This is a genomic window from Klebsiella sp. RCJ4 (assembly GCF_009025755.1).
Classification (GTDB): Bacteria; Pseudomonadota; Gammaproteobacteria; order Enterobacterales; family Enterobacteriaceae; genus Klebsiella; species Klebsiella michiganensis.
Genome location: NZ_WCIN01000029.1, coordinates 1 through 115,343, shown reverse-complemented (window position 1 = coordinate 115,343; position 115,343 = coordinate 1). Strand labels below are relative to the sequence as shown.

The following is a 115,343-nucleotide window of genomic DNA, read 5'->3' as shown; positions in this document are numbered from 1 at the left end:
TTTTAAAAAGCAATATTTCTATAGAAAATGAGAATTCAGATATTTTTCATGGGAAAAATCTTATCTTTCAAATAGATAATAAGCCTTTTTGAGTTTTTTAACTGAGATCGTTTTTATTTATTTTTGTCGTGCACGAAAAGCTTAGTGTCCGTATTGCTTTACTGGTAAGATTTTGGCTGAGGATGAACTGGTCAGGGTATTCTTAAAGGTAATGAAACGGGCAATTTTTAATGAGGTGGTGGAGTGGATTGAATCCCGCCTGACAATCAATCCGGCCGTTGATGATATCGCCTGTGGGGTTGGGTATTCCCGGCGTTTTGTTTATAACCTGTTCCATGAGCATGCCGGCCTTCCCGTCGGGAAATATATTCGCATGCGCAGAATGACGCTTGCCGCCGGTAAGCTAAAGCTGACTCAGCAATCAATTTCATCGATTGCCTGTTTACTGCACTTTGATTCTCATCAAACCTTTTCCCGTGAGTTTAAAAAAACCTTTGGCCTTAGTCCCGGAGCGTATCGGGATTCGACCTGTTGGGATATGTCGTTACTTTATCAGAAGGTGGCACCGCAGGGCGGCGGCGTACCGGCACCTTACCTTTGTTTTCTTGAAGAACAGTCGTTTGCTGGATATGGATTCAACTATACGCTATCTCTGACTGATGATATCGCTACGCGAAAAGAGGTCACCCGGAGAAAAATTGCCGGCGGCGCGACAGGCGCAGACCGCGATATCTACATTCTCTCTGCATGTTCCCCCGCTGCGCACAATATATATAAAACAGCGATCAATGCATTCATCGGCACACCGTTTAATTCGCGGGCGGCTTCTTTTCGTGAGGTACGGGTCGCTAAACGTGGGCTATACCTTGGTCTTGAATTTAGTGGCTCATGGGAAGACTTTATTTTGCTTTCGAATCATGTCTATCTGAAATACCTTCCTGAACTGGGTCTGTATCGACGTGAAGGTTATGATATCGAACGTTTTGTCCCTCAGGAAAATATTCCTTTAGGAAACGACCGACCCATTTACACTCTGCATTATTATGTCCCGGTCGGTTATATTTAGAAGATGGCAGCTTTGCCCAGTAAAAAGCGAAAATTGACTGCCATGAACCCGTCTGCAGGCCATTAATACGCATAGACTTATCACCACGGCACGCGACATCCGCGATAATCCAGATACTCTAATCCGGGACGATTTTGTTTTTCCAGCAGCACGTTCACCAGCGAGGGGATGGTCTCCGCCATGGTGAGCGGGGCGCTCTCGCCGCCAAGAGCCGTGCGGATCCACCCCGGCGCCATGACCACCATCGGATGCGATATGCTGGCAGGGCGGGCGGCAAAGCTGCGCATAAACATATTCAGCGCGGCTTTGCTCCCGCGATACAGCTCGCGCTGCCCGCCGGTATTATTGCTCAAACTGCCTTGTCCTGAAGACATAACGCCAATCAGCCCCTGCGGCAGCACCAGCGCCTGCAGATTTTCTATAACCCGCATCGGCGCGAGCGCGTTGGTCAGCATGACGTGAATAAACTCTTCCGTCGCGATCTCGCCGATGGTTTGTGTGGGATCGCGGTTGGTGGTGCCCGCGTTGACGAACAGCATATCCAGCACGCTATCGGCAAGCGCATTGCGCAGCGCCGCGATCCCGTCGCTATCACAAATATCCAGCGCCTCAATGCGCACCCGTCCAGGATAAGCCTCGGCCAGATGGTGCAGCGGCGTCGTTTGTGAGAGATCGCGTACGGTGCCGATGACCTGCCAGCCATGCAGCAGAAACTGTTCAGCCATGGCGTGCCCAAGCCCGCGTGACGCGCCTGCGATCAATACTGTTTTAGGGGAAGTGACCATGGGCATAACTCCTGAGTAAATACATGATGGGGTAAATATAGGCTGGTGCGGTAGCAGGCGGAAGGCGCAGCATTTGCAATAATAAAGTGCATCAGACGCCTTATCCTGGAGTGGAGAAAAGATGACCGATCCTGATTTCAATTTACTGGCGGCGCTGGATGTACTGTTGAGCGAGAAAAGCGTTGCCGGGGCGGCTAAACGGCTTAAGCTCAGCGCTTCGGCGATGAGCCGCACGCTGACGCGCCTACGGCAGGTCACCGGCGACCCGCTACTGGTCAGAGCCGGGCGAAACATGGTGCTGACTCCGCACGCAGAAAGTCTGCAGGCGCGGGCAAAAAACGTTGTCTCCGAGATGCGCGCGGTGCTCAACGCTTCGCCTGCGCCGCTGAGTTTATCGACCCTCGAGAAGCGATTTACTTTGCGTACCAATGAGGGATTTATAGACGCTTTTGGCCCGGCGCTGGTGAACGCGGCCGCGCGGGAAGCACCGGGCGTGACGCTGGAGTTTGTCGCTAAGCCGGAGAAAGATGCCCGATTTTTACGCGAGGGGCGGGTGGACCTGGAAATTGGCGTACTGAAAAATATGGGGCCGGAGATCCGCCTGCAGGCGCTGTTTCGCGATCGTTTTGTCGTCGCGTTGGCCAAAAACCATCCGCTGGCCGCCTTTGCCGATATGTCGCGAGAACAATTTGTTTCCGTGGGGCACGTCATTACCTCCCGTCGCGGGTTGATACGCGGGCCGGTTGATGACGCGCTGGCGGCGTGTGGCATGCGCCGCAGGATTGCCGCGGTGGTGCCTGGTTTTTCCGCCGCGCTGGCCGTGGCCCGGGATTCTCAGCTCATCGCCGTTGTCCCGGCCTCCTGCCTGCAGAGCGCGGCGGGAAAAGAGATGGTCGCTTTTCCTCTCCCGGTGAGTACGCCGGAGATAACGGTGTCACAAATGTGGCATCCTCGCCAGGAGCATGAATCGGCACATCGCTGGCTAAGGCAGCTGGTGCGCAGAGTGTGTCGACAACCATAAAAAAAGCCCGCACAGGTGCGGGCAAAAATACTGGAAGCAATGTGAGCAATGTCGTACCGAATACCTGAGCTGTTTGCTCAACTATTCAGTAATGAGAAAGATAATATTTCTCATTTAAGATATCAACCCCAACTTTTGTGCAGAAGCGATTTTTTTAATCGACGACAAAGACGGTGCGTTTCTGGCTGTCGTCCTGCGGCCACGCCGTGGCGACCTCGCGAAGCGGCCTGGGAGTCGTGGCGATAGTCAATCCGCCGGCGACGGCGGCTTGCAGCATCTCCCCGGTGGCGGCCAGCAGCTGGGGCACAGAAAGGCTGCCAATTCCGCTGCCCATCAGCTGCAGCGGCGAGGATCGTAGCACCGCGCCATTGAGAGAGATATCGGCGGCGGAAAGGGAACCGACCTGAATAAAACGTACCGGCGCATTTCCTGGGCTGTGTTTTGCCAGCGCTGGCAGCAAAAGTTCAGCACTACGTCCCCACAGATAATCGACGACGACATCAATCTGCTGCGCCGCCAGCCCGGCAAACTGCGTCCGTAAGTCCGCCTCATCCTGACTTAAGTTAACGGTTTCATCAGCGCCGAGGGCGGCCAGCTTCTCCACGTTTCGCCCGCAGGCGATCACTTTTCTGGCGCCGAGAAAACGGGCGATTTGTACCGCCAGCTGCCCGGCGCTGCCGGTGGCGCCGTTGATCAGTACCGTTTCCCCCGCTTTCATCCCGGCGCGTTTGACCAGCGCCGCCCAGGCCGACATCCCCGGATTAGCCATTGCCGCGGCGGTGATATCGTCCAGCGCATCCGACAGCGGCAGACAGTGGTTTAAGGCGACGGGAGCCCGTTGCGCCATGCTGCCCCAGGGCGCGACGGGGAAGGCGAAATAGACGCGCTCTCCGCCGGGTAAGATACCGGTGCCGTCAATACCCGGGACAAAAGGCAGGCGGCCATCGAAACTATAATGCTTACCGGAGGCCCGGCCTTTCACTACATGACTGATGGCGGCGGCCCGAACCTCGACTAACGCCTGATGCTCACCGGGCTGCGGATCGTGAAAATCGGACCACACCGGACCCTGCTGCAGGTCAAAAACCACGGCTGCTTTCATTGTCTTCTCCCCCTGTGGGATAGTTATGTGTAAAATGCACGTATCTGATAACGGCACTATACCCGGTTAACTAATATATGCAAAATGCACATAATAATTACGACATCACCGGCTTTCACGGCGCGCTGCTCGATATCATCAGCGTGATGAACCAGCCAATGCGCGACGAGCAGATACTGCAGGCGGCTGGGGTCCAGCTCGATCGGATCCTCTTCCCGCTGCTGGTGGCAATAGGGCGCAGGGGACCCGTTGGGGTCGTTGAACTGGCGGATAGCCTCGGTCGCGATTACACCACCGTCAGCAGGCAGGTGAAGAAGCTGGAAGCGCAGCAGCTGGTACTCAAGCAGCCCAATGCAAAAGATCGCCGGATTAGCGAGGTGACGCTCAGCGAAGCGGGGCAGGCGATGATCGATCGTATCGCGGGAGCAAGAACGCGGCTGATGAATGAGGTGCTGGCCGGATGGACGCAAGAAGAGGTGATGGCGCTGTTTCGCCTGACGCGTAAATACGCCGACAGCTTACAGCTGAAATAACCGCCCGGCCCGGGGCCGGACGGCAGGTACGTTAAGCCGCTTTAGTGGCGGCTTTCAGGCTTCGGGCGAAAGCCTTGAGTTCCGCCAGCATGGCCTGCGGATCATTCACGTTCCGTTCGATGATTTTGACGATGGCTGAGCCGGAAATCGCGCCGGCCGCGCCGGCCTCAATCGCGGCGGTAACCTGCTCCGGCGCCGAGATGCCAAAGCCCTGCAGCGGCGGCGCGGCGTGGTACTCGGCCAGCTTTTCAATCAGATGATGCAGCGGCAGCGCGGCGCGGTTTTCCGCGCCGGTCACGCCCGCCCGCGACAGCAGGTAAGTATAACCGCGACCGTAAGAGGCTATCTGGCGCAGCAGATCGTCATCGGCATTGGGCGGGCAGATGAAAATCGGCGCGATATTGTGGCGCAGCGCGGCCTGGCGGAACGGCGCGGACTCTTCCACGGGAACATCGGCAACCAGCACGGAATCGACGCCCGCGCGTTCGCACGCGGCGTAGAATTCATCGATGCCGGGGCTGAACACCAGGTTGGCGTACATCAGCAGGCCGATAGGAATGGTAGGGTGTTTCTGGCGAATCGCCGTCAGCATTTCGAAGCACTGCGCGGGGGTCACCCCGGCGGCAAAAGCGCGCAGGGTGGCGTCCTGAATGGTCGGGCCATCCGCCAGCGGGTCGGAGAAAGGAATGCCCAGCTCCAGCGCGTCGGCACCGGCTTCAATCAGCGTATCGATAATTTTCAGCGACTGTTCCGGATTCGGATCGCCGAGGGTGACGAAGGGAACAAACGCGCCTTCCCGGCGAGCTTTCAGTTGTGCAAACAGCGTCTCATAACGTTCCATCAGATTTCCCCTCGCGCTTTTAAAATATCATGTACGGTGAAGATGTCTTTATCGCCGCGGCCGGAGAGGTTAACCACCAGCAGCTGCTCTTTTTCCGGGTTTTCACGCATCATTTTCAGCGCGTGCGCCAGGGCGTGGGAGGATTCCAGCGCCGGGATAATCCCTTCATGGCGTGATAGCTCTTTAAAGGCCTCCAGCGCTTCGTCATCGGTAATCGACACGTAATCGGCACGGCCAATGCTGTTTAAATAAGCATGCTGCGGGCCGACTGACGGGAAATCGAGCCCGGCGGAGATGGAGTAGGACTCCTCAATCTGGCCTTCTTCGGTTTGCATCATCGGCGATTTCATACCGAAGTAGATGCCCACACGACCGTGCTTAAGCGGCGCGCCGTGCTCGCCGGACTCAATACCGTGACCTGCCGGCTCCACGCCAATCAGGCCAACAGCGGTTTCGTCGATAAAATCGGCGAACATGCCGATAGCGTTCGATCCGCCGCCGACGCAGGCAATAACCGCATCCGGCAGGCGACCTTCTTTCTCGAGGATCTGCGCTTTGGTCTCTTCGCCAATCATGCGCTGGAATTCACGCACGATGGTTGGGAACGGGTGCGGGCCCGCGGCGGTGCCGAGCATATAGTGGGCTTTTTCGTAGCTGCCGGACCAGTCGCGCAGGGCCTCGTTGCAGGCATCTTTTAGCGTAGAAGAGCCGCTATGAACCGGGATCACTTCCGCCCCCATCAGGCGCATGCGGAAAACGTTCGGCGACTGGCGTTCGATATCCTTCGCGCCCATATAGATGCGGCACTTCAGGCCGAGCAGGGCGCTGGCGAGGGCTGAGGCCACGCCGTGCTGACCGGCGCCGGTTTCGGCGATAATTTCCGTTTTGCCCATCCGTTTCGCCAGCAGAGCCTGGCCGAGCACCTGGTTAGTTTTATGCGCGCCGCCGTGCAGCAGGTCTTCACGTTTCAGATACAGCGTCGTGCGGGTGCCTTCAGTGAGGTTGCGGCATTTGGTCAGCGCCGTCGGACGACCGGCGTAGTTTTTCAGCAGGTCGGTAAATTCGGCCTGGAATGCCGGATCTTTTTGCGCGCTGACGAAGGCTTCTTCCAGCTGGCGCAGGGCGGGCATCAGGATCTGCGGAACGTACATCCCGCCGAATTCGCCAAAGTAGGGGTTCAGTAAAGTACTCATTATTGCTCCTTAATATGCGCGCAGCGTTTGAAACACAGAGGACAGCTTGTCGGCATCTTTAATACCCGGCTGCGACTCTACGCCTGAATTAAAATCGAGTCCGGCACAGCCGCTTTTGGCGGCTTCTACGCAGTTATCGGCGCCGAGGCCGCCTGCCAGCATGACGTTATGCAGGTCCTGGCCCTGCAGCAGGGACCAGTCGAAACGCTGGCCGGTGCCGCCCTGACCGTTGTCGAGAACGTATTTATCGACATGGCGCAGATCGCGCGGCGGTAGCGTTTCACCTACGCTGAGGGCTTTCCAGATTTGCACCTTCGGCGGAAGTTCGGCGCGCAGGGTATCAATATAGGTCTGGTCTTCGCTGCCGTGCAGCTGTACGGCGGCTAAGTCGAGGTTTTCCGCCCGGGCGATCACTTCCGCCATCGGGGTATTGCGGAATACGCCGACATAGCTCAGAGGCGCGCTGGCGATCACCGCTTGCGCCTGCGTCTCGTTCACCGCGCGCGGCGACGTCGGGACAAAAATCAGGCCGCCGTAGACCGCGCCGGATTCATACGCCACCTGGGCATCCTGGGGGCGGGTCAGGCCGCAGACCTTATTCTCGCCGAGCAGCACGCGCTTCACGGCGGCGTTCAGATCGGCGTGCTCCATCAGCGCCGAGCCAATCAGGAAACCGTTGGCGAAGTGGCTCAGTTCGCGCACTTCCGCGTAGGTATGGATGCCGGACTCGCTGATCACCGTGACATCGTGACCGAGCTTAGGCGCCAGGGTACGGGTACGGTTGAGATCAATCGACATATCGCGCAGATCGCGGTTGTTGATGCCGACTACTTTCGCCTTCAGCGCAATCGCGCGCTCCAGCTCCTCTTCATTACTCACTTCGGTCAGCACGCCCATGTTCAGGCTGTGCGCGACGGCGGAGAGCTGGCGATACTGCTCATCATCCAGCACTGAAAGCATCAGCAGACAGGCGTCGGCCTGGTAGTAGCGCGCCAGGTAAATCTGATAAGGATCGATGGTGAAGTCCTTACAGAGAATCGGCTGCGGCGCGACCTTACTGACCATCGGCAGGAAATCGAAGCTGCCCTGGAAATATTTCTCATCGCACAGCACCGAGATAGCCGAGGCGTAGTGCTTGTAGACGCCGGCGATGGCCGCCGGGTCAAAATCTTCGCGAATCAGGCCTTTTGATGGCGAGGCCTTTTTGCACTCGAGAATAAACGCGGTGCGGGTTCCGGCGAGGGCATCGTAAAAATTGCGCTGCGTCGGTACCACTTCATTTTGAAAACTGGCTAACGGTTGTTGTTGTTTGCGGGCTTCTACCCAAATCGCTTTGTCGGCCACGATTTTTGCTAAAACGGTCTGCATTTTTTACCCTCTTGCCGCTAATGCGGTCACTCTGTCATAGGCCGCTCCGCTATGTAGCACATCGATGACTTGCTGCGCGTTGGCCTTCAGGTCTTCGTGTCCATGTAAACGCATCAACATGGCGACGTTGGCGGCAACGGCGGCTTCGTGAGCGGCTTCACCTTTACCTTGTAGCAAGCGCGTAAGAATGTCACGGTTTTCTTCCGGCGTGCCGCCTGCCAGCTGCTCCTGATGGTAAGGCGTCAGGCCAAAGTCGGCGGCGGTGAGCTGGTAGCTCTTGATTTCGCCATGGTTCAGTTCCGCGACCACCGTCGGCGCGTGCAGCGACACTTCATCCATACCGCCGCTATGCACCACTGCGGCGCGCTGGTAGCCCAGCACGCGCAGGGTTTCCGCAATCGGCAGCACCAGTTCCGGGCTATAGACGCCAATCAGCGCCAGCGGCGGATGAGCCGGGTTGATCAGCGGCCCAAGCACGTTAAACAGGGTGCGGGTTTTAAGCTGCTGACGGACCGGCATCGCGTGGCGGAAACCGGTGTGGTACTTCGGTGCGAACAGGAAGCAAACGCCCAGTTCATCCAGCGCCTGGCGAGATTTATCGGCATTCATATCCAGATTGATACCGAACGCCGCCAGCAGGTCGGAGGAACCGGATTTACTCGATACGCTGCGGTTACCGTGCTTCGCGACCTTCAGGCCGCAGGCGGCGGCCACAAACGCGCTGGCGGTCGAAATATTGATACTGTTGCTGCCGTCGCCGCCGGTACCGACGATGTCGGCAAACGGATAATCCGGCCGCGGGAACGGCGCGGCGTTTTCCAGCAGCGCGGTGGCGGCGCCGGCGATTTCCTGCGGATGCTCACCGCGTACTTTCATGCTCACCAGCGCGGCGGCCAGCTGCTCGGGTTTGACTTCACCGCGCACCACCGCAGAGAACAGCTGATGGCTCTCCTGCTGGCTCAGGGTTTCGGCCTGGTACAGTTTTTCCAGAATCGGCTGGAGGGTGTTGGTCTGCTCTAGCTTCTGCAGCGCCCAGGCCAGAGTTTGCTCCAGCAGGCGTGCCCCCTGGGTGGTCAGAATTGACTCAGGGTGGAACTGGAAGCCGCAGACGCGATCCGCGTCGTGACGCACCGCCATCACCATACCGTTGAAGTGGGCGTTGATGGTGAGTCCGGCCGGGATATTGCTGCCCACCAGCGAGTGGTAGCGGGCGACCGGCAGCGGATTGCTCAGTCCGGCAAACATCGCCTGGCCATCGTGCTCAATGCTTGACGCCTTCCCATGAAGAATTTCACCGGCCTGACCGACGTAGCCGCCGTAGGCTTCGACAATCGCCTGATGGCCGAGGCAGATACCGATAATCGGCAGCTTGCCGCGCATGCGGGTCAGCAGCTCCGGCATGCAGCCCGCTTCGCTGGGCGTCCCCGGCCCCGGAGAAAGCATCAGTACCGGGTTTTTCATGGTGCCGATGCGCTCAATCAGCGCCTGCGCCGGGACGGAGTTGCGGTAAATCACCACGTTATGGCCGTTCGAACGCAGCTGGTCTGCCAGGTTATAGGTAAAAGAGTCGATATTATCGAGCAGCAGAATGTCGGCCATTAGAAAATCTCCTTCGCGTGGTGGGCCTGGGCGATAGCGCGCAGCACCGCGCGAGCTTTATTACGGGTTTCATCCGCTTCTGACTGGGGAACGGAGTCGAGCACGATACCGGCGCCGGCCTGCACCGTGGCGACGCCATCCTGCACGTAGGCGGAACGGATCACGATGCAGGTATCGAGGTCGCCGTGGGCGGTAAAGTAGCCCACCGCGCCGCCGTAGCTGCCGCGGCGTTTGCCTTCAGCGGCGGCGATTAGCTGCATGGCGCGCACTTTCGGCGCCCCGCTGAGGGTGCCCATATTCATACAGGCACGGTAGGCATGCAGCACGTCAAGATCGCGGCGCAGCTCGCCAACCACGCGGGAGACGAGGTGCATCACAAAGGAGTAGCGGTCGACTTTGGTCAGGTCGGCGACGTAGCGGCTACCCGGGGTACAGATGCGCGCGAGGTCGTTACGCGCAAGGTCGACCAGCATCAGATGCTCGGAGAGCTCTTTATGGTCGGTGCGCATCTCCAGCTCAATGCGGCTGTCGAGATCGCGATCCAGCGAACCATCCGCGCGGCGGCCGCGCGGGCGGGTACCGGCAATGGGATAGATTTCAATCTGGCGATTGGTGGCATCGTACTTGAGAGAACTCTCCGGCGACGCGCCGAAGAGGGTGAAATCGTTGTCCTGCATAAAGAACATGTACGGGCTCGGGTTGCTCTTCTTCAGCACATCATAAGCGGCCAGCGGCGACGGGCAGGGCAGCGAGAAGCGGCGCGACGGCACGACCTGAAAAATCTCGCCCGCGCGGATGGCGCGCTGCATTTTACGCACGACGGCGCCGTACTCTTCGTCGCTCTGATCGCAGTCGCAGCTCATTTCAGCAACCGTGGTCACCGGCAGCGGCGCCGGCGGCTCGTTTAGCTGCTGACGAAGCTGAGCGAGCCGCTGTAGCAGACGCTGTTTTTCGCTTTCCAGCGGCGTGAACAGGCTCGCCTGGATACGGGTGTTTTTGGTTTGATGGTCGATAACCAGCAGCGTTTCCGCCAGATAGAAGCAGTAATCCGGGCAGGCGGTGTCGCTCTCCAGCGGCGGCAGGTCTTCAAAGCCAGCGACCAGGTCATAGGCGAACAGGCCGCCGAAGAACATCGCTTCGCGCTCCTCCTGCGGGACGGTTATCAGATCCTGCAGCAGGCGAAAAGCGTCGAATACCGAGAGTGAACACAGGCGGGCATCTTCATCCAACAGCGCGCTGACCGGCGGGAAGGTTAATACCCGGCTATTTGGCTGACGCTGGTTATCGATGCCGGATGGCAGCGCGCTATCCAGCAGTTCGAGTAACGCCGTACCGTTGGCGGAAAACGCGTGAATGGTGACAGTGTCACCTAGCGCGGTAATGCGCAGCGCGCTATCCACCAGCAGCAGGCTCTTTAAATCATCCTTACTGTCGATATCCGCGGATTCCAGCAGCAGGGTGGCTGGACGCGCGCCGCATAGCTGGTGGAACAGCGCCGTGGGGTTTTCCCGATAGATGGCGTCGCTGGTGAGAAGCTCGAGTGCCGGTTTTGATGTTTGCATTATTGTTGTCGCCTGTTCGCTATAATAATTTGTCCAATAAAAAGCCCGCTCATTGGCGGGCCGGGTATCTGTATGCTGAGTGCAAAACGCGATCACGCCGCCCGATAACAGGAGGTGCGCCACCAGCCGTGCAGAGTGATGAATTGCGTTTTCATTGTTGATACCCCTTCATGTGAACTTGCGTACTAGTTAACTAGTCCGGGGGATTAAAGTCAACCCCTGTTTGCAGATTTTCTCTATCAGTCGGTATGATGATGCGCTTATTACTATCCTTAATCACTTAAGCTGCAGAACCACAGTCAATCTGCCTGTGACTTAAAGTATGACGGGTACCGGTTCATGTCCAGCAGGAGTCATCTTGAGCAACACCAATTACGCAGTGATTTACGACCTGCACAGCCATACCATCGCCTCTGACGGGCGTCTGACTCCAGAAGAACTTGTCCATCGCGCCCACCAGATGCGCGTCGGCACCCTGGCGATTACCGACCACGATACCGTGGCGGCAATTCCCGCGGCTCAGCGTGAAATTGAACGTGCCGGTTTACCGTTGGCGCTGATTACCGGGGTGGAAATTTCCACGCTGTGGGAAAATCATGAAATTCATATTGTCGGGCTGAATATCGATATCCACCATCCGGCGATGACCGCGCTGCTCGATGAACAGAAAGCGCGTCGCCAGATGCGGGGTCAGCAGATCGCCGAGCGGCTTGAAAAAGCGCGGATCCCTGGCGCCTGGGAAGGGGCGCTGAAGCTGGCGGACGGCGGTGCGGTGACGCGCGGCCATTTTGCCCGTTTTCTGGTGGAGGCCGGCTATGCCAACAATATGGCTGACGTATTTAAGAAGTATCTGGCGCGCGGGAAAACCGGTTACGTTCCGCCTCAGTGGTGTACAATAAAACAAGCGATTGATGTCATTCATCATTCTGGCGGTAAAGCGGTCATTGCCCATCCCGGGCGCTACGATCTCTCCGCCAAGTGGTTAAAACGGCTGTTGGCCCATTTTAGCGAGCAGGGGGGCGATGCGATGGAGGTGGCGCAGTGTCAGCAGGCGCCTCACGAGCGCGCACAGCTTGCCGCTTACGCCGTGCAGTATGGCCTGGATGCCTCGCAGGGGTCTGATTTTCATCAGCCCTGCCCGTGGATCGAACTGGGCCGCAAACTTTGGCTACCCGCGGGCGTGGAAGGGATCTGGCGCAGTTGGGAAGTGGCCGTAGAACAAAATTGAGAGGGAAGTATGAGCCAGTTTTTTTATATCCATCCGGAAAATCCACAGGCGCGGTTAATTAACCAGGCGGTGGACATTGTGCGTAAAGGCGGGGTCATCGTCTATCCGACCGACTCCGGCTACGCGTTAGGCTGCAAAATTGAAGATAAAGGCGCGATGGAGAGGATTTGCCGGATCCGTAATCTGCCAAACGGCCACAACTTCACCCTGATGTGCCGCGATTTGTCCGAACTGTCGACCTATTCATTCGTTGATAACGTGGCCTTTCGTCTGATTAAAAACAATACCCCGGGTAACTACACGTTTATCCTCAAGGGCACCAAAGAAGTTCCGCGCCGTCTGCTGCAGGATAAGCGTAAGACCATCGGTATGCGCGTGCCGTCCAACCCGATTGCGCAAATGCTGCTGGAAACGTTGGGCGAGCCGATGCTCTCCACTTCGTTGATGCTGCCGGGAAGCGACTTTACCGAATCCGACCCGGAAGAGATCAAAGATCGTCTGGAGAAGCAGGTTGACCTGATTATTCACGGCGGCTATCTGGGCCAGCAGCCGACCACGGTTATCGACCTCACTGAAGATGCGCCGGTTGTGGTGCGTGAAGGCGTGGGGGACGTAACGCCGTTCCTGTAATGACGTCTGTTTCCATGGAAGGAATCGTCATGTAATGAATACCCGCTCGCCGCTTTTATTTGCCGCCGTTCAACGCGGCGCAATGCCGCGCGCCTTTTGATGGTTCATCCTCTGCCAAAGACCCTATTGTGCTACCTGGCTTCCATCAGCGCGCCATGCGCCCGGACGGAGGTGCGCGGTAAGTTGTGCTATGCTCGTAACGCAAAGAAGCATTCATCTTAAAGTTCGTGTACCATGTTCGCCCACGCGAGAAGGCGTGTCTCTGTTATGTCTGCTGTAGCAACATAGATAACGGCACGCGCTGAAGCAAAAAAATTTTACAGAACAGGGTGTTAGGTTTCATTTTGCCTCGCGCCCTGTTTTTCGAAGTATACCAGACGCCTGGGAAGGCGACACCTTAAGGAAGCTCAATGAGCGAGAAATTACAAAAAGTGCTGGCCCGCGCTGGCCACGGCTCCCGCCGTGAAATCGAAGCCAAAATCGAAGCTGGCCGCGTCAGCGTTGATGGCAAAATCGCCACGCTTGGCGATCGCGTTGAAATTGTCCCGGGTTTAAAAATTCGCATCGACGGTCATCTGATTTCGGTGAAAGAGTCTGCGGAACAGATTTGTCGCGTGCTGGCTTACTACAAGCCGGAAGGCGAACTCTGTACCCGTAACGACCCGGAAGGGCGACCGACGGTGTTCGATCGTCTGCCAAAGCTGCGCGGCGCGCGCTGGATTGCCGTCGGTCGTCTTGACGTCAACACCTGCGGCCTGCTGCTGTTTACCACCGACGGTGAACTGGCGAACCGCCTGATGCACCCGAGCCGCGAAGTGGAACGTGAATACGCAGTGCGCGTATTTGGCCAGATAGATGATGACAAGCTGCGCCAGCTCTCTCGCGGCGTGCAGCTGGAAGACGGCCCGGCGGCGTTCAAAACCATCAAGTTTACCGGTGGCGAAGGGATTAACCAGTGGTACAACGTCACGCTGACCGAAGGCCGTAACCGCGAAGTTCGCCGCCTGTGGGAAGCCGTTGGCGTACAGGTCAGCCGCCTGATCCGCGTGCGCTACGGCGATATTCTGCTGCCGAAAGGCCTGCCGCGCGGCGGCTACACCGAGCTGGACCTGGCGCAAACCAACTACCTACGCGAACTGGTTGAGCTTACGCCGGAAACCACCTCTAAGGTCGCCGTCGAAAAAGATCGCCGTCGCATGAAGGCAAATCAGATTCGCCGCGCGGTTAAGCGCCACAGCCAGGTGAGCAATAATAATAACAACCGTCGTTCCAGCAGCCGTAATAACGGTAACGGTTAATTATTCCAGTTCCGGCGGTCACCGCCGGAATTCTCCCTCCTGTGACTCCTTTCACACTTCTGCATAAAGACAAAAAACAGGAAATGCCCGGACAAATAACGCAAAGCGGTGCGCCAGGCGACGCCGTATACTGAGGCCACTGATTACATTAACAGGTAGCCTAAAATGGAAACAGCAGGAAAACTTTCGGCAAGCTATGTGGTTATCGGCGTTAAAGAAAAAATAGGGTATGGTTTTGGCGATTTCGCTTCTAATTTATCCTTCGGCTTCGTTTCTCTGTTTTTACTTTTTTTCTATACCAATATTTACGGCATTAGCGCCGTACAGGCGAGCCTGATCTTTGTTATTGCCCGCGTGGTTGATGCGGCCTTTAATATTCTGATTGGTTTTGCCATCGACAAAAACCACAGCCGCTACGGTAAGCTTCGTCCCTGGTTGTTGTATGGTTCAATTCCGCTCGGCTTCTTAACGGTGCTCTGCTTTGTGCCTTTCGGCGGTGAGGCGAAATTCTACTTCGCACTGATTTCCTATACTATTTATTGCCTGGCCTATACGTCGGTAAATACGCCTTATTCGGCGCTGACCAACCGTTTAACCCAGCATGAAGCCTCCCGCTCATCGCTGTCGGTATACCGGTTTGTCCTGGCGATTGTTGGCTATCTGATTGTGTCCACTACCGCGGACAGGCTGATTTCCCCGTTTAGCGATAAGCAGCTGGGATACGTCTTCGCCGTCTCTTGCTTTGCGCTGCTGGCGACGTTTTTGTTCCTTGCCTGCTTCGGGATGACCAAAGAGCGCGTTGGTGAAGAAGAGGAAGAGACTCCGGCGCCAACGCTGCGGGAAATGTTGAAGGCGGTGGCAGGCAACGCGCCGCTAATTAACCTTTCCATGTTCACCGTCTTTTTTTATATTGCCTATACCGTGTGGATGGCGATCGCTATTTACTTTATCAAATATATAATTGGTAGCGAAGGTTTTACCTCCACCTTCTTTATGATTCAGTCGGCGGCTTATATTGTCGGTACCGTTATTTCGGAAAAAATCATTGCGCTGATTGGTAAAAAGAAAATGACGCTGGTGGCGCTGTCGATCGGCGTTGCGGGCGTACTGATGCAATATTTTATCGCTGGCGACAATATCTGGCTGATCATGACCGGCGTGTGTCTGTACAGTATTACGCTGGGGATGGGTTTTGTTTCAATGTGGTCAATGATTGCCGATACCGTGGAATATGCCGAGTGGTACCATGGGGTGCGCACCGAAGGAGCAATTTACGGTTTCTTTAATTTCATCACCAAAATAGCGATGGCCATCGGCGGCGGCTGTGCGGGCTGGATGCTGGACTATTACCACTATGACGCGGGCAACATTACCGCCAGCGCGATTAACGGCATTAACGTACTGATGACGCTATTTCCCGGCGCGATGTTTGCCCTCAGCGCACTGTTTGTCGCCTGCTATTCGCTGGATGAAAAAACCTATCGCGATATTGTGCAAAAAATCAGCCTGCGCAAACAGAACGCGCTTTAACCTCAGGGAGCCAGAGAGATGAATAACGATTTTAACACCACCCTCGCCGCGATGAGCGCGGAAGAAAAAGTGGCGCTGCTGACCGGCAGCGGCCTGTGGCGGACGGCCTCGCTGCCGCAGCACGGTGTCGAAGATATCATTATGACCGACGGCACCTACGGCGTGCGCTACAGCAGCGCGCAGATTGATGGCCGGGAAAAGTGGAGCATGGATGATTTTATCTCAGTCATCACCCAAACCGCAGATCAGGCCAGCGCGGAAGAGCCCGCCGCGAAAGGGGGGAGTGAAGCGCTATTCAGCACTTCGCTACCGGCGACCTGTTTTCCTAATGGTTCCAGCCTGGCCTGCAGCTGGGACGTGGAGCTGGTGCATCAGATGGGGGAAGCGCTGGGGCGGGAGTGTCAGCAAATGGGCGTCGGGATCCTGCTCGGGCCGGGGATTAACATTCGCCGTACGCCGCTGGCCGGGCGAGGCTATGAATATTACGCCGAAGATCCGGTGGTCAGCGGCGATATTGCCGCTGCGCTGATCAACGGCCTGCAGCAGGAGGGGGTTGGCGCCAGCCTGAAACACTTTGCGGCGAACAACTCGGAGTACCGCCGCACGGAAATGGATTCGATTATTGAAGAACGGGCGCTGCGGGAAATCTATCTGGCGGGTTTCCAGCGCGCGATTGCGAAATCCCGGCCGTGGACGGTGATGTCTTCCTACAATCGTCTTAACGGCGTGCAAACCTCCCAGGATCCGTTTTTGCTCACCCAGGTTTTGCGCGATGAGTGGGGATATGAAGGGCTGGTGATGTCCGACTGGTACGGTATTAAAGATCGCCCCGCATCGCTGATGGCGGGTAACGATCTGGCGATGCCCGAAACCCGCCGCGATAAACAAACCCTGCTGGCGGCGATTGAAGCCGGAGAGGTGCCGATGGCGGTGGTGGACCGCGCCTGTCTCCGCATGCTGGAACTGCTCGACAAGGTCCAGCGCCATCGCCGCCCGCAAACGCGAGCCGATTTTACGGCGCACCACGCGCTGGCGCAGCGGCTTGCCGGTGAATCCATTGTCTTGCTGAAAAATGAAGATAATCTGCTGCCGCTGCGTCCGGAGAAAACGCCGCGCGTCGCGGTGCTGGGTAAACCGGCTCAGGAGCCGGTGATCCAGGGGTCCGGATGCGCGACCACGGTGCCGTATCTGCTCGATCGGCCGCTGGATGAAATTTTCGACCTCGCCGGCGACGACTTCAGCGTCTCCTGGGCCGTGGGCGCGCCGGACGATCTGCGCTGCGATGAACAGGCGCTGGCGCAGGCCTGCCGCGTCGCGCAGGAAGCCGACGTGGCGGTGATCTTCGTCAGCACCGCCGTAGGCGAAGATGGCGAGAACGGCGATCGTCAGGATCTGCATATTCTGCCGGTGCACGAACGGTTAATTCGCGAAGTGGCGACGGTCCAGCCGAATATCGTGGTGGTGCTGGCGAATAGCGATGCGGTGGTGATGCCGTGGCTCGGCGAGTGCAAAGCGCTGCTGGAAACGTTCTTTGCCGGGCAAGGGATGGGGCGCGCGGTGGCGGAAATCCTCTTCGGCCAGCGTAACCCCTGCGGCAAACTGACGGTAACGGTACCTAATTCCCTGGAGGAAACGCCGGCCTGGCTGCACTATCCGGGCGAAAACCTGCGTCATCATTACGGAGAAGGGCTTTTTGTCGGCTATCGCTATTATGATAAACGTCGCATGACGCCGCAGTTTCCGTTTGGCTTTGGCTTAAGCTATACCCGGTTTGCGTACGATAATATCGCGCTGTCAGCCTGCCGTGCAGGCGCAGGCGAGACGCTTACCGTGTCGTTCGACCTGACCAACTGCGGAGAGTATGCGGGCAAAGAGATCGTCCAGCTGTACGTTAGCGCGCCGAAGGGGGAGCTGATTCGCGAAGTGCAGTCATTAAAAGCGTTCAGCAAAGTGGCGCTGGCCGCCGGAGAGACCCGTCGTGTGAGCCTGCAGCTGCCCATTGGCGAGCTGGCCTGCTATCATCCGGGCCTGGGTGATTGGGTCGTGACGCCGGGCATCTGGCAGGTTCGCGTCGGCGCCTCATCCAGGGATCTGCCGTTGATCGCGGAGATTGAGGTAGATTGTCCGCAGCGGTACGTCCCGCTGCGCGATGATAACTCTCTACAACAGCTGATCCAGCAGCCAGAGGCCTTTGCCCGCGTAGTGAAGCTGATTGCCGATAAGAGCCAGATGCCGGCGGAGCAGGTGCGTGAAAAACTGATTCGCCTGGCGCCGGATCTGTTCTGCGGGCTGCTGATTGCGCTGACCGAATTCCTGGCGCTGGATATCGAACGCGACGAGCTTAACGCCGTGCTGGCCGGCGCTCATCATTGCCAATGACAGGAGAGTGCGCATGTTTCCTTTTTCAGTGACTCACCCTCGTTCGGTCACCCAGAGCGGACGACAAACGGCGAACAGCGGCTACGAGCTGATTGCCTTTGACGCGGAGAAGCTGAACGTGTTTGCCGCGGAGGTTCGCTACTGCGAGCCTCACTGGCATCCGGCTCCGGAGCTGATTACCGTGCTGGCGGGGCGATTTACCCTTGTCGTCGGCCAGCAAAGCCTGGAGCTGGCGCAGGGAGACATGCTGTATATCAATGCCGAAGAGGTCCATTCGCTGAGCGCCGAGGAGGCGGGCAGCCAGTTGCTCACCGTACAGTTTTCACCCGGCCTGTTTGATGAACTTCATCCCTCGCCGCAGCTGGACTGGAGTACCCGCGGACGTCCTTACTCTCCGGCGGACAGCGAGGTACGCCATCGACTGGCGAGGCTACTGGAACAGCTGATCGATAACCACGCGCCGTTTCAGCGTATCGCGGCGATTTATCTGCTGCTGGATGCGGTCGTCTCCGCAGGCAAGCCGACGCGGCGCGCCGAAAGCTCGCTGCGCGACGAGGCGATGATCAAAAAAGGCATTGATTTTATCAATCAACACTTTGATCAGCCGCTGACGCTGAGCGAGGTCGCCTGCCATAGCGGGATGAGCTACTCGTGGTTCTCGCGGCTGTTCAAAAAGGTGAGCCGGTATAATTTTAAAGAGTATCTGACGCTGGTGCGGCTAAATAAAGCCCGCACCCTGCTGCGCGATACCCGCACTCCGATCACGGAGATTAGCCACAGCTGCGGCTTTCAGGAACACAAGTATCTGATCGCCGCCTTTAATAAATACTGCGGCGTCACGCCAACCGAATACCGCAAGCGCTTCGTCTCGCGGCAAAATATGCGCGAAAGCGAACTGGCGCAGGGGGAGGATTGCCTGTGCCTGCCGCTGAATCATGCGCTGCTCGAGCGGCTGGCGGCTAGTAGTCGATCCCCATCTGCGCTTTGATTCCGGCGTCAAAGGCGTGCTTCACCGGACGCAGCTCGCTGACGGTATCGGCCAGTTCGGTAATCTCACGGTGGCAGCCGCGGCCGGTAATAATCACCGTCTGGTGCGCCGGGCGGTTGCGCAGCGCGGTAAGCACCTCTTCCAGCGGCAGGTAATCATAAGCCACCATGTAGGTTAGCTCGTCCAGCAAAACGAGGTCGAGGCTTTCATCAGCCAGCATGCGGCGCCCGTGCTCCCAGACCGCGAGGCAGGCGGCGGTGTCGCTTTCGCGATCCTGCGTATTCCAGGTAAAACCGGTCGCCATCACCTGAAACTCAACGCCGTGCGGCTCAAGCAGGTTGCGCTCGCCGTTTGGCCAGGTACCTTTAATAAACTGTACGACGGCGGCTTTTTTACCGTGCCCGACGGCGCGGGTGACGGTGCCAAAAGCGGCGGTGGTTTTGCCTTTACCGTTGCCGGTAAAGACGATCACGATGCCGCGCTCTTCCTGCGCGGCGGCGACGCGAGCGTCAACTTTATCTTTTACCCGCTGCTGGCGTTCGCGGTGGCGTTCATCACTCATTGTGCGATTCCTGGTTTGCGGCCCGGCTGGGCGTCAAAGGTCATTCCCGTTTTGCGACGACTGTCGTCGCCCATCAGCCACAGGTAAACCGGCATGATATCAGCGGGGGTTTTCAATTTTTGCGGATCTTCCGTCGGGAACGCATTGGCGCGCATTTTGGTGCGGGTGCCGCCTGGGTTAATGCAGTTGACCCGCAGATGACGGTTCTGATACTCCTCGGCCAGCACCTGCATCATGCCCTCAGTGGCGAATTTCGACGCGGCGTAAGCGCCCCAGTTCGCGCGTCCCTGGCGGCCGACGCTGGAAGAGGTAAAGACCAGCGAACCCGATTCGGATTTAAGTAATAAAGGAAGCAGCGCCTGGGTGAGCATAAAGGTGCCGTTCACGTTCACCTGCATCACCTGCTGCCATACTTCCGGCTTTTGTTGATCCATCGGGCACACGTCGCCCAACAGACCCGCGTTGTGCAGCACCCCGTCGAGGCGCGGGTAGTGGATGGCTATCTTCTGCGCCAGCTGCTGGCACTCCTGCGGCGTGCAGGTTAACAGGTCGAGAGTAAACCAGCGGGCGGGAATGCCGCCCGCCTGCTGTATTTCGTGCGCGACGCTGCGCAGCTTTTCTTCATTGCGGCCGACCAGGATAACGCTGGCGCTATAGCGGGAATAGGTCAGGGCGGCTTCACGGCCAATGCCGTCGCTGGCGCCGGTAACCAGGATGATGCGGTCCTGTAACAGGTGACGTTGCGGTTGATAGTGCACGGCGACTCCTCGGGCGATCTGCTGACGATCGCGCTTGCTGTTCGGTATCTCACTTTTGCGCTTTATGCCTGAAAGCGCCCGCTATTGCAATCGGCGAAGCGGAAACTCTTCGCGGAATTAATATCTTGCAACGATTTCATCGTCGCTGAAAAAAACAGGAAGGCGCCTCGCGTGCGACACAAAGCACAAAGACTTCTCGCCGACGGCTGATGTACACTGTGCGCCAACGTCAGCGGTTTACACAAGGTGAAAACGTGGAATTACTTGCTCAATATGGCCTGTTTTTGGCCAAAATCGCGACCATCGTTGTCGCAATTGCGGTTATCGTCGCCATTATTGTTAACCTGACTCAGCGCAAAAAACAGCGCGGCGAGCTGCGGGTCACCAATCTTAGCGAGCAATATAAGGAGATGAAGGAAGAGCTGGCGGTTTCGTTGCTCGATGGGCCGCAGCAGAAGCTGTGGCATAAAGCGCAAAAGAAAAAGCTCAAGCAGGAAGCAAAGGCGTCAAAGGCGCGGGCGAAGCTCGGCACACCAGAGCCGGACGTCAAGCCGCGCGTCTGGGTGCTGGATTTTAAAGGCAGTATGGATGCCCATGAAGTGAGCAGCCTGCGCGAAGAAATCACCGCCGTTCTGGCGGCGGCAAAAGCGCGCGACCAGGTCGTCATTCGCCTTGAAAGCCCAGGCGGCGTGGTTCACGGTTACGGCCTGGCGGCTTCACAGCTGCAGCGCCTGCGCGACAAGCAGATCCCGTTAACGGTCGCGGTCGATAAAGTCGCGGCCAGCGGCGGCTATATGATGGCCTGCGTGGCGAACAGAATCGTCAGTGCACCCTTTGCTATCCTGGGCTCTATTGGCGTTGTGGCGCAAATTCCCAACATCAATCGCTTCCTGAAAAATAAAGATATCGACATTGAGCTGCATACGGCCGGGCAGTACAAACGCACCCTGACGATGCTGGGTGAAAATACCGAAGAAGGGCGGCAGAAATTTCGCGAAGACCTCAACGATACTCATCGGCTGTTTAAAGATTTTGTCCACCAGATGCGCCCCGGGCTGGATATCGAGCAGGTAGCGACGGGTGAACACTGGTACGGCGTTCAGGCGCTGGAAAAAGGCCTTGTGGACGCGGTGGAAACCAGCGATGAACTTCTGCTGGGGCTGATGGATAAGCACGAGGTTATCAGCGTGCGCTATCAGCAGCGTAAGAAAATGCTCGAGCGGTTTACCGGCAGCGCGGCGGAAAGCGCCGATAAGCTTCTGCTGCGCTGGTGGCAGCGCGGGCAAAAGCCGCTGATGTAAACAAACAACGCGAGGCTTCGGCCTCGCGTTGTTGTCATGGCCCTGCAGGCAGCGGTTAATCCGCCAGGTGGTACTTATCAGACAGCTCGTGTGCGAGGTATTTAAACATATTAAATACCGCCGTACTCTTCGCCGTTGGCAGACCCTGCTCGTCAAGATAGAACTCGCCGCTGAACACCAGTACGCCGTTACGCTGAACGACGTCGGTGGCCTCGATCCCGGCTAACGTATCTTCATGTTCGCGAATGAGTTTGTTGGCTTTTTCCAGAAGCGTCTGGCGATCGATGGGTTGGGTTGTACCTTGCATAAATGCCTCCTGTGTTTCTTCGCGGCTAGTCTACGCCGCGCGGCGGCGAGGGGCAAATTTTCCATTGATCTTGCAGGGGTAATCGCAGAAGCCTAATAAACATCAGTTTAGTGGCGGGATTTGCTTTTGCATGCTAATAAAGTTGCGTAACGAATTTTATCAGGTACAGTGTGACGCTTTCAGCGATCTGGCAACAGATTTGCTTGACATTCGGCCAAAAATTATTCGTGCTATGTCGCCTGGCGAGAAAAAGCCAGCAAACTCAGCTATCTGGTTTTATGGATGCGAAACCGGTGCAAGGGGTTGATATCCATCGATAACGACGCAACATAGGTTGTGACGTGTCGCCAGTGGATGGTGAATCAATGTGCGATGTATTCCTGGATGAATCAAATTAGGTAAAGGTGAATATGGGTAAAGCTCTCGTTATCGTTGAGTCCCCGGCAAAAGCCAAAACGATCAATAAGTATCTGGGTAATGACTACGTGGTTAAGTCCAGCGTCGGTCATATCCGCGATTTGCCGACCAGTGGCTCAGCTTCCAAAAAGAGCGCCGACTCTACCTCCACCAAAGGGGCTAAAAAGCCTAAGAAGGATGAACGCGGCGCTCTGGTCAACCGTATGGGCGTGGACCCGTGGCATGACTGGAATGCGCACTATGAAATACTCCCGGGTAAAGAAAAGGTCGTTACTGAACTCAAACAGCTGGCGGAAAAAGCTGACCACATCTATCTCGCAACCGACCTTGACCGCGAAGGGGAAGCCATCGCATGGCACCTGCGGGAAGTTATCGGCGGTGATGAACAGCGCTATAGCCGCGTGGTGTTCAACGAGATCACGAAGAATGCGATTCGTCAGGCTTTCGAAAAGCCGGGCGAACTGAATATTGACCGTGTCAACGCTCAGCAGGCGCGCCGTTTTATGGATCGCGTGGTGGGCTACATGGTCTCTCCACTGCTGTGGAAAAAAATTGCCCGCGGTCTGTCAGCAGGCCGCGTCCAGTCGGTTGCGGTGCGTCTGGTGGTCGAGCGCGAGCGCGAAATTAAAGCGTTCGTTCCGGAAGAGTACTGGGAAGTTGACGCCAGCACCACGACCCCTGGCGGCGATGCGTTACCGCTGCAGGTCACGCATAACGGCGATAAGCCGTTCCGTCCGGTAAACCGTGATGAAACCATGGCGGCGGTCGCGTTGCTTGAGAAAGCCAGCTACAGCGTGCTGGAGCGTGAAGATAAGCCGACCAGCAGCAAGCCGGGCGCGCCGTTTATCACCTCCACGCTGCAGCAGGCCGCCAGCACGCGTCTTGGCTTCGGCGTGAAGAAAACCATGATGATGGCGCAGCGTCTCTACGAAGCGGGCCACATTACCTATATGCGTACCGACTCGACGAACCTGAGCCAGGACGCGCTGAGCATGGTGCGCGGCTACATTGGCGACAACTTCGGTAAGAAATATCTGCCAGAGAGCGCGAATCAGTACGCCAGCAAAGAAAACTCGCAGGAAGCGCACGAGGCGATTCGTCCATCCGACGTCAACGTGCTGGCCGAAACGTTAAAAGATATGGAATCTGATGCGCAGAAACTGTATCAGCTGATCTGGCGCCAGTTTGTCGCCTGTCAGATGACGCCTGCGCAGTACGACTCCACCACGCTGACGGTGAAAGCCGGCGATTTCAAACTGAAAGCCCGCGGCCGTACGCTGCGCTTTGACGGCTGGACCAAAGTAATGCCCGCCCTGCGTAAAGGCGATGAAGACCGTACTTTACCGATGGTCAATAAGGGCGACAGCCTGAGCCTGGTCGAGCTGACCCCTGCGCAGCACTTTACCAAGCCGCCGGCGCGTTTTAGCGAAGCTTCGCTGGTTAAAGAGCTGGAAAAACGCGGCATCGGTCGTCCGTCCACCTATGCGTCGATCATTTCGACCATTCAGGATCGCGGCTACGTGCGGGTGGAAAACCGCCGCTTCTATGCGGAAAAGATGGGCGAAATCGTCACCGATCGTCTGGAAGAGAACTTCCGCGATCTGATGAACTATGATTTCACCGCGCAGATGGAAGACCGCCTCGATCAGGTGGCTAACCATCAGGCCGAGTGGAAGCAGGTCCTCGACAGCTTCTTCGGAGACTTTACCTCGCAGCTGCAGACGGCAGAGAAAGATCCGGAAGAGGGCGGCATGCAGCCGAACCCAATGGTGCTGACCACCATCGACTGCCCAACCTGCGGGCGCAAGATGGGGATCCGTACCGCCAGCACCGGCGTATTCCTCGGCTGCTCGGGCTACGCGCTGTCGCCAAAAGAGCGCTGTAAAACCACCATTAACCTGGTGCCGGAAAACGAAGTGCTCAACGTGCTGGAAGGCGATGACGCTGAAACCAACGCGCTGCGCGCTAAACGCCGCTGTAAAAAATGCGGCACGGCGATGGACAGCTACCTCATCGATCCGAAGCGCAAGCTGCACGTCTGCGGTAATAACCCGACCTGCGATGGCTACGAGATCGAAGAGGGCGAGTTCCGCATCAAGGGCTATGACGGCCCGATCGTTGAGTGTGAAAAATGTGGCTCCGAAATGCACCTGAAGATGGGGCGTTTTGGTAAGTATATGGCCTGCACCAACGACGAGTGTAAAAACACCCGTAAGATCCTGCGTAACGGGGAAGTGGCGCCGCCGAAAGAAGATCCGGTGCCGCTGCCGGAGCTGCCGTGCGAGAAATCGGACGCCTACTTTGTTCTGCGCGATGGCGCGGCGGGCGTCTTCCTGGCCGCCAACACCTTCCCGAAATCGCGCGAAACCCGCGCGCCGCTCGTGGAAGAGCTGTACCGCTTCCGCGACCGCCTGGCGGAGAAGCTGCGCTATCTGGCCGATGCGCCGCAGCAGGATCCGGAAGGCAACAAAACGATGGTGCGTTTTAGCCGCAAAACTAAGCAGCAGTACGTTGCCTCAGAGAAAGACGGCAAAGCCACCGGCTGGTCAGCTTTCTATATAGATGGCAAATGGACTGAAGCAAAGAAGTAACTGCTATCATCTGATAAAAGGGCCGCGCCGCGGCCCTTTTTTGACATCACATGTTGTTGATATCCAAGATATTACTCTGTTCCTCCTCTCTCCTTATAACTGCCTTATTATTTTTTGTTAATATCTATACACTGTAGATATAAATGATATAGTGGTTATAGCTAATCCCTTTTTTATTATCTTATCGTCTTATACATCACCGTCATCAGGATACGTTGTGGCGCCAACGCGGCGAGTCGCAGGGAGGTTCGGGCTAGCCCGTCCACCGCCAAGTGACCTGAGCGTAAAATGTATTAAGCGGGTTTATTTTACGTGCTATCGGATATCAGCCATGAAACTACAGCAGCTCCGCTATATCGTTGAGGTTGTTAACCATAATCTGAACGTCTCCTCCACGGCCGAAGGCCTGTACACCTCACAGCCGGGCATCAGCAAGCAGGTTCGCATGCTGGAGGATGAGCTGGGAATTCAGATTTTCGCCCGCAGCGGCAAACATTTGACCCAGGTCACGCCCGCAGGCCAGGAGATCATACGCATCGCTCGCGAGGTCCTGTCGAAGGTCGATGCGATCAAATCGGTAGCGGGTGAGCATACCTGGCCTGATAAGGGGTCGCTGTACGTAGCAACTACCCACACCCAGGCCCGCTACGCGCTACCGGGCGTTATCAAAGGCTTTATCGAACGCTATCCCCGCGTCTCCTTGCACATGCATCAGGGGTCGCCAACGCAAATCGCCGAGGCGGTGTCGAAAGGCAATGCTGACTTCGCTATCGCGACCGAAGCGCTTCATCTTTATGATGATTTGGTGATGCTGCCGTGCTACCACTGGAACCGCTCCGTGGTCGTCACGCCAGAGCATCCGCTGGCGTCGCGAGAGTCGGTATCGATTGAGGAGCTGGCGCAGTATCCGCTGGTGACTTACACCTTCGGCTTCACCGGCCGCTCCGAGCTGGATACCGCCTTTAATCGCGCCGGCTTAACGCCGCGCATCGTTTTCACCGCCACCGACGCCGATGTGATTAAAACCTACGTGCGTCTGGGCCTTGGGGTAGGGGTAATTGCCAGTATGGCGGTGGATCCGGTTTCCGACCCGGACCTGGTGAAGCTGGACGCCAATGGTATTTTCAGCCACAGCACCACGAAAATAGGTTTCCGTCGCAGTACCTTCTTGCGAAGCTATATGTATGATTTTATTCAGCGATTTGCGCCGCATCTGACCCGGGATGTGGTCGATACCGCCGTTGCTTTGCGCTCAAATGAAGATATTGAAGCGATGTTCAAAGATATTAAATTACCGGAAAAATAACCACAGAAAAAATAATGGCATCCTCTCGGGGATGCCAAAGCCTATAATGGCCTGAAATGGAATATCTAAACCTCGTCTGAATCACAATTTTTGTTAACTCCTCGTACCACATTTGCAAATATACCTGCCGCGATCAAATTAATGATGAAAGATATCTGCTGAAAAGCGAATTCACTGGATTAATAGTCAATCCATAATTAAGATTTATCTGTGGTTAGTAATTCTTAGCGATTGGTGGTGAAAAAATGATTAGTGATATCGATTATATGAAGTTTGCGATGTCACAGGAACGTGACAAGACTGAGATAGATCCAGTTTTGAGAAGTAAGGCCTGGAGCGCCGTTATCCTTGGGCTTGCGATGTTCTGGAGCGTCATTGCTCTGGTTGTCTGCAACGTTTGGTTACTAAGCTAGAGCACCTTCCAGTCACAGCGGTTATGTCAGTTTTATGACAAGTGAATTATTGAGAATTATTTCTATCTGATAAAATAGCGGTAATAAGGAGGATATAATTTTTCCCTTTTTAGACTCGCTCGATAAATTTTCTCTATTGGACTAATCGCCAGAATAATGGCGATTAGTCTTTCTTTGTACTCCTGTACTAATACGACGCGCTCGCCGACGCAAACCTGACTTCTTCAATCCTTCTCAATATATCCGCCCTCATTATTCAAATTTCCTGTCTTAATGCGTTACGCCTATTTTAGCAATTTGAGTTGTTATCAAAATGTTACATCAAAGATGTGTTATCTTTAATAATGACCCTGAGGAGGATCAGGGGATGCTATCCCTAAGGTAAAGGAGGAGCTATGTCGTCAACCCTACGAGCAGCCAGTAAGGATACGCTCCAGGTTAAAGATAAAACCTGGCATTACTACAGCTTACCGCTGGCCGCTAAACAACTGGGCGATCTCTCGCGCTTGCCCAAATCGCTCAAAGTGCTACTGGAAAACCTGCTGCGCTGGCAGGACGGCGATTCCGTGACCGCCGAAGATATTCATGCCCTGGCCGGATGGCTGAAGCATGCCCATGCCGACAGGGAGATTGCCTACCGTCCGGCGCGCGTCCTGATGCAGGACTTTACCGGGGTTCCTGCCGTGGTGGACCTGGCGGCGATGCGCGAAGCGGTCAAACGCCTGGGCGGCGATACCGCCAAAGTGAACCCGCTTTCGCCCGTCGACCTGGTGATTGACCACTCGGTCACCGTAGACCGTTTTGGTGACGATGATGCTTTTGAAGAGAACGTCCGGCTTGAGATGGAGCGCAACCATGAGCGCTACGTCTTTTTGCGCTGGGGGCAGCAGGCATTCAGCCGCTTCAGCGTAGTACCGCCGGGTACCGGTATTTGCCACCAGGTAAACCTCGAATACCTTGGCCGGGCGGTGTGGAGCGAACAGCAAAACGGCGAGTGGGTGGCTTTCCCCGACACCCTGGTCGGCACCGATTCCCATACCACGATGATTAACGGTTTAGGCGTTCTGGGCTGGGGCGTCGGCGGTATCGAAGCGGAAGCCGCCATGCTCGGTCAGCCGGTTTCCATGCTGATCCCGGACGTTGTTGGCTTCAAGCTGAGCGGCAAGCTGCGTGAAGGCATTACCGCGACGGACCTGGTCCTGACGGTCACCCAAATGCTGCGTAAACACGGCGTTGTGGGTAAGTTTGTTGAATTCTACGGCGATGGCCTCGATTCTCTGCCGCTGGCGGACCGCGCGACGATTGCCAATATGTCCCCGGAGTATGGCGCGACCTGCGGCTTTTTCCCGATCGATGCGGTAACGCTTGACTATATGCGCCTGACCGGCCGCAGCGAAGAGCAGGTGGCATTGGTAGAAGCCTATGCGAAAGCGCAGGGCATGTGGCGTCAGCCTGGAGATGAACCGGTATTCACCAGCACGCTGGCGCTGGATATGGGAACCGTTGAAGCCAGCCTGGCCGGGCCGAAACGCCCGCAGGATCGCGTAGCGCTCGGCGATGTGCCCCAGGCCTTTGCCGCCAGCACCGAGCTGGAAGTTAATCACGCGCAGAAAGATAAACGGCCAATCGACTACACGCTGAACGGACAGCAGTATTCGCTGCCTGACGGCGCGGTGGTGATTGCCGCCATTACCTCCTGTACTAACACGTCGAACCCCAGCGTCCTGATGGCCGCCGGCTTGCTGGCCAAAAAAGCCGTTGAGCGGGGGCTGAAACCGCAGCCGTGGGTTAAAGCGTCGCTGGCTCCCGGGTCGAAGGTCGTTTCCGACTATCTGGCCCACGCAAAGCTGACGCCGTATCTTGATGAACTGGGCTTCAATCTGGTCGGCTATGGCTGTACCACCTGTATCGGTAACTCCGGACCGCTGCCGGACCCGATCGAGCGCGCAATCAAGCAGGGCGATCTGACCGTCGGGGCTGTGCTCTCCGGCAACCGCAACTTTGAAGGACGTATTCATCCGCTGGTAAAAACCAACTGGCTGGCGTCGCCGCCGCTGGTGGTCGCCTACGCCCTGGCGGGGAATATGAATCTCGACCTGACCCGTGAGCCGTTAGGGACGGGTAAAGATGGTCAGCCGGTGTATCTGAAGGATATCTGGCCGAGCGGAATCGAAGTCGCGCAGGCGGTTGAGCAAGTCTCAACGGAGATGTTCCGTAAAGAGTACGCCGAAGTGTTTGAAGGGACAGCCGAGTGGAAGGCGATTAAAGTGGATCGCTCTGATACCTACGACTGGCAGGATGATTCCACCTACATTCGCCTGTCGCCGTTCTTTGATGAGATGGGCGTTGAGCCTAAACCGGTAGAGGATATTCACGGCGCGCGCATTCTGGCCATGTTGGGCGACTCGGTTACCACCGACCATATCTCCCCGGCGGGCAGCATTAAAGCCGACAGCCCCGCGGGCCGTTATCTGCAAAATCACGGCGTCGAACGCATTGATTTTAACTCCTACGGCTCCCGTCGCGGCAACCATGAGGTGATGATGCGCGGGACGTTTGCCAATATTCGTATTCGTAACGAAATGGTCCCCGGCGTGGAAGGGGGGATGACCCGTCATCTTCCGGATAGTCAACCTATCGCTATTTACGATGCCGCTATGCTCTACAAAGCGGAGGGCACGCCGCTGGCGGTGATCGCAGGCAAAGAGTACGGTTCCGGCTCCAGCCGCGACTGGGCGGCTAAAGGACCGCGTTTGCTCGGCGTCAGGGTGGTGATTGCCGAGTCTTTCGAGCGTATCCACCGCTCCAACCTGATTGGAATGGGGATCTTACCGCTGGAATTCCCGCAGGGGGTGACGCGTAAAACGCTGGGACTGAGCGGCGAGGAGCGGATAGATATCAGCAACCTGCAGGCTCTGCAGCCCGGTATGACGGTGCCGGTCACGCTGACGCGCGCGGATGGTCGGCAGGAAGTGATTGATTGCCGCTGCCGCATCGATACCGCGACTGAGCTGACCTACTATGAGAACGACGGTATTTTGCACTATGTGATCCGCAATATGCTGTAAACCCGTGTCTGATATAAAAAGGGCCAGCACAGGCTGGCCCTTCATTTTTCAACGGAATTACTTGCTCAGCAGGTGCCCCATTTTGGCAGCCTTAGTATCCAGATAGTGGGCATTTTTCGGGTTGCGTCCCACAATCAGCGGCACGCGTTCCACAATGTTAATTCCCGCTTCAGTCAGGATTTCGACCTTCTTCGGGTTGTTGGTCAACAGGCGTACCTGGTCGACGTTGAGCAGCTTAAACATATCTGCGCACAGCGTGAAGTCGCGTTCATCGGCGGCAAAACCCAGCTGATGGTTGGCTTCCACGGTGTCATAGCCTTGATCCTGTAACGCGTAGGCGCGGATTTTGTTCAGCAGACCGATATTGCGCCCTTCCTGGCGGTGATACAGCAGAATGCCGCGCCCCTCTTCGGCAATATGCGACAACGCCGCTTCCAGTTGAAATCCGCAATCACAGCGCAGGCTAAAAAGGGCGTCGCCCGTTAAACACTCAGAGTGTACGCGAGCCAGAACCGGGGATTGCCCCGAAATATCGCCAAATACCAGCGCGACGTGATCCTGCCCGGTTGCCAGTTCTTCAAAACCCACCATGAGAAAATCGCCCCATGGGGTTGGCAGTTTGGCTTCTGCCACACGTTTAAGCTGCATGTGATTCTCCAGATTCTATCAGCACCTGACTGTGCTTCTGTTTGCCGCTATTTTGCCACAATGGCGCGACGTTCTCCTAATTGCGTCGGGTTACCTGCGCGCAAAGCGCACAAACGAACTACTTTCCGTTATGATATTGAGGTTAATGAATAAGGAGATGAGATGCTGTTGATTGCCGGACGAACCGCCGTTGGCGCGGCCCTGTTATTAATCATGCCTGCTGCGATCTGGATTTCGGGCTGGAAATGGCATCCCGGGCTGTCGGCAGGGACGATGAAGCTGCTGTACTGGGTGACCGAGACGGTGACGCAGCCATGGGGCATCATTACGCACGTTATCTTATGCGCCTGGTTTCTGTGGTGCCTGCGTTTTCGTCTGCGAGCGGCGATAATGCTGTTTCTCATTCTGGCCGCAGCGATACTGGTTGGGCAGGGAATGAAGACGTGGATTAAAGGCCGCGTTCAGGAGCCTCGTCCCTTTGTCATCTGGCTGGAGCAGACGCAGCAGGTTCCGGTCACGCAATTCTACGCGTTGAAACGCAAAGAACGCGCTAAACTGGTGCATGAGCAGCTGGCGCAAGAGCAGCAAATCCCCGGATTTTTGCGCAAGCACTGGCAAAAAGAGACCGGCTTCGCTTTCCCATCTGGCCATACGATGTTCGCTGCCAGCTGGGCGCTGCTCGGCGTTGGTTTGCTGTGGCCGCGGCGTCGCTGGGTCACCCTGGCGCTGCTGCTAACGTGGGCGACGGCGGTGATGGGCAGCCGCCTGGCGCTGGGCATGCACTGGCCGCAGGATCTGATCGTCGCAACGCTGATTTCCTGGCTGCTGGTGACCCTGGCGACCTGGCTTGCCCAGCGGTTCTGCGGCCCGCTATCGCCGCCGGGAGAAGAGGCGCAGGATATTAAAAAAAGGGCGGCAGCGCCGGAATAATGTTGATATTACCCCTGTCAGGCCGCATATCCTGTACTGGTGTCATGCATTTCCATTTCACCGCTGCGGCGAAAATGGTACTTTATAGGGCTGAACGCGGGATTTTTTCGCGCAACCCACAGAACGGGAAGTCATGTGAAATATTTTCTTATTTTCTTACTGGTGTTAGCCATCTTCGTCATTTCAGTGACGCTGGGCGCGCAGAATGACCAGGTGGTCACGTTCAACTATCTCCTCGCGCAGGGTGAGTTCCGTATTTCGACGCTGCTGGCCGTGCTTTTTGCTGCCGGTTTTGCTATCGGCTGGCTGATCTGCGGTCTTTTCTGGCTGCGCGTTCGCGTCTCTCTGGCGCGCGCTGAGCGTAAAATTAAGCGTCTGGAGCATCAGATCGCGCCAGCCAGCGCTACGCCTGCAGAAGCCGGTGTTCCTGCGGTGAAGGAATAATCATTTATGCTGGAGTTGTTGTTTCTGCTTTTGCCCGTTGCCGCAGCGTATGGCTGGTACATGGGGCGCAGAAGTGCACAACAGTCCAAACAGGACGATGCGAGCCGTCTGTCGCGTGACTACGTTACAGGGGTCAACTTCCTGCTGAGCAATCAGCAGGATAAAGCCGTCGATCTGTTCCTCGATATGCTGAAAGAGGATACCGGCACCGTCGAAGCCCATCTGACGCTGGGCAACCTGTTCCGCTCGCGCGGTGAAGTTGACCGCGCTATCCGCATCCACCAGAGCTTAATGGAAAGCGCCTCGCTGACTTACGACCAGCGCCTGCTGGCGGTTCAGCAGCTGGGGCGCGATTATATGGCCGCCGGGCTCTACGATCGGGCGGAGGGGATGTTCAAACAGCTGGTGGATGAAACGGATTTTCGCCTGAGCGCCCTGCAGCAGCTGCTGCAAATTTATCAGGCAACCAGCGACTGGCAGTCGGCGATAGAAGTGGCCGAGCGTCTGGTTAAACTGGGGAAAGAGAAACATCGCGGCGAAATCGCCAATTTCTGGTGTGAACTGGCGCTGCAGCAAATGGCGGGCAACGATCTGGATAAGGCGATGGCGCTGCTGAAAAAAGGCGCCGCGGCGGATCGCAACAGCGCTCGCGTCTCCATCATGATGGGTCGGGTATGGATGGAGAAGGGCGACTATGCCAAAGCGGTAGAGAGCCTGGAGCGGGTGATTGAGCAGGATAAAGAACTGGTGGGTGAAACCCTGGAGATGCTGCAAACCTGTTACCAGCAGTTAGGGAAAACCGACGAGTGGGAAGCATTTTTGCGCCGCTGCGCGGAGGAAAATACCGGCGCGACGGCCGATCTGATGCTGGCGCAGATCCTCGAACAGCGGGAAGGGGTTGACGCCGCGCAAAACTACGTGACTCGCCAGCTGGAGCGCCATCCGACGATGCGCGTTTTCCATAAGCTCATCGATTACCACATTAATGAAGCCGAAGAGGGGCGTGCGAAGGAGAGCCTGGGCGTGCTGCGCCAGATGGTGGGCGAGCAGGTCCGCAGCAAGCCGCGCTACCGCTGCCAGAAATGCGGCTTTACCGCCCATACGCTGTACTGGCACTGTCCATCCTGCCGGTCGTGGTCAACCATTAAGCCCATTCGCGGACTCGACGGGCAGTAATTTTAAAAAAAAGCCGCACTTTAGTTACAACATACTTATGGATTATTATGTCCGTCTCCTCCGGCTACGGCGATTAAGGCGTCTGGCAGGGAGGGAAATGCAGCCTGTTATTTTCGGCTTATCGCAGGTAGAATGCTGCCCGTTTACCTTTTTTGCGCCGAACCGGCGCTCATCAACAATTAAGGTCCGGTCATGACGTCTACTGCTACATCTTCTTCCCGCGTTGTCACATCCTCTCCCATCGTCGTTGCTCTCGATTATGATAACCGTGATAAAGCGCTGGCGTTTGTCGACCGTATCGACCCGCGCGACTGCCGGCTCAAGGTTGGTAAAGAGATGTTTACCCTGCTGGGGCCGCAGTTTGTTCGCGACCTGCACCAGCGCGGTTTTGAGATTTTCCTCGATCTAAAATTTCACGATATCCCGAATACCACGGCGCGTGCGGTCGCCGCAGCGGCAGAGCTTGGCGTCTGGATGGTTAACGTTCATGCCTCCGGCGGCGCGCGTATGATGACCGCCGCACGTGAGGCCCTGCTGCCTTTCGGAAAAGATGCGCCGCTATTAATTGCGGTAACGGTGTTAACCAGCATGGAAGCCAGCGATCTGCAGGATCTGGGCATTACGCTATCTCCGGCGGACCACGCCGCGAAGCTGGCGGCGCTGACCCAGCGCTGCGGGCTGGATGGCGTTGTCTGTTCGGCGCAGGAGGCGGTTCGCTTTAAACAAGAGCTGGGCCAGGCGTTCAAGCTGGTGACGCCTGGCATTCGTCCGCAAGGTAGCGACGCGGGTGACCAGCGGCGCATTATGACGCCGGAACAGGCGCAGGCGGCGGGGGTAGATTACATGGTGATTGGTCGTCCGGTAACGCAGTCTGCCGATCCGGCCGCCACCCTGCGCGGTATCAACGCATCGTTGAATAAGGGGGTATGATGAGCGATTCCAACAGTCGTCTGGTTTATTCAACGGACAGAGGTCGTATTGATGAGCCCAAAGCGGTACAGGCGCGTCCGAAAGGGGACGGTATCGTACGTATCCAGCGCCAGACCAGCGGGCGCAAGGGGAAGGGCGTGTGTCTGATTAGCGGAATAGATGAAAGTGACGACGCGCTGGCTAAGCTGGCTGCCGAGCTGAAAAAGAAATGCGGCTGCGGCGGGGCGGTAAAAGATGGCGTGATTGAGATTCAGGGTGATAAGCGTGACTTGCTCAAATCACTTCTGGAAGCCAAAGGCATGAAGGTTAAGCTGGCTGGCGGTTGATTAATAATAAGGCCACGATAAATATCGTGGCCTTTATTTTTGTGCTGGTGTACTGGTCAGCAAATATAAACTTTCATTTTATTGTTCGTGGTTAATATTATTTACCCACCTGGTGGCCGATAATCCCGCCGACTGCCGCGCCGCCGAGGGTACCCAGGGTGCTGCCGTCCGTTAATACCGCACCGCCCAGAGCACCGGCACCTGCGCCGATAGCGGTGTTACGGTCGCGTTTAGACCAGTTAGAACAAGCGCTCAGAGACATTGCAACAGTGACGGCCAGAACCACAGCGGCCATTTTTTTGTTCATTGAAGTCATCATTTTTTTCTCCTGAATAATCTATTCATGGATACAACTTCCCTTAAGCATAGCTTGTTACGCCAGCCCGGGGGGTATTCCATGAAGCTTTAGTTGCGCAGGTGTTGCTCTATTCACGCAGGTGATAGTTACTTCCTGTTATATCGCTAACATTAATTCTACTTTCTATAAATTTTTCAGGCAGGTAAAAAGTCTGAATTCAGGTGTCAGAAAAGTCTCAGACCAGGGCGATGCCGGGGAGAGCCCGGCAAAGCGGCGGTAAGGCAGAAATAAGGATCAGGGATGATTAACGATATCGACGGCTAAACCGCACTGGGTTAACTGGTTGCGCACGGCATCATTGAGATTATCATCGGTGATAATGCGGTTGAAGCGCGCTATCGGGCCGAGCGGATAGGGATGAACCACGTTGAATTTCGAGCTATCGCTGAGCACAATCGCTTCACAGCCCTTTTCAAGCACCGCGTTGACCACGTCAGCACGCATCATATCCCGTCCGGTAAATCCGGTTTCAGCCTGCCAGCCGTCAATGCCAATAAAGGCCTTGCTGAAGTGGACCTGCTGAATAAACTGGCGGGTTAGCGGACCCACCATACTTTCACTGCGCTTTTGATAGATCCCGCCCAGCAGGATGACTTCTCCGGGCGTCTCTTTCAGCAGATGCGCGATATAGCTGCTGACGGTGATGATAGTGATATCGCCGCGCTCGGCAAGCGTACGGGCGAGCAGGGCGTTGCAGCTCCCGTTTTCGATAAATACCGTTTCCCCGGACGAAACGAGCGTAGCGGCCCGCGCAGCCAGCTCTCGCTTAATGGCGAAGTTGGTCATCATGCGGGTTTCCACATCTTCACTATCCAGCGGAACGGCGAAGCCGTGGGTACGCCGCAGGTAGCTCTGTTTCTCGAGTGAATTCAGATCCTGGCGAATGGTGACTTCAGAGACACCGGTCATCTTCGCGAGATCGGCCACGCTCATACGGCCTTTATCGATGACCATTTGCAAAATACTTTGTTGTCGGGCGTTCATAGCAACTTCGCAGTTAAGGGCTATTTGGGCGCGATCGGCCCTGGATGGCCGATGGCGACGATGAAGATTATCAAATTTCCCACGGCGCTTTAGGCTGACCGGGTTTATTTTCCTGCTCGTCGCTGGAAAGCGCCTGCAGTTCAGCTTTCAGAATTTCCAGATTATGGATTGCGGAGTGATAATCCCCGGCAACCAGAATATCCAGCACGGTATCGATTCGTTGGGCGAGCAGGCGGGCATTCAGATCTGACATGGCGTTATCCTGGTTACAAATGTGAATAAAATCAATGATGCTAAAAACGGATGAAAAAGAGAAGCGAAAAAAACGCACAAACTAACTCATCTACAATGATTCGTGGGCAACGCGCAGAAAAACAACGGGAAGGGCTAAAATGCGGCTCCATATAAGGGAGCCGCACAGGTGAATTATCAGGCGGCTGGACGCGCAATCACGCTACGGGTTTCCATGCGCACTTCGGCAATCGTGACGTCGATAACATCCGTGACTTTGTAGACGACTTCGCCTTTGATCTGCACGGTGCCGTTTTCCTGGCTGCACACCAGTTCATCGCGCACGGCGTGAAGGAACGGCGCCGGGATAAAGGCAACCGCGCCGTTATCAACCAGACGCACGCGCATGCCGCCGCGGCTGACATCGATAATCTCAGCTGCAAAACGGGTAGTGGTGCCGGCCTGCGGATTCAGATAGCGGGCGTACAGCCAGTCTCCAACATCGCGCTCCGCCATGCGGTTGAGGCGACGGCGTTCAGCCATTTGGATCGCAACGTCATCCTGCGGGCGGGAGATCGCTTCCCCTTTGATAATCGCTTTCAGCAGACGATGGTTAATCATATCGCCGTACTTACGGATCGGGGAAGTCCAGGTCGCATAGGCCTCAAGGCCCAGGCCGAAGTGCGGGCCCGGCTCGGTGCTGATTTCCGCAAACGACTGGAAGCGACGAATACGGCTATCGAGGAAACCAGACGGCTGCGCGTCCAGCTCGCGACGCAGCTTGCAGAAGCCTTCCAGCGTCAGCACTTCCACCGGGTCAACGTGCACATCGTGAGTCTTCAGTAAGGCCGCGAGCTGCTCGGTGTTGGCCGGATCGAAACCGGTATGGACGTTATAAACGCCGAAACCGAGTTTGTCGCGCAGCACGCGGGCGGCACAGATGTTGGCGGCAATCATTGACTCTTCAACGATGCGGTTGGCGATACGACGCGGTTCGGCGACGATATCCAGCACTTCGCCCTTGTCGCCAAGCACAAAGCGGTAATCCGGGCGGTCCTTGAATACCAGCGCGTGGTTTTTACGCCATTCGCTACGACGCAGGCAGGCCTCCTGCAGCAGCTTAATTTGCTGGGCGATAGTCTCGCTTCCCGACTGCCAGCCACCGTTATTTTCCAGCCAGTCGGAAACATCATCGTAGGCCAGCTTCGCTTTCGACTCGATGGTCGCCGCGAAGAACTGAATATCATCTTCGATGGCGCCGTCATCCGCGAGGATCATGCGGCAGGCCAGAACCGGGCGAACCTCGTTGGGGCGCAGAGAGCAGAGGTCGTCCGAGAGCTCGCGCGGCAGCATCGGAATGTTGAAGCCCGGCAGATAGTTGGTAAAGGCGCGAATTTTCGCCGCGTTGTCCAGCTTGCTGCCTTCGGCAATCCACGCGGTCGGATCGGCGATAGCGACGGTCAGATGCAGCTTGCCGTCAGCGGTTTGCTCAACGTACAGCGCATCGTCCATATCTTCGGTGCTGGCGCTGTCGATGGTCACGAAAGCCAGGGCCGTTAAATCACGGCGTTCCAGACCTTCATCAAGCATCTCGGTCGCCACGCCGTCCGGCGCTTCTTTTTCCAGATTATGACGCGCCAGGGTGACCCACCATGGAACGAAATGATCGTCGCCGTAGGTAATGTACTGGGTGAGCTCAGCGTAGAAACCGCGGTCGCCTTTCAGCGGATGACGGCGCATTTCGGCAACGGCCCAGTCACCCTCTTTAAAATCATGCTCTACGCCGCGCGCGGCGCGGCAAGGAATGGCATCTTTCAGCAGCGGATGGTCAGGAACGATGGAAAGACGATCGTCTTTCTTATGAACTTTGCCGACAAAACGCGTCAGGAACGGCTCAACCAGTTCTTCAGGCTCAGCGCTTTCGCGTTCCTTTTCAGTATTGACCACGGCGATAATACGATCGCCATGCATCACTTTTTTCATTTGCGGCGGCGGAATGAAATAGCTTTTCTGCGAGTCGACTTCGAGGAAGCCAAATCCTTTTTCCGTCCCCTTAACGACCCCTTCAACGCGCGGAGTCTGGGAATGCAGTTGCTGTTTAAGCTGCGCTAGCAGCGGGTTGTCCTGAAACATAATTTCGTATTTTCGTGGCTAAAAGAGCGGCTGACATTTTTACGCGAATATGCCTGCCGCAGCAAGCGCTGTTTCAGCATTTTACGTCTCCTGACGTACATTCCCGAGAGCGATTTTTAGCCGATTCATCCAACCGCACAGCCCGCACCAGGCGAGTAGATCGATAGCCGCGCTACGGGAAAGCCCGTAATCAGTGAGGGGAGTTAGCTGGGCGGCGCTGAAGCGGTCGGGCGCGCGGGTCAAAAGCTGTACGGATTGTAGAAGCTGGCGTTCCATTGACGGGTTGTCTCCCCATGGCTGGACGCCGGATTCATTACCACGCAAAGCGTCCGTGAGATCGGCTAAATCTGGACATCGCGAGGCCCACGCGTTAAAGCAGCTGATGCTGCCATTAATCCGCGCAGCGATCAGCGCCACCTGCGCGGCGAACGGTTGTCGATCGCTGAGGTGGAACAGGAGCTGCTCCTGCAGAGCCAGAGGAGGTTCCTGAGCCGCCAGCAGCGGGGCCAGTTCAAACAGGCCCGGATGTTTTCGCCAGTTCGCTAAAAGAGACTGGCGCTCATCGTCGGCATAGCGTAAGTCCGCGTCGTCAAGTCCTGGCTGCCAGTTACTCTCCCTCGCGACGAAAAGCGCTTCCGGGGCATCTTCCTGCTGCGGCATGCCGGGGATCCAGCGCACCGGGTAACCCAGCGCGGCATGGAAGGCGGCGATAGCGCGGGCCTGGAAGCTGATAAAGCCAATAATCTGATTGATAAGGATAATATCGCGACTGGTCAGGCCGACTTCGTCCAGCTGGCTGCGGGCGAGCGCGTTGATCAGCGAAGGAGAGCTCGCGAGCTGACGCGCATACTGGGTAATTTGCGCCAGACGACGGTTGCTCTCACGCGAGGAGTCCGGGCCGGGAAGCGGCGCCAGGCGAGCGGCGTAGTGATTACACAGGCGCTGTACGCCATAAACCTGGGCGACGGTCAGCGCCGTACTTAGCCGGTCATAGGCGCTAAATGTCTGTAGACGGTTAACCGTCACTGACGCGGGAAAGAGGGCATCTGCCAGCCGACGGGCGGGCGTAAGCCAGCGCGCATGCGCCTCGAGCAGCTCCCGGGGGAGAGTCAGATCGAGTAGAAAACGATCTTCGACATGGGCGGCTTCAGGGACGAGCGGCAATACATCCACCGGGCAGATTGTTGACTGGGTCTCATGATACCAGTGGTTTTTGCCGTTAACGCGGCGTTGCTCCATGGGCGTTCCTTGTTCGGTATGTGGCAAACCGCCGTTTCGCGGTCATGCTATGCGGAACTATCCTGGCTTAACCCTGGAGCGGGAGAAAATATTGATCCGTGCTAACAAATAGCGGATTGGAATAACAGAAGGAAAGCGCGGGGGAAATACCCCTCCTCGCGGGCGCGAGGAGGGTAACGAACTTATTTCAGTTCCAGCTCGTTCATCGCGGCGATGCTGAAGCCGCCGTCAACGTGAACGACTTCGCCGGAGATGCCGGCAGACAGGTCGGAGCACAGGAATGCTGCGCTGTTGCCCACGTCTTCAGTGGTGACGGTGCGACGGATCGGGGTGACCGCTTCGCAGTGCGCCAGCATCTTACGGAAATCTTTAATACCGGAAGCCGCCAGGGTACGGATCGGACCGGCAGAGATGGCGTTAACGCGAACGCCTTCCGGGCCCATGGCGTTCGCCATGTAGCGCACGTTAGCTTCAAGAGAGGCTTTCGCCAGACCCATCACGTTGTAGTTCGGGATGGCGCGCTCTGCGCCCAGGTAGGAGAGCGTCAGCAGGGCGGAGCCCGGGTTCAGCATACCGCGGCAGGCTTTCGCCATCGCCACAAAGCTGTAGGCGCTGATATCGTGAGCAATTTTGAAACCTTCACGAGTGACCGCGTTAACGTAGTCGCCGTCCAGCTGGTCTGCCGGCGCAAAGCCGATAGAGTGGACGAAACCGTCGAACTTCGGCCACACTTTTGCCAGCTCGGTGAACAGAGACTCGATGCTCTCATCTTCCGCGACATCGCACGGCAGGACGATATTAGAGCCCAGCGCGGCGGCAAATTCTTCCACACGACCTTTCAGTTTTTCGTTCTGATAGGTGAACGCCAGTTCAGCCCCTTCACGATGCATGGCTTGCGCGATGCCGTAGGCGATGGACAGTTTGCTGGCAAGGCCAGTCAACAGAATGCGCTTACCGGAAAGAAAACCCATAGCTTTTAATCCTTATCGTTATTGCGTATTTTTACTTTAACAATCATTTGGTTAGCATTGTTATTTCGAAATAACTCAAATTTAGCCGGGAATTATATCCCACTGACGACCCCTTGTGTCACGATATTTTTCTGCCATTCGCCACGTCATATCGCGCTTTGGCTACCGTGTATACAAGAGTATACCATCGGATATGACGGCGACCTGGCGCTAGCGCCGTGCAATTTACGCCTCGGTTTATTTACCGTCTTTACGCCAGGCATCGGCAGTCAGCGCCTCGCCGAAATGGCCGGCAATCAGGCGTTTTGTCAGCTCGTGCAGCGGAGACGCCAGAACGTCGGCGGTGCTGCCGCGTTCGACCACTTCGCCCTGATGCATCACCAGCACCTGATCGCTGATGTGCTTCATCATGCCCAGATGCTGAGTCACGTAAATGTAGGAGATACCCTGTTTTTCCTGCAGCTCCAGCATCAGGTTTATCAGCTGCGAGCGCATTGACATATCCAGCGACGCCAGCGCTTCATCGCAGACGATGACCTTCGGACGCAGGATCAGCGCGCGCGCCAGGCCCAGACGCTGTTTCTGTCCCGGCGCCAGCATATGCGGGTAGTAGCTGACGTGGTCCGGCAGCAGGCCAACCATTCGCAACGTTTCGATAATCTGCTTCTGCCGCGCTTCGGGTTCGAGGTCGGTATTCAGGCGCAGCGGAAAATCGAGGATTTGCGAAATACGCTGCCGAGGATTGAGCGAGGTCGACGGATCCTGAAAGATCATGCGAATCTTCTGGCTGCGGAAAGAGTAATCGCCAAACGCCAGCGGGCGATCGTCAATCAGCAGTTCGCCGGTGCTGGGTTCGACCATTCCGGCGAGCATTTTTGCCAGCGTTGACTTGCCGGATCCGTTCTCGCCGATAATCGCCAGCGTCTGGCGCTCGCGCAGGGTAAAGCTTAGCGGCTTAACCGCTTCCACCGTTTGCCGATGAAACCAGCCGGTGCGGTAGCGAAAGGTCTTACTCAGATTGCGCACTTCAAGCAATGTTTCGACCATTTCACTCTTTCTCCATGTTCAGCGGGAAATGACAGGCATAGAGGTGGTTACGGGCGCCCACCAGCCGGGGCGTTTCGATACATTCGCGCTGGGCATAGGGGCAGCGCGGCCCGAGCCGGCAGCCGATAGGCAGCTGTTCGAGCAAAGGGATCGCCCCCGGCAAGGTGTTGAGCCGACTCTTGTGCGGCATGGCGCTGCCGAAATCGGGAATCGCCCGAATCAGCGCCTGCGTGTAAGGGTGATGAGGAATCGTCACCAGCTCTTCGCTCGGCGCGGTTTCCACCGTCTGCCCGCAGTACATCACGTTGATTTTGTCCGCCCATTTACTGAGCATCTGCATATCGTGGCTGATCAGCAAAATGGTGGTGTTGTTGTTTTGGTTCAGCCGCGTCAGCAGGCGGATGATTTGCGCCTGCGTTGTCGGCTCCATGGCGTTAGTCGGCTCATCGGCGATCAGCAGCCGCGGCTGGTTAGCCAGCGCGATGGCGATCATGACCTTCTGGCACTCTCCGTCCGTCAGCTCGTAGGGGAAGCTGCGCATCGCATCTTTATGATCTTTGATCCCGACGCGGTGCAGGAGCTCGATGGCGCGCCGCTTGCGCCAGCCCAGGCGCTGCCACCAGCGTCCTTTAAAGGTCCAGCCGGGGATATTCTGCGTTAATTGCTGGCCGATCCGTTCGGAAGGGTCGAGACAGGATTGCGGCTCCTGAAAAATCATTGAGACGTTGTGGCCCACCAGCTTACGCCGCTCGCGCACCGACAGACGCAGCAGGTCGATGTCGTCGAAGCGCATGCGGTCGGCGGTTACCCGCCAGTTGTCCTTGGTGACGCCGCATATCGCTTTAGCTATTAAGCTTTTGCCGGAGCCGGACTCCCCTACGAGGCCGCGTATTTCCCCCTCGGCGAGTGTCAGGCTGACGCGATCGACGGCTTTTACCCAGCCTTCGTTGGTCTTGAATTCAATGGTTAAATTACGGATGTCGAGTAACGGCATTATTCCACCCCGGCGATGATGGCGCGGCGGATCCCGTCGCCCAGCAGATTAACCAGCAGGACGCTTATCATGATTGCCGCACCCGGCAGCATCACCGTCCACGGCGCCACGTAAATCAGCTCCAGCGCGTCGCCGAGCATCGCTCCCCATTCGGGGGAAGGCAGTTGAGCGCCGAGATCGAGGAAGCCCAGCGCAGCGATATCCAGGATCGCCATCGACAGCGCGCGGGTGATCTCGGTGACCAGGCCTGAGGTAATATTCGGCAGCACCGCGAACCATAAAATATTCAGCGTCGAGGCCCCGTCAAGGCGGGCGGCGATAACGTACTCTTTTTCCAGTTCGTCATGCACCATGCTGTAGACCGAACGCACCATCCGCGGCAGAAGCGCCAGCCAGACGGCGAACATCGCGTGGCTGAGGTGCGGCCCGGCGAAGGCGACCACGATAATGGCCAGCAGCAGGGACGGGATCGACAGCAGCGTGTCAAGAATATGGTTCATCACCGCCGACCGCAGGCCGTGGGTAGAACCGGCAATCACGCCAAGCACCAGTCCCAGCAGGGCGGCGCCCAGCGTCACCACAAACGCGCCGCCGACCGTCGGCGCCGCGCCGCTCAGCAGGCGGCTCAGGACGTCGCGACCGAGATCGTCGGTACCGAGAAAGAACGACACTTCGCCGTACCGCGACCAGGACGGCGGCAGCAGCTGGTAGCCGAGAAACTGCTGGTCGATGCCGTAAGGAGCGAACCAGCCGCCGAAAACGCACAGCAGCGCCAGCGCCGCACAGCCGTACAGGCCGATCATAGCGGTCGTATCGCCGTAGAATTTTCGCCATACGGTGCGTAGCGCACCCGGCGGGCGCTTCTCCAGATAGACGCTATCGTAGGGCATACCATTCCTTATGTTTCAGTGGGTTAGCCATAGCACCCAGAATATCGGATATCACGTTCACAATAATTACCAGCGCGCCGATGACCATCACGCCCGCGGAAATCGCGGCGTAGTCCTGTTGGCGAATCGCGTTAATCAGCCAGCGGCCCAGCCCCGGCCAGCTAAAGACCATTTCGGTAATCATCGCCAGCGTTAGCATGGTGGAAAACTGGAGTCCCAGGCGCGGGATCACCGGCGGCAGGGCGTTGTGCAGGACGTGGCGGTGTAAAATCGTCCGCCGCGATACGCCGCGGGTGGCGGCGGCTTTGACATAGTTGGTGTCGTATACTTCGCTGGTGCTGATACGCATCAAACGGATCACTTCCGTCGTCGGCGCTACCGCCAGGGTTAGCACCGGCAGCACCATGTGGCGCGCCGCGCTGACGATCATTTCATGGCGCCACGGGGAGTCGGATAGCCATGCGTCGATCAGCGCAAAGCCGGTGACCGATTTCACTTCATACAGCAGATCGAAGCGCCCGGAGACCGGAAACCAGCCCAGGGTAAGGGAGAAAAACAGGGTCAGCAGCAGCGCCAGCCAGAAGACGGGAATCGAAAAGCCCAGCAGCGCCAGGGCGCTGATCAGGGTATCTTGCCATTTGTTGCGCATAATGCCCGCCAGCATACCGACGGGGATCCCGATCACCAGCGCGAAGCCGAAGGCGAGGATACAGAGCTCCATGGTGGCGGGAAAGACCTCTTTAAGCTGCTCGGAAATCAGCTGACCGTTGATGCTGGAAACGCCGAAATCCCAGTGCAGCACGCCCTCAAACCAGAATAGCCAGGCGTTCCACAGCGAGGCGCCCTGCAGCGGCGCGTGGGGCGTAAAATAGCTCAGGCTAAAACCGACAAAGGTCAGCAGGAAGAGGGTAATCAGCAGCAGCAGCAGGCGACGCAGGGTAAAAATAATCATGGTTTTTTCACCTCGTCTTCTTTTTCCCGCGAGACGCCTGCGAATGAGGCGTTGCCAAACGGGCTCAGCACCAGGCCTTTCATGTCGTAACGATAGGCCTGCAAGCGCAGGGAGGAGGCCAGCGGCAGCACCGGCAGTTCATTGGCAAGAATGCGCTGCGCCTCTTTATAGGCCTCAATACGCGAGGCCAGCTGCTGGGAAGTGAGCGCCTTTTGCAGCACCTCGTCGAATTCGCGATGACACCAGTGAGCATAGTTGGTTTGTGAGGTAATCGCCGCGCAGCTCAAAAGCGGACGGAAAAAGCTGTCCGGATCGTTACTGTCCGTTGCCCAGCCGGACAGCGTCAGGTCATGACTCATATCCATTAATCTGGCCTCCTGGAACCGGCCTTCGACCGGCACAATAATCACCTTCACGCCAATTTGCGCCATATCCGCCTGAATAAGCTCGGCGGTTTTCAGAGGGCTGGGGTTCCAGGCCTGCGAGCTGGTTGGCACCCACAGCTTAAGCGTTAGATTTTCCAGCCCCAGGGCTTTCAGCCGGGCGCGGGCTTCCGTGGGGTTATATTCGGTGATCCTGGCGTCGTTATCGTAGGCCCAGGAGGCGCGAGGCAGCATAGACGCGGCGGTTTCCGCCGTGCCGTAGTAGATCGACTGCATCAGGCGCTGATTATTGATGGCCAGCGCCAGCGCATGGCGCACCTCAGGATTATCGAGCGGCGGCTTAGCGGTGTTAAACGCCAGCCAGGCGATGTTCATTCCCGGGCGCAGGGTCAGGCGCAGACGCGGGTCGTCACGCAGAATAGAGAGCTGGCTTGCGGCGGGCCAGGCCAGCACGTCGCACTCGCCGGTCAGCAGTTTTGACAAGCGGCCGGTGCCGCCGGAGCCGAGATCGACCACCACCTGCGGCATCAGCGGTTTACCGCGCCAGTAGGCCGGATGGCGCTGCAGGCGAATGTACTGACCGCTGCGATACTCCTCCAGCTGGAACGGACCGGTGCCGACCGGTTGCCGGTCGATCAGTTCCTGGCGATCGTTCTGCGCCAGCTTCGCGGCATACTCTGCCGACATCACCGAGGCGTAGTGGGTGGCCAGGTGCCACAGGAACGAGGCGTCCGGGCGTTTGAGGCGAAACTCGACGGTATGACTATCCAGCTTACGCACGCTTTCCACGCTGTCGGCAAACTGTAAGCTATCGAAATAGGGAAAGCTGCTGCCGTTAACGTTGTGCCACGGGTGGTCGCGATTAAAAATGCGGCCAAAGGTGAAAATGACGTCATCGGCATTAAAATTACGGGTCGGTTTGAACCAGGCGGTGGTCTGAAAAGGCACATTGTTGCGCAGGTGGAAGCGGTAGGTTGCGCCGTTGTCCAGCACCTCCCAGCTTTCTGCCAGTTCGGGAACCAGGCGATAAGTATAGGGGTCGACGTCAAGCAACCGGTCGTAGAGCTGGGCGGCCAGGGTATCGACAATCAGGCCGCTGCTGACCTTTTGCGGGTTGAAGGTGTTGACCTGACCGCTCACGCAATAAACGAAGCCGCTATCGCGAATATCCGCGTGCGCAGGCAGCGCTGGCGCGGCAAAAGCTTGCCCGTACAGCATACATACCGCTGCCAGGAGAGAAGACAATTTCAGGCGCATAGTTTCTTTTTGATTATAGAGCAAGGCTCTATCTTATTAATATTAAATAACATTTACCACCACCTTATTGCTCATGGAGATAATATAAGCGAGGGCTGCGTCGGTTATTTGACCAACTGATTCAAATTCATACCGCTTATTAACTTCGAGTATACCTCGTAAATCATCCGACGTTTGTCATCAGGCAAGCGAGGGGTTGAGCAAAGCGTATTTTCGATTCATCTGCCGCACGGCTTGAGGAAGCTATGGGTATTGAGCATGGCGCTTATTTGCGTCGAAGCCCCGATATCCGCCACATGGTATCTTTTTATTGGCGGTTTCTCCAGCCAGCCGTGGCTGTAAGGCTGGCTGGCGGTCGAGGCGCTACAGGGGAAGGAGCCGGTTATAGCGGGCGATATAATCTTTGGGATTAATTTCCAGCTTTTCGCCATCGTGATGGTGGGCAACATAAGTACGCAGTACCAGGCCGCTGTTTTGCGGCGTAATTGTCCAGCCCTGTTGACGATATGCATCTTCGGTTGAGCGGATAAGCAGGTCCGAAAAGATCATCATGACCGAGAGCGCCGGCGCGCGGTGGCTTTTCATGGTATGGACCAGGCTGACGTGCGCCGCATAGCGGCCGAGCGTTGAAGGATTAACCGGAATCATCTTTATTTTCAGTCCATTGAGTCATAATGCGCTGATGATAGTTCACATGAAGATATCTTGCTAGTTACAATTTTTTAACCGCATGTGAACGGGCTGCCGCGCAAGCAAAAGCTATTTTTCACGGCACAGGCCGCTTGCAGAAAGAAACAGGGTAGTGACACTGTCACTTTTCAATCGCCGAGCGGCGTGAATTCATAAAGCGCCAGCGCATTGCTCTCCAGCGAATCGACAAGCTGCCAGCGGTCGCTATCCGGCGTCTCTTCACTGACGCGCAGCGCCGGACGCGCTCTGTGCATCAGCCAGCGATAGTCCTCATCGTCCGGGCCGCTTTGGCTGCGAAAGGCCTCAAACAGCGGGAAGAGCGCGCCATGGTGCCGATCGAACAGATGATGTTTGATTCGCCAGCGTCCTTCAAGGCCGAGCAGGCGCACGCTCCAGGGCTGACTAAAGCGCTGGATAAACGCCTCCTCGCTGGAAAGCCAGGGATTGAAAACCACCGTATTGCGCAGCAGTAGCTGATAATGGCCGTTATGGCGCAGCAGCAGCAAGTTCTTGTCGTTGATCACCACCTCGCCCCGCAGCCTGCGCCACAGCCATAGCACCCAGTAGACCGGTCGCGGCAGACCGTGGAGATAGTGCAGCGCCAGGCTGGAAGTATCCAGCTTGCCGTTGGCGCGGGCTTCCCCCTGCAGCCCTGAATTCAGCCAGAACCCCGCGAGCCAAACCTGATCCGCCAGTCCCAGCAGATTATCCATCAGCAGCGCGCCGCGAAAGAAACGGCCGTTGGTATCGCGGGTATCGCCGGTGAGGGTATTCCACGAGAGCAGCCAAAGCGGCAGCAGGAGCTGCCGCTGGCGCAGCGCGCTATGAAGTTTGCGCAATTTGTGTACCGGATAGTTTTCGCTGGCGGCCAGTTTCTGGCTATCCACCTGCGCGAGATCCAGTAGTTCATTAGCATCGGCCTGGCAGGCCAGAAAATCCGCCTCGACCAGCAGCGGTGAACGCAGAAGGGGATCGTCCTCCACCTGTTGAGGAAAACGGTGCCAGATCCCCAGCGCCGACTGCGGCGATAGCCTCTGCAGGATCGCCTTTTGTTGCCGCCAGGCGTGCTGGCGGGCCTCGTCGCTGGCCTGAGGGGACCAGTGCCAGACGAAGTGCCAGCTGGCGAGGGTTGCCGGCGGAAAATGGTTAGCGGACAGAGAGAGGAAACGTTGCAGCAGGTCGCCGCGGGTGGTGAGCCCGGTATGCAGTATCACCGCCCAGCCAAGGGTCGCCAGCCAGCTAAAAATGCGCTGCAGGTTATACCAGCAGGCATAGCCGGCCATTTGCGGATCGTCCCAGCCGGTGCCGAACAGGCGGCTGCTGAGAAACGGATCGTGAATATCGATGGCGAATATCGGCAGCGTGTCGTGCAGCTGTTCCAGTTCGCGGCGGACATCCTCGCGCAGCAGGTCGTCCAGTTCGCGAACGGTAATCACCATTCGGGTGTGACGCAGCGGCGCGGCGCGCGCCGGGAGTTCGCGAACATCGAGATGGCGGGTTTGTTGGGGGCTGAGCCGCAGCGGCGGGCTATCCAGACCGTAGGTTTGCGGCGCGTTGAGCCGGGCGTACAGCCGATCGATTGACACCGGCTGCCATCGCTCGGTCTGCTGTGGGGGCGGACGGCGAGATTCGACCGCCGTCTGCGGGTGCTGCTGGCGGAACTGGCGCGGCGTCAGGCCGTGCTCGCGTTTAAACAGGTCGCTCATCACCCGGCTGCTGGCAAAGCCCTGCTGCTGAGCGATCTGCTGTATCGATTGACGCGTCGTCGTCAGCTGCTCCGCGGCTTTGCGCAGGCGCAGCCCGGTGATGTACTGCATAAAGCTGACGCCCACCTCTTTGCGGAACAGACGCGAGAGCCAGGCCTCAGAAACAAACTCCGCGGCGGCTATCTCCTGCAGCGACAGGCGCCGTTGATAGTTGGCGTCGATTCGCGCCACCACTCTGTTAATTCGCTGGCTCCAGCGTTCGGCTCCGCGAGGCGCCTGGGCGGTGAGGGGACGGCTGAAGCGTGACGCCAGCAGGAGAGCAATTTCGCTAAGCCAGCGGTTGGCCTCCAGCCGGTAGTGGGCCTGCGGATTGACCAGACCGAGGACCAGCAACTGGCGCATCAGGTAGCGCAGGGTGTCTTCGGCATCGCGCGTTTCGCTGCTGCTCTGGTAGACGGAGGCAAAAAAATCGCCGTCGAGGCGGGTCAGCCATCCGGCGTTCAGCGACAGCGCCATCACGACGTTCGCCGTCTTGCTGTGCAGGCTCCAGCGGCGATGACGATTCACTATCGCCAGTTCATCGGCCTGCAGATACCGACCCGTCTCGCCATCGCGGAGTTCAACGCTGCCCTCAAGCAGCCATAGCAGCGTCAGAGCATCGTTTTCCTGCTGGCTCAGCTGCCGGATATCGCGAACCACAACCTGAAAGTCGCCTGAATGATGCTCCACCGTCGCCTCCTGAAGACAAAAAACAGCACGTTATTTTTTGTCATAACCGTTTTGTATGAAAAACACTCATTAATAATCCGTCACTATAAAACAAAAAAGCGCATTTTAAAGCCAACAGGGATGCATAAACTCGAAAGTGTCGTGCAAACACAACACAGGAATAATAAAAATGACACACCCGATTATTGAGGCATTACAGGTTAACGAGGCGCAGTTTGTCGCGCTTCGCCGCCGTTTCCATCAGCAGCCGGAAATTGGTTTTGAAGAGCATAAAACCAGCGAAGAGGTTGCCCGCCTGCTCGGCGAATGGGGCTATCAGGTTCACTGCGGTCTGGCGGGCACCGGCGTGGTCGGTACTTTACGCGTCGGCGAGGGTAAAAAACGGTTGGGGCTACGGGCGGATATGGACGCGCTGCCGATGCAGGAGATGAGCGGCAAAGCGTGGGCCAGCCGGGTCGACGGTCGTTTTCACGGCTGCGGCCACGATGGCCATACCACCACGCTATTGTACGCCGCGGAATATCTGGCGCGCACCCGGCAGTTTAACGGCACCCTGCAGCTTATTTTTCAGCCTGCTGAGGAGTTGCTCTACGGCGGTCGGGTCATGCTGGAAGACGGCCTGTTTGACCAGTTCCCCTGCGATGCCATTTTTGGCCTGCATAATATGCCGGGGCAGCCGTTAGGCAGAATCGGCCTGCGCGATGGGGCGATGATGGCCTCCTCGGACACTCTCCATATTGAAGTCAAAGGGGTGGGCGGACACGGCGCGGTACCGGAGCATACCGTCGACGCCACGCTGGTTGCCTGTCATATCACCCTGGCGCTGCAATCCATTGTTTCCCGAAACATCACGCCGTTTGAACCAGCGGTCGTGACCGTGGGCAGCATTCAGGCCGGGCACGCCCCGAACATTATCAACGACAAGGTGTTAATGAAGCTCACGGTGCGCACCTTAAACGAACAGGTTCGCGAGACCGTCCTGCAGCGCATTCACGATATCGCCGTTGCTCAGGCCGAGAGCTTTAACGCCAGCGCCGCCTTATCCCACGTTAACGGCAGCCCGGTTTTAAGGAACGATCCGGCTGCCAATGAGATGGTCCGCACGGTGGCGACCGCGCTGTTTGGCGCGGCGCAGGTCGGCGAGGTGAAGCCGTTTATGGGCAGCGAAGATTTTGCTTTTATGCTCGAGCGTAATCCGAACGGCTGCTATTTCACCATCGGGGCCGGGGACGAAGCGGATCGCTGCATGGTGCATAACCCGGGATACGACTTCAACGATGCGCTGTTGCTGAAAGGCGCCGCGCTGTGGTGCGCCCTGACGGAACACTATTTGCGTTAATGTCCGCAACGAAGAGGACCCTGCTATGAGTTCTGTATCGCTAAGCGAAGCGCAGTTCGTCGGCACCGATCGTCTGCTGGCGGGTATTGTATTGAGCGTTCTGACCTTCTGGCTGTTTGCCCAGTCGGTGATTAACGTGGTTCCGGCGATGAAGAGCAGCCTCGATATTTCGCTGGAAACCCTGACCCTGGCGGTGAGCCTGAGCGCCTTATTCAGCGGCTGCTTCGTGGTCGCCAGCGGCGGGCTGGCGGATAAATTCGGCCGCATGCGCATGACTACCCTGGGCCTGATCCTCAGCATTGTCGGTAGCGCAATGCTGGTGTTCTCTCAGGGACCCGCGCTGTTCCTGGCCGGGCACGTTTTACAGGGGCTGTCGGCCGCCTGCATCATGCCGGCGACGCTGGCGTTAATTAAAACCTGGTATGAAGGCAAAGCGCGCCAGCGGGCGGTCAGCTTCTGGGTCATCGGCTCGTGGGGCGGCAGCGGTCTGTGCTCGTTTGCCGGCGGGGCGATCGCCACCGGTCTGGGCTGGCGCTGGATCTTTGTTTTCTCCATCGCGGTAGCGCTGGCGGCGCTGTTTTTGCTGCGCGGTACGCCGGAAAGCCGCAGCGCCAGCGCGCAGCAGCATAAGCTGGATATCAGCGGCCTGCTCAGCCTGATCCTTGCGCTGGTGCTGCTAAATCTGTTTATCAGCAAAGGCCACGGCTGGGGCTGGACCAGCGCAACCTCGCTGGCGATGCTGGCCGGCGCGCTGGCTTCGGGGCTGTTTTTTATCCGCAGCGGCCAGCGTAAGGGCGACGCGGCGCTGATTGATTTCGCGCTGTTTCGCAACCGGGCCTACAGCGCCGCGGTGTTGTCGAACTTTATGCTCAACGGCGCTATCGGTACGATGATGATTGCCAGCATCTGGCTCCAGCAGGGGCATCATCTGAGCCCGCTGGAGAGCGGAATGATGACGCTCGGCTATCTGGTTACCGTGCTGGCGATGATTCGGGTGGGCGAGAAGCTGCTGCAAAGCTACGGCGCGCGTTTGCCGATGATGAGCGGCCCGGTCTTTACCGCGGTCGGTATTCTTCTTATCTCCTGCACCTTTCTCGATAAATCGACCTATATCGTCACGGTCTTTTTCAGCAACGTGCTGTTTGGCTTCGGCCTGGGCTGCTACGCCACCCCGTCAACGGACACCGCGGTGGTTAACGCTCCTGAGAATAAGGTAGGCGTGGCCTCGGGGATCTATAAGATGGGCAGTTCGCTCGGCGGAGCGATGGGCATTGCGGTGACAGCGTCACTTTTTGCGCTGTTTTTACCGCTCGGCATGGCCAGCGCGGCGCAGTATGCGCTGTGGTTTAACGCCGCGCTCTGCCTGGGTTCAATGGCGGTGAGCGCGCTGCTGCTTCCGCGTACAGGTCAAAGCTGATGTTTTTTCAGCAGCGCCCGCAGCTGGTGGTAGGTTAGCCCCAGCAGTTCGGCCGCCTGCTTTTGATTGTACTTCGCCTGTTCGAGGCTTCTCTCGAGCAGGCTTTTTTCTTGCTCCTGCTGGAAAGCGCGTAAATCGAGCGGCAGCGTGGGGCCTGGCGTCTTCTCCACTTCGACGGGCGTCGCCGCGTGCTGCTGGCGGAAGGGGTTAATAATAATATTATCCAGCTCGCGCTCGCTGCTGCCGTGACGGTAGACCGAGCGTTCAACCACGTTTTTTAATTCACGGATATTCCCCGGCCAGCGGTAGTTCTGCAGCGTCATGGCGGCGCGTTCGCTAAAGCCGGGAAACAGCGGCAGTCCGAGCTCGCGGCACATCTGGATAGCAAACTGGGTGGCGAGCAGCATGATATCGCTCTGGCGCTCGCGCAGCGGCGGCAGCTGCACCACATCAAAGGCCAGACGGTCGAGAAGGTCGGCGCGAAAAAGTCCGTCTTCCACCATTTGCGGCAGGTCGGCGTTGGTCGCGCACACCAGGCGGACGTTAACCTGTAGCGGCTGGCTGCCGCCGACGCGCTCCAGTTCGCCATATTCAATCACGCGCAGCAGTTTTTCCTGTACCAGCATCGGCGCGGTGGCCAGCTCATCGAGAAACAGGGTACCGCCGTCGGCGCGCTCGAAGCGCCCCGGGTGACGTTTACTGGCCCCCGTAAAGGCGCCGGCCTCATGACCGAACAGCTCCGAATCGAGCAGATTTTCATTGAGCGCCGCGCAGTTCAGGGAGATAAACGGCCCCTGCCAGCGGGAAGAGAGGAAGTGCAGACGGCTGGCGATCAGCTCCTTGCCGGTTCCGCGCTCGCCAATCACCAGCACTGGTTTATCGAGCGGCGCCAGTCTTGAGACCTGCTCCAGCACCTCAAGAAAGCTATTGGCCTCGCCGAGCAGGTTGTCCTTGTAATCCGCCATGATGAATTTCGCCATTTAGTAGTGTGATTCACCAGGTCACTTTAGCAATGCGCTGGCCGGATAACAACCACTTCCATTAAAATCAATAAGATAAAAACTTGGCACGGCATTTGTATTAGTCATGGCACAGGCCGGTGCCTGATACCAGAACTATGAGGATTGAAATTATGGGTATTTTTTCTCGTTTTGCCGACATCGTGAACGCCAACATTAACTCTCTGCTGGAGAAAGCGGAAGATCCGCAGAAGCTGGTTCGGCTGATGATCCAGGAGATGGAAGACACGCTGGTTGAAGTCCGTTCGACCTCGGCGCGGGCGTTGGCTGAAAAGAAACAGCTGAGCCGTCGTATTGAACAGGCCGTTGCCCAGCAGGCGGAATGGCAGGAAAAAGCCGAACTGGCGCTGCGTAAAGAGAAAGAGGATCTGGCCCGTGCGGCGCTGATCGAAAAGCAGAAGCTGACCGACCTTATCGGCAGCCTGGAAAACGAAGCGCAGCTGGTTGACGAAACGCTGGCGCGGATGAAAAAAGAGATTGGCGAGCTGGAAAACAAACTCAGCGAAACCCGCGCCCGTCAGCAGGCGCTGATGCTGCGTCATCAGGCCGCAAGCTCCTCCCGCGACGTTCGCCGTCAGCTGGACAGCGGTAAGATTGACGAGGCGATGGCGCGTTTTGAATCGTTTGAACGCCGCATCGATCATATGGAAGCCGAAGCCGAAAGCCACCGCTTCGGTAAAGATAAATCGCTGGATCAGCAGTTCGCCGATCTGAAAGCGGACGATGAAATCAGCGAGCAGCTGGCGGCGTTGAAAGCCAAAATGAATCAAAATAACCAGTAATGTCTTCGGGCGGCACCAAGACGTGCCGCCGCCATCAGCAAGGAGTTCACATGAGCATGCTTTTTCTCGCCATCCCTTTGACGTTGTTTGTGCTGTTTGTTTTGCCGGTCTGGCTCTGGCTGCATTACAACAACCGCACCGCCAGCGGCAGCCTATCGCAGAATGAACAGCAGCGCCTGCTGCAGCTGACCGATGACGCGAAGCGCATGCGCGAGCGTATTCAGGCGCTGGAGGCGATTCTTGACGCTGAGCATCCGAACTGGAGAGAGAAATAATGAGCGGACTGGATCTGAGTAAAAAACTGTGGCGCATTCCGCAGCAGGGCATGGTGAAAGGGGTTTGCGCCGGCATCGCGCAGTACCTGGACGTGCCGGTTAAGCTGGTGCGCCTGATTACCGTACTGGCAATGATTTTTGGCCTGTTCCTGTTTGTGGTGGTGGCCTACATCATTCTCTCGTTTGCGCTGGATCCTATGCCGGAAAGCGAGCTGTATGGTGAAAAAACGCCGAGCAGCGGAGAGCTGTTGGCCGCCGCGGATAAGGAGCTGGCAGCAGGGGAGCGTCGTCTGCGTGAAATGGAACGCTACGTCACTTCCGACACCTTTTCGCTACGCAGTCGTTTTCGCCAGCTATAACTGAAAGTTGAGGTTAATGATGAACATGAAATGGCAGCAGGCCGGGCAAAAAGTCAAACCGGGTCTGAAAATCGCAGGCAAGCTGGTTCTGCTCACCGCGCTGCGCTACGGTCCGGCGGGCGTCGCAGGCTGGGCGGTAAAATCCGTCGCGCGTCGGCCGCTGAAAATGCTGCTGATGCTTGTTCTGGAACCGATGCTCAGCCGGGCGGCGCAGCGGTTTTCTAAACGTCGCGGATGGCGTATGTTATGAGTGCCTAAAAAACTCACTCTATCAGGATGATAAAATGCGAAAACTGCTTCTGGGTTTAGCGCTGGCCATGGCCTTACCCGTCTTCGCGGCGGAGCACTGGATTGACGTCCGCGTTCCGCAGCAGTATCAAAAAGAACACGTCGACGGGGCGGTGAATATTCCGCTGGCGGATTTAAAAACGCGGATTGCGGCTGAAGTACCGGATAAAAACGATACCATTCACGTCTATTGCAACGTTGGCCGGCAATCTGGCCAGGCTCAGCAGATGCTGAGCGAAATGGGCTACACGCAGGTGGTGAATGCCGGCGGCCTCAGTCAGATCGCCAGGCCGAAAAGCGCCAGCAAATAATCTTCAGCCCCGTCGCAGCGGGGCTATTGCACTTTATGATTAGCCCTCATGTCTATTTCCCTCGTTCTTCAGGCTCAACAGGATGGCGATGAAGCGACTCAAAACAGAATTTAATGCGCTGGTGAATCGTGGGGTTGACCGGCATCTTCGCCTGGCCGTCACCGGCCTTAGCCGCAGCGGCAAGACCGCCTTTATCACCGCGCTGGTAAATCAACTGCTCAATATTCACGCCGGGGCGCGGCTGCCGCTGCTCAGCGCAGCGCGTGAAGAACGCCTGCTGGGCGTCAAGCGCGTCCCGCAGCGGGATTTCGGCATTCCGCGTTTTACCTATGACGAAGGGCTGGCCCAGCTGTACGGTCAGCCGCCGGTCTGGCCAACGCCCACCCGCGGCGTCAGCGAAATCCGCCTCGCTCTGCGCTATCGCTCCAACGATTCGCTGCTGCGCCATTTTAAAGAGACCTCGACCCTCTACCTGGAGATTGTCGACTATCCCGGCGAGTGGCTGCTGGATCTGCCGATGCTGGCCCAGGACTATCTGACCTGGTCACGGCAGATGACCGGATTACTGCAGGGGCAGAGGGCGGAGTGGTCAGCGCGCTGGCGGCAGCTATGCGAAGGACTGGATCCGCTGGCGCCCGCCGATGAAACCCGTCTGGCGGAGATCGCCGCTGCGTGGACTGACTATCTGCATACCTGTAAGCGCGAAGGGATGCACTTCATTCAGCCGGGGCGCTTTGTGCTGCCCGGCGAAATGGCCGGCGCGCCGGCGCTGCAGTTCTTCCCCTGGCCGGACGTTGATGCCGCCGGTGAAGCTAAGCTGGCGCAGGCGGACAAACAGACCAATGCCGGAATGCTGCGCGAGCGTTTTAAATACTACTGCGAGAAAGTGGTTAAGGGCTTCTACAAAGATCATTTCCTGCGCTTCGATCGGCAGATCGTGCTGGTAGATTGCCTGCAGCCGCTTAATAGCGGGCCGCAGGCGTTTAACGACATGCGTCTCGCGCTGACGCAGCTGATGCAAAGCTTCCACTACGGGCAGCGCACGCTGTTTCGTCGCCTGTTCTCCCCGGTTATCGATAAGCTGCTGTTCGCCGCGACCAAAGCCGATCACGTCACCGTCGATCAGCACAGCAATATGGTGTCGCTGCTGCAGCAGCTGATTCAGGATGCCTGGCAGAACGCGGCGTTTGAAGGCATCAGCATGGATTGTCTGGGGCTGGCGTCGATTCAGGCGACGCAGAGCGGCCTTATCGAGGTGAACGGCGAGAAGATCCCTGCGCTGCGGGGGCATCGGCTAAGCGACGGACAGCCGCTGACCGTCTATCCCGGCGAAGTGCCCGCGCGCCTGCCGGGTCAGGCCTTCTGGGAGCAGCAGGGTTTTCAGTTTGAAAACTTTCGCCCGCAGGTGATGGACGTTGATAAACCGCTGCCGCATATTCGCCTCGACGCGGCGCTGGAATTTTTGATCGGAGATAAATTGCGATGACCGAACCTTTAAAACCGCGTATCGATTTCGATGGCCCGCTGGAGGTGGAAAAGGCGCAAATTCTGAAATCCGCGCGCGCTTTTGACGGCGCCGATGCGGAGAAGTTCGCTCCAGCGCGGCTCGACGCGCCGGAAGAAGAAGAGGGCGCGGCGGAAGCGGTGGTGGAATCGGTGCTGCGACCTAAGCGCAGCCTGTGGCGAAAGATGGTCGGCGCCGGGCTGGCTATTTTTGGCGTCAGCGTCGTGGCGCAGGGCGTGCAGTGGACGATGACCGCCTGGCAAACGCAGGACTGGATCGCCCTTGGCGGCTGCGCAGCCGGCGCGCTGATCGTCGGGGCGGGCGTCGGTTCGGTGGCGACCGAATGGCGCCGGCTGTGGCGACTACGCCAGCGCGCCCACGAGCGCGATGAGGCGCGGGACCTGATGCACAGCCATGCGGTTGGCAAAGGGCGCGCCTTTTGCGAAAAGCTGGCCCAGCAGGCGGGGCTGGATCACTCGCACCCGGCGCTGCAGCGCTGGTATGCGGCGATCCATGAAACGCAGAACGATCGTGAAGTGGTGAGCCTGTACGCGCAGATCGTGCAGCCGGTACTGGATGCGCAGGCGCGGCGTGAGATTAGCCGTTCGGCGGCGGAATCGACGCTGATGATTGCAGTCAGCCCGCTGGCGCTGGTGGATATGGCGTTTATCGCCTGGCGTAATTTACGTCTGATCAACCGCATCGCCACTCTGTACGGTATTGAACTGGGCTACTACAGCCGCCTGCGCCTGTTCCGCCTGGTGCTGCTGAATATCGCTTTTGCCGGCGCCAGCGAGCTGGTGCGGGAAGTCGGGATGGACTGGATGTCGCAGGATCTCGCGGCCAGGCTATCGGCGCGCGCGGCGCAGGGAATTGGCGCCGGTCTGCTGACGGCGCGGCTGGGTATTAAGGCGATGGAGCTGTGCCGTCCGCTGCCGTGGATCGCCGACGATAAACCGAGGCTGGGGGATTTTCGCCGCGAGCTGATCGGCCAGCTAAAAGAGACGTTGCAGAAGAGCAAAAGCGGCGCGGAAAAATAAGTCGCTTAAGCATTCCCGGCTTGCGGCGTGAACGCCTTAGCCGGGCTACCGTTTCACAGAAGGCTGTAACCTGTAGCCCGGCTACGCGCAGCGCAAGCCGGGGAGAAAAGCAGAAGCGATGATAGCCGCTTATCTCATCGTCATTTTCCTCTGAGCGCATAACTTTACGGCAGAAAGGCCATTTTTCCGCCATACTGTCAATAATTGTTGACAGCTATCTTCACGCCAGCAAATAACTGTCCTATCATTCATCGGTTATTGGCCTCTTTAGGGTGAAAACGCCTATGCGTCTTGAAGTCTTTTGTGAAGACCGTCTTGGTCTGACTCGTGAATTGCTCGATTTACTGGTGCTGCGCGGTATCGACCTGCGGGGCATCGATATTGACCCTATTGGCCGAATTTATCTCAACTTCGCCGAGCTGGATTTCGCCAGCTTCAGCAGCCTGATGGCGGAAATTCGTCGTATCGCCGGCGTCACCGACGTGCGCACCGTGGCGTGGATGCCGTCAGAGCGCGAACATCTGGCGCTCAGCGCGCTGCTGGTGGCGATGCCTGAGCCGGTGCTGTCTCTCGACACCAAAGGAAAAGTCGAACTGGCTAACCCGGCCAGCTGCCAGCTGTTTGGCCAGAGTCAGGAGAAGCTGCGCAGCCACCCGGTCGCGCAGCTGATTACCGATTTTAACGTCCAGCGCTGGCTGGAAAACAGTCCGCAGGAGTCCCACGCCGAGCACGTGGTGGTCAACGGGCAGAACTTCCTGCTGGAGATCACTCCGGTTTATCTCGAAGGCGAACACGGCGAGAAGGTACTGACCGGCGCGGTAGCGATGCTGCGTTCGACGGTCCGTATGGGGCGCCAGCTGCAAACGATGACCATTCAGGACACCAGCGCCTTTAGCCAGATCCTCGCCGTTGGGCCGAAAATGCGCCACGTTGTCGAGCAGGCCCGTAAGCTGGCCATGCTCAGCGCGCCGCTGCTGATCGTCGGTGATACCGGCACAGGGAAAGATTTGCTGGCCCACGCCTGCCATCTGGCCAGCCCGCGCGCGGGGAAACCTTATCTGGCGCTGAACTGCGGCTCCATCCCGGAAGACGCGGTGGAGAGCGAGCTGTTCGGCGACGCCGTTCAGGGCAAGAAAGGCTTCTTCGAGCAGGCTAACGGCGGCTCGGTTTTGCTGGATGAAATTGGCGAAATGTCGCCGCGCATGCAGACCAAGCTGCTGCGCTTCCTTAACGATGGAACTTTCCGCCGCGTTGGTGAAGATCATGAAGTCCACGTTGATGTCCGGGTGATCTGCGCTACCCAGAAAAACCTGGTGGAGCTGGTGCAAAAAGGGCTGTTCCGCGAGGACCTCTACTATCGTCTTAACGTCCTGACCCTGTATCTGCCGCCGCTGCGCGATTGCCCGCAGGACATCATGCCGCTGACCGAGCTGTTCGTGGCGCGTTTTGCCGATGAGCAGGGCATCCCGCGGCCGAAACTCTCCGCTGATTTGAACAGCGTTTTGATGCGCTACAGCTGGCCGGGCAACGTGCGCCAGCTCAAAAATGCGATCTATCGCGCGCTGACGCAGCTGGACGGTTTCGAGCTGCGCCCTCAGGATATTCTGCTGCCGGATCACGACGTCTCCTCGCTGGCGGTAGGCGAAGAAGCGATGGAAGGCTCGCTGGATGATATTACCCGTCGTTTCGAACGCTCGGTGCTCACCCAGCTTTATCGCAGCTTCCCCAGCACGCGTAAGCTGGCCAAGCGTCTTGGCGTCTCGCATACCGCCATCGCCAACAAGCTGCGTGAATATGGCCTGAGCCAGAAAAAGGGCGATGAGTAATGCCCGTCGGCCGGCTGCCTGCGCCGCCGGCCGGCATTTCCAGAAAAGGGAGGGGGGCTGGCGTCAAATGAATCGGTATATACTGCGTTTTTACCCTCTTTATGGCAGGCATACGCATGCGGATCTGGCGTAGTCATTTTTTTCAATGGATGAAACTGCTGGCGCTCTCCAGCGCGATCTCTTTTGTGCTGTTCTGGTTTCACCTTCCCGCCGCGCTGCTGCTGGGGCCGATGATTGCCGGCATCAGCCTGAGCCTGCGCGGTGCGGAAATTCGCGTACCCCGTCCCTTTTTTATTGCCGCCCAGACGATTATCGGCTGCATGATTGCCCGCAGCCTGACGCCCTCCATTTTCGGCGTTCTGCTGGCAAACTGGGCGCTGGTGCTGCTGATTCTCTTTTCCACGCTCGCTATCAGCGCGCTGGCGGGATGGCTGCTGGTGCGCTACAGCGATCTGCCCGGCGCCACCGGAGCGTGGGGGAGTTCGCCGGGCGGCGCCTCGGCGATGGTGATTATGGCCCAGGAGTACGGCGCCGATGTCCGGCTGGTCGCGCTGATGCAGTATCTGCGGGTGCTGTTTGTTGCCGGCGCCGCGGCGCTGGTGGTGCGCGTCGCGCTCGGCGGTGAAGCGCAGGAGATGACTCAGCAGGTCGCCTGGTTTCCGCCGATCAGCCGGCAGCTGCCGCTTACGCTGCTGTTGACGGCGGCGGCGGGGTGGCTTGGGCTGCGGCTGCGCTTTCCTTCCGGGGCGATGCTCTTCCCGATGCTGATTGGCGCGCTGGTGCAGGGAGAAGGCTGGCTGCTGCTCGAACTTCCCGAATGGCTGCTGGCGCTGGCCTATGCCGCCGTCGGCTGGAGCGTTGGTCTAAAGTTTAATAAACAGATTTTCCTGCTGGCGCTGAAAACCCTGCCGCAGATCCTGGCATCGATTATCGGCCTGATCCTGCTGTGCGCGCTGATGGCTTATGGGCTGACGCAGGTTTTGCCGCTGGACTTTATGACCGCCTATCTGGCAACCAGTCCGGGCGGACTGGACACGGTGGCGATTATCGCCGCCGGTACGCGGGCGGATATGTCGTTTATTATGGCAATGCAGACGCTGCGCCTGTTCACCATCTTATTGACCGGCCCGGCGATTGCGCGCTTCATCTCCCGCTATGCGGCGCGGCAATAAAAAAAGCCCCCGTTTAACGAGGGCTTACGTAACTCAGCGAGGATATTACGCTTTCAGCGCGGCCAGGGCTGCGTCGTAGTCCGGCTCTTCGGTGATTTCATTCACCAGCTGGCTGTAAACAACCTGGTCATTTTCATCAATGACGACCACAGCACGCGCCGCCAGACCGGCCAGCGGGCCCGCAGAGATAGCGACGCCGTAGTCGGCCAGGAACTGCGCGCCGCGCAGGGTGGACAGAGTGACAACGTTGTTCAGGCCTTCAGCGCCGCAGAAGCGAGACTGCGCGAACGGCAGGTCAGCGGAAATGCACAGCACGACGGTGTTGTCCAGTTCAGACGCCAGCTGGTTAAATTTACGTACCGATGCCGCGCAAACGCCGGTATCGATGCTTGGGAAAATGTTCAGCACTTTACGGGAGCCGGCGAACTGGCTCAGCGCGACGTCAGAGAGATCTTTGGCCACCAGCGTAAACGGCTGCGCTTTAGCGCCTGCCTGCGGAATGGTGCCTTGAACAGAAACGGGGTTGCCCTGGAAATGCACGGTTTGTGACATGGTTATCTTCCTGTTTACATATAGTTAACGTCGCGGCTAGTGTATGACATCCGTCATCAGCACGGCAAATCCTTTTAATACTTACCTGCGAGGTTCAGGGAATGCGAAATCTGCGAGTCTATGAAGAAGCCTGGCCGTTACATACTCCGTTTGTGATCGCCCGCGGCAGCCGCAGCGAGGCAAAAGTCGTGGTGGTGGAGATTGAAGAGAATGGCGTCAAGGGGACAGGTGAGTGCACGCCCTATCCTCGTTACGGAGAGAGTATAGCCTCGGTGATGGCGCAGATTATGGCGATTGGCGAACAGATTGAACGCGGCGTCTCTCGTGAGCAGATTCAGCACCTGCTGCCCCCCGGGGCCGCGCGTAACGCCGTGGATTGCGCGCTCTGGGACTGTCAGGCGCGCAGCGCGGGTAAGAGCATCGCGCAGCTGTTGGGCGTGACGCTGCCCAGCCGGGTGGTTACGGCGCAAACGGTGGTTATCGGCACGCCGGACCAGATGGCGGCGAGCGCGGCGGCGCTGTGGGAAAAAGGGGCCACGTTGCTAAAAGTAAAGCTCGACGATCATCTGATTAGCGAGCGGTTGATTGCCATTCGTGAAGCGGTTCCGCAGGCAACGCTCATCGTGGATGCCAACGAAGCCTGGCGCAGCGATGGCCTGGCCGAGCGCTGTCAGCTGCTGGCGGATATCGGCGTGGCGATGCTGGAACAGCCGCTTCCGGCTGGGGCCGATGAAGCGCTGGAGAATTTTATCCACCCGCTGCCCATTTGCGCCGATGAGAGCTGTCATACGCGCGACAGCCTGGCGGCGCTGCGCGGCCGCTATGAGATGGTCAATATCAAACTGGATAAGACCGGCGGTCTGACCGAAGCGCTGCTATTGGCTGAGGAGGCGGAGCGCCTGGGATTTGCGCGGATGCTGGGCTGTATGCTGTGTACCTCAAGAGCCATCAGCGCGGCGCTGCCGCTGGCGCCGCTGGCCCGATTTGCCGACCTCGATGGCCCGACCTGGCTGGCGGTGGACGTTGAGCCGGCGCTGCATTTCAGCACCGGCGTGCTTCATCTTTGAGGATGCCAGTGCAGCAGGTCCGTCATCGCCTGAAGGTATTTATCCGTCGCCTCGTCGGCGGATATCGGCGGGAATTCGGCGGTGATGCAGGGCAGGCCGATATCCGCGCACCAGCTGCCAAAGGAGCCGGGCGTTTCATAGCCGACGCTGCCCACCAGCGGCAGGCTGAACGCCCCGGCAAGCCACTGCCCCAGCGCGCTGTGGCCGGGGTCTTCAATACAGGCCAGCGGATCGTGAAACGAGACCACCCACGCGGGATGGATCTGGTGGATCAGCTGGCACAGCGCCTGGGTTTCCGGTTCTGAACCGGGTTTTTCGCCGGTGAGCAGAACCACATCGCGCTGTTCCGCCGCGCTGTTCCAGCGATAAACCGTTTCGCCTTCTTTCCAGTTTGCCGCCGGAAAATTCCGGTTCAGGTCGATGCCGCGCGCGTTGGCGCGCAGCCCCAGCTGGCAACCGTCCGGGTTGACCGCCAGCACGACATGATGGCGGCGCAGCTCGGGTTTGAGCGTACGTAGCGCGCAGGAGAGGGTGACAATCGATGCGTTTTCATCGCCGTGGGTACCGGCAAGTATCAGGCCGCTGCGGCTATCGGCCAGCGGTGCAGGGAACCACAACAGCGGTGCGCCGAGGTGAGACTGGCCATAGCGTTGTGTGCCGGGCGGAAAATCACCGCGCTGAGGGCGAGGACGAGAAACGGGCATAGGGCATCCTGTTGTCAGGTTATTTTTCAGCAGTGTTGTGTAAAACCGTCCCGGAATCAAATAGTTTCCAGCGAGGAGGAAATCAGCATATATGTCAACTTTCTTTCACAAGCCGTTTGCAATTTCAGGTGATGAAACAAATAATTATCGCACTGCCAGCTCTGGTTTTTTTATTTTAAAGGGGATCTTATGAAGTATCCTGTCACATTGACATGCGGCGCGCTGTGGTTAGCCAGCATCTCTTCTCTTGCCTGGGCGGCCGATGTCCCACCGGGCACCGTATTAGCCGAAAAACAGGTGCTGGTGCGGCACATCAAAGATGAACCCGCCTCCTTAGATCCCGCCAAAGCCGTCGGTCTGCCTGAAATTCAGGTTATCCGCGATCTTTTTGAAGGTTTAGTCAATCAGGACGAGAAAGGCAATCTGATCCCAGGCGTGGCGACTCGCTGGCAGAGCAATGATAATCGCGTCTGGACATTTACCCTGCGCGATAACGCCCGCTGGTCCGACGGAACGCCGGTAACGGCGGAGGATTTCGTCTATAGCTGGCGGCGGCTGGTTGATCCTAAAACCACCTCCCCGTTTGCCTGGTTTGCTGCGCTGGCCGGAATCGCCAATGCGCAAAATATTATTGATGGTAAAGCCGCGCCGGATACCCTCGGCGTCACCGCCGTGGACGCGCGTACCTTGCGCGTGCAGCTGGATAAACCGCTGCCGTGGTTCAGCAATCTGACGGCGAGCTTTGCTTTCTATCCGGTGCAGAAGGCTAACGTGGAGAGCGGCGACAACTGGACGCGTCCGGGAAGCCTGATTGGCAACGGCGCGTATGTCTTAAAAGATCGCGTGGTGAATGAAAAGCTGGTGGTGGTTCCCAATACGCACTACTGGGATAACGGCAAAACGGTGATCCAGCAGGTCACATTTACGCCCATTAACCAGGAATCGGCGGCCACCAAACGTTATCTGGCCGGCGATATCGATATCACCGAGTCGTTCCCGAAAAATCTGTACCAGAAGCTGCTGAAGGATATTCCGGGGCAGGTCTATACCCCGCCGCAGCTGGGTACTTATTATTACGCGTTTAACACGCAGAAAGGGCCAACCGCCGATGAGCGCGTCCGCCTGGCGCTCAGCATGACTATCGATCGCCGTCTGATGGCGGAGAAAATTCTGGGTACCGGCGAGAAACCGGCCTGGCGCTTTACCCCGGACGTGACCGCAGGCTTTACCCCGCAGCCGACGCAAATCGAGAGCATGAGCCAGGCCGAGCTGAATGCCCAGGCCAAAGCGCTGCTGCAGGCGGCGGGCTACGGTCCGAACCGTCCGCTGAAGCTGACGCTGCTGTACAACACCTCGGAGAACCACCAGAAAATCGCGATTGCGGTGGCTTCCATGTGGAAGAAAAATCTGGGCGTCGACGTGAAGCTGCAAAATCAGGAGTGGAAAACCTATATCGACAGCCGCAATACCGGCAACTTCGATGTGATTCGCGCCTCATGGGTCGGGGATTACAACGAGCCGTCGACGTTCCTGTCGCTGCTCACCTCGACCCACAGCGGTAATATCTCCCGTTTCAACGATCCGGCCTACGACAAAATTCTGACCCAGGCGGCGCTGGAAACATCGGAAAAGGCGCGCAATGACGATTACAACACGGCGGAAAAAATCATTATGGCGAAAGCGCCCATCGCGCCGATTTATCAGTACACCAACGGGCGTCTGATTAAACCGTGGCTGAAAGGGTATCCGATAGCCAATCCGGAGGACGTGGCCTATAGCCGCACAATGTATATCCTGAAGCACTGATGCGTACTGACCTCCTGCTAACATCAGGCAACCATCGCTAAACTCACAACTGGCGCGGCTTACAGCGCCAGTTTCTCCTTTCGCATTCCGAGTATCTTCACCCAGGTCGTTTCAGCCCCAAACTCCCACTTTCCGATGCTGCTATTCGTTCGGGATTAAAGCAAGAACCGTCAACCCAGTGAACAACTTTAACTCGCACGCGTTGCAGGCGTCGCAACGTAATAGTGCTGGCACCAGCAACCAGAGACACGCCTTGCCCGGCTGTTGCTAATACAACAGGCGGTGTGCATCAGTTGGCGCATTCGCAACAGCTCTTGCGCAAGCCAATTTATTAAAGCCATTGATTAACATGAATTAAATAATGCGCAGCCTTTGGCATGATTATCGCTAACACCCATATAACAAAATTAAAATAACTCTTCGATAAATATCGAATATGGTTATATAGGAAATGGATAATGACGCAGAAAGCTGACGAAAATATCAACATATTGGCGTTCTCTCGCCGTAGGTTGCTCTCGCAGAGCAACCTTAGCGGAGAAAGCGAGGAATGGCCGGGCGACTATCGGCAGGCAACGCTGGCGCTGATCTCCGGCTGGACCGGTATTGACTTCGGTCAGTATCGGCCGGACCAGGTGCTGAAATACCTGCATACCAACGCCATCCAGTCGGCGGTTGAGGCATTTTCCACCGCCGACCCGAATCGTCAATGGACGGTGGAAGCGCTGGCGGACTGGGTGGGTATCGGCGGCTTTGGCCCGCTGCTCGTCGGCAGTGCGGAAACGGTGGCCGATGAACTGCAATCCTGGGTCGAGGAAACCGATGTCGATGGCTTCAATCTGGCCTACGCCGTGACGCATGAAACCTTCCGCGACGTGGTGGAGCTATTAATACCAGAGCTGCAAAAACGCGGCGTCTTTAAGCAGGATTACCGGGAAGGCACGCTGCGCGAAAAACTGTTCGGCGCCGGGCCGCGCCTGACCGCGCCGCATCCGGGGGCAGACTACCGTCGCGGTGTGCGAAACGATGTCGGGGCGAAGGAGACGGCGGCATGATTGATATCGATAATCTGCATAAACGCTACCGCACGGCGGATGGCCGCGTCAGCGAGGTTCTGAAGGGATTATCGCTCAGGGTGCCCGCCAGCTCCATCACTGCGGTGGTAGGGCCGAGCGGCGCGGGGAAATCGACCCTGGCGCGCTGCATCAGCCTGCTGGAACGCCCCGATAGCGGCAGTATCAAGGTTAACGGCAAAGACTTGTCATTACTGTCAGGGGAGGCGCTGCGGCGTGAACGGCGCGCGATCGGCACCGTTTTTCAATCCTCAGCGCTGCTGAATCGCAAAACGGCGTGGCAAAACATCGCGGTGCCGCTGGAGTATCTGGGCGTGGTGGAACGCGACATTAAGGCGCGGGTCGGTGAACTACTGGAGAGCGTAGGGCTGAGTCACAAAGCGGAGGCCTATCCGTCCCAGCTTTCCGGCGGACAGCGTCAGCGCATTGGTATCGCTCGCGCGCTGGCATTACGTCCGTCGGTACTGCTGGCGGACGAGGCCACGTCTGGGCTGGATCCCCAGGCGACCGCCACGGTGCTGGGTTTGCTCCGACAGCTACGTGATGAGTACCGGCTGGCGATAGTCCTGATTACTCATGAAATGGATGCGGTACGCTCCGCGGCGGATGCGGTGGCGGAAATCCGCGATGGCGCGATAGTCCAGTACGGGCAGGTGAAAGAGCTGCTGGCCCGTCCGGATTCCCTGCTTGGTCAGCAGCTATTGCCGCTGTCGCCCATCGCTGTTAACAGCGATCTGCTGCTGCGCCTGAGTTATCGCTGGGATGTGCCGGTGGCGACTGACTGGATCAGCCGTCTGAGCCACCAGCATGCGCTACAGATAGATTTGCTCGGCGGCCATGTGGAAGTGATCAACGGTCAACTGGCGGGGCGTTTACAGGTCGGCGTCCGATTTCAGGGACAACGACTGTCAGCGGATCGAACGATCGCGCTTTTAGCGCAGCTGGGCATTGCGGCGGAAATCCTTGCACATGCCCCCGAGCTACAGGAGGCGGTATGAAACCGACAGTGATAAGCCAGGATACGCCGTGGCATGAAATCCACACATTGCTGCTGCCTGCTTATGGTGAAACCTGGCTGATGGTTGCCATTGTGATGCTGTTTGTGGTGACCCTTGGCGGCGTGGTGGGCGTGGTGTTATTCAACGCCTCGCCGCGAGGATTATTTCCGCGTCCCGCGCTTTACCAGGTGCTTAACTGGGGCGTCAACATGGGGCGCTCTCTGCCCTTTCTGGTGTTAATGGCGGCGATTATCCCGTTTACGTTCTGGCTTACGGGCACCACTATCGGCATCCCTGCCGCGGTGGTGCCGATGATTGCCGCTGGCGTGCCATTTTTTGGCCGTCTGGTGGAAAACGCCCTGCGCGAACTCCCGGCGGAGGTTACCGCGGTGGGGCTGGTGTGCGGCGGTTCGCGCTGGCAGATAATCCGCCACGCGCAGCTCAGCGAGGCGCTGCCTGCGCTGGTGGCGGCGGTCACGCTTAACCTGGTGTCGATGATCGAATATTCGGCGATTGCCGGCACTATCGGTGCGGGTGGGATCGGCTATCTGGCGGTCGTGTACGGCTATCAGCGTTTCGACAATCACATCATGATCGCCACCATTGTCGTGCTGATCGCCACGATTCAGATCATTCAATTCTTTGGCGACCGTCTGGTCAATAAGCTTCGCCACACTCAGGGGATTTCTTCATGACAACAGAACAGTTTGAACTCCGTAAAGCCCGCCGCTGGCCATGGCTGGTGGCGCTGGCAGCGATCGCGGCGCTGGCCGTCGCGTTCTGGTGGTGGCGCGGATACGCGCAGGCGCCGCAGGTCGTTTTCGGTACGACGTTAAAAATTCACTACGAACCGGCGATGGCGGGCGAGCAGCGAATTATTGAGTACATCAGTCAGCATATTGCGCCCGATTATGGCCTGAAGCTGGAGGCGGTGGGCGTACAGGATCCGGTACAGGCGGACAGAGCCGTGGCGGAGGGGCAGTATGCCGGCACTATCTATCAACATCAGTGGTGGCTTAAGCAGGTGGTGGACGCCAACGGTTTTGCGCTTTCGACGACCGTACCGGTTTTTCAGTGGGCCTTCGGGATCTATTCCGACCGCTATAAATCGGTACAGGATTTGCCCGTCGGGGCGACCCTCGTCGTGCCGGATGATGGCGCTAACCAGGGGCAGGCATTATGGTTGCTGCAAAGGATAGGGTTAATCTCACTCGATCCGGCGGTTGAGCCGCGCACGGCGAAACTGAAAAATATTGTCGGCAACCCGCACAAGTTCAATTTTAAAGAGCTGGATTTATTAACCATGCCGCGTGCACTGAATTCGGTGGATGCCGCTATTGGTTATGTCTCACAATTTGATGCCGGAAAAGTCCCGCGGGAAAAAGGCATATTATTCCCGCCTGCGCCTAAAACGTTTGCCTCGCAGTTAGTCATCGGTACACCGTATCTATCGCAGGAGAATATTGTCAAATTAAAACAGGCTTTTTCCGATCCGCGTATTCAGACATGGTTAAAGACCACTGACGATCCGCTGGTCAAAGACGTACTGGTTCCGGTCTCAGCAAACTAAGACATCATTGATGAAACGATAATAACCGGACGGGCGTTTGCTCGCCCGGTTACTGGCGTCATTATTTATCAACTTATTGAATATATTGATAATTATATGATTATTTATTGTTTTTAATATGCTAAAGCCCGGCTTATAACCAGAGTCACCTGCACAATTATATAAGGTAAATAATATGAGTACTCTGTCTGTTGATAATGCTGGCGCCGTTTCGGCACCGGTGAGTAGCGTCGGGGATGTGGCGCGATTAATTAATTCCGGCAGGGAGCAGAGTAAATATGCGCGGATGATTGTATTCCTCGCGCTCGGCGGTGTATTCCTCGACGCTTATGATTTAACCACGCTCTCTTACGGTATTGATGATGTGGTGCGGGAATTCCAGCTCTCGCCACTTTTAACCGGCATTGTCACCTCGTCAATAATGGTCGGCACGATTATCGGTAATTTAATCGGCGGCTGGCTGACGGATAAATATGGCCGTTATTCGGTGTTTATGGCCGATATGCTATTTTTTGTGGTATCGGCGATTGCGGCGGGACTGGCGCCGAATGTCTGGGTATTAATCGGCGCGCGATTCCTGATGGGGATTGGCGTCGGGATCGATCTCCCGGTCGCCATGTCTTATCTGGCCGAGTTTTCCCGCTTTAGCGGGAAGGGTAATAAGGCCGCGCGGCTCGCGGCCTGGTGTCCGATGTGGTACGCCGCCTCGACGGTCTGTTTTTTAATCATCTTTGGGCTCTATTTCCTGTTGCCAAAAGAACATCTGGACTGGCTGTGGCGCGCATCGCTGCTGTTCGGCGCGGTTCCGGCGCTGCTGATTATTGCCGTGCGCAGCAAATTCATGAATGAATCGCCGTTATGGGCGGCCAACCAGGGCGATTTGACCTCGGCTGTGCGTATTCTGCGCGACTCTTACGGGATCAACGCTCACGAAGCACCGCCAGAACGTCCTGCTCCGCCGCCCAAAGTGAGCTTTCGCGTGCTATTTGCAAAACCGTACCGCGAACGCACTATTGTCGCTGGGGTGATGAACGTCTGTATCTCATTTGAGTATACGGCGATCGCCTTTTTCCTGCCGTCCATTCTCGCCCAATTCCTTGGCGCTGGCGTGTTCGAAACCATCTCCGCTTCGCTGGGACTCAATGCGCTGTTCGCCTTTACCGGTGGGCTGCTGGGGATGCACCTGGCATGGAAATATCCGTCGCGACACGTCGCGATCGCCGGGTTCGCACTGCAGTTTATCGCCCTGATCGTCCTCGCGCTGGTGGGGCAGCCGCAGGCCGCGCTGGGTGTAGCGCTGGCGATTGCGATGCTGGGGTTGTGGCTGTTTGCCGAGGGCTTTGGTCCCGGCGCGCAGTTGATGATCTATCCGGCGCTTTCATACCCAACCGCTATTCGCGCCACCGGGGTCGGCTTCAGCCGCGCACTTTCCGGTATTGGCAGCGCGCTGGCGCTGTTTGTGCTGCCGCTGCTGCAGGCATCGCTCGGTACGCAAATGTTCTGGGTCGTATCGCTGGCCGCCATTATCCCGATTTTCTTCCTGCTCGCGGTACGCCATGAGCCTACCCAATATGACATTGACGACAGCCACCATTGAGGAACAGAAAATGACTTTACTCTCTACCGGCACCGACTATGAACAGCTGGCGGCGACCTTCCGACCGATTTTTGCTCGTATCGCGCAGGGGGCGGCGGCGCGCGAACAAAACCGCATCCTGCCCGATGAGCAGATCCGCTGGCTGAAAGAGGCCGGATTTGGCACGGTACGCATTCCGCGGGAAAAGGGCGGCTGGGGCGCGTCGTTGCCGCAATTAATTGCGCTGCTTATTGAGCTGGCTCAGGCCGACTCCAACCTGCCGCAGGCGCTGCGGGCGCATTTCGCCTTCGTTGAAGACCGCCTCAATCAACCTGACTCGCCGGCGCGCGATCGCTGGTTCCGTCGCTTCCTCGACGGCGAGCTGGTGGGCAGCGGCTGGACCGAAATCGGCGCGGTCAGGCTGGGGGAGGTTTTCACCCGCGTAACGCCCGTTGAAGGCGGCTGGCGGCTGGACGGTGAGAAATTCTATAGCACAGGTACGCTGTTTGCCGACTGGATAGATGTTTTCGCCCGGCGCAGCGACAACCAGGGCGATGTGATTGCGCTGGTCAGCACGAGCCAGGCCGGCGTTGAACGTGAGGATGACTGGGACGGCTTCGGTCAGCGTCTGACCGGCAGCGGCACGACCCGCTTCAAACAGGCGCAGGTGGAGCAGGATCACGTCTACGACTTTGCGCAGCGCTTTCGTTATCAGACCGCGTTTTATCAGCATATCCTGCTGGCGACGCTGGCGGGAATTGGCCTGGCGGTTGAGCGTGACGTCGCCGAAGGCGTGAAAAAGCGGACCCGGATGTACAGCCACGGCAATGCCGCCGTGCCGCGCGACGATGCGCAGGTACTCCAGGTTGTGGGACAAATCAGTAGCTGGAGTTGGGCGACGCGGGCGGCGGTATTGCAGGCGGCGGAATCGTTGCATCAGGCCTACCTTGCGCATGCCAGCGGCGACGAAGCGCTCATTGAACAGCGCAATCGCCTGGCTGAAGTCGAAGCGGCCCAGGCTCAGGTAATTGCCAGCGACTGGATCCCGCGTGCGGCCACCGAGCTGTTCAACGCCCTCGGCGCGTCGGATACGCGAGTGAGTAAGGCCCTGGATCGGCACTGGCGCAACGCGCGCACCGTGGCATCGCACAATCCGGTGATTTATAAGGCGCGAAATATCGGTAACTGGTTGGTTAACGGCGAAGCGCCAACCTTTATCTGGCAGATTGGCGACGGCGAGAAATCGCAGGGCTGAGAAACACGGCGAAGGAGCCTCTCCGTAAGGATCGTTGGCACCCCCATCACGATTGAGCGGGGGAGCATCCCCCGGATCATGGACGACTGGGGGCAGCGATCGTGCCAGGTCTGGCTGGCTAACACCCCAGTATATTGGGTACGGATAAAGTAACGGGGCTACACTTCCTTCATCAACATGTACGCAAGGGAAAACGACATCAGGGCAGCGGTGGGCTGGAGACGCTGGTGCAGGACGGCGACCTTTTCGCAGATATTGCAATACGGTCTGACTCTTAAACAACAAATAGCTACCGAAAATGCGGCAAGAAACTGCCGCATGCCACTCTTTAACGCGTTAAGAAGATGGCTGAGGTCCAAATCCGGGACTGGTCCTTTTGCCTGGCACTGATGAAGAACGGATGTTCCCGTTTTTCTGACAGGATAAGTTCAGAAAGTGGAATTTCGCCGCTGATATCACGCGGAAGCGGCTGTTCGGTAACCAGTTCAATATCTACCTGAAGTTCGGTGCCTGGAAGCGTAAAAGTCTCTTTGCCTGCAATCAGAAGCGTTTGACCATCAATATCCGTTTCAAAAACCGGCGCCCAGGCATGTGGTTGTGGCAAAAGCGGATCGCCCACTTTGATATAGCTACTGATGTCCAGATGAACGTGTATTTTTGCTCCGGCCAGCCCACCGGTACTGACAGTAACTGTGTCGCTGTCACCATTGGTGTCGGTCCGCAAGCCAATCTGTGTATGACTTTTACGCCAGACGGTCTGCTCCGGGTGATCTGCGCCCGAGAGGGAAAACGCATTGATTGGTGTCCCTGTGACCTCAATATGTCCAGTCCAGTAAGCACCCCGATAGCGGTCCTTAATGCGTGCCCCCCCCAGACGCACCCGGAACTGATATTTAGAGCGCCCAAATTCCGCGTGCAAATCGCGATGCCATACCTCTCTTTCTCCATCGTAAAGCGTTACCGCTTCCCAGCCCGCATCGCCTAACAGACGATAACGCAGTACATCTGCTGAACTGAATTCCGCTACATCTCCCATCAGCGCATCGCCCGCACGCAACTCGGCATAGCTTCGTTCACCTGTTGTGGCATAGGTGTGGCGGGCACGAAGCGCTGCAGCCACACCTTTTCTGTCGAATTGTTCAGCAAGTACGCCAGTCAGGCCTCCACGGGATCCGAAGACGGCTGTCGCAGGCACGCCACCACCACATCGCCCCTGATGTTCATCGCTGTTGGCGGTCGCGCCCAGACGATAGCCCCGTTCGAGCGCCTCGGCATAGACCCAGTGAAACTGCCCCCAGGCGGAACCGACTTCTATCAAGCGCTCCAGCTCCGGGTGATGCCAGTCCAGGTTGCAGCGACGCCCGCCAACATGCGGGATTAACAGATGTTTGTGCGGTTCGCGTGCGTAGGCCGCATAAAGTTCATCAAGTGGCCATGCACCCGGTTTGATGGTTCCGGCAGTGAACTCATTCCACTCGAATGAACGCACCAGCCGCCCCTGATTATCAAACGGGAACTGAGGTTCATCATCTTCAAGGAACACCACATTATGATCGCCACCGGCGCAGGTATTACCGCACCACTCGGTACCGGAATAGCAGACAAAACTGTCTGGCTGGTTCAGCGCATTAATCAGCTTTACCGCCTGCTTCCAGCGCGCTTCAGTCACGTTAAAATCGTTGGCGGTATAGCCAAGAATATCGAGACCGGCGACATCACGCCCGTAGCTGAGGTTATACAGCGTGTCGTTGGTACCAACCGTGTCATCAGAATGCACATGAAGATCGGCATAGAGCGGGCGCAGACCTGTGGCGGTTTCCTCCACCGTTATCCATCCTTTGCCTTCCAGCAAGGGCAGCGTGCCCAGTGCGGCGCTGAACGACCATTCTCCTGCGCAGAGATGCAAATCGCTGATACGCGCAATCGCCCAGCCCTCTTCGGCCAGCCGGAAATCATGATGCTCTGTTTCACCTCCCGATGAGGTCAGCGTCAGGCGTCCTGCCAGCGGCAGGCTCCGGCAGGTATTCCCCCAGCGGTCATCCAGCCGGACGATAACGGAGAAAGGCGTTTCAGGTGTCAGCAACCTTGGCGCGATCGCGGCAAGAGAAGCGGGCTCACCGGGCACGATATCCAGCAGCGTATCGCCGGGTACCTCAGCAAATTTTGAGCTCCCCAGCGGATCAACAAACAGGCGGAAGCGGAAAGCTTTCTCAACGAAACTCTGTACACGCGTACCGCCCCCGCCATGGCGCCGATCGCCCAGGCGGATAATGATTTTGTCTCCCGGATTGATGTAGCCATCAATAATGTCGATCAGAATGGCTTTCTGGAACGGACGCTCGTGCCCCTTCTGATCAAAACGCACCTTCAAATGCTGGACCGTGGCAGGGCTCTGTCCTGGCACTAGCGGGCCTGCCTGATACTCGGCGCTGACATAGTTGGCTGCCGAGGGATCGCTGGTCTGAAACAGCGCCCAGTCCGAGTAAAATTTAAAGGCGAGCTTCAGCCATGCGCCGTCAGCAAGCCCGCTGGCGCCCACGGTATATACCAGTTGGATCTCTTCCCACGCACCGGCAGTCAACTGAGTATGCGAGCAGGCCACACTGCCCAGAAACGGCCGGGCTTTATTCTGCTCATACAAGCCCTTCGGAGCGATGTAATCGCCTGCATCACGGATATCGAACTGACTCACATTAACCTCACAATTATTGGGCGCGCCAGCGCTGATAGCGCTGTTCAATGCGGCGAAAAACAAGATTTTCCATTAACCAGGCGATAAGCCCGATAAGGCAAATTCCCAGTAGTACCTGACTGCTGTTACCCGTCTGTCCGCCCATGGCAACCATCCAGCCTATGCCCTGAGAGGCGCCGAGCATTTCCGCTGCCACCAGCGCACGCCATGCCTGGCTGAATCCGATGCGCAGTGCGGCGGTGATAAATGGCAGGGAGCTGGGCAGATAGACATGAAGAAGCAGTTGAAACGGTCGAGCTCCCAGCGTGCGTGCTGCACGCACTTCACCGCCACGGATGCCGCGGATCCCCTCCTGAATGGTCAGACACATCGGGAACAGCGCAGCGATGACAATCACCACCACGATGGAAACGAATCCCAGGCCGAAGATCAGCAGCATCAGCGGTGCCCATGCGATGGGCGGGATAGCCATAAACAGGCTGTTCAGCGGCGTAAGGAACTCCCTGACGCGATCGGAAAGTCCGGCGCTGACGCCAAGAATCAGTGCCAGCAGCACGGCAGTCATAAAGCCGGTGAATTCTTCCAGCAGGCTGGCCTGTAGCTGACCCCAGATGGAACCATCACTGAACCAGCGTATGGCTTCCCGCCATACGTCCCAGGGTTGCGGCAACACATAAGAGGGATAGTGACTCGCAACGATAATCCAGACCATGAGTAATGCGGGCAGGGAAGCCCAGCCCCAGTTGGGTTTGAACTTCACTGCGTTATCCCTGCTTTTGTCAGCCACTGCGTATCAACAAATTCATTCAGCTCTGGCGCCTTTTGCATGTAGCCCAGCGTCTGTGAGTCCTTCATCAGCTGCTCAAAAAAGGCGCCATCTTTCTTCGTCAGTGACACAGACCACTCAATACGTTTACGGGCTTCCTGAACCAGCGCCTCCGGCGGCAGCGTTTTACCGTCAGCGGTTTTAATGGCCCGCAGCTTAAACGCATCGGCCATGATCCGATCGGCTTCTGCAGGATGCTGATTGATAAAATCCACTGCTTTCTGATGCGCACGGATAAGCTTCACTACATCGTCCGGGCGGTCCTTCAGGGTCTCCGGTAACGCCATCAGTACATACCACGGATAACCTGGTTGGACTTTGTTTACATCGAGCAGCAGTCTGGCGTCGCCGCGCAGCAGTGCTTCGCTGACAAAGGGCTCCCAGGTGAAGGCTGCATCCACAACGCCCTGCTGCAGCGCAGCGGGCATGTTACCGGCGGGCATACTCAGGATCTGAGCATCTTTGTCAGCAACCAGACCTGCCTGCTGTTGCAGCACCACACCGCGCAGCAGAACATCCATTCCGCTCCCTTTTTTGACGCCAGCGATGCGTTTGCCTTTTAGGTCAGCCAACCGGGAAATAGCACTCTGTGCGGGAACGATCAGCGCGGCCTGTCCGCTGTTCACCTTAGCGATAATTTGCCCCTTGAGCCCGCGCGAAAACCACTGGAATACCGGTGTCGCACCCATATAGGCTGCATCAAGTTCATGCGCCGCCAGCGCCTGACTGATGACGGGACCATCACCAAAGGATTTAAGCTCGACGGTCAGCCCTTCCTGCTGATAAAAACCCTCTTTCTCGGCGATAAGTGCAGGCGCGTTGGCCAGCGCATAGACCCAGCCAATACGCAGCGGCTGGGAATCCGCAGCGTCAGCAGCATTGAATAAAACCCCTGATATCAGCACAGCAAGAAATGATTTACCCATTTGATTGATGTTCCGTTTTGTTAGAGTGAGTGGTTGTCGGACTGCTGCATCACATCGGTAATGCGCTTCAGTAATTCATTACGGTACATGGCAAAAGCCGGAAGCTGTCGCGTCTCCAGATTGCTTCGCGGGCGCGGTAAGGCGATGGACAATTCGCTGTGTACGCCACCGGGTGCACGATTCAGAACGATGACGCGGTCAGCAAGAAACACAGCCTCTTCAATATCGTGGGTGATGAAGACCGTTGTCTGCCCAATGGCGGACCAGAGACGTAGTGTCTCCTCGTTCATGTCCCCACGGGTGATGGCATCGAGCGCAGCAAATGGTTCGTCCATTAACAGAACATCCGGCTCCAGCGCCAGCGCGCGAGCCAGTGACACGCGCTGCTGCATGCCCCCGGACATCTGGTGCGGCAACTGATGTGCGGCATGTACCAGGCCCACACGTTGCAGATATGTCATAGCGCGTCGGCGCTGAGAGGCCACGTCCTCGCGCCTTTGCATCCGCAATCCGAACCGGACATTCTCCAGCGCGGTCAGCCAGCCAAAGAGCTGTGGCTGCTGAAAAACATAGCCAAGCCGATGGTTTTCCGGCGTGGTACGCTCACCGCCAATCCGCACGGCTCCCCGCTCCGGCTCTGTGAAACCGGCCAGCAGATTGAGTAACGTGCTCTTACCGCACCCCGAGGGGCCCAGCAACACCACAAACTCCCCCTGGCGGGCATGAAAACTGAAATGGCTGAATACCGGCGCGCCGCCGGGATAGCGAAAAGTGATATTGTCTACCGCCAGTGCGTATGGTTGAGAATTCGTCATGCTGAGCGTCACGTATAAGAAATAATGAGATGTGGTTATAATACGTATTAATACAAGTTGATCTAAGATCGCTTCTGACTAAACTAGATCCGAACGGAATACGAGAGACGGAACCTGAATGACACTGGTGCGTGAAAACATTACATCGCTCTACCGGCAGATTGCCGATACCCTGCGGCAGGAAATTGCCGCCGGGCATTTTCAACCTGGCGGAAAACTGCCCTCTGAAGCTGCGCTTGAACAGCGATTTGCGGTCAGCAGGGTGACGGTACGGCTCGCGCTGAAGCATCTGACAGAGCAGGGGATTGTCGAGCGCAAGCAGGGAAAGGGAACCTACATATCGGGCAAGAAGGTTGCACATGGCATCAACGTCATGCGTAGCTTTCATGAGTCGCTAAAGCAGCAGGGGCTGAATGCCACAATGCGTTTGCTGGTCAAAGAGGAGGTGCCAACGCCAGAGTCGCTGCAATCGCTGTTTCAAATGTCCCGGACGCTGACGTTTATTTCACGGCTGCATCTGGTGGATAATGATCCCATTGCGGTGGGTTACAGTCATTTCCCTGCATTTCCTCATGAGCTGAGCTGGGAAGAGACCGAGAAGGAACCGACCTGGGTCCTGTTAGAAAAAGCCACGCAACATCACATCAGTCGCTCCGATATTGCCATCCGGCTGGCCTTCGCGGATAAGGGACTCGTTGACGTGCTGGGAACCGATAAAAACGCGCCGCTTTTTCTACTGGAGCGAACATCCTGGTTTGAAAACGGGCAGTGCGCTGAGAACTCTCGCTTTTTCATTCGTCCGGAACGCTACGAGTTTATTTTGAGCAACAGCTGAAGTAGGGGTTCTGATTCTCACCGGTGATTTAATTTGACTGGGTATTCAGAGTATTGGCAATCCGGTCATGAACCTCGCGATCTGGATGATGTTCATCATTCTGTTATCAGAATATGGGGTGAATGTCATTAGCCCTTAATCTTCTTCGTAAATCATCGTAGCTACTATTGAATGAGCGCTGACAGGGGGATACATGGATTCAGCATACGCGTTTAAGAATTTGGTTTCAGGAATGTCCCCCCGGAAAGTGAAGGCATGTTTCTTGTCTGGCCCACATGCGAGTCAACAGGGCACTCCCTGATACTTCGTGTTTTGTTATGACACCACCTGATCTCTGTATGTCCTGTTTATCGCTGCGCTTTGCTATAACCTCTTCTATACACAGCGTATTAACATCGTTGCCCTTGCGCGATATTCAGCACAGAGACACCTATGGATATTGATAAAATCACAAAATTGATCGAACTGGTCGAAGCGTCAGGCATCTCCGAACTGGAAATTTCTGAAGGCGAAGAGTCTGTTCGCATCAGCCGCACCGCGCCGAATGTCGGCTACCCAATGATGCAGCAGGCTTATGCTGCGCCGATAGCCCAGCCTTCGGTAGCCGCTGTCGTACCAGCCGTAACCGCTACGGAAGCACCGACTGCCGCAGCGGAAATCAGTGGCAACATCGTACGTTCCCCAATGGTTGGTACTTTCTACCGCACCCCGAGCCCGGACGCGAAAGCCTTCATCGAAATGGGGCAGAAAGTTAACGCGGGCGACACCCTGTGCATCGTTGAAGCCATGAAAATGATGAACCAGATCGAAGCGGATAAAGCAGGCGTGGTGAAAGCCATTCTGGTGGAAAGTGGCCAACCGGTTGAATTTGACGAGCCGCTGGTCGTCATCGAGTCATGAGGCGCACATGCTGGATAAAATTGTTATCGCTAACCGCGGCGAGATCGCACTGCGTATTCTTCGTGCCTGTCAGGAACTGGGCATCAGGACCGTCGCCGTGCACTCCACCGCGGATCGCGATTTAAAACACGTACTGCTGGCGGACGAAACGGTCTCTATCGGTCCGGCACCGTCCGTGAAAAGCTATCTTAACATCCCGGCGATCATCTCTGCTGCCGAAATCACCGGCGCCGTGGCGATCCACCCGGGCTACGGCTTCCTTTCTGAGAACGCCAACTTTGCCGAACAGGTTGAACGCTCGGGCTTTATCTTTATCGGCCCGAAGGCCGACACCATTCGCCTGATGGGCGACAAAGTGTCCGCGATTACCGCCATGAAGAAAGCCGGCGTGCCGACCGTTCCGGGCTCTGACGGTCCGCTTGGCGATGATATTGACGTGAACCGCGCACATGCCAAACGCATCGGTTACCCGGTGATTATCAAAGCCTCCGGCGGCGGCGGCGGTCGCGGCATGCGCGTCGTGCATAAAGATGCCGACCTGGCGCACTCCATCACCATGACCCGTGCGGAAGCGAAAGCCGCTTTCAACAACGACATGGTGTACATGGAGAAATACCTGGAAAATCCCCGTCACATCGAGATCCAGGTGCTGGCAGACGGCCAGGGTAACGCCATCTATCTGGCCGAGCGCGACTGCTCCATGCAGCGCCGCCACCAGAAAGTGGTGGAAGAAGCACCGGCGCCGGGTATCACCCCGGAATTGCGTCGCTATATCGGCGAGCGTTGCTCGAAAGCCTGTGTGGATATCGGCTATCGCGGGGCGGGTACTTTCGAGTTCCTGTTCGAAAACGGCGAGTTCTACTTTATTGAAATGAACACCCGTATTCAGGTAGAACACCCGGTAACCGAGATGATCACCGGTGTTGACCTGATCAAAGAGCAACTGTGTATTGCAGCCGGTCAGCCACTGTCTATCAAGCAGGATGAAGTGGTGGTTAGGGGCCATGCGGTGGAATGTCGTATCAACGCCGAAGATCCGGACACCTTCCTGCCGAGCCCGGGTAAAATCACGCGCTTCCACGCACCGGGTGGTTTTGGCGTTCGCTGGGAATCGCACATTTACGCCGGCTATACCGTGCCGCCGTATTACGATTCCATGATCGGCAAACTGATCTGCTACGGTGAGAGCCGCGATGTGGCGATTGCGCGCATGAAGAATGCGTTGCAGGAGCTGATTATCGACGGTATCAAAACCAACGTGGAGTTGCAGACCCGCATCATGAACGACGAAAATTTCCAGAACGGTGGCACCAATATCCACTATCTGGAAAAGAAACTTGGCTTGCACGAGAAATAATTCCTTCCCGCAAGCTTCTCCCTCTCCTGCATGGAGAGGGAATTGTTCATTCCCTTCATATTTCCAGTTTTTACTGCTGGACTTATCCGCAATCACGGTGAGTTGAACTGCTTTTGATTTTCCTGGTAATAAATTTCCCGTATGACGTTATAGCAATCTTGTAAAAGCTACACCCCTTCGCCAGGAGTAACCTGAAGTCGGTTAAAACGGTTTCTATTCTGTGACTTACGGAGGTGTGTTTTGTCTGAACTGTCTTATGTGTCCGGTGCGCGTCACTCGGCGTGGTCCATCTATCTGGCGCAAGTGGAACGTGTCCTGCCCTTGTTGGGGGAGCTGAGCCACTGGGCCGATACCCTGCGTCATCCGCGCCGCGCGTTAATCGTCGATATTCCGCTGGAAATGGATGACGGCAGCGTACGCCATTTCGAGGGCTATCGGGTCCAGCACAATTTATCGCGCGGGCCGGGCAAGGGCGGGGTGCGTTTTCATCCTGATGTCACTCTGGAAGAGGTGATGGCGCTCTCCGCCTGGATGACCGTCAAATGCGCGGCGCTGAATTTGCCCTTCGGCGGCGCGAAAGGCGGCGTGCGCGTCGACCCCGTTACGCTGTCACATAAAGAACTGGAGCGCCTGACCCGGCGCTATACCAGCGAAATCGGTATTTTTATCGGGCCACAGCAGGATATTCCGGCACCGGATGTCGGTACCAATGCGCAAATCATGGCGTGGATGATGGATACCTGGTCGATGAACGTTGGCAAGCCCTCCACGGGCGCGGTCACCGGTAAACCGGTCCATCTGGGCGGTTCGCTGGGGCGCGTTAAAGCAACCGGACGCGGCGTGTATGTGACGGGCTGCCAGGCGGCGCAGGCGCTGGGTATCGACGTGGCGCAAAGCCGTGTGGCGGTGCAGGGCTTTGGCAACGTTGGCAGCGTCAGCGCCGGGCTGTTCCATCAGCACGGCGCACGTGTTGTCGCGGTACAGGATCAGTTCTGCACGCTCTATCACCCAGACGGCATTGATATACCGGCGCTGATTGCCTGGCAAAAGGCGCATGGCAAGATCCTCGGTTTTCCTGGCGCTGATACTGTGGCGGATGAAACGTTCTGGACGCGGGATCACGACATACTGATCCCGGCGGCGCTGGAAGGGCAAATTACCGCAGAACGCGCTGCCGCTTTATCCTGCAAGCTGGTGCTGGAAGGGGCTAATGGCCCGACACTGCCGGAAGCCGATGATATTTTGCAGGCGCGGGGCGTGGTGGTCGTACCGGATGTTATCGCCAACGCGGGTGGCGTCACCGTCAGCTACTTCGAATGGGTACAGGATTTTTCCAGCTTTTTCTGGAGTGAAGAGGAGATCGACAAACGGCTGGATACCATTATGCAAAGTGCGCTGGAAACCGTGTGGAATAAAGCGCAGACACTGAATATAACCCTGCGTACCGCCGCTTATGCCGTGGCCTGCGAACGTATCCTGTTGGCGCGTAAAGACAGAGGATTATATCCGTAATATTCGATCGGTTCGCGCCGCCATGGAATGCTCCCGGATGACGGCGCGAACGCTTTATCCGGGCTACTTGCCTGCACGGTTGGAGCCCCGATAAGCGAGGCGCCACCGGGGATATTCATGAATGGCGGTTCAGGATTATGAGGAACGCATGATTTGCCCTTTGCGCTGACGCCTATCGCACCAGATAGTGAAGATCCCGGCGACAGCAACGATAGCGGCCCCAATCAGTGTGGCGTGTCCGGGCAGACTGTCGAGAAACAGATAGCCAATCACCATCGACCACACCAGCGTGGTGTAATCAAACGGTGCCAGCAGTGATGCATCGGCATAGCGCAGGCTGAGTGTCACCAGAATTTGTGCCACACCGCCAAAAAAACCACAGCCAAATAGCAGCGCCCACTGCCAGCCTGTTGGACGTGACCAGCCAAATAGCGCAGACGACAGGCCAATTAGCGTCGTCATTAATGAAAAATAGAAGACGATGGCGCCTGGCGTCTCGATACCATTTAAAAAGCGAATTTGTACACTGGAGGTTGCCGAACAGACTGCCGCCAGCAGCGCGAACACCGCCCCTAAGGCTGCGCCGTCAAGAGTAAGCCCCGATGAGCGCAAAGCGTGGCCCAGCGTCAGGTTTGACGACAGCATAATGACGATGCCGCTAAAGCCAACAACTACCGCCAGCCAGCGGGAAAAACGGACATTTTCTTTCAGCAGGAGTGCCGCCATCAGCACGGTAAAGAGCGGAGCGGCATAGCTGATGGCGGTGGCATCAGCCAGCGAAATATAGACCAGCGCCAGGTAGTTAAAATACATGCCACCGGTCCCGGAAAAACCGCGAATAAAATGGCCGAAAATATTGCGGGTTTTGAGGCTTTTCATGACGTTGCCCTGCAGCTTTAGCCACAGTAGCAGCGGGAATAATGCGACAAATGAACGGAAAAAAATCACTTCTCCGGTGGGGATGGCGCCGTTGAGCCCTTTGACGCAGGCCAGCATTAATGTCGCGCACAGTGCTGACATTATTTTCAGCAACATCCCGAGTTTGGCATTCATTATCTTACCTTTGATTTGACAACGTACAGATGTGGATGAAACCCAACCTTAGAACGTCGGGAAAGTGCGCTGATAAGATAATTTGCCTCTGTCTGAATAACCTTTTCTTATTACCGTAACGGCGCGTTTTCGCATGGTATCCGTCATATAAATTGTGTATCCCGCGACAGGGTTTCCCTCTTATACCGTCGAAAATAAAGCCCGTATATTCCAGGGTATACGGTCTGCCATACCGAATGAAATCTGGTAATACAACGGCGTGTATTCAACGAGTTAGCACTTTGGGGAAAACATCATGACAGCAAAGAAATTATCTGCCGCTCTGGCATTGCCACTTTTACTGACCAGCATTGGGGCCAGTGCTGATCTGCTCTCGGATATTACTGCGCATGGCGATCTGAAATGTGCGGTCTACTCCGACGTACCGCCATTTTCATCGCCGGATGTCAAAACGCGTCAACTGGTGGGCATGGACGTTGACCTTTGCACGGCGCTGGCAGAGAAAATGGGGCTGAAATTAACGCTGGTGCCGACCTCTGTTGAGGCACGCATTGCGGTTATCGCAACGGGCCGTGCCGATGTACTGATTGCTAACCTTGCCTACACCAAAACGCGTGGCAATCAGATCCAGTTCAGCGACCCGTACTATGTCGCCAAAGAGATGCTGCTGGTGAAAAAAGAGAACGCGGATAAAACCCTCGCCGATTTTAAAGGCAAACGTATCAGCGCCACCAAAGGCACCACCTCTGAGCAGTCGATCCATATTAAAGGCGGCAAGGCCGTGACATTCCAGGATGCGGCATCCGCTTTCCTCGCACTGGAACAAAACAAGGTGGTCGGCTTTGTGACCAACACCATGACCGGCATTAAGATGATCTCCCAGGCGAAAAAAGACGGTGTTGAGCTTGCGATGATCAAAGAACCTATGGCACTGGAGCCGATTGGCGTGGGCATGAAACGTGACGAACCCGCGCTGCTCAACGCGGTTAATACCAGCCTGAAAACCATCGACAGCGATGGCACCATCGACAAAATCTGGGACCGCTGGATTGGGCCAAATACCGAGTACAAGATGGTGCGCGAAGAGCGCGTACAGCCACTGTCGAACCTGAAATTTGAACCGCTGGAATAAGTTATGGCCTGGTTAGAGCAACACGCGTCTGTTTCTTTAGCGGCGGAGATCACGCTCTCGACTATGGGGAGTCGTGCCTGGCTGGTGGAAGCGCCGGGGGAATTTAGCCTGGCCGCGCAACGGCGAATCTGGTCCCTGGCGCAAAGGCTCTCTCAATGTGATGACGTCGAAACGCTGATTCCCGGCGTCACCAATTTACTGGTGTTGCTCAGACAGACGCCGGAAGAGGAGGACGCATTCCCGCATCGGCTACGTGAATACTGGCGAGAAGCGCGGGAGGTGCAGCCGCAGGGGCAATTGATTGAGATCCCGGTGCACTATGGCGGCGAGCTGGCAAGCGATCTTGCATCGGTGTGCCGCCACACCGGTTTTACGGAAAAAGAGGTGATCCGCCGCCACTATCAGGGGGAATACACCGTGGTGGCGTTGGGCAGCGCGCCGGGGTTTGGTTATTTGCATGGTCTGGATCCTTTGCTGGCGACGCCGCGTAAAAAGGTGCCCTCGCTCAATATGCTCAAAGGGACAGTGACCATTGGTGGTGCGCAAACGGGCGTGTCGGTATTGACCGGGCCGAATGGCTGGAACGCGATTGGTTTTGCCGAACTGGAGGTGTTTGATCCGCATGCGGCTAACCCCGCGTTGATGGCCCCTGGTGACAGCATCCGTTTTTTACCCGAAAGGATAGAACTGTGATCGAAATCGAACGCACGGGCTCGCTAAACACCGTGCAGGATTTGGGGCGTTTTGGTTTCCGCCACCTTGGCGTGTCAGTCAGCGGCGTCATGGACCCGCTGGCCTTGCGGGCAGGTAACGCGCTGTTGGGCAACGATGACAACGCTGCCGTCATTGAAGTGCAGATGTTTCCATTTCGTGTGCGCTTTCATGAAGCAGTAACCATTGCGTTGACAGGGGCTGACTGCCGGGCGCGTCTGGATGATACCGATCTGCCACCCTGGTGGGGCTGCCAGGTTAAAAAAGGCCAGGTACTGGAGATGCGTTATCCTCGTTCCGGTAGCCGGGGGTATCTCTGTGTGGCCGGCGGCATCAATGTGCCCGAGGTGTTAGGTTCGCGCAGCACCGCGCTGCGAGGCGGCTTTGGCGGCGTTGAGGGGCGTCCGCTGGAGGCAGGAGATCGACTACCCCCTGGCCCGGCAACGTACAAGCCGTTGCCTGAAGGCGGTGTGGGTATTGAGCCGCCGGAACTGGCGCTACGTGATGTTTTTGCCGCCCCGGTGAAGGGAATTGTGCCGGTGCGGGCGATTCCATCCGGCGAGTATGCGTTATTCGCGGCGGATCATCTGCGTTTCTGGCAGCAACCCTGGCAGATTTCCCGCCAAAGCAACCGCACCGGTTATCGCCTTGCCGGTGAACCGATTTTCCCCTCCCGTACGGTTGAGATGCGTTCTTATGGGCTGATTCCGGGCATTGTGCAGGTGCCGCCAGCAGGGGAGCCGATCATACAGTTAAGCGATGCGAATACCGCAGGTGGTTATCCCAAAATTGCCTGCGTGATTGAAGAAGATCTCTGGCGGCTCGGCCAGCTACAGGCCGGGCAGTCGATTCAGTTAATCCAGAGTGATGCGAAGCAGGCTATCGTGGCGCGGCAGGCGACTGAACGCTGGCTGGCACGGTTGCGCGATTTTTCGCGTTCGCTTATCAGCGTGAATGGGAAATAAACAATGATGAAAATAGATGTGAACTCCGATATGGGAGAGGGCTTTGGTGTTTATCAACTCTGTGATGATGAAGCCCTGATGCAGGTCGTCTCTTCGGCCAATATCGCCTGCGGTTTTCATGCGGGGGATCCGGCCATCATGACGCAAATGGTACGCCTGGCGAAGCTTCGGGGTGTTGGAATTGGCGCGCATCCGGGGCTGCCGGACAGGTCAGGATTTGGACGTAAAGAGATTGCCTTTAGCCCGGATGAGATTTGCCAGCAGGTGGTGTACCAGATTGGCGCGCTGCAGGCGATTGCGAAGCATGAAGGGGCGACGGTGTCGCATGTGAGTTTCCATGCGGCAATGGGCAATATGATTAACCGCGATGAAGCACTGGCGCGTCAGGTGATGCAGGCGATTTATCGCCTCGACCCGAGCCTGATCGTTTTTTCCCAGCCAGACACCCTTATTGAGCAGGCGGCGAAAAGTGTCGGTTTACCGGGGTTAACGCTGTTTCTGGCTGACCGGGCCTATGATGCCGCCGGGCGTCTGGTGCCGCGCGGCAAGCCAGGTGCGGTAATCAAAGAAGAAGGTGTCGTGCGAGGGCGGGTTCGCCAGTTTTTGCAGGAAGGGACGGTGACCACCATTGAAGGGTATCCTCTTGCCGTACGCGCCCGCTCGATTCTGGTACACAGCGACACGCCGGGTTCATTAGCGCTGGCGAAGATTGTACGCAGCGAGATTGAAGCCTGTGGCGGCATCGTGGCTCCGGCGGCGGAAGTGTTACAGCAGTAGCGTTGATTGCGGTGTGTTTTAAGCCTGACAGGCGTCAACGCCGTCGGGCTTTTTTTTATGGCGAGGAATGTGAATATCGGGATCGGGGGGTGAGTATCAGGCCAGGTGTTACAGCGAAAATCCCGGCTAAGCGAAGCGCCAGCCGGGGTTAATGCTTATTGGCATCCCTCGCAAAACGCGGCGAGACGCTCGCAGCCGGTTTGCAGCCGCTCCATGCTGGTGGCGTAAGAGAGGCGAATATACGGACTCATACCGTATGCCGCCCCCTGAACGGTCACCACGTGTTGCTCTTCAATCAGCGCCATCACAAAATCCGCGTCGTTGTTAATTTGCCGTCCGCCCGCGCTGGCTTTCCCTATAAATGCCGCGATATTGACGAACAGATAGAACGCGCCCTGCGGCTTGTGGCACACCAGTCCGGGGATTGCCGCCAGTTTCTCCAGCACGAAATCGCGCCGCTCGCGATAGATAGCCGCACGCTCTTTCAACAGATCCTGTGGGCCATCCAGCACCGCAATTGCCGCTGCCTGTGCCAGCGTGGCGATCCCCCCGGCGTTCTGCGTGTTCACATTGCTCATCGCTTTAATCAGCGGAGCCGGTCCTCCGCAGAACCCGAGACGCCAGCCGGTCATCGAGTAAGCCTTCGACACGCCATTCACCGTCAGCACCCGGTCATATAGACGGGGTTCAACCTGCGCGATGGTCAGGAAGACGCAGCCGTCATAAATCAGGTGTTCATAAATATCGTCAGTCAGGATCCAGACATGCGGATTATCCAGCATCACATCGGCAATCCCCTGCAGCTCTTCGCGGCTGGCGACGGACCCGGTGGGGTTGCTCGGGTAGTTCAGCAGCAGCCATTTAGTTTTTCCCGTGATGGCCGCGGCGATATCGCCAGGTAGCGGTTTAAAGCCGTTTTCTTCGTAGCACGGCACCGGAACGGGCGTCGCGCCCGCAAATTTCACGATATCAGCATAGCTGATCCATGATGGCGACGGGATCACCACTTCGTCGCCAGGGTTTAACGTGGCCAGCATGGCGTTGAAGATCATCTGCCGCGCGCCGCCAGTGGTGATTATCTGGCTGACATCATAATCCAGCCCGTTATCACGCCTGAACTTGCGCTGAATGGCGGCGCGTAACGCGGGCGTTCCGTCCGTTGGCGGATAACGCGTATCGCCAGCCAGCGCAGCGGCGTAGGCGGCTTCAATGGCGTGCGGTGGGGTTGGGAAATCCGGCTCGCCGGTGGAAAGCCCCACCACGTCAATCCCCTGCGCGGCGAGATCGCGCGCTTTTTGCGTCATCGCAACGGACGCTGAAATAGCTATGTTTTTAAGTCGATCGGCAATATCAGGCATATCACAGGTGTTCCAGTTGATTCAGCGGGAACCGCGCTCGCGCGCGGTGGATGAAATCTGAGAATAGGGAACAGGCCTGGCGAGCGGATAATACTGCTTTGTTGTGGGGACATAATGCAAAACAATGACTGAACAACAGGAAAGATACCGCAATGATGCAAGCCCGTGCCCTTTTGCACCGTGGGAGTGCGGGGAACGGATGGCAGAATGCGGGTCGGGGCGATGGCAGCGAGCGTTTGCCGCCATAAAGACATAAGCAGACTGTGTGGATACGCAATCATCAGAACTGGCACAGCCATTGCTTTATTGATGGAAAAGCCATCTCTGGAGAAAAGCTATGAATCTGCGTCGCCTGAAATATTTCATCAAGATTGTCGATGTGGGAAGTTTAACCCAGGCGGCGGATATCCTGCATATTGCTCAGCCCGCGCTTAGCCAGCAGCTCGCGACGCTGGAAGGGGAAGTCAATCAGCAACTGTTGATTCGCACCAAGCGTGGCGTGACGCCAACCACCGCAGGTAAAATCCTGTATACCCATGCGCAGGCGATTTTACGCCAGTGCGCGCAGGCGCAGAGCGCCATTGACCGCTCAGGCATGGAGCTGTGTGGCAATGTCTCTGTGGGGCTCGCCCCCGGAACCGCGGCGCAACAGCTTGCCATTCCGCTGATGCAGGAGGTACAGCGTCAGCATCCTGGCGTCGTGCTTTATTTCAATGAAAACTTCGGCACCACTTTAAGTGAGCTCATCATGAACGGGCGGATGGATATGGCGGTGATTTACGATAACCGCGCGATCCACGGACTGCGTTTTATTCCATTGATGAAAGAGCACCTGTGCTTTGTTTGCCCCAATGCGCTTGATAAGCCCATTAAAGAGATCGCGCTGGCTGATGTGGCGCGTTACGACCTGTTTCTGCCCCGCATTTACAACATCATGCGTAAAGTGGTGGATGACGCCTTCGTCAAAGAGGGCCTGGATTACCGGGTCGCCTGTGAAATTGAATCGCAAACCACCCTCAATGCGGCGCTGGCTGCCGGACTGGGATGCACGGTCATGCCGGAATCGGCCGCCCGCGCGATGTTGAAAGCCTCTGATGCCTGGATGGCAAAAATCATTGAACCGGATGTCCATGCGTCACTGTCGTTCTGTATTTCGGATCATCTGCCGCTGTCTGAACCTGCTGAAGCGGTGAAATCGATCCTGCTGTCACTGGTCTCGAACCGCACACCGGATAACCGCCCCCTGACGCTGGTGAGCTAATAAGTCTCCCTTATTGCCGTAAAGCGAAACCCTCTTACTGGCCAGTCACGTGTGCGGGATAGAGTGAAAGCATTCACTGAAGACAACAGCCAGTACCGGGTCGATATGGAAAAAACAGTTACTCTTGAGGCGCTGACGCAGCTCACACAAAGCCTGCGCGCCACGTCAATTTCTCACCTTGTGCTAAAGGGCAGGGCGTGGTCCGTGTATATCACCACTACGCCGTCTATTGCTCCCCTTCCTGCGGCGGATGTACTGCCGCGTTTTACGCTAATGTGTTCTCCGGCACCTGGGCGGGTACTACTGCGCCATCCTCTGCTTGCAGAGAATTTCGCCGCTCCGGGTAGTCCGATCAAACAGCATGATTTACTGGCCCTGGTCAAAGTGGGTGCACTCTATTTACCCGTACGCAGCCCGGTTGCCGGGCGGCTTGTTTCCTTTCATGTGAGTGAGGGAGATGCCGTGGAGTTTGGTCAGGAAATCGCGAAAATTCAATCAGATGACTCATTTCTCTCAGGATTATAAGTCCCCCTTATTGCCTCAAATCATTTATGTCTTATACCGCTGAGGCATAACTGAATAGAGTCAAAATACACAATAAATACGATGCGGCATCTCAGAAATGCCGTGATGACAGGAGAGGCAATATGCCATTTTCAGATTATAAAGTCGCCCTGGTCACCGGTGCATCCGCCGGTATGGGCGAAGCCATTGTCGAGCGTTTATGCCGGGAAGGGATTACGGTGCACGCCGTGGCGCGCCGTCGGGAACAATTAGCCACACTGGCGGAGCGGACTGGCTGTATTCCCCATGCCGTAGACATGGCCAACCTCGATGCGCTGACGCGTTTATGCAGCGATCTGCAAGTGGACATTCTGGTTAATAACGCCGGTGTATCGCATCCCGGTTCAATTCTCAATGCCAGTGAAGAGGTGATTGAAACTCAGCTCAACGTCAACCTGCGCGCGGTTTTGCATCTGTGTCGTTTGCTGGTGCCAGGGATGATGGCGCGCGACCGCGGTCACGTTATCAACATCACGTCGATTGCCGCGATTTACAACTTCAACGGCAACTCCGTTTATCACGCCACCAAAGCGGGCGTTCATGCTCTTTCACGCCAGCTACGCGTTGACTGCTACGGCAAGCGCGTGCGAATTACCGAAATCTGTCCGGGACGCGTGGCGACCGATATTTTCGGCAATGTTTCTGGCGATCATGAAGATGCGCGCAAGCGTTTTATCGATGGTTTTGAGCTGCCGGAGGCCAAAGATATTGCCGATTGCGTGGCCTTTGCCGTTAGTGCCCCGATAGCAGTGAACATCGGCAATATTGAAATAACGCCGACGCTGCAGGTACCCGGCGGGCTTTCTACGATGCGTCCAGGCGAAAGCGCAGTCTAAGCAGGTTAAGAGGAGGCTCATTATGGCGCTTGATTTTAGTACCATTTTAACAGGCCACTATGGCGAGATGATCGTGAAGGGCGCGATCGTCACGCTGGAACTGGCGTTGGGCGCCTGGCTGCTGGCTATGTTTATCGCACTGCTGCTGCTGGTTATCCGCCTGTCGGAAAACCGCATCGCTGTGCGTCTGGTGGCAGCTTACGTCTCGTATCACCGCAATGTGCCCACGCTGATTCAGTTGATGATGTGGTATTTCGCCATTCCGACGCTGCTGCCGGAGTCGGTACAGATGTGGATTAACGATTTCAACGCCGAGTTCCTCTTCTCGATGTTCGCCCTGGGATTATGCCAGGCGGCTTACTTTTCCGAAGATATTCGCAGCGGCCTGCGTGCCATTCCTGACGGGCAAAACGAGGCGGCGCGTGCGCTGGGCATGAACTATATGCGGGCAATGGGCTCGGTGATCCTGCCGCAGGGGATCCGCAATGCCTTGCCTGCGCTGATTAACCACACCGTGCTGCTGTTTAAAAACACCAGCCTTGCGATGGTCATCGGGGTGACCGAGTTAACCTATGTGACGCGCGATCTTGAGAATCAGACCTTCCGCACTTTTGAGGCCTATGCCATTGGCACGTTGGGCTATCTGGCGTTTTCGCTGCTACTGATGGGGCTGGGTGCGCTGTTAGGCCGTCATTTTCAACGCGTGTACGCGAGGTAAACACCATGTTTGACGTTTTTACCATTTTGCAGGACCACGGCATGCTGTTCCTGATGGGGCAGTATCCGAACGGGCCGCTCGGGGGCGTTCTTTGCACGCTGTTAATTTCACTGCTGGCGGTCGTGCTCTCTTTCCCGCTGGGCGTGCTGGTTGGGCTGGCGAGGTTGTCTCCGTGGCGCGGGCTGCGCTGGGCGGCGGCCTGCTGGGTCTACACCCTGCGCGGTATCCCGCTGATGATGGTGGTGTTCTGGACCTACTTCTGCGTGCCCTTGCTGATTGGGCAGAATATCAGCGGTTTTTCCACCATGCTCTGCACGCTGGTTATCTACGAAAGTGCTTACATCGCCGAGATTGTCCGCGGCGGCATTCAGGCGTTACCGCAGGGGCAATATGAAGCATCACGCGCGCTGGGGATGAGTTATCTGAAAACCCTGCGACTGGTGATCTTACCGCAGGCATTGTTCAACGCATTGCCAAGCCTGGTGAGCCAGCTGGTGTCGATCATCAAGGACAGTACCCTGGGCTATGTGATTAACGTGCCGGAACTGACCTATGCGGCAAACCAGGTCAGCAACCAGCTCCTGACCAAGCCGTTTCAGGTCTTCGCCATCGTGGCCCTGAGCTACTACATCATCTGTTTCAGCCTGACATGGCTGGCAAACAGGCTAGAAAGCTGGATTGCCAACAAACGGCTCAATGCGCAGCCGCAGCAGGGAGAAGAGCAGAACGATCCTCTTTTCTTTGCCAACCGCAAACTTAATAAGGAAACATCATGATCCCGATGATTTTGTTTAATCAGGTCAATAAATGGTATGGCGATTACCACGCCCTGACTGACCTCAGTGCCGAAGTCAAAGCGGGGGAGGTGGTGGTGGTTTGCGGCCCCTCAGGCTCCGGGAAATCAACGCTGATTCGCACGGTGAACCGCCTGGAGCCTATCGAGCAGGGGCAGATTCTGTTTGATGGTATAGATATCCACGGCAGCAGCATGCGTCTGAACCAGTTGCGCACCCGTATCGGTTTCGTCTTTCAGAACTTCAATCTGTTTCCCCACGTGTCGGTGATGGAAAACATCATGATGTCGCCAGTAAAAGTGCTGGGCACCAAACGTTCTGAGGCGCGTAAACACGCCGGGGAACTGCTGGAGCGAGTGGGATTGTCGCATAAAGCTAATGCCTATCCGGCCCAGCTCTCTGGCGGGCAACAGCAGCGCGTCGCTATCGCCCGTGCGCTGGCGATGAAGCCGCCGGTGATGCTGTTCGATGAACCGACGTCGGCGCTGGATCCTGAAATGGTGGGGGAGGTCTTAAGCGTCATGCGCTCGCTGGCCCAGGAGGGGATGACGATGATGTGCGTGACCCATGAAATGCATTTTGCCCGCGATGTGGCCGATACCATCTGGTTTATGGATCAGGGGCAAATTCTGGAGAAAACAACGCCGAAGCAATTCTTTAGCGCACCGCAGCATCCGCGAGCACGGCGTTTCCTTAGCGATTTACTGAATTGAAGGCATTGCGGAGTCCTGGCAGGCGGGCTGCCGCCTGCTGGAAAAACATGTGTAACGGGGTGGCAAAGCGGGATTCGCGGCAAAGGCAGTTATGTTGCTGATCATGGTGAGCCAGCGTCGGCTTCATTCGAATATGATTCTGTGTCTGTTTGAGCTGGAGATTTGCCCATGCTGATCGGCTATCTCCTCGTCAAACCAGATAGGCATTCGTCCTGTCGAGAATGCCCATAAACCGATACGGTGATGCAAGCAAGCATAGAGGTGATCTCATTGAATTGGTTGCACAATCAGTAGAGCACAAAACGCTATGCTTGTTTTTTTCACCCGCCCATTAATGGGGATTCCTCAGTAATGGGAGGGGCTTTTTACTTAATCTTTCAACGAAATCCCTTTCATTGTTTCCCAGATTCTATGCTTATCCTGCTCGTGTAAATTCTTCTGCTGCACGGCGTGCATAAATGCCTCCTGGCCCTGTTCCGTCAGAGGTTGCCCGGACTTTAATCGTGCCGCCACACTTTGCAGAATACGATGGCTAAGTTTGCCGATTTGCGTCCGGACATCCTGAAGCGGGCGAGGCCGCCAGTCAGTTTCCGGCGCCGCCAACCAGTCGGCGCGATAGCGGTACTGAATCGCCTTGGCGGCGTCCATCTGCGCCTGAATAAATGGCCTTACGCTCTCGCCTTTTAATCCCAGCGAATCAGCATCAGCAGTGGCGCTCTCCAGAACCTTCTTCTCTTGCTGTAGATCTTCAATCGCCTGGTGATGTTGCGCTTTATATCCGGCAACATCTTTCATCAAGGACAAACGTTCATTGATCAAATTGCCAATCGAAGGGGGTGAAGCAGAAATTGCCGTTGCAGAGAAACTTGCGGCAGCGAGAAGCAACACGGCTGTATAGAGCTTGTACGGCATCATAAATCTCCGACGTCGATAAACAGGAAGTCTGTAAAGGCGTTCCCGGTCAGTTGAAGAAACATTTCGCAGAAAGCGTAGCTAGCGCATTTTACAGTCTTGTGATGATAAAAAAACCGTAAACCCGATCCGGGCTTACGGTTCTCTTTTACAGCGGGGTTAAAAATTACTTCGACACGTCCGCACCGAAGTATTTCTGGGAAATACGTTCGTAGGTGCCGTCGGCCTTGATCTCTTCCAGCGCTTTATCAATCGCCGCTTTCAGCTGCGGGTTGTTTTTGCGCAGCAACACGCCGGATTTCTCCGCGTCAGACTGGGTTGCGACAATTTTCACTGGCGCATCCGGTTTATGTTTTTTGAAGTCGAGGAACGACAGGTTGTCGTTGATGGTCGCATCGGCACGGCCCTGCACCACTAAATCCACAGATTGGTTAAAGCCATCGGTCGGCACAATATCCGCCCCGTATTTACGAGCGATCTGCGCATAGTTACTGGTCAGCGTGTGGGCTGATTTTTTGCCTTTCAGATCTTCAAAACTTTTAATGCTGCTTTTGTCATTGACGATCAGCACCGCTTTAGACGCGATATACGGCTCGGAGAAGTCGAATTTCTTCTGGCGTTCTGGCGTAATGCCGACCTGGTTAATCACCACATCGTAACGGCTCGCATCGACACCGGCGATCAGGCCGTCCCATTTCCCTTCTACGAACTGCGGGCTCACTTTCAGGCGTTTGGCGATTTCACGGCCAATCTCTACGTCAAAACCCTCCAGCGTGCCGGAAGCATTGTGGAAAGTGAACGGCGGATAGGTGCCTTCAGTACCGATTTTCAGTACGCCAGCGGACTGAATCTTTGCCAAATCATCCTGCGCCAGCGCTGCGTGGGCAAAACCAAGCTGCATAATCCCGGCGACGACTAATGTTGCGAGTACTTTCATCTGCATTACCCTATGTTGTTTTTATTAACTCGCCCCGGATTACGGGAGCGCGGTGCTTAAAGAGGCGATAAACTCCGCAGTTCGGGGTCTCTTCGCGTGTAAAAACAAATCGTTAGCGGAGCCGGACTCAACAATTTCCCCGGCTTCCAGAAACACCACCTGGCTGGCGATATTCGCCGCCAGACGCAAATCATGGGTCGCCATGATCATGGTTGTTCCTTCCAGCGCCAGCTGGCGCAGCACGGCCACCACTTCGCCGGAGAGCTCAGGATCGAGTGCGGAAGTCGGTTCATCGCACAGCAGCACCGCCGGTGACGGCGCCAGCGCGCGGGCAATCGCCACGCGCTGCTGCTGGCCGCCAGAGAGCGTATTCGGCAGGGCGTTGCATTTGTGCAGCATGCCGACTTTATCCAGCAGTTCTTCACCACGGCGGCGGGCGCGTTCGCGATCCCATTTATGCACCGTAATCAGCCCTTCGGTGATGTTGTCGAGGGCGGTCATATGCGGAAACAGCGCGAAGTTCTGAAACACCATGCCGGTCTGGCGGCTGATGCGACGAATATCCTGGCCTTTTATCCGCGTGTCCGGCGCGAATGTGATGCGCTCTTTGCCGATGGTCAGCTCCCCGTACTGAGGAATTTCCAGCAAATTAATGCAGCGCAATAAGGTGCTTTTCCCGCTGCCTGAAGGGCCAATCAGCGTGGTTACCGTGCCTTCTTCAATCGTTAAATTGATGTTCTTCAGCACCCGGCTGCCGTCGAAACTTTTTTCAATGCTGGAGAGCGTTATCATTGACCTGACCTTTTACTGTCGTACCCGCTAATTTCCGCTCCAGCTTCTCTTGCAAATGCGATAACACCGAACTGAAGAACAGATAAATAATCGCCGCTTCGCTGTACAGAATCAGCGGTTCATAGGTCACTGCCGCAATTTGCTGCGCGGCAAGAAACATCTCCGGTACGGTGATCACCGACGCCAGCGAAGTGTCTTTTACCAGTGAAATAAAAGTGTTAGAGAGCGGCGGCACGGCGATGCGCGCGGCCTGCGGCAGAATAATACGACGCAGCGACTGCGCCCATGTCATGCTGATGGAATGGGCAGCTTCCCATTGCCCTTTCGGCACGGCCAGCAGCGTTGCCCTGATCACTTCTGAGGTATACGCACCAATATTGACGGTAAAGCCAATCACCGCCGCAGGGAAGGCATCAATGGTTAGCCCAGCGCTCGGCAACGCGTAGAAAATCAAAAATAGCTGCACCAGCAGCGGTGTACCGCGAATCAGCCAGACGTAAAACCGTATCACCGGCTTTAAAAAGGCCGGGCCGTACAGACGCAAAAGTGCCACCGCAAACCCGAGCGACAGCCCAAGAATAAAAGAGATCAGCGTTAAGGGAATGGTGAATTTCAGCCCCGCGGAAAGCATTGGCCAGAAAGAATCAATCGCTAAGGGTAACCATGTTGGCACTGCACACCTTCCGGACATAGCATCTTGCCAGAAATTGCTGGCGGAATATTTTATTAGCCCGGCTTAATTATTTGGGGGCCGGATTAGTGAGAATTATATTCTTTGCGCCGTGTGCGAAAACAAATATATACGAATAACGTTATATAGAAAAAAGCTAAGCCATTCTTTTTTGATACAAACCCGCCGTCGTTACCTGCCGTTTTATTGCATCATTTACGTGAAATTTTGCCATTAATGCACCATTTTTGATCGATTTGGCATGAAATGGAAACGTCCAGACGCTGTTTCTATGAACAAAAGTGTTTCGTTGGAAACGTCGCTGGATCACCAAACGGAAAACTTTTTTGCATACGGTAAAAATGACGGTATTGGTTTTTATCAGTAAGAAAAAACTAATATAAGACATGGTGTTATGGGATGTGTACATAACGAAGCACTGATGGGAACCGGCTGCCTGCGAACGTCAGGCAACCGCTGCAACATTTTCTGAAAGCCAGAGAGAAAAACCAGGGCGCCGGGGAATCGTTAAGCTGGTGGATAAGTTGCTGCTTTCAGAGGGATTTTTGGCCGAATACCGCCTGCGCCATCTCCACGAACCCCGCGCCGCCGGGGCCGAGCGTTACCCAGCGGGGGGCAACGGGGAGGTGATCCAGATACTGCCGGACGGTGCTGACGCCTACCGTGTGTTTGAAAAAAGCGAACATCGGCGCGTCGTTGGTTGAATCGCCGCTGTAGAGAATAGCTTCCCGCTCCCGATCGATATCGACGCCGTAGTGCTGAGCCAGAGTACGGCGCGTCATGGTCAGCTTGTCGTAGCCACCCAGCCAGCCCAGCACCCACAGATTGTTGACGGTAGCGTCGGCACCCGCCTGCCGCAGCGTGTTGACGATGCGGCGCTCCAGTACCGGGTCGGCAGGCCGCGCGAAGGCCAGGCTGGTCAGGCGGAAGGGCTGATCGTCCGCCAGACGGGCTTCCGGTAGCGCTGCCAGGACCCGGTCGGCGATGGTCCGCAGCCGGGCGGCGACGGATGCCGTGGCGTCGTCCGCGTGCCAGTAATGATGCTCGATGCCATGCCCGTCCGCGGTGCGGCGGAAAAAAAGCCCGCCGTTTTCGCCAATGACGCCGTCAACAGGCCACATCCGCGCCATCTGATCGCACCAGCCCGCCGGCGCGGCGGTGACCGGGATCACCCGTATCCCGGCGGACTGCAATTGTTCAAGCGAGGTATAGGCGGCGGCCGACAAACGGCCCTGCCAGGTGAGCGTTTCATCCATATCGGTGAGGACAAAACGTACTGGCTCGAATTCATTAGCGGGAGCATCGGATAAAGCGCGCATAGGGAACCTTAAACATCATGATTTAATAACGGAAATGTTACGTTAATTCCTCATAATCAATAGCTAAAAATCAGTTATGCTTTGCAATAAATTCGCTATAACTTTTCCCTCATTGTCCAACTGAACGGTGGCGTTAATGACTCCATTTTTCACCCCGCCACATTTTCGTACCATCGCGAACGAGTCGCTCTGGCGAGGGAGGGACGAATCGATCGTATTCGCCGGGTGTGGTTGATTGTCGAATGTGTTGATTTAAAAGTATTTACTCTTTTTAGCTATTCAAAGTCTATATGGTTATTTGTTTTTAATGTGGGTAATGCATAAAAGTGAGGTGACGCAAAAAATATTTATCGATGCGATTTTAAGAAGGATATTATTATGCCGGAAGCGGGTGAATTGTATCTCATGCCGAAAAGAGAAAATAACTGGCATTTAAATAATGTCGTCGATGAACTCCGTCGCGTTCGTCAGGCGTGGCGCGATGAACATGCGAAAAATAATTATCGTAATAAACGTAGTTTACCTTCCCGGGAAAGCGTTAATTCAGTCACCGATACCTTGATAAAAGTGCTTTATCCGATGCGATTAGGTGATATTGAATTACGCAAAGAGGGCGAAGATTATTACGTCGGTCATTTGCTAGGCACCTCGCTTGACCGATTGACTGGAGAAGCGGTCCTGGAACTTTATTATCAGTCAGATGAGCAGGATGCGAGTCACACGCTGTCGCAGGAGGCGGTCAGGCGGGTTCAGCAGTTTGCCAACCGTTTGCCGGTCATCCGCCAGCGTCTCGATCGCGATATCCTCGCGGCGTATCAGGGAGATCCTTCCGCGCGCAGCATGGATGAGGTTCTGCTCTGCTATCCGGGAATTCACGCCGTGATGCACTATCGTCTTGCCCACGAGCTGCATCAGCTCGGTCTGCCTCTGCTGGCGCGAATGATATCTGAAAAAGCGCACAGCCAGACCGGAATAGATATTCATCCCGACGCGCAGATTGATGACGGATTCTTTATCGATCACGGAACCGGCGTAGTGATTGGTGAAACGGCCATCGTCGGTAAACGCGTGCGTATTTATCAGGCGGTTACCCTTGGGGCCAAACGATTTATTGCCGGCGATGACGGGCAGTTGCAAAAAAACTATCCTCGCCATCCAATCATTGAAGATGATGTCGTTATTTACGCCGGCGCAACAATATTAGGGCGAATTACTATCGGCGCGCGTTCCAGCATTGGCGGAAATATATGGCTGACCCGTGATGTTCCGCCGGATAGTCATGTGCAGCAGGCCCGGGTACAGCAAAAACATTTCAGCGACGGTGACGGAATTTAATTCCGCCGATAATAAAATGAAATGACCAGCGCATCGGAATAAATAAAATAACAGCGTGATAATCATTATGAATTTACTTGAAACGATCGGCGCTACTCCGTTAATCACGTTACCCTCTTTTGCCGCCGAGCTACCTGGCGTAACGCTGCTGGCAAAAGCAGAGTTTATGAACCCCAGTGGCTCGGTGAAAGACCGCGCGGCGAAAGCGATGGTGCTGGACGGGATTGCTCGAGGGTTATTAACGCCGGGTAAAACGATTATTGATGCGACCAGCGGTAATACCGGCATTGCCTACGCGATGATTGGCGCGGCGCTGGGATATCACGTCCGGCTATATCTGCCGCAGAATACCAGCCCGGAGCGCAAACGTATTATTCGTCATTATGGCGCCACGATTGTGGAGACCGATCCGCTGGAAGGTTCTGACGGCGCCTATATTGAAGTTCAGGCACAAGTTGCTGCGCATCCGGAACGTTATTTTTATCCGGACCAATATAACAACCCCGTCAATCCGAATACGCATTTCGCAACGACCGGAAAAGAGATTTGGGAGCAGAGCGGGCAACAGATCACCCATTTTGTTGCCGGTATGGGCACCTCCGGCAGCTTCGTCGGCACCGCGCGGCGGCTTAAATATGAAAATCCGCGCGTGAAAACGCTCGCCGTACAGCCCGCTTCGCCATTCCACGGCATTGAAGGGACCAAGCATATGGGGAGCAGCATTAAACCTGGCATTCTCGACGAAACCCTGTTCGACGACGTTATTCCCGTCACCACCGAGGAGGCTTATGCGAGCACGCGGCGCCTCGCCCGGCGGGACGGCATTTTTGTCGGCATTTCCTCTGGCGCTAATGTCGCCGCCGCCGCGCGGCTGGCCCGCACGCTGCCGGCGGGATCGGTGGTGGTCACGCTGCTGTGTGATGTCGGCTCGCGTTATCTGACTGACGCTTTCTGGAATGAAACCCATGATTGAATTAACTCAAGAAATCACCAGGCTGATTGGCGCTGAAGGGGAAAAGGCCTATCCCAACGAATGCTGCGGTGCGCTCTTTGGCCACTTTTACGCGCAGGGCGATGCCCGCGTGACGGCGATTTTCCCCATTGTTAATGCTCGCGAGTCGGAGGAGCAGTACCACCGTTTTGTCATCACCGCCGATGACTCCCTGCGGGCGGAACGCGCTGCGCTGGCTCAGGATGTGGACGTGATCGGCTATTACCATTCGCACCCCGATCACCCGGCCATTCCATCTGAATTTGATCGCGAACATGCGCTGCCGTTTTACGCCTATATCATCGTGGCGGTCGCGCAGCGCGAGGCGGGGGCACTGACCAGCTGGCGGCTGACCCAGGACCGCCAGCGCTTTTTGCAGGAGGACGTGCAGATCGTTTTATAACGTGAATAACGGGCACAACGTTGCCGGAAACCAGAACAAAACGCGGAGAGATTACCACTATGGCATCGACATTACTGATTCCCACTGCGCTACGCGCCTTCACCGACGGTCAGGGGAAAGTGATCCTCGAAGGCCACACCGTTGGGCAGCTGGTCGCAGCGCTGGCGGAGCGATTTCCTGACATTCAGCCGCATCTGTATGACGATACGGGCGCGCTGCGCAGTTTCATCAATCTTTACGTGGGAGAGAACAACATTAAAACCACCGGCGGGCTGGAGACTCCGGTTAGCGATGGGGCGGAAGTGCTGCTGGTTCCCGCCATTGCCGGCGGCGTCGGGAAGGCGATATGAGCAGACCGAGCATTATCCCGGGTGACCGTCTGACGGAGCTGACGCATGCGGAAATTGCCCGCTACAGCCGCCACCTGCTGCTGCCGGAAGTCGGGCTTGAGGGGCAAAAGCGGCTGAAGGCTGCCCGCGTATTGCTTATCGGCACCGGCGGGTTGGGGGCGCCGGTGGCGCTTTATCTGGCTGCGGCGGGGGTCGGTAAGCTGGGGATTGTCGATTTTGATTTTGTCGACGTCTCCAACCTGCAAAGGCAGATCATTCACAACACCAAAGATATCAACCGACCCAAAGTGGCTTCGGCGAAAGACAAGATTAAAGCCATCAACCCCGAGATACAGGTGGTGACCTATAACACCACCCTGAGCAGCAAAAACGCGCTCGAAATTATTGGGGAATATGACCTCGTCGTCGACGGTACGGATAATTATCCCACCCGTTATCTGATCAACGACGCCTGCGTTTTGCTGGGTAAACCGCTGGTCTATGGCTCCATTTTCCAGTTCGAAGGGCAGGCCAGCGTCTTTTATGCCGGGGAAGGCCCGTGCTACCGGTGTCTTTATCCCGAGCCCCCGCCGCCGGGGCTGGTACCTTCCTGTGCCGAAGGCGGCGTTGTCGGCGTGCTGCCGGGGATTATCGGCACCATTCAGGCGGCGGAAGCGATCAAACTAATCGTCGGCGGCAGCGAGAGCCTGATTGGCCGCCTGTTGCTCTTCGATGTGTGGCAGATGAAGCAACGCGAGCTGCGGCTGGAGAGGGCTCCCGACTGCCCGGTATGCGGTGAGCATCCCTCGATTCATGCGCTCATCGACTACGAGGAGTTTTGCGGGCTGAAACCTGATGAAGCAGAAGTTCCGGTTGAAAGCGTCACGGCGCTTGAGCTTCACGCCTGGATAGAGGAGGGAAGACCCCTGCAGCTGATCGACATTCGTGAACCCCACGAAAGGGCGATTGCAAAATTTCCGCAGGCAAAGGTGATACCGCTGGGCCAGATAGTCAGACGTATCGGTGAATTCGACCCGACGGTCGATGCGGTATTTCTGTGCAAGATAGGGCAGCGCAGTATTTTCGCCATTCGGGCACTCCAGCGCGCAGGTTATCAGGGGCGCGTGATGAATTTAAAAGATGGCCTAAACGCCTGGGCACGGGATGTCGATACCCGTTTGCCGCAGTACTAACCTTCAGCTCCACTCTTTCAAACACTAAGGAATCATTATGGCAGAACAAAAAGGCATTAATGCACTGGGGCGTGAAGCCGCGTATCAGTTAGCGAACGTGACCAAAACGGCACCGCAATTTGCGGCAATCACCCCGCGCTGGGTCAGCCGTTTTCTCGATTATAAGGGCCTGGAATCGGGAATTTACCGGGTGAACAAGGTCGTGGAGGGGGAGACGCCGCTGGATGTATTATGCAGCCAGGATCCGTCGCGCGTTGAAATACCCCAGGGCTATATCGAGTATCAGACCACGCCGCGTGAATACCAGTTGGATTCGATTACGACCATTATAAACGTCGATACCAAAATCGCCGATCTCTACAGCTCGCCCTACGACCAGGCCTCAGAGCAAATCGCGCTGGCGATTGAAAGCCTGCGCGAGCGCCAGGAAAGTCAGCTGATCAATAACGATGAATATGGATTGCTGAAAAATATCGACGACTCGCAGCGTATTCAGACCCGCAATGGCCGTCCGACGCCGGATGACCTGGATGAGCTGTTGTCCAAAGTCTGGAAGGAGCCCTCCTTCTTTCTGGCCCATCCGCGCGCGATTGCCGCATTTCAGCGTGAGGCTACGCGACGCGGCGTGCCGCCGGTCACCGTGAATTTGCATGGGGGCACGTTTATCCTGTGGCGCGGTATTCCGCTGATCCCTTCCGACAAGCTGTTTGTCGATGGTCTGAAAAACCCGAAAGGCCAGGGCGGAAAAACCAATATCCTGTTGATTCGTTCCGGTGAAAGCAAACGCGGCGTGCTGGGTCTTTATCAGGAAGGGCTGCCAAACGAACAGTCTCGCGGTTTGTCGGTGCGCTTCCGGGGGATCGACGATAACGGCGTGGCTTCCTATTTACTCTCACTTTATTGCTCCGCTGCGATCCTGGCCGATGACGCCATTGCCGTGCTGGAGGATGTTGAAGTGGGTGAATATTATGACTACGAGTAATTTATTCACGCTTCCCTATGCGCCCGGCGGATGGGCGGGCGACGCGCCCTCCGCGCGTGATTATGGTCTGCCCGATGCGCGCGATCTGCAGGGGCTACCTGACGACGCGCCCGCACGCCCGCGTGCGACCGAAGCCGCTTACGCGCCGCGGGTGCTGCCATTGGGCCAGGAGAGCAGGGCGGATATTGCGCCTCGCGGATTCGCGCCGTTACCCCCTTCCAGCGTAAAAACGGCGCCGCCGGCGCGGGTTGGACAGATCCCGGTAGAACGTATCCGCGCTGATTTCCCGATCCTTAGCGAACAGGTGGACGGACATCCGCTGGTGTGGCTGGATAATGCCGCGACGACCCAGCGCCCGAAGCAGGTTATCGATCGTATCAGCCACTATTATTTACATGAGAATTCGAACGTTCATCGGGCGGCGCATACGCTTGCCGCTCGTTCCACCGATGCTTATGAAGCCGCGCGTGAGAAAGTGTCGCGTTTTATCGGCGCCCGCGGCCCGGAAAATATCATCTTCGTGCGCGGAACCACGGAAGGGCTCAATCTGATAGCGCACAGCTACGTGAAGCCGCTATTACGACCGGGGGATGAAATTATCCTGACGTTGCTTGAGCATCACGCCAATATTGTACCGTGGCAGCTTATTGCCCAGGAAACGGGCGCGACGATCCGCGTTGCGCCGGTTGATGAGCACGGTCAGCTGATCGTTGAGGAATATATCCGGTTGTTCAACGATAAGACCCGCTTTGTCTCCGCGACCCACGTTTCTAACGCGCTGGGTACCGTCACGCCGGTTCAGGAGCTGGTGCAGATCGCCCATCGTTTTGGGGTGCGCATTGCCATCGACGGCGCGCAGTCTATTTCGCATATCCCGACCAACGTGACGGCGCTGGATGCCGATTTCTTCGTCTTCTCCGGCCATAAAATTTTTGGGCCGACCGGGATCGGCGTGGTCTATGGCAAGCAGGAGGTGCTGGAAGAGGCGCGTCCTTATCAGGGCGGCGGGAACATGATTGCCGACGTGACCTTTGAACTGACTCGCTATCAGCCCTCGCCGAATAAGTTTGAGGCGGGGACGGGCAATATTGCTGATGCCGTCGGGCTGGGGGCGGCTATCGATTATGTCACCTCGCTGGGGATAGAAAACATTGCGCAGTACGAGCACGCCTTACTGGAGTATGGCATCGAGAAGCTGTCGGCTATTCCGGGCCTGACGCTGGTCGGTACCGCGGCGAACAAAACCAGCGTCTTATCTTTCGTGCTGGCGGGTCATGAAAATGCAGCCGTGGGGCGCTATCTCAGTCAGGTCGGCATTGCCGTGCGATCCGGACATCACTGCGCGCAACCGATCCTGCGCCATTTTGGTTATGAGAGTACCGTCCGGCCTTCGCTGGCTTTTTATAATACGCCGCAGGAAATTGATTTTCTCGCAGAGCATGTCGCAAGGTTTGCTTCGCGGTAGCGGTGTCAAGCACGCCAGGGATGGACCATGACGACAATCCCACAAGCCCGCTTTCCCCGCGGGCTTTTATCATATCGTGGTAAGGATAAGGCGTGTTGCCGCGACTTCGGCAACACGGCGAGCCAGCCTGAAAGGCGCCAGCGGACGTTTTAATGGGGGGGCGCAGTAGCTGCCTGAATGAATGTGGGGTTAACGCTGCATCCCCCAGCGCTTAATTGTGATCTTTTCCAGACTGGCGAATACGATGCCTTCCACCAGCAGACCAATCGCGATGACCGTTAACAGCCCTGCAAATACCCGATCGGTGAACAGCTCATTGCGATTCTGGAATATATACCAGCCCAGACCCCCTTCGCCGCTGGAGGCGCCGAATACCAGTTCGGCGGCAATCAGCGTTCGCCAGGCGAAAGCCCAGCCTATTTTCAAACCGGAAAGGATGGCGGGCAACGATGCCGGAATAAGAATCGTGATCACATAGCGTGGCCCACGGAGGCCATAGTTGCGCCCGGCCATGCGCAGCGTTTCCGGCACGCTGCTAAATCCGGACCAGGTATTCAGAGCGATGGGCCACATGACGGAATGTATCAGTACAAATATCAGGCTGGCATTTCCCAGGCCAAACCACAGCAGAGCCAGCGGCAGCAGCGCAATTGCCGGCAGTGGATTGAGCATCGCGGTTAATGTGCTGAGCAGATCGCGACCAAACTGCGTGGTCACTGCCAGGGCGCTGGCAATCAGCGCCAGCGCGCTGCCTGCCAGATATCCTTTCAGCAGGGTACTGAGTGAATTGACGATTTTTTCCGGCAGTTCGCCATTGCGCAGGTCTTCACTGAACGCCTGCAGCGTCTGAAATACCCCGGGCAGCATCAGATCGTTTTGCTGTATTCGCGCGGCGATCTCCCATAGCGCCAGCACCAGGGCGACAATCACAGACTTACGCAGCCATGCCTGATTCCACAGGCGCTGGCTTAAGGGTAGCGGCGTTTCCACCGGCAGATTACGTAGCGGCGGTAATTCGCGTTCGAATTCAGGACGAATGTACGGTGGCTGGGACATACGCTGGCTCCTCGCCGGATGAGTGAGACGGACCGTTGCCGGTCGTCGGGAATAACAGATGGTGAATATGACGAGCCGCGTGTTGAAACGCCTCGCTGCCGAAATCATTAAGCGTGAACTGATGACAATTAAGCTCTGCCCGGACGCGTCCTGGATGCGGCGAAAGCACCACAATACGGCTGCCTACGACCAGCGCCTCTTCAATCGAGTGGGTGACGAAAAGCAGCGTAAAGCGCTCTTCTTCCCAGAGCGCCAGCAACTCTTCCTGCATCGTGCGCCGCGTCAGCGCATCCAGGGCGGCGAAGGGTTCGTCCATCAGCAGGATGCGCGGTTTCATCGCCAGCGCACGGGCGATGGCGACGCGCTGCTTCATGCCGCCGGAGAGCGTATGGGGCATCGCGTCAGCAAATTCCGCCAGACCGACTTTGTGAAGGAAATGCAGCGCCGTCTCTTTTGCCTGTGAGCGGCTGGCTTTGCGGCTGGCGAGCAGAGGAAACATGACGTTTTCCAGCACCGTTTTCCACGGCGGCAGCTGGTCGAACTCCTGGAATACCATCATGCGGTCCGGAGCGGGGGCGCTAACTGGCGTCCCTGCAAGCGAAATTTGACCGCTGCGCGGGGCAATAAAACCGCCTGCGGCTTTCAACAGGCTCGATTTTCCGCAGCCTGAGGGGCCAAGCAGAATAAAGCGGTCCCCAGGCCAGACATCAAAACTGACATCGTGCGTCGCGCGTACCCGGCGTTCACGCGTGCGGTATTCAATATCGACATGGCTGACCTGCAGCAGCGGGCCATCAATTTGCTGATTGACCATCATAGCCTCCAGTATCGCGGTTTAGCTGCCGGGGTTTTCCCATGCTTCGTTAAAAAAATAATCTTTCCACGAGCCGGCCTTATTTTTCAGTATCCCAAGCTCATGGAGTTTTTCGGCATATACGCCAGTACGTTCAGGGGAAACCGTAAAGCTTATTTCGGGATCGTTAACAATTTTTTGTACCAGCGGTAAAGGCAGCCGCGATTTCTCAACGCGAATGTAAGTTTCGGCAGCGGCATTTTTGTCACGGTTAATAATACTTGCGGCTTCGCTGAGCGCGCGATAAAACGCTTTATAGGTTCTGGGGTTTTCATCATGGAATTTCTGGGTGGTATAGAGAACATTAAAGGTTGCCTGTCCCCCCAGTACGTCATAGGAGCTGAGCACTTTATGCACGTTTTTATGTTCCAGCGCCTGATACTGGAAGGGCGGGCTTGAGAAGTGGGTGGTAATCTCCGATCCGCCGGCAATTAATGCCGCGCTGGCGTCCGGATGCGGTAAACTGACGCTAATTTTATCGAAGCGTTTGAAGTCCCCGTCACCATATAATTTCGCGGTCTCGATTTGTAATGTCCGAGACTGAAAACCGACGCCTGCTGCCGGTACGGCGATCCGATCTTTTGCGGATAGATCTTTAATGCTTTTTACCGCCGGATTATTACTCAACAAATAATTGGGCATCGACCCCAGCGAGGCAATCGCTTTCACATTTTGCTTACCTTTGGTGCGATCCCATAGGGTGAGTACGGGAGGAACCCCGGCTGACGCAACGTCCAGAGCGCCAGAGAGCAGGGCCTCATTCATCCCGGTCACTCCGGAAATGGTGCGCCACTCTACTTTTATATCCAGCCCCTCTTTCTGACCCTCTTTTTCGATAAGCCGTTGGTCACGTACCACATCAAGAATTAAATAGCCGATGCCAAATTGCTGCGCAATACTAATGTTTCCTTCCGCTAATGCCGGCTGGCTTATCCCGCCCAGGGCGGAAAGCGCCAGCGTACAGGCGAGTATTCTGCTTGTTTTATTCATTTCAGTTTCCCAGAAAGGTGTTTCTCAGCCAAAAATCATGGGCAGAGGCGAGCGGGAAAGGAAGTGATTTAAATGAAAATGAATATCAGAGAAATGAATAACGATATTTGTGGCTTGTTATTTACCAGGCGGAAAAGCTTAGTCATTATTCATGTTTAGGTCATAAATATATTCTCAGTATAGTCGGGTTCATCTTTTAAATAGCCCTTATCAATGTAGGGGCAGTCATTGCGAGCCTCATCATGCCTTTATTTTCGGATCATTATTTACGTTCGCTTTTGCAGCGCCATCTGGTAAGGGTTGGCACCGGACCTGATATCGCTCAAAAGGTCGCGGATAACCTGGTCGAAGCCTCACTAAAAGGCCACGACTCTCATGGCGTGACCCTGTTACCGCGCTATATTCGGGCCATTCTGGCAGGGGATTTGAACCCTGGCGCCACGCTCACCATGTTGTCTGATGCCGGACCGATCGTCTCTTTTGATGGGGGGCACGGCTTCGGCCAGGCGTTAGGCGAACAGGCCATGGCCGTGGGTATTGAGCGTGCGCGCGAGTTTGGGGTGGCAATAATCGGATTGTCTAATACCCACCATCTTGGACGAATCGGCGCATGGGCGGAACAGGCGGCGGACGCCGGACTGGTCTCGCTCCATTTTGCCAACGTGGCCGCGCCGTCGGTCGTACTGCCTTTCGATGGACTCGGTGCCCGACTCGGCACAAATCCTTTTTGTGTCGGGATACCGCTCGCGAACCGGCCCCCGGTTATCCTTGACTTCGCAACCAGCGCCATAGCAGGCAATAAAGCGCGCATCGCATGGAATGAAGGGCGAGCCATCCCTGAAGGATGTGCGGTAGATGCGAACGGACAACCCACCACCGACCCTGCGGTATTAATGACGGAACCGTTCGGTGCCTTGCTGCCTTTTGGCGGGCATAAAGGCGCAGGATTGTCGCTGATTTGTAGTCTACTCGGCGCTGCGCTGACCGGCGGCGAAACCGAAAGCCAGCAAATTCCGCCACGTGCCGGAATCATCAACAATATGCTGTCGATTTTATTTGATCCTGCGCGACTGGGGGCGCAGGAGAGTTACCAGCAGGCGCTATTAGCGCAGGTGGACTGGGTGCGTAGCGGGCAGGAAGGGCGCAATGTGCAGATCCCCGGAGAGCCGGAATTGCGCGCGTATACCCGCCGTCGGCAAGAGGGTATCTGGATCGATGAGGTGAGCTGGCAGGCGTTTGTCGCCCTGGAAGCATTAAATACCTGAGGTTGTCTGCCTGGTTAAATACGTCTTTGGGTTATCTGTTCGAAAGCGTTGGTATTATGTCCGGTTAATTAGTGCTGATGAACAAAATAAATAAAAGCACTATTTTTATCTTTTTTTCTCATAACCATAGCTGAAAAACTTGGTAAGTCATCAGTGAGAAAATAAATATAGTCATACTTAATATTGTATGAACCTTTTATCCTCGCGGCCAAATTTTAATTTGCTGCGTAGTCATTTTTTACAGGAGTTATTATGCATCTGGCGCGTTTCCCCCGGCTTCATTTTGGCCACTTCCCGACCCCTCTGGAGCCTCTCACGCAGCTTTCACGCTTGCTGGAGGGGCCAAATATCTGGATAAAACGAGACGATTGCACAGGCCTCGCCACTGGCGGCAATAAAACCCGCAAACTTGAGTTTTTGCTGGGCGATGCCCAGGCAAAACAGGCGGATATTATCATTACCCAGGGCGCCACGCAGTCTAACCATGTGCGTCAGACCGTCGCGGCGGCAGCCAGACTGGGTTTGGAAACGCATATTTTTCTCGAACAACGCGTCACGACGCTGGGTGATGAGTATCAGCAATCCGGCAATGTGCTGCTGGACGGTTTGCTCGGGGGCAAAATTATCGCTCATCTTCCTGGCGGTACGGATATGCAGCGGGCAATGGAACAACACGCGGAAAGCCTGCGAGCCAGGGGCCACACCCCTTACGTCATCCCCGGTGGAGGCTCGAACGCTATCGGCGCGCTGGGCTATGTCTCCTGCGCGGAAGAACTGCTTTGGCAGTCCAGCCAGCTACGGCTGCGCATCGATCATATCGTTCATGCCACCGGTAGCGCAGGTACACAGGCTGGCCTGATTGCGGGCTTAACTGCCACGCACAGCGGTATTCCTCTCCTCGGGATTAGCGTCCGCGCTCCGCGCGAAAAACAGGAGCACAACGTCTGGCGTCTGGCGCAGCAGACGCGGGAACTGCTCGGTGTACCGGGTGAATTGCCGCGTGAGGCGGTGGTGGCGAACAGTGATTATGTCGGCGAAGGCTATGGCTTGCCCACCGAAGGGATGCTTGAGGCGCTGCAGTTGCTGGCGCAGCACGAGGGGATTCTGCTCGACCCCGTCTATTCCGGAAAAGGCATGGCCGGATTGATTGATCTGATCCGTAAAGGTCATTTCCGCAGGGATGAGAATGTGGTGTTTATCCATACGGGGGGAAGTGCAGGTCTGTTTGGCTACCGTCAGGTCATCGCCGATTCTTTGCCATCATGAGTACACCATTTCTGCTGGGAATTCTTGGCGGCATGGGGCCGCTGGCGACGCTGGATCTGATGCATAAATTGCTGCGGGCAACGCCCGCCAGCAGCGACCAACAGCAAATTCCCCATGTGGTATGGAATGTGCCGCAAATTGCGGATCGCCAGCGGGCGCTGGCGGGAACGGGGCCATCCCCGCTGCCGCAGTTGTTGTACGGTGTGGAACAGCTGAACCGCGTGGGCGTCAGTCATATTGCCATTGCCTGTAATACGGCGCACCACTGGTATGAGGCGCTGGCGCAGCATAGCGACGCACCGTTGCTGCATATTGTGGATGCCACGCTGGCGGTATTCGACGGGAAAGAGAAACCCCGGCGGGTCGGGATTATCGCTACCCAGGGCACGCTGGATGCCGGTTGGTTTCAGCACGGATTCACCGCGATGGGGATCGAAAGCGTACAGCCAACGCAAGAAGAACTGCGGCAGTGGTTTGTGCCGGGATGCTATGCGGTAAAACGCGGCGAACTGCGTACCGGCGGAGAACTGCTGAGTCTACAGGCCCAGGCATTGCGCGATCGTGGCGCAGAGCGGCTGGTGCTGGCCTGTACAGAAGTGCCGGTTGCGCTGGCTGAGGTGACCTCACCGCATCTGGCCGTGTCAATTGATCCCGCAGAAGCGCTCGCCCGGCAGTGTGCCCGGCTATGGCTGGCGCAACGCGAGACATGGCATTAAAAACGTTGTTATTTAAAGGATAAATTAAATGAATAAAAGTCTCTGTGTCTTACTTGCAGCGGGTGGCCTGTGGGTTAATAGCAGCTTTGCCGAAACGCCAGCGGAAGTTCGGGTGGCATATAGCGGCGGTTCTCAGGTGCTGATGCTGGCTAAGGCCGATGGTTCTTTGGATAAGGCACTCAACAGCAAGGTGAAATGGGTGCAATTTGCGTCCGGTGCTGATGCGTTAAATTACTTTGCCAGCAATGCGATTGATATTGCTAATTTTGGATCCAGCCCGGCAACGGCAGGCATTGTCAGAAAACTGCCGGTGGAAATTATCGGCGTCTCTGGCGTGATTGCCAGCTACGAGCGTTTAATTGGTAAAGACGGTATTGCCAGCATTAAAGATATTGAGGGTAAACGCGTAGCCTATCCGCCAAACTCGACGGCGCAATATGCGCTTGAGGCCGCTATCAGCGTTAACCATCTCGACCGCAGTAAAATAACGTTATTGCCGCTGCGTCCGGCGGAAATGGTCGCAGCCTGGAAACGCGGTGATATCGACGCGGGCTATGTCTGGGCGCCGTTTGCTCAGGAACTGGAGACTTCTGGCGGGCATCAGGTGTTCGCAACCAAAGATCTGCAAAAAGATGGCTACCTGATTTATAACAACTACGTTGTGCGTAAAGCTTTTGCTGAGCAGTATCCGCAAACCGTCAGCGCGTTCCTGCGTGTTCATCAGCAAAAAGTCGATGAGTTTAAGAAAGACCCGGAGCGCGCGGCGGCCATTGTTGCGAAAGAGGTGGGCGCGCCGGTGACGACCGCCGTCAATACGTTGGGTGGGCTGGAATATCCCACGCTGAGCCAGCAGGGTACGGCGCAATGGTTGGGGAACGGTACGCAAACCACCGACAGCGGGATTGGGAAAGCGCTGACCAAAACCTCTCACTTCCTTGCTGATATCGGCGAGATTCGCCAACGTGATATCCCGGCCAGCTGGGACAGCGCCATTAACTCCCGTTATATCCGTGACGCAGCGGTAGCCGCGCAATGAGATTGAGTTATCACATTGCCATCAGCGTCGTTTCGGTCACTGTTTTCTTTATCGTCTGGCAGGTGGCGGCCTCGCGGCAATGGGTTGATCCGCTGCTGCTGCCATCGCTAATGGATATAGGCCTGACGACCGAAGAGTTGCTGGCGGATGGTTATCGTCAGGTGCCGCTGTGGGAGCATGTTGCCGTCAGCCTGGCACGTGCGTTAAGCGCTTTTTCTGTGGCAATCATCATCGGTATTCCTCTGGGATTATTGATGGGGCTGTCGGAAGGTCTGGCGGCGGTGCTGAATCCGTTTGTGCAGTTTTTGCGCCCGCTGCCCAAAATTGCCCTTATTCCGCTGGCGGTCGTCTGGCTGGGGATTGGTGAGGCCTCGAAGTTCTTTCTCATCTTTATTGCCACTTTCCTTAGCGTGGTAGTGGGGGCATCTGCTGCGGTAGAGCGTATTGGTCGTTCGCGCATTCGTGTGGCGCAAACGCTTGGTGCTTCACGCAAACAGATCTTTCTGCGCGTGGTGTTACCGGATACGTTACCGGAACTGTTCACCACCGTCAGGCTGTCGATTGGCATTGGCTGGACGTCGCTTATCGCGGCGGAGATGGTTGCTGCCAGTTAGGGGCTGGGTTGGATGGTCATTAACGCCAGTTCCTATTTACGCACCGATATCGTCATGCTTGGCATTTTGCTACTGGGTGGCATTGGCTATGCGCTGGATTTACTGCTGCTGGGGCTGCAGCGCCTGTTTGTACCCTGGGCGGGGAAAGAATAATGAGTGCTATCACGCTGGAAAACGTATCGCTCGCCTTTACGGCGAAGCCACAGCCGTTCACGGTGCTGGAAGATATCAGCCTGTCGCTCCACAAAGGGGAATTTGTGGTGTTACTGGGGCCATCCGGCTGCGGTAAGTCCACTATTCTTAACCTGGTCGCCGGGTTTAACAAACCGGATCGGGGGCGCGTGGTGGCGGGGGGGAAACCGGTCCGCCAGCCGGGGCCGGATCGCGGAATGATCTTCCAGCAGCCTAACCTCTTTCCGTGGCTATCGGTACTGGATAACGTCACCTTTGGTCCTCGGCTGGGTAAGCATCGCAAAGATGAAATTAACGCCCGTGCGATGGAATGGCTTGGACTCGTTGGCCTGCAAGGCTTTGAGCACCATTCGCCCTGGCAGCTTTCAGGCGGTATGAAACAGCGGGTAGCGCTGGCGCGCGCCTGGCTACCCGGCCCGGATGTGCTGTTACTGGATGAACCCTTCGGCGCGCTCGATGCGCAAACCCGTCTGATGATGCAGGAACTGCTGCGTGAGGCCTGGCTCAATACCGGCACCACTCTGCTTTTTGTCACTCACGACGTGGAAGAGGCGCTATTCCTCGCCGATCGCATTCTGATTATGTCAGCAAACCCAGGAAAAATTGTTGAGGAGATCGCCCTGCCTTTTGGCCGGGAACGTGATATCGAGAATCTGTCTGAACACCCGGATTACAGTGGGATCAAACATCATGTACTGCACCGGGTGCGTAAGGAGGCTAAACGCCATTTAGGTTGAAAACGGCTGCAGCAAGCAAAGGGGTTATTTCCGAACTTATCATATCGTGGTTCCCGGTTGTTCTGGTCATATCGAATGACCAGACGGGCAGCGATCGCGTCTGGCCCTGCTTCGGCGAAAGTCTGCACCGTCTCCCCCAAAAGCTGAGCTTACAGCATTGCCGATAATCTTTTTTAACTGCCATTAAAACCGATGCTGGCGCAATTTTTAGCGCCAGCATCGCCTTCAGACGGTAATCCCCGATGATCCGTTCCGGCCTTTTATATTTGTCAGGTTTGCTACTGCAACAATTCGGCAAATTTCGCCAGCCATTGCGGATGAGCGGGCCAGGCGGGGGCGGTCACCAGATTGCCATCCACATGCGCCTGATCGATACCGATGTCGGCAAAATGTCCGCCGCTGAGCCGCACTTCCGGCGCGCAGGCCGGATAGGCGCTGCAGGTGCGGCCTTTTAATACCCCCGCAGCTGCCAACAGCTGAGGGCCGTGGCAAACGGCAGCAATCGGTTTACGCGCTGCGTCAAATGCCTGCACCAGTTTAATCACTTGCGCATTCAGGCGCAGATATTCTGGCGCCCGGCCGCCGGGGATTAACAGCGCGTCGTAATCCTGTTCTTTCACCGTTGTAAAATCGGCGTTGAGAACAAAGCGGTGCCCGGGTTTCTCACTGTAGGTCTGGGCGCCGTCAAAATCATGGATCGCGGTCATAATGAAGTCGCCTTTTGTTTTATCTGGACAGACCGCATCAACCTGATGACCGATCATTTGTAATGCCTGAAACGGCACCATAGTTTCGTAATCTTCGGCGTAATCGCCCACCAGCATCAGAATCTTTTTGCCCATCTTATTCACTCCTGTATGAAGAAAGGTGTCTAAGATATAGCCTGGCGGGAGAGGGAATGCGAACCTGTGGATGAGGGACGGCTGGCGGGGCATGCCGATCTGGCGGCGATGCGGCAAATGAATCCGCAGCTGCAATCCATTGAGTCCTGGCTGGCGGGAACAGGACGCGTCGCTTTCGAACGGGCGCTGGCAATCTCTGCCGGCCGGGCCTTTAAGCGGTAAACCCGCTTTACCCGGCGCCAGGCAGGAATTAATGAGCGAGAGGTATTATTGTAAGCTCTGTTTTAATATATCTGCTGAATGAAATGCCGCTATTTCTTTTACGCTCAGCGCGACTCTATACGTTGTCCGGTTTAACCATCGATACCGGATATTTGGCAAGTATTATTTGTAAGTTTTATATTAATCCTGTCAGCCATTAATTATAGCCATATTAAAATCCACTACTGGACTTTTTTAGGGCCGGTAAAGGATAAAAAATAATTTATTTCTTACGCCCCTGTTCGCGCGCGTTTCAGTATCCGGAACGACCAGTATTTGCGTTACATATTGATTTGCATCAATCAACGCTGCCTGTTCAGATATGAATTTAATTCACATTCCTCTGTCAGGTATACATCCTGCCTTTATTGTAAGAAAAGAGTTGTTATTACATACCAGCTTTGTTTGTCTCATGCGTTTCATTTTTACATTTTCCTTAAGATGCCTGAGGAAAGTCTCATAATGGACTTTGCAACCGGCAGGTTGATATTTTTTGGCGCTTTGCTCTACTATATCCGGGTCTTCACACACCGTTATCTTTAACACATTATTCCTCACGGGAAGGGACTGCTATGGCTGATACGTTCCAGAATGAGGTGCCCAAGGCACGCATTAATTTAAAGCTGGCTCTGCACACAGGAGGCGCGCAGAAGAAAGTCGAGCTGCCGCTGAAACTCCTCACCATCGGTGATTTCAGTAATGGCAAAGAAGACCGGCCATTATCGGAAAGAGCAAAAATCAACGTCAATAAAAATAACTTCAACAGCGTACTTTCGGAATTCAGCCCGGAAATCAGCCTCACGGTACAGAACACGCTGGCCGGCGATAGCGCCGAAGAAAATATTCAGCTCCGCTTCGCCGATATGAAAGATTTCGAACCGGAGCAGGTGGCCCGCCAGATCCCCCAGCTCCGCGCCATGCTGGCGATGCGGAATTTATTACGCGACCTCAAATCCAACCTCCTTGATAACGCCACTTTCAGAAAAGAGCTTGAGAAAATCCTGAAAGACCCGGCACTGACGCAGGAATTACGCGACGAAATGAGCGCGCTGGCCCCGAAATAAACGGCGTGCGTTATTTAATGGATTAACCGGGAATATGCTGATGTCTGTAAATACTGAAACCGCCCCCGCGCAGGGGCAGACCGCTGTACTGGAAAAAGAGAGCGTTTACGCCTCCCTGTTTGACAAAATCAACCTGACCCCGGCTTCCCGCCTGGGCGATATTAACGACTTTCTGGATGATGCCGCGCTGTCCGACGCCCCGGCGGGCGAACGACTGACGGCGGCGATGCAGGTGTTTATGGACTGCATCCGTCAGTCCGGAAAGACCGTGGAGAAGCTCGACAAGACCCTGATTGACCACCATATCGCTGAACTGGACTATCAAATCAGCCGCCAGCTGGACGCGGTGATGCACCATCCTGAGTTCCAGAAGGTGGAATCCCTGTGGCGCGGCCTGAAGCAGCTGGTGGACAGCACCGACTACCGCCAGAACGTCAAAACCGAAATTCTGGATGTCTCCAAAGACGATCTGCGCCAGGACTTCGAAGACGCGCCGGAGCTGATTCAGAGCGGTCTCTACTGGCACACCTACACCGCCGAGTACGACACCCCGGGCGGCGAGCCGATTGGCTCGGTGATCTCCGCGTATGAGTTCGACGCCAGCCCGCAGGACGTGGCGCTGATGCGCAACATCTCCGGCGTCTCCGCCGCGGCCCATATGCCGTTTATCGGTGCCGTCGGCCCGGCCTTCTTTCTGAAAGAGTCCATGGAAGAGGTTGCCGCCATCAAGGATATCGGCAACTACTTCGACCGCGCCGAGTACATCAAATGGAAATCCTTTCGCGACACCGACGACGCGCGCTATATCGGCCTGGTGATGCCGCGCGTGCTGGGCCGCCTGCCGTATGGTCCGGACACCGTGCCGGTGCGCAGCTTCAACTACGTCGAGCAGGTGAAAGGCCCGGACCATGAGAAATACCTGTGGACCAGCGCCTCGTTCTCTTTCGCGTCCAACATGGTGAAAAGCTTTATTAATAACGGCTGGTGCGTGCAGATCCGTGGCCCGCAGGCGGGCGGAGCGGTGAAAGATCTGCCGATCCACCTCTACGATCTGGGCACAGGCAACCAGGTGAAGATCCCGTCGGAGGTGATGATCCCGGAAACCCGCGAGTTTGAGTTCGCCAGCCTCGGCTTTATCCCGCTGTCGTACTACAAAAACCGCGACTATGCCTGCTTCTTCTCGGCCAACTCCGCCCAGAAGCCGGCGCTGTACGACACCGCCGACGCCACCGCCAACAGCCGCATCAATGCGCGCCTGCCGTATATCTTCCTGCTGTCGCGCATTGCGCACTACCTGAAGCTCGTTCAGCGTGAAAACATCGGCACCACCAAGGATCGCCGCCTGCTGGAGCTGGAGCTCAACACCTGGGTGCGCGGTCTGGTGACGGAGATGACCGACCCGGGCGACGAGCTGCAGGCCTCACACCCGCTGCGCGACGCGAAGGTGGTGGTGGAAGATATCGAGGACAATCCGGGCTTCTTCCGGGTGAAGCTGTACGCGGTGCCGCACTTCCAGGTGGAAGGGATGGACGTGAACCTGTCTCTGGTTTCTCAGATGCC

Annotated in this window: 107 protein-coding genes, 3 pseudogenes and 1 other annotated feature; of the genes and pseudogenes, 68 read left to right on the top strand and 42 right to left on the bottom strand. The window is 56.5% G+C overall.

Features of this window, described 5'->3' with window-relative positions:
* Positions 1–172 precede the first annotated feature (172 nt).
* Positions 173–1,066, top strand: a complete 894-nt coding sequence (locus F8562_RS10230; protein WP_014838204.1) for a helix-turn-helix domain-containing protein — start codon at positions 173–175, stop codon at positions 1,064–1,066.
* A gap of 80 nt (positions 1,067–1,146) precedes the next feature.
* Here F8562_RS10230 and F8562_RS10225 read toward each other — a convergent pair whose 3' ends face one another.
* A complete protein-coding gene (locus F8562_RS10225; protein ID WP_032720007.1) occupies positions 1,147–1,851 on the bottom strand; it encodes an SDR family NAD(P)-dependent oxidoreductase in 705 nt (234 codons plus the stop codon).
* A 121-nt stretch (positions 1,852–1,972) separates the two neighbouring features.
* On the opposite strand from F8562_RS10225, the gene F8562_RS10220 reads away from it, so the two are divergent.
* Positions 1,973–2,872 carry a LysR family transcriptional regulator gene (locus F8562_RS10220; protein WP_014838206.1) on the top strand — a complete coding sequence of 300 codons (900 nt, stop codon included), beginning with the start codon at positions 1,973–1,975 and terminating at the stop codon, positions 2,870–2,872.
* Positions 2,873–3,026: 154 nt separating this feature from the next.
* Here the strand turns inward: F8562_RS10220 and F8562_RS10215 are convergent, their stop codons facing one another.
* A complete protein-coding gene (locus F8562_RS10215) occupies positions 3,027–3,974 on the bottom strand; it encodes a quinone oxidoreductase family protein (protein ID WP_014838207.1) in 948 nt (315 codons plus the stop codon).
* Positions 3,975–4,051: 77 nt separating this feature from the next.
* Here F8562_RS10215 and F8562_RS10210 point away from each other — a divergent pair, with 77 nt between their 5' ends.
* The gene (locus F8562_RS10210; protein WP_094909473.1) at positions 4,052–4,507 is read left to right on the top strand and encodes a MarR family winged helix-turn-helix transcriptional regulator; all 456 of its coding nucleotides are present in this window, start codon (positions 4,052–4,054) and stop codon (positions 4,505–4,507) included.
* 31 nt (positions 4,508–4,538) lie between these two features.
* On the opposite strand, the gene trpA is transcribed toward F8562_RS10210, so the two are convergent.
* The 5 genes from trpA to F8562_RS10185 are packed head-to-tail and all read right to left on the bottom strand — an operon-like array spanning position 4,539 to position 11,070.
* On the bottom strand, positions 4,539–5,348 hold the full coding sequence (gene trpA / locus F8562_RS10205) for a tryptophan synthase subunit alpha (RefSeq protein WP_014229003.1): 810 nt from the start codon (positions 5,346–5,348) through the stop codon (positions 4,539–4,541).
* Positions 5,348–6,541, bottom strand: a complete 1,194-nt coding sequence (gene trpB, locus F8562_RS10200; protein ID WP_014229004.1) for a tryptophan synthase subunit beta — start codon at positions 6,539–6,541, stop codon at positions 5,348–5,350. Before trpB ends, trpA begins: the two co-directional genes overlap by 1 nt.
* Before the next feature lie 9 nt (positions 6,542–6,550).
* Entirely contained in the window at positions 6,551–7,909 is a 1,359-nt protein-coding gene (gene trpCF / locus F8562_RS10195) for a bifunctional indole-3-glycerol-phosphate synthase TrpC/phosphoribosylanthranilate isomerase TrpF (RefSeq protein WP_014838209.1), read from the bottom strand.
* Between the two features lie 3 nt (positions 7,910–7,912).
* Entirely contained in the window at positions 7,913–9,508 is a 1,596-nt protein-coding gene (gene trpD, locus F8562_RS10190) for a bifunctional anthranilate synthase glutamate amidotransferase component TrpG/anthranilate phosphoribosyltransferase TrpD (RefSeq protein WP_004850135.1), read from the bottom strand.
* Entirely contained in the window at positions 9,508–11,070 is a 1,563-nt protein-coding gene (locus tag F8562_RS10185; protein WP_014838210.1) for an anthranilate synthase component 1, read from the bottom strand. The genes trpD and F8562_RS10185 overlap by 1 nt, the downstream gene beginning before the upstream one ends.
* Positions 11,071–11,105: 35 nt before the next feature.
* Positions 11,106–11,201: a sequence feature (Trp leader region), on the bottom strand.
* A gap of 227 nt (positions 11,202–11,428) precedes the next feature.
* Here F8562_RS10185 and rnm point away from each other — a divergent pair.
* The 6 genes from rnm (at position 11,429) to F8562_RS10155 (ending at position 19,123) form a co-directional block, all read left to right on the top strand.
* On the top strand, positions 11,429–12,298 hold the full coding sequence (rnm, locus tag F8562_RS10180) for an RNase RNM (RefSeq protein ID WP_014229007.1): 870 nt from the start codon (positions 11,429–11,431) through the stop codon (positions 12,296–12,298).
* A 9-nt stretch (positions 12,299–12,307) separates the two neighbouring features.
* Entirely contained in the window at positions 12,308–12,928 is a 621-nt protein-coding gene (locus F8562_RS10175; protein WP_004850139.1) for an L-threonylcarbamoyladenylate synthase, read from the top strand.
* Between the two features lie 410 nt (positions 12,929–13,338).
* Positions 13,339–14,226, top strand: a complete 888-nt coding sequence (rluB, locus tag F8562_RS10170) for a 23S rRNA pseudouridine(2605) synthase RluB (RefSeq protein WP_004121268.1) — start codon at positions 13,339–13,341, stop codon at positions 14,224–14,226.
* A gap of 165 nt (positions 14,227–14,391) precedes the next feature.
* Complete coding sequence (locus F8562_RS10165; protein WP_094909472.1) at positions 14,392–15,756, top strand: MFS transporter; 1,365 nt, start codon at positions 14,392–14,394, stop codon at positions 15,754–15,756.
* A gap of 18 nt (positions 15,757–15,774) precedes the next feature.
* The gene (locus F8562_RS10160) at positions 15,775–18,135 is read left to right on the top strand and encodes a beta-glucosidase family protein (protein ID WP_094909471.1); all 2,361 of its coding nucleotides are present in this window, start codon (positions 15,775–15,777) and stop codon (positions 18,133–18,135) included.
* A gap of 13 nt (positions 18,136–18,148) precedes the next feature.
* Positions 18,149–19,123, top strand: coding sequence for a helix-turn-helix transcriptional regulator (locus F8562_RS10155; protein ID WP_014838212.1), 975 nt, complete (start codon positions 18,149–18,151; stop codon positions 19,121–19,123).
* On the opposite strand, the gene cobO is transcribed toward F8562_RS10155, so the two are convergent.
* Both cobO and F8562_RS10145 read right to left on the bottom strand, forming a co-directional pair.
* A complete protein-coding gene (cobO, locus tag F8562_RS10150) occupies positions 19,095–19,685 on the bottom strand; it encodes a cob(I)yrinic acid a,c-diamide adenosyltransferase (protein ID WP_004850148.1) in 591 nt (196 codons plus the stop codon). The two genes, F8562_RS10155 and cobO, sit on opposite strands and share 29 nt — an antisense overlap.
* On the bottom strand, positions 19,682–20,443 hold the full coding sequence (locus tag F8562_RS10145) for a YciK family oxidoreductase (protein ID WP_014229011.1): 762 nt from the start codon (positions 20,441–20,443) through the stop codon (positions 19,682–19,684). Before F8562_RS10145 ends, cobO begins: the two co-directional genes overlap by 4 nt.
* 254 nt (positions 20,444–20,697) lie before the next feature.
* On the opposite strand from F8562_RS10145, the gene sohB reads away from it, so the two are divergent.
* Positions 20,698–21,744, top strand: a complete 1,047-nt coding sequence (gene sohB / locus F8562_RS10135; protein ID WP_004850151.1) for a protease SohB — start codon at positions 20,698–20,700, stop codon at positions 21,742–21,744.
* Between the two features lie 55 nt (positions 21,745–21,799).
* On the opposite strand, the gene F8562_RS10130 is transcribed toward sohB, so the two are convergent.
* Entirely contained in the window at positions 21,800–22,051 is a 252-nt protein-coding gene (locus tag F8562_RS10130; protein ID WP_004101388.1) for a YciN family protein, read from the bottom strand.
* 410 nt (positions 22,052–22,461) lie between these two features.
* Between F8562_RS10130 and topA the strand changes: the two genes are divergently transcribed.
* The 4 genes from topA (at position 22,462) to acnA (ending at position 29,846) form a co-directional block, all read left to right on the top strand.
* Positions 22,462–25,059 carry a type I DNA topoisomerase gene (gene topA / locus F8562_RS10125; RefSeq protein ID WP_014838214.1) on the top strand — a complete coding sequence of 866 codons (2,598 nt, stop codon included), beginning with the start codon at positions 22,462–22,464 and terminating at the stop codon, positions 25,057–25,059.
* A 331-nt stretch (positions 25,060–25,390) separates the two neighbouring features.
* Positions 25,391–26,365: an HTH-type transcriptional regulator CysB gene (gene cysB / locus F8562_RS10120; RefSeq protein WP_004121248.1), complete on the top strand. Its 975-nt coding sequence runs from the start codon at positions 25,391–25,393 to the stop codon at positions 26,363–26,365.
* Between the two features lie 245 nt (positions 26,366–26,610).
* Positions 26,611–26,778 (top strand): YmiA family putative membrane protein, encoded by a 168-nt coding sequence (locus F8562_RS10115; RefSeq protein ID WP_004121247.1) that lies wholly within the window; start codon positions 26,611–26,613, stop codon positions 26,776–26,778.
* 395 nt (positions 26,779–27,173) lie between these two features.
* Positions 27,174–29,846 carry an aconitate hydratase AcnA gene (acnA, locus tag F8562_RS10110; RefSeq protein ID WP_014838215.1) on the top strand — a complete coding sequence of 891 codons (2,673 nt, stop codon included), beginning with the start codon at positions 27,174–27,176 and terminating at the stop codon, positions 29,844–29,846.
* A gap of 57 nt (positions 29,847–29,903) precedes the next feature.
* On the opposite strand, the gene ribA is transcribed toward acnA, so the two are convergent.
* Complete coding sequence (ribA, locus tag F8562_RS10105; RefSeq protein WP_004121245.1) at positions 29,904–30,494, bottom strand: GTP cyclohydrolase II; 591 nt, start codon at positions 30,492–30,494, stop codon at positions 29,904–29,906.
* A gap of 162 nt (positions 30,495–30,656) precedes the next feature.
* On the opposite strand from ribA, the gene pgpB reads away from it, so the two are divergent.
* From pgpB to yciH, 5 genes are all read left to right on the top strand, one after another.
* The gene (pgpB, locus tag F8562_RS10100; protein ID WP_014838216.1) at positions 30,657–31,424 is read left to right on the top strand and encodes a phosphatidylglycerophosphatase B; all 768 of its coding nucleotides are present in this window, start codon (positions 30,657–30,659) and stop codon (positions 31,422–31,424) included.
* A gap of 135 nt (positions 31,425–31,559) precedes the next feature.
* Complete coding sequence (locus tag F8562_RS10095; protein ID WP_014229014.1) at positions 31,560–31,868, top strand: LapA family protein; 309 nt, start codon at positions 31,560–31,562, stop codon at positions 31,866–31,868.
* A 6-nt stretch (positions 31,869–31,874) separates the two neighbouring features.
* Positions 31,875–33,044 carry a lipopolysaccharide assembly protein LapB gene (lapB, locus tag F8562_RS10090; RefSeq protein ID WP_014229015.1) on the top strand — a complete coding sequence of 390 codons (1,170 nt, stop codon included), beginning with the start codon at positions 31,875–31,877 and terminating at the stop codon, positions 33,042–33,044.
* 192 nt (positions 33,045–33,236) lie between these two features.
* Positions 33,237–33,974: an orotidine-5'-phosphate decarboxylase gene (gene pyrF / locus F8562_RS10085; RefSeq protein ID WP_014229016.1), complete on the top strand. Its 738-nt coding sequence runs from the start codon at positions 33,237–33,239 to the stop codon at positions 33,972–33,974.
* The gene (gene yciH, locus F8562_RS10080) at positions 33,974–34,300 is read left to right on the top strand and encodes a stress response translation initiation inhibitor YciH (protein ID WP_042934080.1); all 327 of its coding nucleotides are present in this window, start codon (positions 33,974–33,976) and stop codon (positions 34,298–34,300) included. The genes pyrF and yciH overlap by 1 nt, the downstream gene beginning before the upstream one ends.
* Before the next feature lie 97 nt (positions 34,301–34,397).
* Here yciH and osmB read toward each other — a convergent pair whose 3' ends face one another.
* From osmB to F8562_RS10015, 13 genes are all read right to left on the bottom strand, one after another.
* Positions 34,398–34,616, bottom strand: coding sequence for an osmotically-inducible lipoprotein OsmB (osmB, locus tag F8562_RS10075; protein WP_004139496.1), 219 nt, complete (start codon positions 34,614–34,616; stop codon positions 34,398–34,400).
* A gap of 276 nt (positions 34,617–34,892) precedes the next feature.
* Positions 34,893–35,642 carry a DNA-binding transcriptional regulator YciT gene (locus F8562_RS10070; protein WP_014838218.1) on the bottom strand — a complete coding sequence of 250 codons (750 nt, stop codon included), beginning with the start codon at positions 35,640–35,642 and terminating at the stop codon, positions 34,893–34,895.
* 70 nt (positions 35,643–35,712) lie between these two features.
* Complete coding sequence (locus F8562_RS10065; RefSeq protein ID WP_004121231.1) at positions 35,713–35,895, bottom strand: hypothetical protein; 183 nt, start codon at positions 35,893–35,895, stop codon at positions 35,713–35,715.
* A 176-nt stretch (positions 35,896–36,071) separates the two neighbouring features.
* Entirely contained in the window at positions 36,072–38,006 is a 1,935-nt protein-coding gene (locus tag F8562_RS10060; RefSeq protein ID WP_094909470.1) for an exoribonuclease II, read from the bottom strand.
* An 81-nt stretch (positions 38,007–38,087) separates the two neighbouring features.
* Entirely contained in the window at positions 38,088–39,245 is a 1,158-nt protein-coding gene (locus F8562_RS10055) for a carboxymuconolactone decarboxylase family protein (RefSeq protein WP_014838219.1), read from the bottom strand.
* Positions 39,246–39,427: 182 nt separating this feature from the next.
* Positions 39,428–40,216: an enoyl-ACP reductase FabI gene (gene fabI / locus F8562_RS10050; protein ID WP_004121225.1), complete on the bottom strand. Its 789-nt coding sequence runs from the start codon at positions 40,214–40,216 to the stop codon at positions 39,428–39,430.
* A gap of 237 nt (positions 40,217–40,453) precedes the next feature.
* Entirely contained in the window at positions 40,454–41,263 is an 810-nt protein-coding gene (gene sapF, locus F8562_RS10045) for a putrescine export ABC transporter ATP-binding protein SapF (protein ID WP_004850180.1), read from the bottom strand.
* Between the two features lies 1 nt (position 41,264).
* Positions 41,265–42,257 (bottom strand): putrescine export ABC transporter ATP-binding protein SapD, encoded by a 993-nt coding sequence (gene sapD, locus F8562_RS10040; protein WP_014229021.1) that lies wholly within the window; start codon positions 42,255–42,257, stop codon positions 41,265–41,267.
* Entirely contained in the window at positions 42,257–43,147 is an 891-nt protein-coding gene (sapC, locus tag F8562_RS10035; protein WP_004139490.1) for a putrescine export ABC transporter permease SapC, read from the bottom strand. The genes sapD and sapC overlap by 1 nt, the downstream gene beginning before the upstream one ends.
* The gene (gene sapB, locus F8562_RS10030; RefSeq protein ID WP_014229022.1) at positions 43,134–44,099 is read right to left on the bottom strand and encodes a putrescine export ABC transporter permease SapB; all 966 of its coding nucleotides are present in this window, start codon (positions 44,097–44,099) and stop codon (positions 43,134–43,136) included. The genes sapC and sapB overlap by 14 nt, the downstream gene beginning before the upstream one ends.
* Positions 44,096–45,739 carry an ABC transporter substrate-binding protein SapA gene (gene sapA / locus F8562_RS10025; protein WP_004850192.1) on the bottom strand — a complete coding sequence of 548 codons (1,644 nt, stop codon included), beginning with the start codon at positions 45,737–45,739 and terminating at the stop codon, positions 44,096–44,098. Before sapA ends, sapB begins: the two co-directional genes overlap by 4 nt.
* 363 nt (positions 45,740–46,102) lie before the next feature.
* Positions 46,103–46,387: a hypothetical protein gene (locus tag F8562_RS10020; protein WP_004850195.1), complete on the bottom strand. Its 285-nt coding sequence runs from the start codon at positions 46,385–46,387 to the stop codon at positions 46,103–46,105.
* A gap of 170 nt (positions 46,388–46,557) precedes the next feature.
* Positions 46,558–48,864, bottom strand: coding sequence for a helix-turn-helix domain-containing protein (locus F8562_RS10015; RefSeq protein ID WP_014838222.1), 2,307 nt, complete (start codon positions 48,862–48,864; stop codon positions 46,558–46,560).
* A 169-nt stretch (positions 48,865–49,033) separates the two neighbouring features.
* Between F8562_RS10015 and F8562_RS10010 the strand changes: the two genes are divergently transcribed.
* Together F8562_RS10010 and F8562_RS10005 are read left to right on the top strand one after the other, a co-directional pair.
* The gene (locus F8562_RS10010) at positions 49,034–50,203 is read left to right on the top strand and encodes a M20 aminoacylase family protein (protein WP_014838223.1); all 1,170 of its coding nucleotides are present in this window, start codon (positions 49,034–49,036) and stop codon (positions 50,201–50,203) included.
* 25 nt (positions 50,204–50,228) lie between these two features.
* Positions 50,229–51,620 (top strand): MFS transporter, encoded by a 1,392-nt coding sequence (locus F8562_RS10005; RefSeq protein WP_094909469.1) that lies wholly within the window; start codon positions 50,229–50,231, stop codon positions 51,618–51,620.
* Here F8562_RS10005 and pspF read toward each other — a convergent pair.
* The gene (pspF, locus tag F8562_RS10000) at positions 51,611–52,600 is read right to left on the bottom strand and encodes a phage shock protein operon transcriptional activator (protein ID WP_014838225.1); all 990 of its coding nucleotides are present in this window, start codon (positions 52,598–52,600) and stop codon (positions 51,611–51,613) included. The genes F8562_RS10005 and pspF overlap by 10 nt on opposite strands.
* A gap of 152 nt (positions 52,601–52,752) precedes the next feature.
* Here pspF and pspA point away from each other — a divergent pair, with 152 nt between their 5' ends.
* From pspA to F8562_RS09955, 9 genes are all read left to right on the top strand, one after another.
* A complete protein-coding gene (gene pspA, locus F8562_RS09995; protein ID WP_004121203.1) occupies positions 52,753–53,421 on the top strand; it encodes a phage shock protein PspA in 669 nt (222 codons plus the stop codon).
* Between the two features lie 50 nt (positions 53,422–53,471).
* A complete protein-coding gene (gene pspB / locus F8562_RS09990; protein WP_004101459.1) occupies positions 53,472–53,696 on the top strand; it encodes an envelope stress response membrane protein PspB in 225 nt (74 codons plus the stop codon).
* Positions 53,696–54,055: an envelope stress response membrane protein PspC gene (gene pspC, locus F8562_RS09985; RefSeq protein WP_004850207.1), complete on the top strand. Its 360-nt coding sequence runs from the start codon at positions 53,696–53,698 to the stop codon at positions 54,053–54,055. Before pspB ends, pspC begins: the two co-directional genes overlap by 1 nt.
* Positions 54,056–54,074: 19 nt before the next feature.
* Positions 54,075–54,305, top strand: a complete 231-nt coding sequence (gene pspD, locus F8562_RS09980) for a phage shock protein PspD (protein WP_004101464.1) — start codon at positions 54,075–54,077, stop codon at positions 54,303–54,305.
* 34 nt (positions 54,306–54,339) lie between these two features.
* Complete coding sequence (gene pspE, locus F8562_RS09975) at positions 54,340–54,654, top strand: thiosulfate sulfurtransferase PspE (protein WP_014229028.1); 315 nt, start codon at positions 54,340–54,342, stop codon at positions 54,652–54,654.
* Positions 54,655–54,742: 88 nt separating this feature from the next.
* Complete coding sequence (locus tag F8562_RS09970; RefSeq protein WP_014229029.1) at positions 54,743–56,140, top strand: YcjX family protein; 1,398 nt, start codon at positions 54,743–54,745, stop codon at positions 56,138–56,140.
* Positions 56,137–57,198: a YcjF family protein gene (locus F8562_RS09965; protein ID WP_014838227.1), complete on the top strand. Its 1,062-nt coding sequence runs from the start codon at positions 56,137–56,139 to the stop codon at positions 57,196–57,198. The genes F8562_RS09970 and F8562_RS09965 overlap by 4 nt, the downstream gene beginning before the upstream one ends.
* 284 nt (positions 57,199–57,482) lie before the next feature.
* Positions 57,483–59,024, top strand: a complete 1,542-nt coding sequence (gene tyrR, locus F8562_RS09960) for a transcriptional regulator TyrR (protein ID WP_004850219.1) — start codon at positions 57,483–57,485, stop codon at positions 59,022–59,024.
* A gap of 116 nt (positions 59,025–59,140) precedes the next feature.
* A complete protein-coding gene (locus tag F8562_RS09955) occupies positions 59,141–60,196 on the top strand; it encodes an AbrB family transcriptional regulator (protein ID WP_014838228.1) in 1,056 nt (351 codons plus the stop codon).
* 45 nt (positions 60,197–60,241) lie between these two features.
* On the opposite strand, the gene tpx is transcribed toward F8562_RS09955, so the two are convergent.
* Complete coding sequence (gene tpx / locus F8562_RS09950) at positions 60,242–60,748, bottom strand: thiol peroxidase (RefSeq protein ID WP_004850226.1); 507 nt, start codon at positions 60,746–60,748, stop codon at positions 60,242–60,244.
* Between the two features lie 101 nt (positions 60,749–60,849).
* Between tpx and ycjG the strand changes: the two genes are divergently transcribed.
* Positions 60,850–61,815, top strand: a complete 966-nt coding sequence (gene ycjG, locus F8562_RS09945) for an L-Ala-D/L-Glu epimerase (protein WP_014229032.1) — start codon at positions 60,850–60,852, stop codon at positions 61,813–61,815.
* On the opposite strand, the gene mpaA is transcribed toward ycjG, so the two are convergent.
* Positions 61,806–62,519: a murein tripeptide amidase MpaA gene (gene mpaA / locus F8562_RS09940; RefSeq protein ID WP_004850230.1), complete on the bottom strand. Its 714-nt coding sequence runs from the start codon at positions 62,517–62,519 to the stop codon at positions 61,806–61,808. The genes ycjG and mpaA overlap by 10 nt on opposite strands.
* Before the next feature lie 189 nt (positions 62,520–62,708).
* Here mpaA and F8562_RS09935 point away from each other — a divergent pair, with 189 nt between their 5' ends.
* The 7 genes and pseudogenes from F8562_RS09935 (at position 62,709) to F8562_RS09905 (ending at position 70,797) form a co-directional block, all read left to right on the top strand.
* Complete coding sequence (locus tag F8562_RS09935) at positions 62,709–64,325, top strand: peptide ABC transporter substrate-binding protein (protein WP_014838229.1); 1,617 nt, start codon at positions 62,709–62,711, stop codon at positions 64,323–64,325.
* A gap of 569 nt (positions 64,326–64,894) precedes the next feature.
* Positions 64,895–65,380, top strand: a pseudogene (locus F8562_RS09930) (coenzyme F420-dependent N5 N10-methylene tetrahydromethanopterin reductase-like protein); the annotation flags it as partial.
* Positions 65,377–66,396, top strand: coding sequence for a methionine ABC transporter ATP-binding protein (locus F8562_RS09925; protein ID WP_014229034.1), 1,020 nt, complete (start codon positions 65,377–65,379; stop codon positions 66,394–66,396). The pseudogene F8562_RS09930 and the gene F8562_RS09925, both read left to right, overlap by 4 nt.
* Positions 66,393–67,091 carry a methionine ABC transporter permease gene (locus tag F8562_RS09920; RefSeq protein WP_014229035.1) on the top strand — a complete coding sequence of 233 codons (699 nt, stop codon included), beginning with the start codon at positions 66,393–66,395 and terminating at the stop codon, positions 67,089–67,091. The genes F8562_RS09925 and F8562_RS09920 overlap by 4 nt, the downstream gene beginning before the upstream one ends.
* Entirely contained in the window at positions 67,088–67,966 is an 879-nt protein-coding gene (locus F8562_RS09915; protein ID WP_014838231.1) for a MetQ/NlpA family ABC transporter substrate-binding protein, read from the top strand. Before F8562_RS09920 ends, F8562_RS09915 begins: the two co-directional genes overlap by 4 nt.
* Positions 67,967–68,141: 175 nt before the next feature.
* Positions 68,142–69,563 carry an MFS transporter gene (locus F8562_RS09910; protein ID WP_014838232.1) on the top strand — a complete coding sequence of 474 codons (1,422 nt, stop codon included), beginning with the start codon at positions 68,142–68,144 and terminating at the stop codon, positions 69,561–69,563.
* A 10-nt stretch (positions 69,564–69,573) separates the two neighbouring features.
* Positions 69,574–70,797, top strand: a complete 1,224-nt coding sequence (locus tag F8562_RS09905) for an acyl-CoA dehydrogenase family protein (protein ID WP_032719789.1) — start codon at positions 69,574–69,576, stop codon at positions 70,795–70,797.
* Between the two features lie 328 nt (positions 70,798–71,125).
* On the opposite strand, the gene F8562_RS09900 is transcribed toward F8562_RS09905, so the two are convergent.
* Genes F8562_RS09900 through F8562_RS09885 form a run of 4 tightly spaced genes read right to left on the bottom strand, consistent with a single transcriptional unit; the run spans position 71,126 to position 76,056 of the window.
* A complete protein-coding gene (locus F8562_RS09900) occupies positions 71,126–73,489 on the bottom strand; it encodes a hypothetical protein (RefSeq protein WP_032692771.1) in 2,364 nt (787 codons plus the stop codon).
* A 13-nt stretch (positions 73,490–73,502) separates the two neighbouring features.
* Positions 73,503–74,249, bottom strand: coding sequence for an ABC transporter permease (locus F8562_RS09895; protein WP_014838235.1), 747 nt, complete (start codon positions 74,247–74,249; stop codon positions 73,503–73,505).
* Positions 74,246–75,241 (bottom strand): ABC transporter substrate-binding protein, encoded by a 996-nt coding sequence (locus tag F8562_RS09890; protein WP_014229041.1) that lies wholly within the window; start codon positions 75,239–75,241, stop codon positions 74,246–74,248. Before F8562_RS09890 ends, F8562_RS09895 begins: the two co-directional genes overlap by 4 nt.
* A gap of 20 nt (positions 75,242–75,261) precedes the next feature.
* Positions 75,262–76,056: an ABC transporter ATP-binding protein gene (locus F8562_RS09885; RefSeq protein ID WP_025107016.1), complete on the bottom strand. Its 795-nt coding sequence runs from the start codon at positions 76,054–76,056 to the stop codon at positions 75,262–75,264.
* Positions 76,057–76,174: 118 nt separating this feature from the next.
* Here F8562_RS09885 and F8562_RS09880 point away from each other — a divergent pair, with 118 nt between their 5' ends.
* The 4 genes from F8562_RS09880 to F8562_RS09865 all read left to right on the top strand — a co-directional run bounded on the left by F8562_RS09880 (position 76,175) and on the right by F8562_RS09865 (position 80,660).
* On the top strand, positions 76,175–76,891 hold the full coding sequence (locus tag F8562_RS09880) for a GntR family transcriptional regulator (protein ID WP_014838238.1): 717 nt from the start codon (positions 76,175–76,177) through the stop codon (positions 76,889–76,891).
* A 432-nt stretch (positions 76,892–77,323) separates the two neighbouring features.
* The gene (gene accB, locus F8562_RS09875) at positions 77,324–77,791 is read left to right on the top strand and encodes an acetyl-CoA carboxylase biotin carboxyl carrier protein (protein ID WP_094909468.1); all 468 of its coding nucleotides are present in this window, start codon (positions 77,324–77,326) and stop codon (positions 77,789–77,791) included.
* 7 nt (positions 77,792–77,798) lie between these two features.
* On the top strand, positions 77,799–79,148 hold the full coding sequence (gene accC, locus F8562_RS09870; protein WP_014838240.1) for an acetyl-CoA carboxylase biotin carboxylase subunit: 1,350 nt from the start codon (positions 77,799–77,801) through the stop codon (positions 79,146–79,148).
* Between the two features lie 240 nt (positions 79,149–79,388).
* Positions 79,389–80,660: a Glu/Leu/Phe/Val family dehydrogenase gene (locus tag F8562_RS09865; protein WP_014838241.1), complete on the top strand. Its 1,272-nt coding sequence runs from the start codon at positions 79,389–79,391 to the stop codon at positions 80,658–80,660.
* A gap of 135 nt (positions 80,661–80,795) precedes the next feature.
* Here F8562_RS09865 and F8562_RS09860 read toward each other — a convergent pair whose 3' ends face one another.
* Positions 80,796–81,713, bottom strand: coding sequence for a DMT family transporter (locus F8562_RS09860; RefSeq protein WP_014838242.1), 918 nt, complete (start codon positions 81,711–81,713; stop codon positions 80,796–80,798).
* A 295-nt stretch (positions 81,714–82,008) separates the two neighbouring features.
* Between F8562_RS09860 and F8562_RS09855 the strand changes: the two genes are divergently transcribed.
* Genes F8562_RS09855 through F8562_RS09840 form a run of 4 tightly spaced genes read left to right on the top strand, consistent with a single transcriptional unit; the run spans position 82,009 to position 85,298 of the window.
* The gene (locus F8562_RS09855) at positions 82,009–82,845 is read left to right on the top strand and encodes a transporter substrate-binding domain-containing protein (protein WP_094909467.1); all 837 of its coding nucleotides are present in this window, start codon (positions 82,009–82,011) and stop codon (positions 82,843–82,845) included.
* A 3-nt stretch (positions 82,846–82,848) separates the two neighbouring features.
* On the top strand, positions 82,849–83,538 hold the full coding sequence (gene pxpB, locus F8562_RS09850; RefSeq protein ID WP_014838244.1) for a 5-oxoprolinase subunit PxpB: 690 nt from the start codon (positions 82,849–82,851) through the stop codon (positions 83,536–83,538).
* The gene (locus F8562_RS09845; protein ID WP_032692719.1) at positions 83,535–84,521 is read left to right on the top strand and encodes a biotin-dependent carboxyltransferase family protein; all 987 of its coding nucleotides are present in this window, start codon (positions 83,535–83,537) and stop codon (positions 84,519–84,521) included. The genes pxpB and F8562_RS09845 overlap by 4 nt, the downstream gene beginning before the upstream one ends.
* Positions 84,522–84,527: 6 nt before the next feature.
* Positions 84,528–85,298 (top strand): 5-oxoprolinase subunit PxpA, encoded by a 771-nt coding sequence (locus F8562_RS09840; protein ID WP_032719801.1) that lies wholly within the window; start codon positions 84,528–84,530, stop codon positions 85,296–85,298.
* Positions 85,299–85,453: 155 nt separating this feature from the next.
* On the opposite strand, the gene F8562_RS09835 is transcribed toward F8562_RS09840, so the two are convergent.
* Positions 85,454–86,656, bottom strand: a complete 1,203-nt coding sequence (locus tag F8562_RS09835) for a pyridoxal phosphate-dependent aminotransferase (protein WP_014838247.1) — start codon at positions 86,654–86,656, stop codon at positions 85,454–85,456.
* 337 nt (positions 86,657–86,993) lie between these two features.
* On the opposite strand from F8562_RS09835, the gene nac reads away from it, so the two are divergent.
* From nac to F8562_RS09805, 6 genes are all read left to right on the top strand, one after another.
* Positions 86,994–87,917 carry a nitrogen assimilation transcriptional regulator NAC gene (gene nac / locus F8562_RS09830; RefSeq protein ID WP_014838248.1) on the top strand — a complete coding sequence of 308 codons (924 nt, stop codon included), beginning with the start codon at positions 86,994–86,996 and terminating at the stop codon, positions 87,915–87,917.
* Between the two features lie 63 nt (positions 87,918–87,980).
* Positions 87,981–88,442, top strand: a complete 462-nt coding sequence (locus tag F8562_RS09825; protein WP_224256598.1) for an acetyl-CoA carboxylase biotin carboxyl carrier protein — start codon at positions 87,981–87,983, stop codon at positions 88,440–88,442.
* 122 nt (positions 88,443–88,564) lie between these two features.
* The gene (locus tag F8562_RS09820; protein WP_014838249.1) at positions 88,565–89,317 is read left to right on the top strand and encodes an SDR family oxidoreductase; all 753 of its coding nucleotides are present in this window, start codon (positions 88,565–88,567) and stop codon (positions 89,315–89,317) included.
* Between the two features lie 22 nt (positions 89,318–89,339).
* Positions 89,340–90,035: an amino acid ABC transporter permease gene (locus F8562_RS09815; protein WP_014838250.1), complete on the top strand. Its 696-nt coding sequence runs from the start codon at positions 89,340–89,342 to the stop codon at positions 90,033–90,035.
* A 5-nt stretch (positions 90,036–90,040) separates the two neighbouring features.
* A complete protein-coding gene (locus F8562_RS09810) occupies positions 90,041–90,811 on the top strand; it encodes an amino acid ABC transporter permease (RefSeq protein ID WP_014838251.1) in 771 nt (256 codons plus the stop codon).
* Positions 90,808–91,542 (top strand): amino acid ABC transporter ATP-binding protein, encoded by a 735-nt coding sequence (locus F8562_RS09805; protein ID WP_014838252.1) that lies wholly within the window; start codon positions 90,808–90,810, stop codon positions 91,540–91,542. The genes F8562_RS09810 and F8562_RS09805 overlap by 4 nt, the downstream gene beginning before the upstream one ends.
* A 369-nt stretch (positions 91,543–91,911) precedes the next feature.
* Here F8562_RS09805 and F8562_RS09800 read toward each other — a convergent pair whose 3' ends face one another.
* From F8562_RS09800 to F8562_RS09780, 5 genes are all read right to left on the bottom strand, one after another.
* Positions 91,912–92,457: a chorismate mutase gene (locus F8562_RS09800; protein WP_179294853.1), complete on the bottom strand. Its 546-nt coding sequence runs from the start codon at positions 92,455–92,457 to the stop codon at positions 91,912–91,914.
* Between the two features lie 163 nt (positions 92,458–92,620).
* Positions 92,621–93,391, bottom strand: a complete 771-nt coding sequence (locus F8562_RS09795) for an amino acid ABC transporter substrate-binding protein (RefSeq protein WP_094909477.1) — start codon at positions 93,389–93,391, stop codon at positions 92,621–92,623.
* A 39-nt stretch (positions 93,392–93,430) separates the two neighbouring features.
* Positions 93,431–94,183, bottom strand: a complete 753-nt coding sequence (locus F8562_RS09790) for an amino acid ABC transporter ATP-binding protein (protein ID WP_014838254.1) — start codon at positions 94,181–94,183, stop codon at positions 93,431–93,433.
* A complete protein-coding gene (locus F8562_RS09785; protein WP_014229048.1) occupies positions 94,161–94,856 on the bottom strand; it encodes an amino acid ABC transporter permease in 696 nt (231 codons plus the stop codon). Before F8562_RS09785 ends, F8562_RS09790 begins: the two co-directional genes overlap by 23 nt.
* 551 nt (positions 94,857–95,407) lie before the next feature.
* On the bottom strand, positions 95,408–96,193 hold the full coding sequence (locus tag F8562_RS09780; RefSeq protein WP_014229050.1) for an HAD-IIB family hydrolase: 786 nt from the start codon (positions 96,191–96,193) through the stop codon (positions 95,408–95,410).
* A gap of 405 nt (positions 96,194–96,598) precedes the next feature.
* Here F8562_RS09780 and epsC point away from each other — a divergent pair, with 405 nt between their 5' ends.
* The 7 genes from epsC (at position 96,599) to F8562_RS09745 (ending at position 102,891) form a co-directional block, all read left to right on the top strand.
* Entirely contained in the window at positions 96,599–97,528 is a 930-nt protein-coding gene (gene epsC, locus F8562_RS09775; RefSeq protein WP_042934335.1) for a serine O-acetyltransferase EpsC, read from the top strand.
* 67 nt (positions 97,529–97,595) lie between these two features.
* Positions 97,596–98,501 (top strand): PLP-dependent cysteine synthase family protein, encoded by a 906-nt coding sequence (locus F8562_RS09770; protein ID WP_014229052.1) that lies wholly within the window; start codon positions 97,596–97,598, stop codon positions 98,499–98,501.
* Positions 98,494–98,922 carry a Mov34/MPN/PAD-1 family protein gene (locus tag F8562_RS09765; RefSeq protein ID WP_014229053.1) on the top strand — a complete coding sequence of 143 codons (429 nt, stop codon included), beginning with the start codon at positions 98,494–98,496 and terminating at the stop codon, positions 98,920–98,922. Before F8562_RS09770 ends, F8562_RS09765 begins: the two co-directional genes overlap by 8 nt.
* A 59-nt stretch (positions 98,923–98,981) precedes the next feature.
* On the top strand, positions 98,982–99,272 hold the full coding sequence (locus tag F8562_RS09760; RefSeq protein WP_014229054.1) for a MoaD/ThiS family protein: 291 nt from the start codon (positions 98,982–98,984) through the stop codon (positions 99,270–99,272).
* Positions 99,269–100,444 (top strand): molybdopterin-synthase adenylyltransferase MoeB, encoded by a 1,176-nt coding sequence (gene moeB, locus F8562_RS09755; protein ID WP_014838257.1) that lies wholly within the window; start codon positions 99,269–99,271, stop codon positions 100,442–100,444. Before F8562_RS09760 ends, moeB begins: the two co-directional genes overlap by 4 nt.
* A gap of 37 nt (positions 100,445–100,481) precedes the next feature.
* Positions 100,482–101,426 carry a family 2A encapsulin nanocompartment shell protein gene (locus F8562_RS09750; protein WP_014229056.1) on the top strand — a complete coding sequence of 315 codons (945 nt, stop codon included), beginning with the start codon at positions 100,482–100,484 and terminating at the stop codon, positions 101,424–101,426.
* On the top strand, positions 101,413–102,891 hold the full coding sequence (locus F8562_RS09745; protein WP_014229057.1) for a cysteine desulfurase: 1,479 nt from the start codon (positions 101,413–101,415) through the stop codon (positions 102,889–102,891). The genes F8562_RS09750 and F8562_RS09745 overlap by 14 nt, the downstream gene beginning before the upstream one ends.
* A gap of 189 nt (positions 102,892–103,080) precedes the next feature.
* Here the strand turns inward: F8562_RS09745 and F8562_RS09740 are convergent, their stop codons facing one another.
* The 3 genes from F8562_RS09740 to F8562_RS09730 are packed head-to-tail and all read right to left on the bottom strand — an operon-like array spanning position 103,081 to position 105,790.
* Complete coding sequence (locus F8562_RS09740; protein ID WP_014229058.1) at positions 103,081–103,947, bottom strand: ABC transporter permease; 867 nt, start codon at positions 103,945–103,947, stop codon at positions 103,081–103,083.
* Positions 103,919–104,761, bottom strand: coding sequence for an ABC transporter ATP-binding protein (locus tag F8562_RS09735; RefSeq protein ID WP_014838260.1), 843 nt, complete (start codon positions 104,759–104,761; stop codon positions 103,919–103,921). Before F8562_RS09735 ends, F8562_RS09740 begins: the two co-directional genes overlap by 29 nt.
* A 21-nt stretch (positions 104,762–104,782) precedes the next feature.
* Complete coding sequence (locus F8562_RS09730) at positions 104,783–105,790, bottom strand: ABC transporter substrate-binding protein (protein ID WP_014229060.1); 1,008 nt, start codon at positions 105,788–105,790, stop codon at positions 104,783–104,785.
* Between the two features lie 242 nt (positions 105,791–106,032).
* On the opposite strand from F8562_RS09730, the gene F8562_RS09725 reads away from it, so the two are divergent.
* The 6 genes and pseudogenes from F8562_RS09725 to F8562_RS09700 all read left to right on the top strand — a co-directional run bounded on the left by F8562_RS09725 (position 106,033) and on the right by F8562_RS09700 (position 111,616).
* Positions 106,033–107,055 (top strand): malate/lactate/ureidoglycolate dehydrogenase, encoded by a 1,023-nt coding sequence (locus tag F8562_RS09725; protein WP_014838262.1) that lies wholly within the window; start codon positions 106,033–106,035, stop codon positions 107,053–107,055.
* A 252-nt stretch (positions 107,056–107,307) separates the two neighbouring features.
* Positions 107,308–108,321 carry a D-cysteine desulfhydrase gene (locus F8562_RS09720; RefSeq protein ID WP_014838263.1) on the top strand — a complete coding sequence of 338 codons (1,014 nt, stop codon included), beginning with the start codon at positions 107,308–107,310 and terminating at the stop codon, positions 108,319–108,321.
* The gene (locus F8562_RS09715; protein WP_014229063.1) at positions 108,318–109,037 is read left to right on the top strand and encodes an aspartate/glutamate racemase family protein; all 720 of its coding nucleotides are present in this window, start codon (positions 108,318–108,320) and stop codon (positions 109,035–109,037) included. The genes F8562_RS09720 and F8562_RS09715 overlap by 4 nt, the downstream gene beginning before the upstream one ends.
* A 28-nt stretch (positions 109,038–109,065) precedes the next feature.
* Positions 109,066–110,073 carry a glycine betaine ABC transporter substrate-binding protein gene (locus tag F8562_RS09710; RefSeq protein ID WP_014229064.1) on the top strand — a complete coding sequence of 336 codons (1,008 nt, stop codon included), beginning with the start codon at positions 109,066–109,068 and terminating at the stop codon, positions 110,071–110,073.
* Positions 110,070–110,840, top strand: a pseudogene (locus F8562_RS09705) (ABC transporter permease). The gene F8562_RS09710 and the pseudogene F8562_RS09705 overlap by 4 nt, the downstream one beginning before the upstream one ends.
* Positions 110,840–111,616, top strand: a complete 777-nt coding sequence (locus tag F8562_RS09700; RefSeq protein ID WP_089046358.1) for an ABC transporter ATP-binding protein — start codon at positions 110,840–110,842, stop codon at positions 111,614–111,616. Before F8562_RS09705 ends, F8562_RS09700 begins: the two are co-directional and overlap by 1 nt.
* 278 nt (positions 111,617–111,894) lie before the next feature.
* On the opposite strand, the gene F8562_RS09695 is transcribed toward F8562_RS09700, so the two are convergent.
* Positions 111,895–112,458: a DJ-1/PfpI family protein gene (locus F8562_RS09695; protein WP_014229067.1), complete on the bottom strand. Its 564-nt coding sequence runs from the start codon at positions 112,456–112,458 to the stop codon at positions 111,895–111,897.
* A 66-nt stretch (positions 112,459–112,524) separates the two neighbouring features.
* Here F8562_RS09695 and F8562_RS09690 point away from each other — a divergent pair.
* From F8562_RS09690 to tssC, 3 genes and pseudogenes are all read left to right on the top strand, one after another.
* Positions 112,525–112,680: pseudogene (locus F8562_RS09690) on the top strand (NmrA/HSCARG family protein); the annotation flags it as partial.
* Positions 112,681–113,291: 611 nt separating this feature from the next.
* Positions 113,292–113,783 carry a type VI secretion system contractile sheath small subunit gene (tssB, locus tag F8562_RS09685; protein WP_014229069.1) on the top strand — a complete coding sequence of 164 codons (492 nt, stop codon included), beginning with the start codon at positions 113,292–113,294 and terminating at the stop codon, positions 113,781–113,783.
* A gap of 40 nt (positions 113,784–113,823) precedes the next feature.
* Positions 113,824–115,343, top strand: a 1,520-nt coding sequence (tssC, locus tag F8562_RS09680; protein ID WP_151891904.1) for a type VI secretion system contractile sheath large subunit, incomplete at its 3' end; no start/stop codon positions are given.

Bases quoted from the DNA above. Each gene is read 5' to 3' on its own strand.
- F8562_RS10185 (WP_014838210.1), bottom strand. From the start codon at position 11,070: ATGCAAACATCAAAACCGGCACTCGAGCTTCTCACCAGCGACGCCATC.
- F8562_RS09700 (WP_089046358.1), top strand. From the start codon at position 110,840: ATGAGTGCTATCACGCTGGAAAACGTATCGCTCGCCTTTACGGCGAAG.
- F8562_RS09760 (WP_014229054.1), top strand. From the start codon at position 98,982: ATGGCATCGACATTACTGATTCCCACTGCGCTACGCGCCTTCACCGAC.
- F8562_RS09765 (WP_014229053.1), top strand. From the start codon at position 98,494: ATGATTGAATTAACTCAAGAAATCACCAGGCTGATTGGCGCTGAAGGG.
- F8562_RS09735 (WP_014838260.1), bottom strand. From the start codon at position 104,761: ATGGTCAATCAGCAAATTGATGGCCCGCTGCTGCAGGTCAGCCATGTC.
- F8562_RS09695 (WP_014229067.1), bottom strand. From the start codon at position 112,458: ATGGGCAAAAAGATTCTGATGCTGGTGGGCGATTACGCCGAAGATTAC.
- F8562_RS10065 (WP_004121231.1), bottom strand. From the start codon at position 35,895: ATGTCAGATCTGAATGCCCGCCTGCTCGCCCAACGAATCGATACCGTG.
- moeB (WP_014838257.1), top strand. From the start codon at position 99,269: ATGAGCAGACCGAGCATTATCCCGGGTGACCGTCTGACGGAGCTGACG.
- F8562_RS10175 (WP_004850139.1), top strand. From the start codon at position 12,308: ATGAGCCAGTTTTTTTATATCCATCCGGAAAATCCACAGGCGCGGTTA.
- F8562_RS10160 (WP_094909471.1), top strand. From the start codon at position 15,775: ATGAATAACGATTTTAACACCACCCTCGCCGCGATGAGCGCGGAAGAA.
- pxpB (WP_014838244.1), top strand. From the start codon at position 82,849: ATGGCCTGGTTAGAGCAACACGCGTCTGTTTCTTTAGCGGCGGAGATC.
- F8562_RS10165 (WP_094909472.1), top strand. From the start codon at position 14,392: ATGGAAACAGCAGGAAAACTTTCGGCAAGCTATGTGGTTATCGGCGTT.
- F8562_RS09835 (WP_014838247.1), bottom strand. From the start codon at position 86,656: ATGCCTGATATTGCCGATCGACTTAAAAACATAGCTATTTCAGCGTCC.
- accB (WP_094909468.1), top strand. From the start codon at position 77,324: ATGGATATTGATAAAATCACAAAATTGATCGAACTGGTCGAAGCGTCA.
- pspA (WP_004121203.1), top strand. From the start codon at position 52,753: ATGGGTATTTTTTCTCGTTTTGCCGACATCGTGAACGCCAACATTAAC.
- F8562_RS09770 (WP_014229052.1), top strand. From the start codon at position 97,596: ATGAATTTACTTGAAACGATCGGCGCTACTCCGTTAATCACGTTACCC.
- pgpB (WP_014838216.1), top strand. From the start codon at position 30,657: ATGCTGTTGATTGCCGGACGAACCGCCGTTGGCGCGGCCCTGTTATTA.
- F8562_RS09885 (WP_025107016.1), bottom strand. From the start codon at position 76,056: ATGACGAATTCTCAACCATACGCACTGGCGGTAGACAATATCACTTTT.
- F8562_RS09740 (WP_014229058.1), bottom strand. From the start codon at position 103,947: ATGTCCCAGCCACCGTACATTCGTCCTGAATTCGAACGCGAATTACCG.
- F8562_RS09925 (WP_014229034.1), top strand. From the start codon at position 65,377: ATGATTGATATCGATAATCTGCATAAACGCTACCGCACGGCGGATGGC.
- lapB (WP_014229015.1), top strand. From the start codon at position 31,875: ATGCTGGAGTTGTTGTTTCTGCTTTTGCCCGTTGCCGCAGCGTATGGC.
- tpx (WP_004850226.1), bottom strand. From the start codon at position 60,748: ATGTCACAAACCGTGCATTTCCAGGGCAACCCCGTTTCTGTTCAAGGC.
- ribA (WP_004121245.1), bottom strand. From the start codon at position 30,494: ATGCAGCTTAAACGTGTGGCAGAAGCCAAACTGCCAACCCCATGGGGC.
- epsC (WP_042934335.1), top strand. From the start codon at position 96,599: ATGCCGAAAAGAGAAAATAACTGGCATTTAAATAATGTCGTCGATGAA.
- F8562_RS10220 (WP_014838206.1), top strand. From the start codon at position 1,973: ATGACCGATCCTGATTTCAATTTACTGGCGGCGCTGGATGTACTGTTG.
- pyrF (WP_014229016.1), top strand. From the start codon at position 33,237: ATGACGTCTACTGCTACATCTTCTTCCCGCGTTGTCACATCCTCTCCC.
- cysB (WP_004121248.1), top strand. From the start codon at position 25,391: ATGAAACTACAGCAGCTCCGCTATATCGTTGAGGTTGTTAACCATAAT.
- F8562_RS09840 (WP_032719801.1), top strand. From the start codon at position 84,528: ATGAAAATAGATGTGAACTCCGATATGGGAGAGGGCTTTGGTGTTTAT.
- F8562_RS09815 (WP_014838250.1), top strand. From the start codon at position 89,340: ATGGCGCTTGATTTTAGTACCATTTTAACAGGCCACTATGGCGAGATG.
- mpaA (WP_004850230.1), bottom strand. From the start codon at position 62,519: ATGCCCGTTTCTCGTCCTCGCCCTCAGCGCGGTGATTTTCCGCCCGGC.
- trpA (WP_014229003.1), bottom strand. From the start codon at position 5,348: ATGGAACGTTATGAGACGCTGTTTGCACAACTGAAAGCTCGCCGGGAA.
- topA (WP_014838214.1), top strand. From the start codon at position 22,462: ATGGGTAAAGCTCTCGTTATCGTTGAGTCCCCGGCAAAAGCCAAAACG.
- F8562_RS10130 (WP_004101388.1), bottom strand. From the start codon at position 22,051: ATGCAAGGTACAACCCAACCCATCGATCGCCAGACGCTTCTGGAAAAA.
- F8562_RS10070 (WP_014838218.1), bottom strand. From the start codon at position 35,642: ATGAACGCCCGACAACAAAGTATTTTGCAAATGGTCATCGATAAAGGC.
- F8562_RS09745 (WP_014229057.1), top strand. From the start codon at position 101,413: ATGACTACGAGTAATTTATTCACGCTTCCCTATGCGCCCGGCGGATGG.
- accC (WP_014838240.1), top strand. From the start codon at position 77,799: ATGCTGGATAAAATTGTTATCGCTAACCGCGGCGAGATCGCACTGCGT.
- F8562_RS09780 (WP_014229050.1), bottom strand. From the start codon at position 96,193: ATGCGCGCTTTATCCGATGCTCCCGCTAATGAATTCGAGCCAGTACGT.
- sapD (WP_014229021.1), bottom strand. From the start codon at position 42,257: ATGCCGTTACTCGACATCCGTAATTTAACCATTGAATTCAAGACCAAC.
- F8562_RS10005 (WP_094909469.1), top strand. From the start codon at position 50,229: ATGAGTTCTGTATCGCTAAGCGAAGCGCAGTTCGTCGGCACCGATCGT.
- F8562_RS09880 (WP_014838238.1), top strand. From the start codon at position 76,175: ATGACACTGGTGCGTGAAAACATTACATCGCTCTACCGGCAGATTGCC.
- nac (WP_014838248.1), top strand. From the start codon at position 86,994: ATGAATCTGCGTCGCCTGAAATATTTCATCAAGATTGTCGATGTGGGA.
- F8562_RS09730 (WP_014229060.1), bottom strand. From the start codon at position 105,790: ATGAATAAAACAAGCAGAATACTCGCCTGTACGCTGGCGCTTTCCGCC.
- F8562_RS09805 (WP_014838252.1), top strand. From the start codon at position 90,808: ATGATCCCGATGATTTTGTTTAATCAGGTCAATAAATGGTATGGCGAT.
- ycjG (WP_014229032.1), top strand. From the start codon at position 60,850: ATGCGAAATCTGCGAGTCTATGAAGAAGCCTGGCCGTTACATACTCCG.
- F8562_RS10215 (WP_014838207.1), bottom strand. From the start codon at position 3,974: ATGAAAGCAGCCGTGGTTTTTGACCTGCAGCAGGGTCCGGTGTGGTCC.
- pspD (WP_004101464.1), top strand. From the start codon at position 54,075: ATGAACATGAAATGGCAGCAGGCCGGGCAAAAAGTCAAACCGGGTCTG.
- trpB (WP_014229004.1), bottom strand. From the start codon at position 6,541: ATGAGTACTTTACTGAACCCCTACTTTGGCGAATTCGGCGGGATGTAC.
- tssB (WP_014229069.1), top strand. From the start codon at position 113,292: ATGGCTGATACGTTCCAGAATGAGGTGCCCAAGGCACGCATTAATTTA.
- pspB (WP_004101459.1), top strand. From the start codon at position 53,472: ATGAGCATGCTTTTTCTCGCCATCCCTTTGACGTTGTTTGTGCTGTTT.
- F8562_RS09955 (WP_014838228.1), top strand. From the start codon at position 59,141: ATGCGGATCTGGCGTAGTCATTTTTTTCAATGGATGAAACTGCTGGCG.
- F8562_RS09810 (WP_014838251.1), top strand. From the start codon at position 90,041: ATGTTTGACGTTTTTACCATTTTGCAGGACCACGGCATGCTGTTCCTG.
- F8562_RS09855 (WP_094909467.1), top strand. From the start codon at position 82,009: ATGACAGCAAAGAAATTATCTGCCGCTCTGGCATTGCCACTTTTACTG.
- F8562_RS10115 (WP_004121247.1), top strand. From the start codon at position 26,611: ATGATTAGTGATATCGATTATATGAAGTTTGCGATGTCACAGGAACGT.
- F8562_RS10055 (WP_014838219.1), bottom strand. From the start codon at position 39,245: ATGGAGCAACGCCGCGTTAACGGCAAAAACCACTGGTATCATGAGACC.
- trpCF (WP_014838209.1), bottom strand. From the start codon at position 7,909: ATGCAGACCGTTTTAGCAAAAATCGTGGCCGACAAAGCGATTTGGGTA.
- F8562_RS09715 (WP_014229063.1), top strand. From the start codon at position 108,318: ATGAGTACACCATTTCTGCTGGGAATTCTTGGCGGCATGGGGCCGCTG.
- cobO (WP_004850148.1), bottom strand. From the start codon at position 19,685: ATGAGTGATGAACGCCACCGCGAACGCCAGCAGCGGGTAAAAGATAAA.
- pspE (WP_014229028.1), top strand. From the start codon at position 54,340: ATGCGAAAACTGCTTCTGGGTTTAGCGCTGGCCATGGCCTTACCCGTC.
- sapF (WP_004850180.1), bottom strand. From the start codon at position 41,263: ATGGTCGAAACATTGCTTGAAGTGCGCAATCTGAGTAAGACCTTTCGC.
- osmB (WP_004139496.1), bottom strand. From the start codon at position 34,616: ATGACTTCAATGAACAAAAAAATGGCCGCTGTGGTTCTGGCCGTCACT.
- F8562_RS09935 (WP_014838229.1), top strand. From the start codon at position 62,709: ATGAAGTATCCTGTCACATTGACATGCGGCGCGCTGTGGTTAGCCAGC.
- F8562_RS09795 (WP_094909477.1), bottom strand. From the start codon at position 93,391: ATGAAAGTACTCGCAACATTAGTCGTCGCCGGGATTATGCAGCTTGGT.
- F8562_RS09860 (WP_014838242.1), bottom strand. From the start codon at position 81,713: ATGAATGCCAAACTCGGGATGTTGCTGAAAATAATGTCAGCACTGTGC.
- F8562_RS10020 (WP_004850195.1), bottom strand. From the start codon at position 46,387: ATGATTCCGGTTAATCCTTCAACGCTCGGCCGCTATGCGGCGCACGTC.
- F8562_RS10060 (WP_094909470.1), bottom strand. From the start codon at position 38,006: ATGTTTCAGGACAACCCGCTGCTAGCGCAGCTTAAACAGCAACTGCAT.
- acnA (WP_014838215.1), top strand. From the start codon at position 27,174: ATGTCGTCAACCCTACGAGCAGCCAGTAAGGATACGCTCCAGGTTAAA.
- F8562_RS09905 (WP_032719789.1), top strand. From the start codon at position 69,574: ATGACTTTACTCTCTACCGGCACCGACTATGAACAGCTGGCGGCGACC.
- fabI (WP_004121225.1), bottom strand. From the start codon at position 40,216: ATGGGTTTTCTTTCCGGTAAGCGCATTCTGTTGACTGGCCTTGCCAGC.
- trpD (WP_004850135.1), bottom strand. From the start codon at position 9,508: ATGGCCGACATTCTGCTGCTCGATAATATCGACTCTTTTACCTATAAC.
- F8562_RS09965 (WP_014838227.1), top strand. From the start codon at position 56,137: ATGACCGAACCTTTAAAACCGCGTATCGATTTCGATGGCCCGCTGGAG.
- pspC (WP_004850207.1), top strand. From the start codon at position 53,696: ATGAGCGGACTGGATCTGAGTAAAAAACTGTGGCGCATTCCGCAGCAG.
- F8562_RS10010 (WP_014838223.1), top strand. From the start codon at position 49,034: ATGACACACCCGATTATTGAGGCATTACAGGTTAACGAGGCGCAGTTT.
- F8562_RS09800 (WP_179294853.1), bottom strand. From the start codon at position 92,457: ATGATGCCGTACAAGCTCTATACAGCCGTGTTGCTTCTCGCTGCCGCA.
- F8562_RS09910 (WP_014838232.1), top strand. From the start codon at position 68,142: ATGAGTACTCTGTCTGTTGATAATGCTGGCGCCGTTTCGGCACCGGTG.
- F8562_RS09720 (WP_014838263.1), top strand. From the start codon at position 107,308: ATGCATCTGGCGCGTTTCCCCCGGCTTCATTTTGGCCACTTCCCGACC.
- F8562_RS09710 (WP_014229064.1), top strand. From the start codon at position 109,066: ATGAATAAAAGTCTCTGTGTCTTACTTGCAGCGGGTGGCCTGTGGGTT.
- F8562_RS09790 (WP_014838254.1), bottom strand. From the start codon at position 94,183: ATGATAACGCTCTCCAGCATTGAAAAAAGTTTCGACGGCAGCCGGGTG.
- rluB (WP_004121268.1), top strand. From the start codon at position 13,339: ATGAGCGAGAAATTACAAAAAGTGCTGGCCCGCGCTGGCCACGGCTCC.
- F8562_RS09970 (WP_014229029.1), top strand. From the start codon at position 54,743: ATGAAGCGACTCAAAACAGAATTTAATGCGCTGGTGAATCGTGGGGTT.
- pspF (WP_014838225.1), bottom strand. From the start codon at position 52,600: ATGGCGAAATTCATCATGGCGGATTACAAGGACAACCTGCTCGGCGAG.
- tyrR (WP_004850219.1), top strand. From the start codon at position 57,483: ATGCGTCTTGAAGTCTTTTGTGAAGACCGTCTTGGTCTGACTCGTGAA.
- F8562_RS10155 (WP_014838212.1), top strand. From the start codon at position 18,149: ATGTTTCCTTTTTCAGTGACTCACCCTCGTTCGGTCACCCAGAGCGGA.
- sapC (WP_004139490.1), bottom strand. From the start codon at position 43,147: ATGCCCTACGATAGCGTCTATCTGGAGAAGCGCCCGCCGGGTGCGCTA.
- sapB (WP_014229022.1), bottom strand. From the start codon at position 44,099: ATGATTATTTTTACCCTGCGTCGCCTGCTGCTGCTGCTGATTACCCTC.
- yciH (WP_042934080.1), top strand. From the start codon at position 33,974: ATGAGCGATTCCAACAGTCGTCTGGTTTATTCAACGGACAGAGGTCGT.
- F8562_RS09725 (WP_014838262.1), top strand. From the start codon at position 106,033: ATGCCTTTATTTTCGGATCATTATTTACGTTCGCTTTTGCAGCGCCAT.
- F8562_RS10225 (WP_032720007.1), bottom strand. From the start codon at position 1,851: ATGGTCACTTCCCCTAAAACAGTATTGATCGCAGGCGCGTCACGCGGG.
- F8562_RS09890 (WP_014229041.1), bottom strand. From the start codon at position 75,241: ATGGGTAAATCATTTCTTGCTGTGCTGATATCAGGGGTTTTATTCAAT.
- F8562_RS09750 (WP_014229056.1), top strand. From the start codon at position 100,482: ATGGCAGAACAAAAAGGCATTAATGCACTGGGGCGTGAAGCCGCGTAT.
- F8562_RS09920 (WP_014229035.1), top strand. From the start codon at position 66,393: ATGAAACCGACAGTGATAAGCCAGGATACGCCGTGGCATGAAATCCAC.
- F8562_RS09820 (WP_014838249.1), top strand. From the start codon at position 88,565: ATGCCATTTTCAGATTATAAAGTCGCCCTGGTCACCGGTGCATCCGCC.
- sapA (WP_004850192.1), bottom strand. From the start codon at position 45,739: ATGCGCCTGAAATTGTCTTCTCTCCTGGCAGCGGTATGTATGCTGTAC.
- F8562_RS09915 (WP_014838231.1), top strand. From the start codon at position 67,088: ATGACAACAGAACAGTTTGAACTCCGTAAAGCCCGCCGCTGGCCATGG.
- F8562_RS10210 (WP_094909473.1), top strand. From the start codon at position 4,052: ATGCAAAATGCACATAATAATTACGACATCACCGGCTTTCACGGCGCG.